This is a genomic window from Solibacillus sp. FSL H8-0538, assembly GCF_038003525.1.
GTDB lineage: Bacteria > Bacillota > Bacilli > Bacillales_A > Planococcaceae > JBBOPI01.
The window spans coordinates 3,240,172-3,342,500 of record NZ_JBBOPI010000001.1; the positions used below are offsets into that span (position 1 = coordinate 3,240,172).

At 38.2% G+C, this 102,329-nt stretch carries 85 protein-coding genes, 2 rRNA genes and 1 riboswitch (2 of these 88 only partly in view); of the genes, 16 read left to right on the forward strand and 71 right to left on the reverse strand.

The features are described 5' to 3' along the window. Both MHH87_RS15615 and MHH87_RS15620 read right to left on the reverse strand, forming a co-directional pair. A protein-coding gene (locus MHH87_RS15615) for a carboxylate--amine ligase (protein ID WP_340750152.1) crosses the window boundary here: on the reverse strand, window positions 1-716 show its 5' portion. Its footprint begins 511 nt before the window's first position; only the first 716 of its 1,227 coding nucleotides appear in the window; the start codon lies at window positions 714-716; its stop codon lies off the left edge, out of view. Window positions 717-859: 143 nt separating this feature from the next. Beyond that, window positions 860-1,219: an AMP-binding protein gene (locus MHH87_RS15620; protein WP_340751023.1), complete on the reverse strand. Its 360-nt coding sequence runs from the start codon at window positions 1,217-1,219 to the stop codon at window positions 860-862. Window positions 1,220-1,504: 285 nt separating this feature from the next. On the opposite strand from MHH87_RS15620, the gene MHH87_RS15625 reads away from it, so the two are divergent. Continuing rightward, a complete protein-coding gene (locus MHH87_RS15625; protein WP_340750153.1) occupies window positions 1,505-2,098 on the forward strand; it encodes a metallophosphoesterase family protein in 594 nt (197 codons plus the stop codon). Window positions 2,099-2,118: 20 nt separating this feature from the next. Here the strand turns inward: MHH87_RS15625 and MHH87_RS15630 are convergent, their stop codons facing one another. The 3 genes from MHH87_RS15630 to MHH87_RS15640 all read right to left on the reverse strand — a co-directional run bounded on the left by MHH87_RS15630 (window position 2,119) and on the right by MHH87_RS15640 (window position 5,584). Then, a complete protein-coding gene (locus MHH87_RS15630; RefSeq protein ID WP_340750154.1) occupies window positions 2,119-3,870 on the reverse strand; it encodes a methyl-accepting chemotaxis protein in 1,752 nt (583 codons plus the stop codon). A 372-nt stretch (window positions 3,871-4,242) separates the two neighbouring features. After that, entirely contained in the window at window positions 4,243-5,139 is an 897-nt protein-coding gene (locus tag MHH87_RS15635; protein WP_340750155.1) for a radical SAM/SPASM domain-containing protein, read from the reverse strand. Window positions 5,140-5,389: 250 nt separating this feature from the next. Beyond that, on the reverse strand, window positions 5,390-5,584 hold the full coding sequence (locus MHH87_RS15640; protein WP_340750156.1) for a gamma-type small acid-soluble spore protein: 195 nt from the start codon (window positions 5,582-5,584) through the stop codon (window positions 5,390-5,392). 504 nt (window positions 5,585-6,088) lie between these two features. On the opposite strand from MHH87_RS15640, the gene MHH87_RS15645 reads away from it, so the two are divergent. Beyond that, a complete protein-coding gene (locus MHH87_RS15645; RefSeq protein WP_340750157.1) occupies window positions 6,089-6,583 on the forward strand; it encodes a L,D-transpeptidase family protein in 495 nt (164 codons plus the stop codon). 105 nt (window positions 6,584-6,688) lie between these two features. On the opposite strand, the gene MHH87_RS15650 is transcribed toward MHH87_RS15645, so the two are convergent. The 5 genes from MHH87_RS15650 to MHH87_RS15670 all read right to left on the reverse strand — a co-directional run bounded on the left by MHH87_RS15650 (window position 6,689) and on the right by MHH87_RS15670 (window position 13,015). Then, window positions 6,689-8,080: a SpoVR family protein gene (locus MHH87_RS15650; protein WP_340750158.1), complete on the reverse strand. Its 1,392-nt coding sequence runs from the start codon at window positions 8,078-8,080 to the stop codon at window positions 6,689-6,691. 61 nt (window positions 8,081-8,141) lie between these two features. Then, entirely contained in the window at window positions 8,142-9,299 is a 1,158-nt protein-coding gene (yhbH, locus tag MHH87_RS15655; protein ID WP_340750159.1) for a sporulation protein YhbH, read from the reverse strand. Window positions 9,300-9,465: 166 nt separating this feature from the next. After that, complete coding sequence (locus MHH87_RS15660) at window positions 9,466-11,361, reverse strand: PrkA family serine protein kinase (protein ID WP_340751025.1); 1,896 nt, start codon at window positions 11,359-11,361, stop codon at window positions 9,466-9,468. Window positions 11,362-11,921: 560 nt separating this feature from the next. Then, window positions 11,922-12,188 carry a YunC family protein gene (locus tag MHH87_RS15665; protein ID WP_445683128.1) on the reverse strand — a complete coding sequence of 89 codons (267 nt, stop codon included), beginning with the start codon at window positions 12,186-12,188 and terminating at the stop codon, window positions 11,922-11,924. A 140-nt stretch (window positions 12,189-12,328) separates the two neighbouring features. Next, window positions 12,329-13,015, reverse strand: coding sequence for a hypothetical protein (locus MHH87_RS15670; protein WP_340750161.1), 687 nt, complete (start codon window positions 13,013-13,015; stop codon window positions 12,329-12,331). Window positions 13,016-13,342: 327 nt separating this feature from the next. On the opposite strand from MHH87_RS15670, the gene MHH87_RS15675 reads away from it, so the two are divergent. Continuing rightward, window positions 13,343-13,510 (forward strand): DUF1540 domain-containing protein, encoded by a 168-nt coding sequence (locus MHH87_RS15675; protein ID WP_340750162.1) that lies wholly within the window; start codon window positions 13,343-13,345, stop codon window positions 13,508-13,510. A gap of 358 nt (window positions 13,511-13,868) precedes the next feature. After that, window positions 13,869-15,533, forward strand: coding sequence for a ribonuclease J (locus MHH87_RS15680; protein WP_340750163.1), 1,665 nt, complete (start codon window positions 13,869-13,871; stop codon window positions 15,531-15,533). A 127-nt stretch (window positions 15,534-15,660) separates the two neighbouring features. On the opposite strand, the gene MHH87_RS15685 is transcribed toward MHH87_RS15680, so the two are convergent. Then, the gene (locus MHH87_RS15685) at window positions 15,661-17,001 is read right to left on the reverse strand and encodes a DUF2252 domain-containing protein (RefSeq protein WP_340750164.1); all 1,341 of its coding nucleotides are present in this window, start codon (window positions 16,999-17,001) and stop codon (window positions 15,661-15,663) included. Between the two features lie 172 nt (window positions 17,002-17,173). After that, complete coding sequence (locus tag MHH87_RS15690; RefSeq protein ID WP_340750165.1) at window positions 17,174-17,794, reverse strand: SET domain-containing protein; 621 nt, start codon at window positions 17,792-17,794, stop codon at window positions 17,174-17,176. Between the two features lie 814 nt (window positions 17,795-18,608). Here MHH87_RS15690 and MHH87_RS15695 point away from each other — a divergent pair. Then, window positions 18,609-19,940, forward strand: coding sequence for an arsenic transporter (locus tag MHH87_RS15695; protein WP_445683129.1), 1,332 nt, complete (start codon window positions 18,609-18,611; stop codon window positions 19,938-19,940). A gap of 693 nt (window positions 19,941-20,633) precedes the next feature. Here the strand turns inward: MHH87_RS15695 and MHH87_RS15700 are convergent. The 5 genes from MHH87_RS15700 to MHH87_RS15720 all read right to left on the reverse strand — a co-directional run bounded on the left by MHH87_RS15700 (window position 20,634) and on the right by MHH87_RS15720 (window position 24,557). Further along, window positions 20,634-20,786 carry a YpzG family protein gene (locus MHH87_RS15700; RefSeq protein WP_340750167.1) on the reverse strand — a complete coding sequence of 51 codons (153 nt, stop codon included), beginning with the start codon at window positions 20,784-20,786 and terminating at the stop codon, window positions 20,634-20,636. A 186-nt stretch (window positions 20,787-20,972) separates the two neighbouring features. After that, complete coding sequence (locus MHH87_RS15705) at window positions 20,973-21,494, reverse strand: YehS family protein (RefSeq protein ID WP_340750168.1); 522 nt, start codon at window positions 21,492-21,494, stop codon at window positions 20,973-20,975. A gap of 343 nt (window positions 21,495-21,837) precedes the next feature. Then, window positions 21,838-22,899: an LLM class flavin-dependent oxidoreductase gene (locus MHH87_RS15710; RefSeq protein WP_340750169.1), complete on the reverse strand. Its 1,062-nt coding sequence runs from the start codon at window positions 22,897-22,899 to the stop codon at window positions 21,838-21,840. A 766-nt stretch (window positions 22,900-23,665) separates the two neighbouring features. After that, window positions 23,666-23,908: a spore protein Tlp gene (locus tag MHH87_RS15715; RefSeq protein ID WP_340750170.1), complete on the reverse strand. Its 243-nt coding sequence runs from the start codon at window positions 23,906-23,908 to the stop codon at window positions 23,666-23,668. 253 nt (window positions 23,909-24,161) lie between these two features. Further along, window positions 24,162-24,557, reverse strand: coding sequence for a VOC family protein (locus MHH87_RS15720; protein WP_340750171.1), 396 nt, complete (start codon window positions 24,555-24,557; stop codon window positions 24,162-24,164). A gap of 664 nt (window positions 24,558-25,221) precedes the next feature. On the opposite strand from MHH87_RS15720, the gene MHH87_RS15725 reads away from it, so the two are divergent. Beyond that, on the forward strand, window positions 25,222-25,365 hold the full coding sequence (locus MHH87_RS15725) for a hypothetical protein (RefSeq protein WP_340750172.1): 144 nt from the start codon (window positions 25,222-25,224) through the stop codon (window positions 25,363-25,365). A 49-nt stretch (window positions 25,366-25,414) separates the two neighbouring features. Continuing rightward, the gene (locus MHH87_RS15730) at window positions 25,415-25,594 is read left to right on the forward strand and encodes a transposase domain-containing protein (protein WP_340750173.1); all 180 of its coding nucleotides are present in this window, start codon (window positions 25,415-25,417) and stop codon (window positions 25,592-25,594) included. A 219-nt stretch (window positions 25,595-25,813) separates the two neighbouring features. Here the strand turns inward: MHH87_RS15730 and MHH87_RS15735 are convergent, their stop codons facing one another. Genes MHH87_RS15735 through MHH87_RS15750 form a run of 4 tightly spaced genes read right to left on the reverse strand, consistent with a single transcriptional unit; the run spans window position 25,814 to window position 29,432 of the window. After that, window positions 25,814-26,536, reverse strand: a complete 723-nt coding sequence (locus MHH87_RS15735; RefSeq protein WP_340750174.1) for an IucA/IucC family C-terminal-domain containing protein — start codon at window positions 26,534-26,536, stop codon at window positions 25,814-25,816. Continuing rightward, window positions 26,537-27,349: an ABC transporter ATP-binding protein gene (locus MHH87_RS15740; protein ID WP_340750175.1), complete on the reverse strand. Its 813-nt coding sequence runs from the start codon at window positions 27,347-27,349 to the stop codon at window positions 26,537-26,539. A gap of 26 nt (window positions 27,350-27,375) precedes the next feature. After that, window positions 27,376-28,431 carry a FecCD family ABC transporter permease gene (locus MHH87_RS15745; protein WP_340750176.1) on the reverse strand — a complete coding sequence of 352 codons (1,056 nt, stop codon included), beginning with the start codon at window positions 28,429-28,431 and terminating at the stop codon, window positions 27,376-27,378. Continuing rightward, complete coding sequence (locus MHH87_RS15750; RefSeq protein WP_340750177.1) at window positions 28,428-29,432, reverse strand: FecCD family ABC transporter permease; 1,005 nt, start codon at window positions 29,430-29,432, stop codon at window positions 28,428-28,430. Before MHH87_RS15750 ends, MHH87_RS15745 begins: the two co-directional genes overlap by 4 nt. 190 nt (window positions 29,433-29,622) lie before the next feature. On the opposite strand from MHH87_RS15750, the gene MHH87_RS15755 reads away from it, so the two are divergent. Beyond that, window positions 29,623-30,606: an ABC transporter substrate-binding protein gene (locus tag MHH87_RS15755; protein WP_340750178.1), complete on the forward strand. Its 984-nt coding sequence runs from the start codon at window positions 29,623-29,625 to the stop codon at window positions 30,604-30,606. Between the two features lie 570 nt (window positions 30,607-31,176). On the opposite strand, the gene MHH87_RS15760 is transcribed toward MHH87_RS15755, so the two are convergent. The 5 genes from MHH87_RS15760 to rlmD form a co-directional block, all read right to left on the reverse strand. Beyond that, window positions 31,177-32,454 (reverse strand): MFS transporter, encoded by a 1,278-nt coding sequence (locus MHH87_RS15760; RefSeq protein ID WP_340750179.1) that lies wholly within the window; start codon window positions 32,452-32,454, stop codon window positions 31,177-31,179. Window positions 32,455-33,175: 721 nt separating this feature from the next. Continuing rightward, window positions 33,176-34,156, reverse strand: coding sequence for a tRNA dihydrouridine synthase (locus tag MHH87_RS15765; RefSeq protein WP_340750180.1), 981 nt, complete (start codon window positions 34,154-34,156; stop codon window positions 33,176-33,178). 394 nt (window positions 34,157-34,550) lie between these two features. Continuing rightward, window positions 34,551-36,347 (reverse strand): DUF262 domain-containing protein, encoded by a 1,797-nt coding sequence (locus MHH87_RS15770; protein WP_340750181.1) that lies wholly within the window; start codon window positions 36,345-36,347, stop codon window positions 34,551-34,553. Between the two features lie 3 nt (window positions 36,348-36,350). Next, window positions 36,351-37,655: a DUF262 domain-containing protein gene (locus MHH87_RS15775; RefSeq protein ID WP_340750182.1), complete on the reverse strand. Its 1,305-nt coding sequence runs from the start codon at window positions 37,653-37,655 to the stop codon at window positions 36,351-36,353. 248 nt (window positions 37,656-37,903) lie between these two features. Continuing rightward, complete coding sequence (gene rlmD, locus MHH87_RS15780) at window positions 37,904-39,268, reverse strand: 23S rRNA (uracil(1939)-C(5))-methyltransferase RlmD (RefSeq protein WP_340750183.1); 1,365 nt, start codon at window positions 39,266-39,268, stop codon at window positions 37,904-37,906. Between the two features lie 205 nt (window positions 39,269-39,473). On the opposite strand from rlmD, the gene MHH87_RS15785 reads away from it, so the two are divergent. Next, window positions 39,474-39,848, forward strand: coding sequence for a hypothetical protein (locus tag MHH87_RS15785; protein ID WP_340750184.1), 375 nt, complete (start codon window positions 39,474-39,476; stop codon window positions 39,846-39,848). A gap of 76 nt (window positions 39,849-39,924) precedes the next feature. Here the strand turns inward: MHH87_RS15785 and cydS are convergent, their stop codons facing one another. The 6 genes from cydS to pruA all read right to left on the reverse strand — a co-directional run bounded on the left by cydS (window position 39,925) and on the right by pruA (window position 45,943). Next, complete coding sequence (cydS, locus tag MHH87_RS18960) at window positions 39,925-40,029, reverse strand: cytochrome bd oxidase small subunit CydS (protein WP_445683106.1); 105 nt, start codon at window positions 40,027-40,029, stop codon at window positions 39,925-39,927. Between the two features lie 12 nt (window positions 40,030-40,041). Beyond that, a complete protein-coding gene (locus MHH87_RS15790) occupies window positions 40,042-41,067 on the reverse strand; it encodes a cytochrome d ubiquinol oxidase subunit II (protein ID WP_340750185.1) in 1,026 nt (341 codons plus the stop codon). Next, entirely contained in the window at window positions 41,064-42,410 is a 1,347-nt protein-coding gene (locus MHH87_RS15795; RefSeq protein ID WP_340750186.1) for a cytochrome ubiquinol oxidase subunit I, read from the reverse strand. Before MHH87_RS15795 ends, MHH87_RS15790 begins: the two co-directional genes overlap by 4 nt. Before the next feature lie 223 nt (window positions 42,411-42,633). Then, window positions 42,634-43,548 (reverse strand): diacylglycerol kinase, encoded by a 915-nt coding sequence (locus MHH87_RS15800; RefSeq protein ID WP_340750187.1) that lies wholly within the window; start codon window positions 43,546-43,548, stop codon window positions 42,634-42,636. An 84-nt stretch (window positions 43,549-43,632) separates the two neighbouring features. Next, window positions 43,633-44,196: a thioredoxin family protein gene (locus tag MHH87_RS15805; protein ID WP_340750188.1), complete on the reverse strand. Its 564-nt coding sequence runs from the start codon at window positions 44,194-44,196 to the stop codon at window positions 43,633-43,635. Between the two features lie 202 nt (window positions 44,197-44,398). After that, the gene (gene pruA, locus MHH87_RS15810; RefSeq protein ID WP_340750189.1) at window positions 44,399-45,943 is read right to left on the reverse strand and encodes an L-glutamate gamma-semialdehyde dehydrogenase; all 1,545 of its coding nucleotides are present in this window, start codon (window positions 45,941-45,943) and stop codon (window positions 44,399-44,401) included. Window positions 45,944-46,120: 177 nt separating this feature from the next. On the opposite strand from pruA, the gene MHH87_RS15815 reads away from it, so the two are divergent. From MHH87_RS15815 to putP, 3 genes are all read left to right on the forward strand, one after another. Then, on the forward strand, window positions 46,121-47,419 hold the full coding sequence (locus MHH87_RS15815; RefSeq protein ID WP_340750190.1) for a sigma 54-interacting transcriptional regulator: 1,299 nt from the start codon (window positions 46,121-46,123) through the stop codon (window positions 47,417-47,419). Between the two features lie 330 nt (window positions 47,420-47,749). Then, entirely contained in the window at window positions 47,750-48,724 is a 975-nt protein-coding gene (locus tag MHH87_RS15820; RefSeq protein ID WP_340750191.1) for a proline dehydrogenase family protein, read from the forward strand. 49 nt (window positions 48,725-48,773) lie between these two features. Further along, window positions 48,774-50,261 (forward strand): sodium/proline symporter PutP, encoded by a 1,488-nt coding sequence (gene putP / locus MHH87_RS15825; protein WP_340750192.1) that lies wholly within the window; start codon window positions 48,774-48,776, stop codon window positions 50,259-50,261. A gap of 141 nt (window positions 50,262-50,402) precedes the next feature. Here putP and gatB read toward each other — a convergent pair whose 3' ends face one another. The 10 genes from gatB to MHH87_RS15875 all read right to left on the reverse strand — a co-directional run bounded on the left by gatB (window position 50,403) and on the right by MHH87_RS15875 (window position 63,600). Beyond that, a complete protein-coding gene (gene gatB, locus MHH87_RS15830) occupies window positions 50,403-51,830 on the reverse strand; it encodes an Asp-tRNA(Asn)/Glu-tRNA(Gln) amidotransferase subunit GatB (protein WP_340750193.1) in 1,428 nt (475 codons plus the stop codon). Window position 51,831: 1 nt separating this feature from the next. After that, window positions 51,832-53,295: an Asp-tRNA(Asn)/Glu-tRNA(Gln) amidotransferase subunit GatA gene (gatA, locus tag MHH87_RS15835; protein ID WP_340750194.1), complete on the reverse strand. Its 1,464-nt coding sequence runs from the start codon at window positions 53,293-53,295 to the stop codon at window positions 51,832-51,834. Window positions 53,296-53,358: 63 nt separating this feature from the next. Continuing rightward, window positions 53,359-53,649, reverse strand: a complete 291-nt coding sequence (gene gatC, locus MHH87_RS15840; protein ID WP_340750195.1) for an Asp-tRNA(Asn)/Glu-tRNA(Gln) amidotransferase subunit GatC — start codon at window positions 53,647-53,649, stop codon at window positions 53,359-53,361. Between the two features lie 314 nt (window positions 53,650-53,963). Next, the gene (locus MHH87_RS15845) at window positions 53,964-55,139 is read right to left on the reverse strand and encodes a CamS family sex pheromone protein (RefSeq protein ID WP_340750196.1); all 1,176 of its coding nucleotides are present in this window, start codon (window positions 55,137-55,139) and stop codon (window positions 53,964-53,966) included. Window positions 55,140-55,154: 15 nt separating this feature from the next. Further along, complete coding sequence (gene ligA, locus MHH87_RS15850) at window positions 55,155-57,155, reverse strand: NAD-dependent DNA ligase LigA (protein ID WP_340750197.1); 2,001 nt, start codon at window positions 57,153-57,155, stop codon at window positions 55,155-55,157. An 11-nt stretch (window positions 57,156-57,166) separates the two neighbouring features. Next, on the reverse strand, window positions 57,167-59,428 hold the full coding sequence (pcrA, locus tag MHH87_RS15855; RefSeq protein WP_340750198.1) for a DNA helicase PcrA: 2,262 nt from the start codon (window positions 59,426-59,428) through the stop codon (window positions 57,167-57,169). Window positions 59,429-59,468: 40 nt separating this feature from the next. Next, entirely contained in the window at window positions 59,469-60,161 is a 693-nt protein-coding gene (locus MHH87_RS15860) for a heptaprenylglyceryl phosphate synthase (protein WP_340750199.1), read from the reverse strand. Window positions 60,162-60,467: 306 nt separating this feature from the next. After that, a complete protein-coding gene (locus MHH87_RS15865) occupies window positions 60,468-60,785 on the reverse strand; it encodes a YerC/YecD family TrpR-related protein (RefSeq protein ID WP_340750200.1) in 318 nt (105 codons plus the stop codon). Between the two features lie 19 nt (window positions 60,786-60,804). After that, window positions 60,805-61,854, reverse strand: a complete 1,050-nt coding sequence (locus MHH87_RS15870) for a DUF3048 domain-containing protein (RefSeq protein WP_340750201.1) — start codon at window positions 61,852-61,854, stop codon at window positions 60,805-60,807. Between the two features lie 15 nt (window positions 61,855-61,869). Further along, window positions 61,870-63,600 (reverse strand): adenine deaminase C-terminal domain-containing protein, encoded by a 1,731-nt coding sequence (locus MHH87_RS15875; protein ID WP_340750202.1) that lies wholly within the window; start codon window positions 63,598-63,600, stop codon window positions 61,870-61,872. A 191-nt stretch (window positions 63,601-63,791) separates the two neighbouring features. Here MHH87_RS15875 and MHH87_RS15880 point away from each other — a divergent pair, with 191 nt between their 5' ends. Beyond that, complete coding sequence (locus MHH87_RS15880) at window positions 63,792-64,061, forward strand: YgaP family membrane protein (RefSeq protein ID WP_340750203.1); 270 nt, start codon at window positions 63,792-63,794, stop codon at window positions 64,059-64,061. 208 nt (window positions 64,062-64,269) lie between these two features. Here MHH87_RS15880 and tnpC read toward each other — a convergent pair whose 3' ends face one another. From tnpC to MHH87_RS15930, 10 genes are all read right to left on the reverse strand, one after another. Then, on the reverse strand, window positions 64,270-65,820 hold the full coding sequence (gene tnpC / locus MHH87_RS15885; protein ID WP_340748686.1) for an IS66 family transposase: 1,551 nt from the start codon (window positions 65,818-65,820) through the stop codon (window positions 64,270-64,272). Window positions 65,821-65,883: 63 nt separating this feature from the next. Then, window positions 65,884-66,237 (reverse strand): IS66 family insertion sequence element accessory protein TnpB, encoded by a 354-nt coding sequence (gene tnpB, locus MHH87_RS15890; RefSeq protein WP_340748613.1) that lies wholly within the window; start codon window positions 66,235-66,237, stop codon window positions 65,884-65,886. Then, on the reverse strand, window positions 66,234-66,428 hold the full coding sequence (locus tag MHH87_RS15895; protein WP_340748614.1) for a hypothetical protein: 195 nt from the start codon (window positions 66,426-66,428) through the stop codon (window positions 66,234-66,236). Before MHH87_RS15895 ends, tnpB begins: the two co-directional genes overlap by 4 nt. Window positions 66,429-66,638: 210 nt before the next feature. Then, window positions 66,639-70,796 carry a DUF4062 domain-containing protein gene (locus MHH87_RS15900; RefSeq protein WP_340750204.1) on the reverse strand — a complete coding sequence of 1,386 codons (4,158 nt, stop codon included), beginning with the start codon at window positions 70,794-70,796 and terminating at the stop codon, window positions 66,639-66,641. 15 nt (window positions 70,797-70,811) lie between these two features. After that, window positions 70,812-71,753, reverse strand: a complete 942-nt coding sequence (locus tag MHH87_RS15905; protein WP_340750205.1) for a hypothetical protein — start codon at window positions 71,751-71,753, stop codon at window positions 70,812-70,814. A gap of 16 nt (window positions 71,754-71,769) precedes the next feature. Next, window positions 71,770-72,801: a hypothetical protein gene (locus MHH87_RS15910; protein ID WP_340750206.1), complete on the reverse strand. Its 1,032-nt coding sequence runs from the start codon at window positions 72,799-72,801 to the stop codon at window positions 71,770-71,772. After that, complete coding sequence (locus tag MHH87_RS15915; protein WP_340750207.1) at window positions 72,801-73,814, reverse strand: hypothetical protein; 1,014 nt, start codon at window positions 73,812-73,814, stop codon at window positions 72,801-72,803. The genes MHH87_RS15910 and MHH87_RS15915 overlap by 1 nt, the downstream gene beginning before the upstream one ends. Before the next feature lie 6 nt (window positions 73,815-73,820). Continuing rightward, a complete protein-coding gene (locus MHH87_RS15920) occupies window positions 73,821-74,426 on the reverse strand; it encodes a Pycsar system effector family protein (protein ID WP_340750208.1) in 606 nt (201 codons plus the stop codon). After that, complete coding sequence (locus MHH87_RS15925; protein WP_340750209.1) at window positions 74,423-76,021, reverse strand: tetratricopeptide repeat-containing protein; 1,599 nt, start codon at window positions 76,019-76,021, stop codon at window positions 74,423-74,425. Before MHH87_RS15925 ends, MHH87_RS15920 begins: the two co-directional genes overlap by 4 nt. 24 nt (window positions 76,022-76,045) lie before the next feature. Then, window positions 76,046-76,459, reverse strand: coding sequence for a hypothetical protein (locus tag MHH87_RS15930; RefSeq protein ID WP_340750210.1), 414 nt, complete (start codon window positions 76,457-76,459; stop codon window positions 76,046-76,048). Window positions 76,460-76,767: 308 nt separating this feature from the next. Between MHH87_RS15930 and MHH87_RS15935 the strand changes: the two genes are divergently transcribed. After that, window positions 76,768-77,520 (forward strand): MBL fold metallo-hydrolase, encoded by a 753-nt coding sequence (locus MHH87_RS15935; protein ID WP_340750211.1) that lies wholly within the window; start codon window positions 76,768-76,770, stop codon window positions 77,518-77,520. 57 nt (window positions 77,521-77,577) lie between these two features. On the opposite strand, the gene purD is transcribed toward MHH87_RS15935, so the two are convergent. The 17 genes from purD to MHH87_RS16020 form a co-directional block, all read right to left on the reverse strand. Next, window positions 77,578-78,828 (reverse strand): phosphoribosylamine--glycine ligase, encoded by a 1,251-nt coding sequence (gene purD, locus MHH87_RS15940; protein WP_340750212.1) that lies wholly within the window; start codon window positions 78,826-78,828, stop codon window positions 77,578-77,580. 449 nt (window positions 78,829-79,277) lie between these two features. Then, on the reverse strand, window positions 79,278-80,813 hold the full coding sequence (purH, locus tag MHH87_RS15945; protein WP_340750213.1) for a bifunctional phosphoribosylaminoimidazolecarboxamide formyltransferase/IMP cyclohydrolase: 1,536 nt from the start codon (window positions 80,811-80,813) through the stop codon (window positions 79,278-79,280). Between the two features lie 86 nt (window positions 80,814-80,899). Continuing rightward, the gene (purN, locus tag MHH87_RS15950; RefSeq protein WP_340750214.1) at window positions 80,900-81,466 is read right to left on the reverse strand and encodes a phosphoribosylglycinamide formyltransferase; all 567 of its coding nucleotides are present in this window, start codon (window positions 81,464-81,466) and stop codon (window positions 80,900-80,902) included. Next, window positions 81,466-82,521, reverse strand: coding sequence for a phosphoribosylformylglycinamidine cyclo-ligase (purM, locus tag MHH87_RS15955; protein ID WP_340750215.1), 1,056 nt, complete (start codon window positions 82,519-82,521; stop codon window positions 81,466-81,468). The genes purN and purM overlap by 1 nt, the downstream gene beginning before the upstream one ends. A 51-nt stretch (window positions 82,522-82,572) precedes the next feature. Further along, window positions 82,573-83,997 carry an amidophosphoribosyltransferase gene (purF, locus tag MHH87_RS15960; RefSeq protein WP_340750216.1) on the reverse strand — a complete coding sequence of 475 codons (1,425 nt, stop codon included), beginning with the start codon at window positions 83,995-83,997 and terminating at the stop codon, window positions 82,573-82,575. Further along, window positions 83,973-86,204 (reverse strand): phosphoribosylformylglycinamidine synthase subunit PurL, encoded by a 2,232-nt coding sequence (gene purL, locus MHH87_RS15965; RefSeq protein WP_340750217.1) that lies wholly within the window; start codon window positions 86,202-86,204, stop codon window positions 83,973-83,975. The genes purF and purL overlap by 25 nt, the downstream gene beginning before the upstream one ends. Then, window positions 86,191-86,874: a phosphoribosylformylglycinamidine synthase subunit PurQ gene (purQ, locus tag MHH87_RS15970; RefSeq protein WP_340750218.1), complete on the reverse strand. Its 684-nt coding sequence runs from the start codon at window positions 86,872-86,874 to the stop codon at window positions 86,191-86,193. The genes purL and purQ overlap by 14 nt, the downstream gene beginning before the upstream one ends. Before the next feature lie 2 nt (window positions 86,875-86,876). Further along, on the reverse strand, window positions 86,877-87,125 hold the full coding sequence (gene purS, locus MHH87_RS15975) for a phosphoribosylformylglycinamidine synthase subunit PurS (RefSeq protein WP_340750219.1): 249 nt from the start codon (window positions 87,123-87,125) through the stop codon (window positions 86,877-86,879). Between the two features lie 4 nt (window positions 87,126-87,129). Continuing rightward, window positions 87,130-87,840: a phosphoribosylaminoimidazolesuccinocarboxamide synthase gene (gene purC / locus MHH87_RS15980; RefSeq protein ID WP_340750220.1), complete on the reverse strand. Its 711-nt coding sequence runs from the start codon at window positions 87,838-87,840 to the stop codon at window positions 87,130-87,132. Window positions 87,841-87,868: 28 nt separating this feature from the next. Continuing rightward, on the reverse strand, window positions 87,869-89,164 hold the full coding sequence (purB, locus tag MHH87_RS15985; protein ID WP_340750221.1) for an adenylosuccinate lyase: 1,296 nt from the start codon (window positions 89,162-89,164) through the stop codon (window positions 87,869-87,871). 13 nt (window positions 89,165-89,177) lie between these two features. Continuing rightward, a complete protein-coding gene (gene purK, locus MHH87_RS15990; protein WP_340750222.1) occupies window positions 89,178-90,302 on the reverse strand; it encodes a 5-(carboxyamino)imidazole ribonucleotide synthase in 1,125 nt (374 codons plus the stop codon). After that, the gene (gene purE / locus MHH87_RS15995) at window positions 90,299-90,787 is read right to left on the reverse strand and encodes a 5-(carboxyamino)imidazole ribonucleotide mutase (RefSeq protein WP_340750223.1); all 489 of its coding nucleotides are present in this window, start codon (window positions 90,785-90,787) and stop codon (window positions 90,299-90,301) included. The genes purK and purE overlap by 4 nt, the downstream gene beginning before the upstream one ends. Window positions 90,788-90,980: 193 nt before the next feature. After that, window positions 90,981-91,080: riboswitch (purine riboswitch) on the reverse strand. Between the two features lie 97 nt (window positions 91,081-91,177). Further along, entirely contained in the window at window positions 91,178-91,366 is a 189-nt protein-coding gene (locus MHH87_RS16000; protein ID WP_340750224.1) for an NETI motif-containing protein, read from the reverse strand. Window positions 91,367-91,651: 285 nt separating this feature from the next. Continuing rightward, window positions 91,652-92,362 carry a LutC/YkgG family protein gene (locus MHH87_RS16005; protein ID WP_340750225.1) on the reverse strand — a complete coding sequence of 237 codons (711 nt, stop codon included), beginning with the start codon at window positions 92,360-92,362 and terminating at the stop codon, window positions 91,652-91,654. Next, entirely contained in the window at window positions 92,362-93,786 is a 1,425-nt protein-coding gene (locus tag MHH87_RS16010) for a LutB/LldF family L-lactate oxidation iron-sulfur protein (RefSeq protein WP_340750226.1), read from the reverse strand. Before MHH87_RS16010 ends, MHH87_RS16005 begins: the two co-directional genes overlap by 1 nt. A 14-nt stretch (window positions 93,787-93,800) precedes the next feature. Beyond that, window positions 93,801-94,517, reverse strand: a complete 717-nt coding sequence (locus MHH87_RS16015) for a (Fe-S)-binding protein (protein ID WP_340750227.1) — start codon at window positions 94,515-94,517, stop codon at window positions 93,801-93,803. Window positions 94,518-94,725: 208 nt separating this feature from the next. Continuing rightward, window positions 94,726-95,448, reverse strand: coding sequence for a FadR/GntR family transcriptional regulator (locus MHH87_RS16020; RefSeq protein ID WP_340750228.1), 723 nt, complete (start codon window positions 95,446-95,448; stop codon window positions 94,726-94,728). Window positions 95,449-95,734: 286 nt separating this feature from the next. On the opposite strand from MHH87_RS16020, the gene MHH87_RS16025 reads away from it, so the two are divergent. Both MHH87_RS16025 and pyc read left to right on the forward strand, forming a co-directional pair. Further along, on the forward strand, window positions 95,735-97,405 hold the full coding sequence (locus MHH87_RS16025) for an L-lactate permease (RefSeq protein ID WP_340750229.1): 1,671 nt from the start codon (window positions 95,735-95,737) through the stop codon (window positions 97,403-97,405). A gap of 71 nt (window positions 97,406-97,476) precedes the next feature. Next, window positions 97,477-100,905, forward strand: coding sequence for a pyruvate carboxylase (gene pyc, locus MHH87_RS16030; RefSeq protein ID WP_340750230.1), 3,429 nt, complete (start codon window positions 97,477-97,479; stop codon window positions 100,903-100,905). Between the two features lie 301 nt (window positions 100,906-101,206). Here pyc and rrf read toward each other — a convergent pair. Both rrf and MHH87_RS16040 read right to left on the reverse strand, forming a co-directional pair. Next, window positions 101,207-101,322, reverse strand: a 5S ribosomal RNA gene (gene rrf / locus MHH87_RS16035). Window positions 101,323-101,395: 73 nt separating this feature from the next. Further along, window positions 101,396-102,329 (reverse strand): 23S ribosomal RNA (locus tag MHH87_RS16040) (it continues 1,996 nt past the right edge of the window).

Genomic DNA, 102,329 nt, shown 5'->3' on the forward strand with positions numbered 1-102,329 from the left:
TCTAAAATAGGATTACCTAAGCACATTAATTTCACTTTACCATCTTTACCAACGTACGCATTTAGTACACGCATATAAGAATCATCACCAGGGACGAATTCTTGGATAATCATTGTATCCTGATAGCTTGAGCTATAAATGGCTTTTAAGATTGCTGTTTTTTCCGGTTCATCATGTGCAACGAAAACTTTTTTCTTCCCTGGGAAAGAACAAGCCCAGTACTCAACAGAGTTTGATGCTTTTATAATGATAGGGTATTCAAATGGAGGTGTGAAATCTGAGTAGTTTTCTGCCGTTACTGTTGTTGTACCTGGATATAGGAACTCATACTTTTCACACATTTTATAGAAGTTTTCTTTTAGTAAAATTTGATCCATTAACGACTCGTCAATATAAGGTATTGTGAAATATTCTTGCAGCGCTGGCTTATTTTTAATAATCAGCTTTGCATAATCATCCCCACATGCTAATAATAAAAGCTTTTTATTAGTATATTGCTGCGCGACTTTTTTTAGGGCGGGCACAAATACTTCTTGTTCGTTCAAACGATCAATCTGTTGGAAATTAAGGATACGGCTATCTTGTGTCGCCGTTAAATGAGAACGACCAAGTACTAAAGGTTTTAGTCCATACGCTTCGTAAAATGCACGGGCCATTCCATATGCATTCATATCTGATCCTAATAATATCGGTAAAAATGGTTGTTCCATTGCCATTGTTATTTTCAACTCACTTTAGTTTGTTAGAATTTGAACGACTCTACTCGACCAAAATAGCCGAGTTGATGTCCTTACGTATGTGGATGAGGATTTCACATCCACTGAATTTTAGTTTATCATATTTTTTCAGATGGTCACGCTTAAAGTATATGATTTGTGATGTTTTTGTGACGTGATGTTTTATCCGCGAAAATTTGTGATTTATCCGCCAAAATTGGGTGGATATCCGCGTAATTTGAGTGGATATCCGCCAAACCGCAAAAGAGTTGCTCAAAATTACAATGGGCTACTTCCGGCGGTGCTAGCTTTGTGTTAATCGGCATGACCGTTAGCCCAGCTAGCTGCACCCCATAGTAAATTGCCATAAATACGTCCGAGTTCAAAGTATACTGCGCAACAATCTCGCCTTTTTGGTATCCTTGACGCGTAAAATAATTAGCTACTTTTTTCGCATAATTATAAAGCTTACGGTACGTCCACTGACTGTTCTCAAAAACGATTGAAGTTCATTCGGTCTACTAAGTGCATGTTGCGTTAATACATTTGTTATAAACATATTGAGACCACGTTTATTTTAAAAAGTTTTAAAATAATTTCTTTAAAGTGCAGTTGAATACCGTTTTTAACTAGTGTTCCTTCTGTTTTATTCTATTTTTGTACACAGTTCATTGTACCGAGAATGGCCATTCGTACGATTACATAAAGTGTAAAAATCATTTTTTTAAGTATAATAAGATTAGCAATAGAAGTTTTTTGAAAATCTAAAAAGAGTCGGTGATGAATTCATGCAGTACGCACTTTTAGGAGATTTCCATTCTCATTTTAAAAATACAAAAAAAGTTTTAAAACACATTAAAAAGACGGCTCCTAACGCTACGATTATTGGCTTAGGGGATTTATATGAATGTAGGATTAGTAAGAAGAAAGCTCAAACAGTAAGAAATGTTGCTCTTGAGGATGCCGCAATTATTTCAGATAAATTCGAAAGCCTAATAACGTTTCCTTCTATTATTGGCAATCAAGAAGAACGCATTGCACTTGTAACTGGTCTTCAGCGCTTCCTCAATTACGACGAAAAAATATTTATTGAACAGGCTACTCTCGTGCACGGGCATCAATTCGAATGGGACGAGCAGTTCGAACCTACCTTCCCAGAAGTGGGAACACCGCTATTATTTTTCGGGCATAGTCACCGAGCTGCCATTTATATAAATGATGTACGCCGTTCAGTCACGTATGATACGCCACTTGATGTAAAGGATCAGCCGTATAAGATTAATGTAGGCTCCATCGTAGAAACCGCCGAATGGTGTTTATATGATAGTGACGCCATGACCGTAACTTTTAAGCGTTCAAAAGATGTTACAGCTAAAAAATAAGAGGTATCCAAGGACGCCTCTTATTTCATATATTGCGTTTTATTTTGTACAAGTATTTGTTGTAGTTGCTGAAGCTTATCAATAACAATTTTAGATGAAATTGTTAAATCCTCTAAATACGTTTCTGCTAATTCTTTTTTGCCACTTGTGTAGGCATTAACCGCTTTTTTCGCGATATCATAAACATCTAAATACGGTGCCTCTAGCTCTCGGTAAGCTCGCTCCTTTGATAAAATTTCCTTCCCCATGCCGTAATACCACTGCCCCAAATTGGATTCACGCGGCGATTCAATATTAAGCTGTTCCATTTGCTCAAATCCTAGCAGCAAGTTATAAATTTTCCAGCGCCATAGTAAATGGTCAGTAATAGCTACCTCAATAATATCTTCCTGACTAATAATAATGTTTTTTGAAATCGTAGTTGAACGATATTCATCAATCATTTTACTTAAACGATAAATAGCAGTCCCGGTTTCAAAGGCAATTTCTTTACTACGAATCGTACTTTCTGCAATGTTTTTATTGCGCTGTGCCACTTCAGACGCAGACGCCGCTTGTTCCTTTGTCGTTAAGGTAAGTTCCTCAAAGCGTGCCCCTTGTGTTTGCAATGTTGTGTTTAAATCGGCTAACGTTTTCGTAATTTGAAGAACATCAGACACACCGATATGTAAGTCAGCTGCTGATTTCTTCGTTAAACGGTCAATATTTTGCGTAATCACTAACAACTCTTGGATATCGGCATTAATGGACTGGACAGAACGCTTAGTACCATCTGCTAATTTTCGTACTTCTTCGGCTACAACAGCAAAGCCTTTTCCAGACTCCCCAGCACGTGCAGCCTCAATGGACGCATTTAATGCTAGCAGATTCGTTTGGTCTGCAATTCCTTGAATGAGTTCCATCACCTTTGATACACTTTTTACACGCTCTACTAATCTTGCTACGTCGGTCTGTACAGCTTGCTGACCTTCGTCCGTATTTTGTAAAATCGTTGTTACCTGCTGAAGAGACATTAAGTCATTATTTAACTCCACAAGAGATACTTTCGTATGTGTTGAAATATCTCCAACAAAGGCCGCTATTTCTTCAATACTTGCGTCTAGATCGCGCATCGAATCATTAGCAGATAATACATCCTTCTGCTGTACTTCTTGGAACTGGATTAATTCTTTAATTTGGTCTAGCTGCGTATTATACTTAATAATTTCTCCAAGGCCATTTACAACAGAGCCTCCTTGAATTTCAATATACGTTTCAACAATTATTTGAATATCAATTGTTACAAGACTATCATACGCCAGTAGCGTATCGAGCATTTTCCGATGATCATGTCCACACTCTTTCACAATTAGTGGCAGGATTAGCTGGTTGATAAGCGTATACGCTGAAATCATCCAATTTGGAAGCACGCCAATACGCGCGTGGGTATACGCTATTTTACGACGTTTAAAGACATACTCAATGCTCAACTCATCTTCAAAAAGACTCGTAAAATGGCGGTCAAATGTAATTTTCAACCGTTCTACACTGGAGTTATCATTAATAATCTTTTTAAATTCCGAAATTTCCAGCAGCCGATCATAAAAGCTATCTAAAATATAGTTTCGATTTTCCTTATAAATTCCATGTAGAAAATTTACGGAATTGCGGCGAATATGCGACAGCGCAAGGAAATCTAACTTTTCTTTAAAGCGTTCGTTTGCTTGAATATCCGAATCTGTCTCCTGCGAAAAATATTTATAGTTATCAATACTTTTGTTTTTTCCAAACATTGTACTCTCCCCTTCTTCTTTTCAATTACACTCCTTGACCGCGTTTCAAAATTCAGAAAAATTCATTAATCTTATTTTACATTTCCAGTAGTATTAAAGATATACTTTTTTATTCTTATTATGTATTTTTTGAAACATTTACAAAATATATAGTTCTCTGTGCACTGATTAGCCCCAGATTTTTTACTAATTCTATTAATTCAATAGCTTTTACTGCTCCTAAACCGAAAAAAATATACCTAACATACCCAAATCAGGTATTGCTTTCTCCACTTCATATTAAACTGCTCAACCCCTTTTAATTTTCCATAAGAAAGACAAAAAATAGCTATGACATAGGCGTTGTCATAGCTACTTTTCTTATCTAAATACTTAATCCTCAGGCAGTTCATCTTCCATACCAAATTTCTGACGGAAGCCGCATTTTTTACATAGTTCTTCTACTGCTTCACGTCTTGAGAAGCCATCTACTAAATTATTCGCACGATCGCTTTCAATAATATCCCCGAATGATCGCTCATGTACATTCCCTAAATTAATAACTCCTTCACCGTCTAAACAGCAAGGGACTACAGAACCGTCCACTAAAATAGCGGCATGTGTACGAAGCGCATGGCAGAACCCTTTACCTTCATCCGCTTTTTCAAGTAAGCTTGGCCAGCGGAATTCATGGTCTTGATTTAAGTAAATATTTTTCGCGATTTTTACACCCTTACCTGGTTCTACTCTTTCTTCAATACGATAATCCAGTTCATACTCTTTTTCTAAAATATCGAGCGTTTCACGGTTTCGACGCGCTGCAAGATCTGTCACATGCTCGCGTTGCAGGTTCCATAAACGATACGAAATGATGACATTATGCTGGCGTACATCGCGTACAAACTCTAAAATATCACCTAAATATTTCTCGCGGTTTTCAGAGCCCTCATGCCCATCAAAGCTATGCAGCGAGAAATTAATTTGCCGTAGTGCCGGCTTACCAAGTAGTTTGTCACGGTTTTTCTTGATAAGCGTGCCATTTGTTGTAATATTAACTTTAAAGCCCTTCTCATGCGCAATATCAAGTAGTTGGCCAATCCGTGGATGTAACAGTGGCTCACCTTTTACATGTAAATAAATATATTTTGTATACGAACTAATTTCGTCTAAAATATTCGCAAACTGTTCTACTTTAATGAGACCCTTCGCGCGCTCAGTCGGTGGACAAAAGCTACAAGCTAAATTACATACACTTGTAATCTCAATATAAACTTTCTTAAATGTTTTCAAAGCACTTGCTCCCCGTTCTATAAAAGGTTTCAATTACGCCCTAGCGTACTTTCCATTGTAACAAATTTCAAACATTGACGTTAAAAAAGTGACTTCCGGCGAAATTGGGAAATCACCATTCTAGTTGTTATGTATATTTACTTATGTTGTACGTTTCACTACGACAAAAAAGAATAAAGGGAAAAGAGCTAGGGATTGTCCTATTTCTCCAGTACCTTTATCCTTTGGGTTTACAAGATACTTCTTTAAACTACATACGTGGTTGATTTTCTTTTTTTACTTCCTCAATATTCGTATCACTATAAACTGCCGTTCCATATCCACCTTTTTTTGCAAGCATTTCTTTTACTTCATTATAAGACAAGCCTGACTCTGCATTTTTTCTTTTTACTTCATCAATATCGGTTCCAGAAGACGTAAATTCCCCTTGGTTGTTATTGGTCATAAAGACACCTCCAATTCCATATGCCTTTATGTTCCCTCAAAAAAAATATATTATGAATCGGCTATTTTGATGAAATTAGTTCACTTCTTATTTTTTTTACTTTTATCGATTCTGTGGTATTCGGAAATTTGAATTACCCGGACATTTCTTGTATTCAGGTCGTGATAAATTCCTCTACTATCCGTAAAAACTATATATTGATCCCGTTCACTTTGAATTAACCGTTCTGCATTTTCTTGCGATTCCACATGAATAAACCTTCTGATATAATGCGCTTCGTCAAAGAAGTACGTTATTTTAAATTCCTTCATCATAATTTTTCTCCTTAAATGTATTCCCTATAAACAGGTGCATCCACTTTTCTTTTATGCTACCCAAAATGAAACACTTAAAGTCAATACCAGCATCTGACTTAAGGAAGTTTGAAAAAATGCGTCATTTGGACACTCTCTTCATAATGAACATAATATGTAGTGACAGCTATTTTGAACGGAGGTGGTTACATTGATTCACAAAGTTAAACCTGCGGAAACACTGACTCAAATTTCAAGAGATTATTGTACGCCACTATCCACAATCCTTAGTGCAAACTCAACTATTAATCCGAATGTAATTTATATTGGTCAATCCATTATTATACCTGGATTCCCTAATCCGAATACAATTCCATATCAACTCGAAATTTCAATCACTAATCGTTGGTTACGATTAGTAAAAGAAGGTGCAATACAAAAACAGTACCCAATTGCTGTTGGAAAAATGCTTTCCAATACACCTGTAGGAAATTACATTATCATAAAAAAGGAGCCTAACCCCGGCGGCTCATTTGGAACAATGTGGATAAAATTATCAAAAGAACATTATGGTATTCACGGAACAAATAACCCAAGTTCAATTGGTAAAGCAGCATCACATGGGTGTATTCATATGCATAATGAGGACATAGATGAGTTAGCACGTATGATTGCTATCGGAACCATAGTTTTAATACATGCCTAATTGCAAAAAGAGGTTACTAGCAAAAGTCAGTAAAATCGACTTTTTGTGAGTAGCCCCTTTTTATGGCTAAATTTTTTTCAAACAACACATTTTCGTGTTTAATGTTTATCGAGAATTCTTTTTCCCGTCATATGAATAAATTATCAGTTTACCTTCTTTATATGTCTCTACATGAACAGGACGCCCCCATAGCTGATAAATATACGGGAGGACATGTTCTAAATAATGCGGATCTAGCTCCATTCCTTCGTAGCCGTGTTTTAAATACAATTCACCATTTCGTAAATAATCGCCATTTTCTACGACGATATATGGAAAACCACCATTCACCCGCATCAATACAAGTTGATCACGTACTTGTTCATAATCTTTATCTGTAATTCGATATTCATTTCCCTTTTTTTCAAATAAATACAGATCTTCTTGCTTCACCAAGTCCTTTGTTAAATAGTTTCGGATAAAGGAGATGTCTGATTCAATTTCCCGTACTTCAAACATTTTTTCACGACCAGAATTCGGGGTGACTCCCGCTTTTCGCATTTCTTCAGTTGGGTGATTGTATCTGTTCTCGATATCTTCAAAAATTTTCAGTCCCAAATAATATGGATTTATTGTTGTTTTTGACGGTTGAACAACCCCGGCATTTAACTTCGCATATTCAATTGTTTCTGTCGTTGTCAAATTTAGTTCCCTCATGATACGTTGATGCCAGTAGGAAGCCCAACCTTCATTCATTATTTTTGTTTCTAACTGTGGCCAAAAATAAAGCATTTCCTCACGCATCATCGTCAATATATCTCGTTGCCATTCTTCTAGCTCCGTGCTGTACTGTTCAATAAATAGTAATAGATCCTTTTCAGGTTTTGGTGGGAACCGTTTCTTTTTTGGAAGGATGGGCTTCTCTTCTCTGTCTTTTTGATCTAGGCCCCAAAGATCATCGTATCGTGTTTTTGGCACAATGACCTCCTCTTCAACTTCTTCATAATCGCTCTTTAACAGCTTTGGTCGTAGTATAGATGGATCAATATGCTCTTGGATAGCTAATACGGCATCTAAAAACCGTTCGACTTCATCTTTCCCATAAAGCATTTCATAGCCTGCTATTCGTTCAGCTGTTGCCGTCATACTCTCGACCATATCTTTTCTTGTATTGGAGAAACGAATATTATTTTTAAAAAAGTCGCAGTGCGCCAAGACATGCGCAATGATTAACTTATTTTGTGTTAACGAATTTGAGTCGAGTAAAAATGCATAACAAGGATCTGAATTAATAACAAGCTCGTAAATTTGACTTAATCCTAAATCATATTGTAGCTTCATTTTATGGAATTGTTTTCCAAAGCTCCAATGGGTAAAGCGCGTAGGCATACCATATGCTCCAATTGTATAAATGATATCTGCAGGACAAATTTCATAACGCATTGGATAAAAGTCAAGACCAAACCCGGCGGCAATTTCCGTAATTTCATTAATTGCCCGGTGAAGCTCTTTTTCCATTAATCTAATCCCTTCGCGTGAATTTTTAAAGAATGAATAATTGACACTAACCAGTTCTAGATTATGTCTCCACTTTATGGAATAAACTTTTCAATGCTTCATAAACATCACTTTTTTGTTTCAAAATATAATGACGAAACTTCGGATTCTCAATTTTTTTATAAGTTGCCATTAAAGTCGAATAACGGCTATGTGTATTTACTTCTCCATACCCGAACATACTCGATACTTCCATTAACTCCTGGACTAATTTAAAGCATCCCTCATTGTCCCCTGACATGTTTTCTCCGTCTGAAAAATGAACAGGATAAATATTATATTGGACTGGATTATATTTCTGCCTAATAAGCTCTAATGCCACTATATAGGCGGACGAACAAATCGTTCCACCGCTTTCTCCTTTCGTAAAGAATTCTTCCTCTGTCACAACTTTTGCTATCGTATGATGAGCGATAAATTCAATTTCAACGGTTTCATACTTGGAACGTAAAAATCTTGTCATCCAAAAGAAAAAAGTTCGCGCGCAATATTTCTCAAATTTCCCCATGGAACCACTTGTGTCCATCATCGCAAGGACTACTGCCTTCGATTCAGGCTTCACAACCTCATCCCATGTTTTGAATCGTATATCGTCATTATGAATAGGGGCAATCGCTGCTTCCCCTTTCATGGCATTACGTCTAATAGCTGATAAAATTGTTCGCTTCTTATCGATATTGCCCATAAGTCCTTTTTTTCGTATATCGTTAAATTCAATTTTTTCGGTTGTAGTATCCGACTTTTCTTTCTGTTGTAGGTTGGGTAACTCTAATTCACTAAATAACATGTTTTGTACTTCTTCCATGCTGACTTCTGCCTCATAGTAATCTTCCCCAGCGGTATCTCCTGCTTCTTTTCCTTTCCCAGGTCCTTTATTACCTGGCTGAGCTTCGCGGGCTACTAAATCGCCTACTTTACTATCTCCTTGTCCTTGACCAACATGTTTTGATGTATCGTTGTTATAACGAATTTTATATTCGTCTAAAGACCGGATAGGAATTTTAATAACCTCACGTCCATTAGACATAACAATACTTTCTTCAGTTATTAAATCCGGCAAATTATTTTTAATCGCTTCTTTTACTTTTTCTGTATGACGCTGTTGATCCTGATACCCTTTACGATGGAGAGCCCAATCTTCCTGAGAGATGATAAAATGCTTATTCTGATGTTCACTCATTTTTAATCCCACCCCATCAAATCGATTTCGCTTCACCAAATTTCTACTGCCCTTCGATGAAAACGACCTTTCTTATAATATGAGAATTTTCAGACTTCTTTAACTAGATTTAGAAAATAAAAAAAAGAGCGGTCCCCAAACTTTATTGGACACCCCCCTTTAAACATTAACGATTGAGTAAACTACCGACATATTGCAATAATTCATTTGCCGATGTTGAATTGTATCCATGTTCATTAACAAGCGTTGCAATCACTTCATTCATTTTTTTAAGCTGCGATTCATCCGGTGTTTTTGATGAAGTCGTAATTTTTACAACGTCTTTTAAATCCGTAAACAGTTTCTTTTGAATCGCTTCTCGTAATCTTTCATGAGAGTTGTATTCAAAACGTTTTCCTTTTCGTGCAAATGCTGAAAGGCGAATTAAAATTTCCTCGCGAAAAGCCTTTTTCGCATTTTCTGAAACACCGATTTGCTCTTCTATTGAACGCATTAATTTTTCATCTGGATTCATTTCTTCCCCTGTTAAAGGATCTCGAATTTTATTTTTATTACAATATGCCTCTACATTATCGAGGTAATTATTCATTAATGTTTTCGCAGATTCCTCATACGAATACACGAACGCTTTTTGCACTTCATTTTTCGCAATTTCATCGTATTCTTTTCGAGCAACTGCAATATAATTCATGTATTTCGCCCGATCTTCCTGAGAAATCGACGCATGTTGATCGAGTCCATCTTTCAGTGAACGTAACACGTCTAATGCATTAATCGATGGTACTTCTTTACGAATAATGGCAGAAGAAATCCGATTAATAATATAACGCGGGTCAATCCCATTCATACCTTCGTTCGGATACTCTTTTTTCAATTCCTCTACATCAACTGAGTTAAATCCTTCTACACTTTCACCGTCGTACAGACGCATTTTCTTCACAAGATCAATACCTTGTTTTTTCGGTACGTCAAGCCTTGTTAAGACGGAGAAAATTGCAGCGGCCTTTAATGCATGCGGCGCGATGTGAACATGAGACAAATCGCTTTCCTTAATCATTTTTTGATAAATCAGTTCTTCCTGGCTCACTTTTAAATTATAAGGAATTGGCATCACGATAATTCTAGAGTGGAGTGCCTCGTTCTTTTTATTTGAAATAAACGAACGATACTCCGTTTCATTCGTATGTGCAACAATTACCTCATCTGCACTAATTAATGCAAATCTACCCGCTTTAAAATTGCCCTCTTGCGTTAATGATAATAAGTTCCATAAAAACTTTTCATCTAGTTTAAGTATTTCTTGGAATTCCATCATGCCTCTGTTTGCCTTGTTTAATTCTCCATCAAAACGATACGCACGCGGATCTGATTCAGAACCGAATTCTGCAATTGTTGAAAAATCAATGCTTCCTGTTAAATCTGCAATATCTTGAGATTTTGGATCAGAAGGAGTGAATGTACCGATTCCAACTCGTTTGTCTTCCGAAAAAATAATACGCTCAATCATGACATTTTCTATACGTCCATCGTATTCCTGTTCAAGTAACAGCGTATTTAAAGGAGATAAATTCCCCTCTATACGAATTCCATATTCTTGAAAAAAATCCTCACGCAAATGATGCGGAATAAGGTGGAGTGGATCCTCATGCATCGGACATCCTTTTATGGCATAAACTGCCCCTTCGTCCGTACGCGAGTATTGCTCAAGCCCTCGTTTTAACAAAGTGACAATTGTGGATTTCCCCCCACTTACGGGTCCCATTAATAATAAAATTCGTTTTCGAACATCCAATCTTCTAGCTGCTGGGTGGAAATATTCCTCCACTAGTCGTTCAAGTGCTGTTTCAAGCCCAAAAATTTCCTGACCAAAAAAGCGGAATAATTTTTGTCCGTTTCGTTCCTCTAATCCGGCGACTTTGATCATATTGTACACACGTGAATGAGCTGTTTGAGCAACTTCTGGTCTTTCTCTCAAAATCCTTAAGTAATCCGCAAATGTCCCTTCCCACTTCAGTCTGTTCTCTTCTTCCCGGTAGTTCTTGACCTTATCTAGAATGTTGATTGTCATCCCTCCATTCAGGGTGATTTTTATAACATAGTATGAAATAGGAGAAATTATGATGCCTAATACTGTTTCATTATTGACTTTTCTTTCGATAACAAAAACTTCCATATAACAATTATTAATTTAAAGGACGAACAGAATAGGCATTTTACGCATTCCCACCGCTTTTGCAATGGCAATAACAAGCAAAAAGAATAACAGCTAATTTTTTGGGTGTTTATCAAAAAATGCGCTTTAATTTAAAAGAAAGTGTACAACTTTATAAGCACATGGAACGGAAGGCGGGGACTCCTGCGGGAAAAGCGTGAGCCTTGAGACCCCGCACGAAGCGAAGCGGAGGAGGAGGCTCAAGCCACGCCCGCGGAAAGCGTCCGCCTGGAGTGTAATGTGCTGTCAAGTACAAATTTTGTTGTAGAGCCATTTTTATAAGCCAATATTTTTTTTAGTTTAAAATAAAACGACGAGCATCTACGTGTTGTAGTATGTCGTCGTTAAGAATGATTTGCAGTAAACTTTTCAGCGTTTACTATTTCAATATTTGTTGGTCTTAAAAGAGTTCAAATCATTTTTAACAATGCTTCTTCTCCAATCATTCCTTTAACAATTCCATGTTGCTCTGCCTCATAGGTGATGGACTCAAGTGGTGCCTGTAACAACTGATCAATCGTTTTTACACCAACCGCACGACCCGCAATTATTTTCCGATCTGCTAACTGACTATTCAAAAGTCCAACATCCAATGCACCACACATAATATAGCCAATGTCATTTGAAACCGTTAACAACGTCGTTTTCGGTAAATAAACAGTAACAGCAGTAAACATATGACCTTGAATATTTAGTGTTTCCGTTGAAACCACCTAATTCACCCCTTCCTTCTATATACATATGGGATTGGGCAAAAGGTGTGCTTATTTTTATGATGATTTACCTTATAGACGTGAAAATGCGTTTTGAAAATACCTTAATGCCATTGTCTAATTGGCACTCTTGTATATTCGTAGCGCTTAATAATCACACTGATCTTTTGATGCCAGTCATTACAGAGCTTAAATACTTCCTTATATTCATCCGAATCTTTAGTCAGTGATTCTTCATTTTCCATAAATACATATTCTACGGTAGGGTTTGATAGATCATTGACTACCATTTTCAAACTAAGTTTTGAAACGGTTTCATCCTCCGATTCTTTATTTGCCTCATCATTTGAATTTACAACATAAATTTCAGGACCTCGCTCTCTTTCCCCCCCAAGTAACCCATCCTTAGGAAATAGAGATAGAATACGTCCATCTTCTACAATTGCTGCTTCTAGTATTTTAGTAAAAGGGTATTTTTTCCTTTCAAAACGAGAATCTACATCTTCTCTGTTTGCTATATAGAGCGTAGTTGTCACTTCATCCATTATTAATGCATTTAAAAAATCGGAGGATAATATATATTCGGTATATGAAACTTCTTCCACCAATTCTTCAGCACGCCTTCTAATTTCAGCATTTCTTCTATCAGTCTGGATTTTTGTCTCTATTCTGGCCCATAGCAACATCCCTAATGAAATGATTAAGAAAAACACGAATGCTCCAGTAGTATTCATTGATAATGCTAAGAGAAAACTAACCGTGCATAATACATATAAGAGTACTATTTTCATTCACATTCCACCTCATCACTCATATTCGTTTTTAACAGACACAACTTGTCCAAAATAGGGAAAGTTCATGTCCTTACTTCGGTGCATGAGAAAGCTATACTTCCTTATCCACTAATAACGTTCAACTATTATAGAGAATACTATTCATAAAATTCTATTTATATTCTCATCTTAAAAAAAACATATGATTTGTATTAATTATTTGTAAGTTGTAAATACTTATTAGAAAGACACATCTCGTCCAATATAGGGCGAGATGATGTCCTTACTTATGTAGATAAGAAAGTTATACTTTCTTATCTATCATAATAGGAGGTGTGATATTTTATGGCTACAGATGTGCTATGTGAAGTTAACAACTGTACGTATTGGGGCTCTGGAAACAAGTGTAATGCAGCTGCTATTTATGTTGTAACGAATCGTCTTGATAATGAAGCAGCTAATAGCGAGGAAACGGATTGCAAAACATTTGAAATGAAAGAGCACCATTCCTGAGGGAACCACTAAGTGATTTCCTTATACTTCCTACTAAATGTTTTCATTCCCCGAGGCTCATGAATTTATAATTCCTGAGCTTTCCCTTTAGATTTGCTGTGGATTCATAGGTCCTTTATATACTTTAGTTTGTACTAGTAGTCAGCTAGTTTTGAAATTCTATAAAATGCCTCGTGTATTTGTGCAATGAGTAGGCGCAATTTATTTTTAGTGGCTAAGAAAGGACATCAACTCGCCCTATTTTGGGTGAGTTGTGTCTTTTTAATATTTAATAAGCGTTTTGTATAAGGCGAAAAGCGAAAAGCTATACTAACAATTATAGTAGCATGAGGAAACGAGTAGCTAGGAGGAACTAATTTTGAGCATGAATGAAAATGCATTGTCCATTTTTGCCCTAGGTGGCATAAGTGAAATCGGTAAAAACATGTATGTTGTACAATACGCAGATGATCTCGTCATCATCGATTGTGGCGCTAAATTTGCGGATAAAAACTTGTTAGGAATTGATTTAATTATTCCCGATATTTCTTATTTACAAGAGAATAAGGATAAAATTAAGGCTTTAGTCGTTACGCATGGACATGAGGACCATATTGGAGGCATTCCTTTCTTTTTAAAAAAATTAAACGTCCCCATTTATGCCACTCGTTTTACACTCGGATTAATTGAGATAAAGTTAAAAGAGCATAAACTACTTAGGGAAACAGAGTTGATTGAGATTAATTCAGATTCCCATTTAGACTTTGGGGAGATTGTTGTGAGCTTTTTTAAAACGAGCCACAGTATACCTGATTGTCTAGGAATCGTCCTTCATACACCGGAAGGAAAAGTTGTTCATACTGGCGACTTTAAATTTGATTTAACCCCAGTAAATAATCAATATTCAGATATTCATAAAATGGCTAAAATCGGTTCACAAGGAGTGCTAGCCTTAATATCCGAAAGTACCAATGCCGAGCGCCCTGGTTCTACCCCATCCGAACAACTAGTTGGGGAGCATATTGAAGAAGCGTTTATGAAAGCAAAGCGCAGAATCTTTATTTCTACCTTCGCTTCGAATGTAAGTCGTATACAACAAATCGTTGATGCAGCAATTAAAGCGAATCGTAGGCTTGCATTGCTCGGTCGTAGTATGGTGAATGTCGTTTCTGTTGCAATGGAACGTGGGTATTTAAACGTTCCAAATTGGATGTTGGTCGATGTACGTGATGTCAGTAAACTCCCGCCTGAAAAAGTCGTGATTTTATGTACCGGAAGTCAAGGGGAACCATTAGCCGCACTTTCTCGCTTATCAAGTGGAAACAATCGTGATATAAAGATTATTCCTGAAGATACCGTTATTTTCGCAGCGTCACCGATACCTGGAAATGAAAAAGGTGTCTCAAGTATTGTAGACAACCTGTTTCAATTAGGAGCCAATGTCATTTATGGGTCGTCAACTATAACAGGAATGCATGTGTCTGGTCATGGTTATCAGGAAGATTTAAAACTTATGCTTACCTTAATGAAACCAAAATATTTTATTCCAGTTCACGGAGAGTATAGAATGCTTCACCTCCACCGGTTGTTAGCTGAATCAGTAGGAGTAGAAAAGGGAAATACATTCATTTTAAAAAATGGTGAGGTTGTTGATATTAAAAATGCGCTGGCTCGTCAAACTCGAAAAGTACCTGCTGGAGATACTTATGTAGACAATATGGAAATCGGCGAGGTTGGGGAGATTGTGCTACGCGACCGTAGACAGCTTTCTGAAGACGGAATGGTCGTAATTGTTATTACAATCAATAAGATTGACGGAACATTGGTTTCTGAACCTGATACGACTTCCCGCGGATTCGTATATGCTAAGCGTTCTAGAGAGCTCATCGATAACATGAATGAAGTTACGAAAGCTACTGTAAATAATTTCAATGAAGTGAATATCATTGGCATGAAAAGGGCTATTAAAAAGTCAGTCGGACAATTTATATTTGAACAGACGAAGAGAAAACCTATGATTTTACCGATAATTATTGAAATCTAATAAAAAAGTAAGTGAAAAGTCTATTTAGAATTTTTCACTTACTTTTTTGTGCATGGCTAAGAGGCTGAATCAAACATCGGTTTCCACAAACTTTTGGGACAGCCCTTCTCACATTCAAATAAAATTTTTATTTCCTATTAAATCCTTCTTGCACCCACTGACAAAACAACTCATAATCGCTTTTTACTTGTTCTTTATATGTGATTGAAGCGAAAATAATTTGAGCGCAAAATGTTTCAAAATCATCACCAATTGCATTCAAAATTTCTTCCTCGCTATGATGGGAAAACAATTCCGATTCAAAATCAACATCTGCTCGAGCATGAATCTTCGCTGTAATTTTCCCCATAATTTCTAGCGTCGCATCAAAATCTTTTAGCGTTACTAGTTGATCTGCTTTTACTTTCTTTTTATAAGGTGATCTTTCACGAACGTAGAAATGGCGGTCATCTATTGTCAAATAACCTAAGTGCGGGTCTTCTAAATGGTGCATGGCCTTTTGTGTTGCCACTACTCGTTCCCCTTGATGTTCATATTTCGTCCAAAACTGTTCTCTATACGGTAGAAAATAGGCCGGAACAGGCGAACGTACTTCTTTTACTTCTAGTACTAAATCATCTACTCCATTCGCTTCCTTACCACCTTCAATTAGAATATAGTAACGATTTAAACCGATTGAAGCAGTTCCAGTGCCATACTTTCGTGCGATATCTTTAATGACATAATAGGATTGATCTTGTTTATTATTGGCATCTACAGATTGTAAATAAGCTTCAGTTAAGGATTCAAAAGTTTTAAATTCAGCCTCACTGACTTTCTGTATTTCGTCTGACCAAGCAAACACTCGCTTGTTTTCCTCATTTATTTGTGTAATATCATTTAAAAGGTGATTTCTTTGTCTTTTCGCTAGTTTTTTTAATACCTTTCGAACAGGTCCCTTTGTATTATCGGCAGTAAAGGCTAAAGTGAAGGGGTTGTCCTTCCCATTCTTAAATCGTTTCAACTGCTTATAATACGCTTCGAGATAATGAGCAATTCTCTCTCTCTGTTCCTGTCCACTAAGTGACTGTTCCTCACAATACAAGGCAATACTAACAGACATACGCAACACGTCAAATAGATAGGATCCAATATAGCCTTCATCAAAATCATTTACATCATAAACAATTTCACCGTTTTCATTTTGAAATGCACCGAAATTCTCCATATGCAGATCACCTTGAATCCAAGTTGGTTTATCCTCTGCTGTATGAAATGAAAATGGAACTTTCATCATATCAAAATAAAACAAATAGGCGCTCCCGCGGAAAAACCGAAATGGACTTTCCATCATTTGAGTATACTTTACTGTTCTTTGATCACGAGCTAGGTTCATACACTCTTCATCAAACTCATTCAATATGGTTTCAATAATGTGTTCACGCAATACTTTTCTTGTATTTTTAACACGATCAAGCAGGACTTCCATTCGGACTTGCTCCTCTCATTTAGGTTTATACTACCTAATAACTCTATTATACTACTCGTATAACCAAATATTTATAAGTCGGTAATTAAATTACATTTTTCTTCTTCGTGTATTTTTATAATTTCCTTAACACTAAAAAAAGCCTGTGAAGAGAGCGTCTCTTTTACAGGCTTTATCGCTGGATGCGGATGGTCTCTTTATTGGCCGGTCTGTTAAAGTAAAGTTTCTTAATAGAATCCAACAAAATTTGTTTTTTAGCTGCCGTCTCAATTTTCCCCATAAATTCCGGTCGGATGAGATGCAGAAGCGGTTGTTCTACGTCATAAAAATAGCGCATCGCTTTAATTACCTTTTTATCCCATTCTTTGTAAAACTTCAGTAAATCATCTGGGTACACCATTTTCCGCTCTGTTCCTTCTTCTGGAATACAAAGAAACGGCTCGTCGATATTTAATGTACCGTAATCGTCCGTCAATTGCTCCCCCGGATAAATGTCCCGAATCGCAATTTCAAACTCGTATGCAGTTCCCATACAGTTTGCATGAAAACTATGATTAACGAATCTCCCCAAATCCCAACAAAGAATATATTTCCCTTCTTCGTTGCGATACGAATATTTCTGAATGTCCGCCCTACTATATGAGTCTGCCGCTTCCACAACTTGTGGCTCAAGAATTTGATCGAACTGATCTAACACCCATGTAATTGTTCCCTTAGGAATAAATTCCTTGGCAAATACACCGAATCCAATTTGTTCATTTATATATCGGAGTTCTGTATGTGGATGAATCATACCCCTTATCCCTACCTTACCCATAAGTTTTATTTGTTATCTTATGCAGCAATAAAAGTAAAAACAGGGCTATATTTTTGTGGGCACTGAAAAACCTCGAAATCGTATTTTTATGCTTCTGCTTTATTTTATTCAAAAAGCATGGGTGCGGCGGCACGAAACTCCTGCAAAGAAAAGCGGTACAGGTGAGACCCCGCAACGAGGAGGCTTGCCACCACCCGCTAAAAAGCGAGTGCCAGAGCAACAGTGACCTATCACTATTTAGTGTATTATTATCAGAATTTTCAGTATAAATTATCTTTTTCATTGCCCCCATATTTTCCTAACGAGTTCACTTTAGATGTGCAAACAAGAAAATAACATTGCTAATCACAAAAAGATTCGCAACCAAAGCAGTAGGGCAATTCGCAACTGAATTTCGCTCCTGCTGTTTGTTATTCAACTAACGCCACTTTATTTTAAATAAGAAAAAGATGTTGGAAGTTAGTCGAAGTCATGATTATGTAAAGTGTAATTTAGGCATTTTCTATCAATTTACACAATTGAATCTACAATAAATTTCATCTCGATGCATTTGGGTGAGTTTCTCTACTACTTTCTTTATATTGGACAGTTGTTGATTTTTTTTATTAAAATTATTGAAAACTAGGGAAAAATATAAAGCACTGTATTTTTTAGTACATACAATATTATAGATAAATAACAATTAAATGGATTGGCGGAGGAGAAACGTGAATTATTATTCTAACTCGGTTGTATTTCTATTTGTTTTTAAAAAATACGCAAGGATGAGAGGTAGAATTATATGCAATCAATGGTTTTGATAACCATTCTTTCATTTTTGTTCACCCTAATTTTTATTCTTTGGAGACCTAGGGATATCAATGAGGCAATCCCAGCTACAATAGGCGCGATTATTGTAGTCATGAGTGGAAGCGTTACACTTACAGATTTAGGAATTATTACGGAAACTATAATGGATGCCGCTATTACTATTATGGCAACGATAGTCATGGCAATTGTCTTAGAAAGCTTTGGTTTCTTTAACTGGGTCGCCGAGAAATTAGCAGAAAAAGCAAAGGGATCAGGCATTAGATTGTTTTGGTATGTAAATCTATTAAGTTTTCTCATGACACTCTTTTTTAATAATGATGGCAGTATATTAATCACAACTCCAATTCTCATCATGCTACTAAACAATATGGGCCTAAAAAACCATCAAAAAATTCCTTATTTACTCTCTGGTGGATTAATCGCTACCGCTTCAAGTGCTCCTATAGGAGTTAGTAATATTGTTAATTTAATCGCCCTAAAAATCGTGGATATGAGCTTGTATTCACATACAGCAATGATGTTTGTTCCCGCAACGCTTGGTTTATTACTTTTAGTTGTACTTTTGTTTCTACGGTTTAAAAAAGATTTGCCAAAAACAGTACCAGCTAAAGTAACTGGCCTTTCACTCACTTCATACCATCCTCTTAAGCAAAATTTATTACAATCTTCTGAGAAAGATCGTTCAAAGTTTATGCGAAATATTCTACTATTCGTATTCGCAGTCCGAATTAGCCTCTTTGCTGCTTCATTTGTTTCCATTCCAATCTCTACAATGGCAGTTTTTGGGTCACTTGTACTTTTAGGATGGAGATGGGTTTACCTAAAAATACCTCCAAGCGATATGTTGAAAAAAACACCGTGGTATATCATCATTTTTGCTTTTAGTATGTATGTCATAATTTATGGTCTCAATAACATTGGATTAACTGACTGGTTAATTGGAATAATGAGTCCTATGGTTTCTGGTAGCCTACTTCATACGAGTGTGTGGATGGGGATTTTACTAACTATTCTATCCAATATATTCAATAACCACCCAGCCCTAATGGTAGGAACACTCACTTTAACGAATATGCCTTTAGATACAATTTCCTTGAAGGTCGCCTATCTAGCTAACGTAATTGGAAGTGACATAGGATCTTTAATTCTTCCGATGGGGACGCTAGCTACTCTAATGTGGATGCACATTATAAAAAGCGGAAATATAAAGATTACTTGGTTCGAATATATAAAAGTTACAATAATTGTTATTCCTCCTACATTGTTATTTACATTAGTCGTTTTATACTTCTGGGTTACTTGGCTTTTTTAATATAAAACCACTCCTCAATTTTGTAATAATCGTCTAAGTATAATAACCACTATCCTTTAACCCTTTTCCTAACAGTTTAGGGGGAATATCATAATGTGGTTAACTGCATACTAAAACCTATTTACTGAGGTTGTTAATATTCATGTACTTACGTTCCTATTGAAGGAAGTTAGAAGCACCTAAAATCAACAAGGGGCACTTGATGAAAGAATCCTTTCAAATCGATGAGCCCGCATTACAGAATCACTTTTAACTTAATTTTCTAATAAAGTCTCCTAAGTGCTCAAGTAACTGAATCTAAAATATACAACTAACGGGCGGGTTTGTTGTATTTTCGGTTCTCGAAATAATTATGCAACGTAAGTCTTGGTTCTAAATAAGAACCGGGTCTTTTATTTTTATCTTATTAGAAAGACACAACTCGCCCAAAATAGGGCGAGTTGATGTCCTTACTTATGTGGATGAGAAAGTTATCCTTGCTTATCCACATAAGAGGCCTCTACTTGCGCAGAGCCTCTTCTTGGCATAATCGAGAATAATTTTTCACTATAGGTCAAGGAGTATGTAGAAATAAAATATAAGAAGGTGACTCCTGTCAACCAGGAATCACCTTCTTTAATTTGCCTAGATTTTTTTTAAAATGATCTACATTTTAAATTATCAAGGCGCGATTTCACTTTTTTTCCATGATGGTTAAAACTGTCGGGCTTTGGCTTCAGATCTCAAAAGCCGGTTATGGAGAGTTATTTCCGTTTCACCATTTTGTTGAGATTTTTGATGCTTAACACTTGTCCAGTTCTGGTGGATTTTTTGAGATTTTGGATCTAATTTATCGGGTTTACTCATCTTTTCCGCCTCCTAATCATCGTCTTAGATCAAAAGTGAAATCTTTAAAAGTATGGCTCATTTATTATTTATTATGCGCCGTTGAAGAAATCAAGGTGCAATGGATATTTTTACAACTGAAAATCCTTTTCGTCCACAACATTCTTATTCCTATATACGTTTTAGCTCAACTGCTTAGTTGTTTTCTTATCCCCGATATTTTAAAGCTAAACCTTTTAAGAAATTCCTTGCAAATCGATCGCCGCACTCTTTGTAATTACGATGGCCTTCTTTTCTTAAAAGAGCACCTAATTCACCTTTTGTTACAACGACACCGCCCTCGTACAATATTTCAAGCATTTCCTCCGTCGTTAATGCTAATGCTATTTTTACTTTTTTTAACAGCATATTATTCGGACTTTCCTTACCTGTTACAGGCATTACCGGACTTTCAGGTTGCCCCGGTCTCGGCTTCTGAGGTCCTCTTTTGAAAATAATGAAGCCGTTTAAAAATGATTCTAACATTTTATTATTACATTTTATGTGATCTTCATTTTCCTCTACCTCAACATCCACTTCATCTTCGTACTCATCTTTTGATTTTGTAAGAATCTTTAGCACTTCTTCTTTTGTGAATTTCATACTACCAAGTTTAAAAATCTCTACCATATCATTATTTTTTATATCAAGTGCATATCTAAGTCGAATTAATATATCGTTATTAGTCATCTAAAAAACCTCCTGTAATATTGACTATTTACATAGTTGTTTCACCATTTGTATTTTTACTTTTCAGCAACGTTATTTACTCTACATGTTTGGCGTGAAATTGGCAACATACTTGGTATTGGTCGGTTTATCTACGCTCAAATGTTGACCTAAACTTAAGATTACCTTAGTATTTGGAGACTGTTTACTTTTTTAAACTCATGACGCTAAAAACCAGCCATACCGTTGTTGTAAATGAAATTAATTAGCTCACAATTTAAAAAGGAATGGGCGTGAACAATTCACACTCCATTCCTTTGATTTAGGCTTTGTGAAAAACATCTTCTCTTCTAAAGGGTAACACTTACGCTTCCCCCTCACCACCAGCTTCCCACTTAGCTATTTCTGCCCTCACGATAGGAGCTACTTCTGTACCTAATAATTCAATTGCTTTCATAACGTCCTCATGCGGCATTGATCCTACTGGTACATGCAGCATAAAGCGTGTAATGCCTACATTTTTACGCAGATAAATAATTTTTTCTGCTACTGTATTGGCATCTCCTACGTATAAAGCTCCTTCTAAACTACGTGCAGAATCAAAAGTTGAACGAGTATATTCGCCCCATCCACGCTCTCTTCCCAAAACATTCATGGCCGCTTGAGTTGGTGGGAAAAACTTTTCTACTGCTATATCGGTACTCTCAGCGACGAATCCGTGTGAATGAGAAGCTACCTTCAGTTTCGACATATCATGACCCGCCTGCTTTGCTGCTTTCTTATAAAGTTTAACAAGTGATGCAAAGCGAATTGGACTACCACCAATAATTGCTAACACGAGTGGTAGTCCAAGGATACCTGCACGAACAGCCGATTGCGGAGTACCACCACTAGCAATCCAAACAGGTAAAGGATCTTGAACCGGACGTGGATAAACACCGCGGTTTTGAATGGCTGGACGATGCTTGCCATTCCAATTCACAATTTCGGAATCACGTATTTGTAATAACAAATCTAATTTTTCATCGAACAGCTCATCATAATCCTCTAAATCATAGCCAAACAGAGGAAAAGATTCGATAAATGAACCTCGCCCCGCCATGATTTCTGCGCGCCCATTCGAGATAGCATCAAGCGTAGAAAATTCTTGGAAAACACGCACTGGATCGTAAGAAGATAACACTGAAACGGCGCTTGTGAGTCGTATCTGTTTTGTCTGTGACGCCGCAGCAGCTAGTAATACGGCTGGTGCCGAACAGGCGTAATCTTGTCGATGATGTTCTCCTACACCAAATACATCGAGCCCAACTTGATCCGCTAATACAATCTCTTCTACTACCTCACGTAAACGCTCAGCATGACTAATTACTTTACCAGTTTCTACATCTGGTGTAGTTTCAACAAATGTTGTAATACCAATTTCCATTATGCTCCACCTTTTTTTGTATCTCTCATAACTTACAGAAAATTTTCTTATATCAACATCAATCATACAATATTGCCTAAACTACTTTCAAAGTTAGGCACTTTTCTTCACTGAAGGTTTTTTTCATCTGGAAAAAATGTAAATTAATAATTTGAATCCATCCTCTAAAAAAGCGCTTTTCTATTCCATTGAGCATTCGCTTATTATGGCGGTAAAGAAAAATGCATCCTCTCTTTTTGGTGCAATGTTTTAAAACAAGATTTTCTTCTTTAGGCGAAATTGACCTACGACTTATTCGAAAATAAGCGTAGTTTCACTTATTTTCGAATAAGTTGTATGTTCAAATCGGTTATTTTCATTTTTCGAGGATTAATATAATCCTTTATATAATGCACTTTGAATTTTTATTGTTACTATTTCGAGGAATGGTAAGAGTGTAGTGACATGAATACAAATTACTAAAGAAAAGAGCATTCGCGCCCGGTTGCATGAGATAGCCCGAAGCGACCTCGATCGTGCGGCCCGAATGCCTAGACAATATTAAAAAGTGATCCTTTCTTATCCACTAAAAAAAATAGAGTTATACCTAGTAGATAGGTCAACTCTAATTTTTTATGTTGATAAATGGTTTGCTTATCTCGTTTGCTCCTTAGTGTAAACATTTTGGTAAAATTAATTTTATAAACACCCGTGAAGCTTAACATCACCATTATTAAAAACGGGTGTGACAAGTAAGAAAAGACTTTCGTCACACCCTCTAGGATACCTATTTAAAACTGTTTTTTCGAGCTACTGCTGCCGCTTCGTCTCTCTTTTGCTTTTTCATTATGTCTATCGAGTGTTCACGTCGCTCATTTTTTTCCTCTAGGTTTTCGAGTTCTTCAGGACCAGCAAATTCCATACTGATTTCTGCTTCTTGAATATTCTTTTTCGTATTTTCAATCATACGTTCCAAACTTAATGCATTAGTAGATTTGCGATCAATTTCTTGATTCTTTTGATTCGACATTCATGGACCTCCTTATTCATTTTTTTCAAATTACGGTATTAGTTTGTTTTTCTCTGTACAATTTATACCGTAATGAAATATGAAAAAAAAGGATTCAAATTTCTGCTCTGCACCAAACTCTGTACTTGACAGCACATTCCACTCCAGGCGGACGCTTTCCGTTCCATGTGCCTATAAAGTAGTACACTTTCTTTTAAAGTACAGAACATTTTTTTGGTAAAGACCCCAAATTTACGAATAATTTCTCGGCACTCTATTTTGCATTCACATCTGGTTGGTGAATTCCTATTACATTTCCTTCAGTATCATTATAATATCCTTGCCAAGCCATGCCGGGTAAGGCGTATTTCGGCAATGCTACTTTGCCTCCGTTGTCCAAAATTTTCTGTTCGGTCAAATCGTAATCTCCTACGCCCATTGTACAAACGAAGCCATTCATCCTCTGATTTACTTCTGGTGGAGGACCTTGTCGTTGCATTAAGGCACCATCGATTCCAGGTTCATTTTTATCCCCTGTTACTGCTCCATAGTAAGGCAATCCTGCATAATCACTCCAATCTTCGAATGACCATCCGAATACCTCTCCGTAAAACTTCTTGGCACGTTCCATGTCATCTACATGAATTTCAAAATGAACTAATCTTCCCATTGTTACCTCCTAATTATTAAAAGTTTTCAAAAAATACCTATAAATTATCTAGTATGTGTTCAAAAATGATTTACACCAATCGTCAGTTCGAATAGATGGCAAGGAAGCCAGATCCAATGGCAGTGTTTCAATTCGGATACTCTTCGTAATTGCCATGGTTTATTCTCGTTTCGATTCGCTTTTGGAATATCGCTGCATGCCAATACCAAGGAGGATACTTTTACTGTCAGGTTGTCAGCCATTTACTTCCCTAAACCTAAGTTTGCTCCGGTTATTAGGATGAACTTGTCTTTCATTTTAGCCACTATTAACTACTTCTATGTCCCTCCAAAATATACCTGCTTATTCCATTAAGGCCACCACTTAATTTAATAAGTAAAAAATCTGTTTTTACTCTTTATACTAACTGCAACCATGCAACCGCTTTACAGAAAGCAGCGTGTGTATGGCAACACATGGTCGATCGCTCGGTTTAACACCTTCTTTTGAAAAAATGCCACAGTAAATTTTAGTTCTATATACAAACGTCTATTCTTTTCTGTTCATTAGTTTATTTTGTTTCGAAAATCGAATCTTTTACAAACACTCTCTTTAGAATAGAAGTAATCATTCAGAATAAAACCTACTTTACTGAGCACATTAGACTTTAGGAGGTGAAGATGTCATGGCAAAGAAAGGTAAAACAAGCTTCAAGAAGAAAAAGAAAGAAAGTAATAACAACAAAAACAACAATCGCGAAGAGTATTCAGCCGAATTTAATCAAGTTATTCACAATAACGTTCAACAACAAAACCAACAAAATCAGTAAAACAGCGTGAAAAAAATGGCTTTATTCTGTAAGTGAGGCCGATGCAAAAGTGAACTCCATTTGTTTGAGTATCGTAGAAACAGCCAAAAGTAATGGCGTTGATTTCTACAAATATATAAAGAACCTTTTTACAGACCTACCAAATCTGAGCACCCACCAAAACCCTGAAATATTATATGAATACATGCCCTGGTCAAAATCGATTCATGCAGCATGTAGCACAAAATAAAATAAGCCGTATATTCGATTGATAACATCGTTATATACGGCTATTTGTAATACGTACTGGAAAGGTGCACTTATTTTTTTATAATTTTGGCTTACATGAAAAGCAAAGTTTAATGACAAAAAACAACTTACAAAATTATCGACAGAGGGTGCGTTTATAAAATAAAAAGATAAAAAATAGACCGTTTTTAGTTGTCTAGCTTTTATCTTTTTACTGTAATTACTTAGAAATACGTGGACATGTCTTACAATACTTTTGACTTTTGGTTAAATGAGAATAACAGCAAGTAATTCTATTCCTACATATAGTTCTTACCTCTCCTTTATAATATCTTGCTAAAGGATTTTCACTATAATCCCCAAAAAGCTTACTCGATGGGGATGAAATAATATATTGAAAGTCTTCCTGTGCACGTTTTACAATATTTCGAGAAATTTCTTCCTCTAGTATGACCGTTTCATACAACCAAAAAATATAAACTGCAATATTTTCCCATAAAACTAACTTCGACACTTTCGTAACATTAGATAGAATATCAAGTATTGGCGATATGTGTTCTTTAAAAAGAAGCTCTATACAACTTGCTCGCCATTCCTGTCGATTCCCTTCGAGAGCTTGCACTTCTAAATGGTGAAAGTAGAAGAAAGGAAGCCAAATTTCATTACTATCTTTAGTTTCTAAAGAGACATTATCAAAAGAGATATTTAATCTTTTATTATTAGTCATTGTATACAAATAAATAACAGACAAAAATGCATATCTTTTTATAAAAATAGACGCCGCTACTTTTATATTAGTTGCCCCAATGTTTCGCTGAAGGGCAACTATATATTCCTTTAAGTATGATTCATCCAAGAGTTTTGTCGTTTCAATTGAAAGAGAAGCGTTCATTTTTTCTGTAGTCAAACGTAATTTACGGAGCTTATCGAGATTTAAATCCAATTAAACTCCTACTTCCTTTAGAATGCATCTTCCCTTACCAAATGGAATACATAATGGCGTACCAAACAGAGGATCTTTTGTAATCTGACAATCCATACCAAACACATGCTTTACTAAAGAACAGCTAATAATACTCTCAGGTTTACCCTGCGCATAGATTTCCCGATCCTTAATCGCAACAATATTTTCCGCATATCTGCATGCTAAATTTAAATCGTGTAGCACCATTACTATCGTTCGTTTCTCTTTTTCGTTTAGTTCATAAAGTAAATCAAGAATCTCAATTTGATGTGTCATATCAAGATAAGTAGTTGGCTCATCCAATAGGATAATGTCTGTATCTTGAGCTAATGTCATGGCAATCCATGCTCTTTGACGTTGCCCTCCGGATAAAGAATCCACCGGTCGATCTTTTAGGCCTTCAATACCTGTTGCTCTTAAGGCATTCAACACTTTTTCTTCATCTTCCTCTGTCCATTGCTTTAACCATGTTTGGTAAGGATATCTTCCTTGCTTCACTAATTGAAGCACAGTTAATCCTTCAGGGGCAATTGGAGATTGTGGAAGAATAGACATTTGTTTCGCAACATCCTTAGTGGACATTTTAGATATCGCGCTTCCTTCTAGCAATACTGCTCCATTTTTTGGCTTTAACAATCGAGCAATTGAACGAAGAAGTGTTGATTTTCCACACCCATTACCACCAATGAAAACAGTAATTTCCCCTTTTGGTATTTGAAGATTTAAATCATCTATAATAATACTCTCCCCATACGAGAGGGTTAAATTTTGTGTCTCAATCACTTGTTTCATTTCAATACACTCCTTCCATTGACGCATTATGCATTCCTTGTTTTAAATAATAAATAAATAAAATAAGGTGCTCCTATTCCTGCCGTAAATACACCCGCAGGGATTTCCAAAGGAGAAAACATCGTTCTTCCGATTAAATCAGCCAACATAACCAATATTCCACCGATTAATGCTGACACAGGTAAAAGTGCTCCAAATGACGAGCCTACTAACCTTCTTGCCATATGAGGAGCCATTAAACCGACGAATCCGATACCACCCGCAAATGCTACAGCCCCTCCTACAAGAGCAGTACTTATTAATAATAAGAAGAATCGTTGTCGTTGAATACGTCCTCCCACTCCTGTAGCTATATCATCTCCAAGCTCTAAAATATTTATATTCTTCACCGTAAAGAAAGCAATCGTAACAAAAATAATCGTCCATGGCACTAATATAGCTACATTATTCCAACTAGAACCATAAACAGTACCAGTAATCCATATATTCGCCTGACTCGCCCTATAAATAGGTCCCATAATCATCATCAGTGTAGTTAATGCTTGCATGAGAGCTGAAACTCCTATTCCAATAAGCACTATTCTTATAGGAGATACGCCGTTTTTCCAAGCTAGAATGTATACCAGTAGTGCAATTACCCCGGCTCCAACAAATGCAGCTAGAGGTAACCATTTAATACTTACTGTCAGAGAATTATTTGTATCACTAAAAATGGACAAAAAACTAACAACAGCCACGGATGCTCCACCCGTTATTCCTAAAATGTCTGGCGAAGCCAAAGGGTTTCGAATCATTCCTTGTAGGATTCCACCTGCCACTGCTAAACCTATCCCCACCATTAATGCAACAATAATTCTAGGCAAACGAAAGGATTGGACTACAAGCTGTTCCATATCGCTTCCGCCACCAAAAAGAACGTTCAAGACGGTTAAAGGGCTTAATTTCATATCACCGAGACCTGTGCTGACGATAAAAACAACACCTGTTATTACTAGAAAACTTATTAATACGAATATAGCTTTTTTATCTAATAAAAAGGATACTTTTCCTTTCAACTTCCTAAAACTTTTATATTGATTCATCGTGCATTAAACCCCTTTCTTGCAATGTAGATGAAGAATGGAGTCCCTATAATAGCAGTCATTACTCCTACAGGAACCTCTTGTGGCATAATGACATATCTAGCCAATATATCTGCTACAAGTAACAAAATTCCTCCTAGAACACCTGAAAAAGGTATAAGCCAACGATGATCGATACCAACAAGAAATCTAGTAAGATGTGGAATCACAATACCAACAAAGCCAATTGGTCCCGCAATAGCTACCGATCCTCCGGCTAATAGTATGACGATAATAGCAACTATGATTTTTAACGAACCAGTATTCACCCCTAGCCCTTTGGCAACATCTTCTCCCATAGATAGAATATTCATTTTAGAAGCTATAAAAATTGATCCTAACCAACCTAACAGTAAATATGGTAAAACATTTAAAAGTACTTCCATCTTTCTACCTTCAACAGATCCAGCTAGCCAAAATAGCACCTGCTCAAAAGCAGCTTCATTAATGACAAGAAATCCTTGTGTAAAAGAAGCAAACATAGCTGACATGGCGGCTCCAGCTAAAGTTAATTTCATTGGTGTAAGTCCATCTCTTCCTACTGAACCAATAGTATAAACGGAAATTGCTGCTACAGCCGCTCCTAAAAATGATATCCAAGTGAATGCTTGAAGATTACCTACCGAGAATAGAGTAACTGCTAATACTACTGCAAATCCGGCTCCAGCATTCACACCAAAAATCCCAGGCGATGCAAGTGGATTTTTCGTAAGAGTTTGCATCAAGACTCCACAAATGGCTAAGCTACTTCCAACAGCAACTGCTATTAGAGCCCGTGGCAATCTAACTGTTTCAATTACGATATGTTCATTGGACCCATTATTAAATTGAAAAGCATCTAGTACCATCTTCCATGATGTTTGTGTATATCCGTACACAATACTTGCGCACATTAATAAGACTAAAATAGAAACGACAATGATTAGACCAAGTAGTCTTTGCGTATTTGTTTTTAATAACATAACAGTAACCTTCCTAGGATCCGTAAAATAAACACTATTTACCCCATAGTCTATTGCATGTTAAAAAGAGTGTCAATGAGTTTGATAATCATTTTCAAATAAGTTGTTGACATAAATTAATTAGAGAACTATTATAAATTTTGTACTGAAAATGATTATCATTAACATTTAAATTTAGGAGGCAAGCTTCATGAAGAATATTAAAAGGTTTTGCGCTATTATTTCAATATTTTCTTTATTGCTATTAGCAGCGTGCGGACAAACGAAAGAAGACACTACTACAACAGGTAAAGAAAACCAAGAAGACACAAGCTATACAGTAGAACATGCAATGGGTACTACAACGCTTAAAAAAACACCTGAAAAGGTTGTAATTCTTACTAACGAAGGTACGGAAGCCCTACTAGCTTTAGGAGTAACACCTGTTGGTGCTGTTCAATCTTGGCTAGGCGATCCTTGGTATGACCACATCAGTGATAAGATGAATGACGTAGAAGTTGTAGGCGTAGAGCAAGAGGTAAATTTAGAAAAGATAGCTGCATTGAAACCCGATTTAATTATAGGAAATAAATTACGTCAAGAAGCTGTTTACGAACAGTTAAGTGCAATTGCCCCAACTGTATTTTCTGAAACATTACGAGGCGATTGGAAAGAAAACTTTACATTATACGCTAAGGCATTAAACCTTGAAGAAAAAGGTGTTGAAGTATTAGGTCAATTTGATGCACATCTTGAAGAAGTAAAACAAAGTCTAGGTGATAAAGTTGACCAAGAAATTTCTGTTGTACGCTTCATGGCAGGAACATCTAGAATTTATTATACAGACTCGTTCTCTGGAGTTATTTTTGATCAATTAGGATTTAAACGTACTGCACAGCAAACTGAACTTTTTGCTGCGGATAGCAAGCTTGGTAATTTAGCTATTGAGGTAGGGAAAGAAGTTATTCCAAAAATGGATGGGGACGTACTTTTCTATTTCACATATGCACCACAAGGTGATCAAGCTGCCCTAGATACTGCCACAGAATGGACGAATGACCCTCTTTGGAAAAATTTAAATGCTGTAAAAAGCGGTAATGTTTTTGAGGTAAGTGATGCTATTTGGAATACAGCAGGTGGTGTTTTAGCAGCAAATATTATGTTAGATGAAATTGAAGATATCTTTAGTAAATAATAATATATTTAAAGATAAAAGAAGAATTAATAGATAACAAAATTAGCGCTCATCAGGTTAAGAAAACTAAAGTTGATGAGAAGACTCAGTAATGTGTAAATGAAAATTATGCGGTCCTTCTACGAAAAAAACTAAAGGATGTTCTAACCCTAGAAGAGTTAACGCAGAAAATTCTTCATTATAACCAATAAGACCCTATAAGATAGACCTTTTTAAAGTGTCTATCTTATAGGGCCTTTTTTATATTATCTATACTTGCCTTTAAATTATTGCGCCATCTAATTTACCTATACATTTTTTAATTTTTTTTAAGGAAGTTCGGTCACTCTTCATGCGTTACGCCTAAATTACCAAAACGAATTCTTCCCTTGAGAATCCGTTCTGGAATAAGTTTGCTAACTCCAACTACGCGACTGCTTCAACAGTGTATGGAGTGTTTGTGGCAACACAGATGAGCTGGTGAGTTGATGCAAAACGATTGGTCAACTTAGAATCATGCACTTTAATTTCCTGAAAATTCATTTCAACAATAGCTCCCATTCAAGAAACATCACTCTTTAATTATACTATTTAAGAAATGTGGCTATTCGTTTTATGCTCTGCTCCCTGACGCTTTTCTCTATATAAAATCACTCCGATCAAGCCAATGATGGAGAAGAGAACTGGCGTGAAGAAACCATAGTAGTATCCCTCAACTAGACTACCTGAAGTAGATTGAAAATGATCCAATATATAGCCAAAAATGATCGGCAGCAATACAGCACTTAGAAAGCCACCCGTATTTGCAAACCCCGATACAATGCCCGATTCCGTTAAAGGAAAAGATTGACGTACAGCTGCAAAAGTTAATGCACTGGCCCCATATCCAAAGCCAATGATAAAGAAAAGTATTATTAGCAAAAAGAGTGACGGATACCCTTTAAATAATACGAAAGTAAACCACCCCACTAAAACAGTGATTTGAACGACAATATATGGCCTTTTAATTGTTTCTAACCGACTTGAAATCCAACTAGCTAGAGGTGCTCCAATAAGTGCCCCGATAAGACCGATCATAATCAGCTGGCTTGCATCTGAACGGGTCGTTTCATACATCTTCATCCCATATGGTACTGCCCACGAACTGATAAACCCTACATATCCGCCGACAACCCCAAAATGGCAAAAGAATAACGCCCATGCTTGCCGATTTGAAAATATTCTTCGTAATAATACGGATGTTTTTTCACGTCGTACTTCTTCTATTATAATTATCGGTTCTTCCACAAAGATTCGTTTTGTTTTTTTTACAAGGACAAAATACAAGAGAACGCCACATATACATAATAGTAGTCCCGCTGAGAAAAATGTTGCCCTCCAACCAAATAACTGGATCCAAGTAGAGAAAGGGACCGTCGCCAATAAGAAACCAAGACTTCCTGTCATACCCGCCAGACCAATTAATCGAACAAATTCCCTTGTATGAAACCATTGAGCCAAAATTAGCACCATATTAACCCATATGGTGGCATCCCCTATACCCGTTAGTATTCTGGCAAAAAACAGGACGAATTCATGTGTACCAAGACTATAAATGATTGTACCTAAACCTGTAAGTGTGGCACCAATAATTAGAAAAAAGTTGGGGCCAAAACGATCCGCCAAAATCCCCATCGGAATTTGCAAAATGGTGTATACAAAAAATTGTATACTCGTCAATAATCCAATCGTTGATGCTGTTACTTGAAAATCCCTCATCAATTGGTCTGTAATCAATCCTGGAGCAGTTCGTTGACTCGCCATTAACAAATAAGTAAATAATACAGAAACAAATACAACCCATCTGTATTTGCTATTTTGTTTGTCCAAAGATTTCTACTCCCATTAGCTTTTATTCTATATATATGAATTTCATGTAACAATAAAAACCTGTTTGCCAAAGTAGTTTTATGATTTGAGTTGGGTCGGAAAAACTTTTGTCCGGTGAAATCCATCATTTTAACTACCGATGAAGTAATATTAGTGAGTCAATACGTTAGTTTCGAAATTCTTCAACTTATTTTCTGGCTCTACACCAAAATCTGAACTTGACAGCACATTCCACTCCAGACGGTCGCTTTCCGCGGGCGTGGCTTGAGCCTCCTCGGGCCAACACGATGTTGGTCACGAAGGCGTTGCCACAGGACGTGGCGTTCTTAGCCTTCGTTCCTAAACGCGTCGTGCGGGGTCTCAAGGCTCACGCTTTTGCCGCAGGAAGCTTTGCTCTGTAGCGAAAGGCGAATGCCGTCAGCTACACTCGCCGCCTTCCATTCCATGTGCTTATAAAGTTGTACACTTTCTTTTAAAGTAAAGCACATGTTTTGGTAAATACCTTATTTTCTTCATGTTTCAATACCCTCAACAACAAAAAAACGAATTCTTTTTTTAGAATTCTTTCTTTAAATTTATTAGACTAACTCCAACCAAGCAACAGCTTCACAATGTGTAGAGTGTATGTGGTAACATATGTGGTGCTGGTGGGTTCAATACCGCATTCATTCCTGCCAATTTATTGCTTAATAAGCTCTAACTTTTTTGCGGTTACATCATTCTACCGTCCGTCATCAATCAACATTGTTGCTTCAAAATTATCAAGCAATGTACGTACTTCATCCGTTGATTTCGTGTTCATCAATTGATTTCTTAATTCACTTGCCCCACGGAATCCTTTGACATATATTTTGAAGAAGCGATGAAGTGCTGTAACTGAACGTGGCAATTCTTCAGAGTATTTGTCTTGAAGATCAAGTTGCAGTCTCAAAAGATCAAGGTATTCCGCACTGCTATGCTCTTTCGGCTCTTTTTCAAAGGCAAACGGATTTTTAAAAATACCGCGCCCTATCATCACGCCATCAATACCATATTGTTCAGCAAGCTGCAGCCCAGTTTGACGATCAGGAATGTCACCATTGATTGTTAATAGCGTATTTGGTGCAATTTCATCACGCAATTTCTTAATTTCCGGAATAAGCTCCCAGTGCGCATCTACTTGACTCATTTCTTTTCTTGTACGTAAATGAATAGAAAGGTTCGCTATATCTTGTTTCAAAATATGCGTTAGCCACTCTTTCCACTCGTCGACGTCCTTATAGCCAAGTCGAGTTTTTACACTGACAGGTAGTCCTCCCGCTTTTGCTGCTTGAATAAGTTCTGCCGCAACTTCAGGATGTAGAATAAGGCCGCTACCTTTCCCTCTCGTTGCTACATTCGGTACAGGACATCCCATATTAATATCCACGCCTTTAAAGCCTAGCTCTGCCATCCCGATACTCATTTCACGGAAATATTCTGGATTGTCCCCCCAAATATGTGCAACCATTGGCTGTTCATCTTCTGTAAAAAGCAAACGTCCTCGCACACTTTTCCGCCCCTCTGGATGACAATAGCTATCCGAGTTTGTAAACTCCGTGAAAAATACATCTGGTCTACCTGCTTTACTTACGACATGACGAAACACAACGTCCGTCACATCTTCCATTGGTGCAAGTACAAAAAATGGTTTCGGTAAATCGTTCCAAAAATTTTCTTTCATTTTTAAATTCAAATCCTCTCACTATGGATACAACTTCAAACTCTCGATCAAAAAAATATAAATCCAAATGTTCCACTTCTTTTACACTTATATCATGCTTAATAACTTATTATCAAACACAAGTACCTTTATAAGTTGTAAAAACTATTGTGAAAATCAGCAATGTTTATTTTAACGAAAATCGATCCTGAATGGTATTTTTATAAACAAAAAAGCAGATGGTATAGATTTTTTCTATACCCACTGCTTTTCTATTATACTAACTCCAACCAAGCCACCGCTTCACAATGTGGTGAGTGCTGATGGTGGTGCAAAATTTAAAAATGGATGTAGTAGAGTCACCTAATAAAAAAATATATTGCTTGGACAATAAAACGAAATTTATATACCATAATTACTTTGAAAGTTCATTACTTAAGATATTAAACATTTCATCCTTATGTTTTTCTGAAACTTCCTGATCCCATTTGCCACCATTTAAAATCATCATTTGATCCATGATTTTTAACTTAAGACTTTGCTGTATAACACTAGAATACGAATTTACTTTTGAATTTGGTAGTAAGTTTGAGAACTTCGAATTTCCAGAAACCGTAATCAAAGCCAAATTCCCAAAAGCATTCAAATCATTTTGTCCCCATTTTAAAGTTCGTTCTCCTTCTACCGGATTCTGTGGGTGAAAATGTTCGATAGAATTTCTAAATTGAAATTGCCAGTCATCTTTGAATGGTGAAATTATTAGCTTTTTTTTATACGAATAGCCATCTCTATATAGAACATAATCTAAATAAGTAAACACAATTCGCTCAAAATTAAATCCACTTGCACTTTCATACTTAGATGATTTTATTTTATCTTTACAGTACTTCTCTAATATTTCAATTAGATTACTACCCTTATCATCCATTACATCTTTTAATGCCAATGAAATCCAATGCATCGTTTTTGGTGAAGTGTACGTAATACGTAAGCAAGATTGTAAGGTTCTTAGGTGCTTATTTTTATTATCTTCTCCATTAAAAGTCCCAACATAGGTAGGTCTCCAACTCCGATTTCCATCTTTATAGGATTTAAGCCGTTGCAACGACCATTTCCCCTGTTCTTTATAGTCTTTTACAAATTCCCTCTTAATAATAAATCGGTCAAATAAGACCCTACATTTTAATAAACTAAATAAAAAGTGTTTGGAATTCTCTTCACTATCCCAGTTATTTCTTAGGTTCACTAGAAAATTCTTATCATCCAGCATAGACTCGTCTTCCGCATCTTTTGAAATTACCTTATTTACTTGTAAAATAAAATTAGGAAATGAGATAATCGATTCAAATCGCTCATTTTCTTCAAATGTCTGTGAATCTTCGTTTTTGGTAAGTTTACCATCAGTTAGAATTTCCAACAATGTCTTGGTACCTTCAGTTGTTAAATCCGCTTGTTTAGTAAGCATTTTATCCCGAGCTTTGTCAAAGGTATCAATTTGTAAATCCAACATAGTCCAATCTCTTAAAAAAAGTTCAGCTCTCGTTTTTAAATCAAAATTCATTTGTATATAGCTGTCCATGTTAGCGCAAGCATCCCAAATAAGTGAGCCAGCTTTCTTATCCTCTTTTGTTTTCAACTTACTTAATAACTTGGCTTTGGCTATTTCATGAAACTCTAGCTGTTCTCCACGAGTATTCATAATTTCAAAATAATGATTTAAATCTATATCTTGCGGAACTTGTATTCGAATTAATTGTACGTTAGACAGTTTTTGCTTGAAGCTACTCGGATCAATCTTACTACTATTAAAGTAATCTTTAATAATATCAAAACCGCGCATCAGCTCTTCCGATTGCAATTCTTCTAGTACATTATTCATTTCTTCTGTTCCGATAATTGAAAGTGTTCGATTTGATTTTTCTCTAGCCTCAAAATATAATGAATCTTTTAATATATTTATCTCTAAATATTTTTCTAATAAATACAAGGTAGTAAGGCGCTGCTGTCCATCAATTACTTCATAAATATCCGTATCTTTTTGATTAACAATTAAAGTTCCTAAAAAATAACTGTCATTTGATGTATATATATCATCAATTAATTGTTGAATATGCGTTTCTTCCCAGGCATAATTTCTCTGATATATAGGAATTGTATACTTTACATCACTAAATATCTTTTCTATTTGTAAAATCTTTAATTTATCCTCCATGTTCTACCACCCATTTATCCTTTGTAATCGATTCCATACTTTTGCATATTTTTCTTTATCAATTACCCTCGTCACGTCTACTCGTTCAAATATAATGAAATTTAATTCATCTGGTTCTTGCATCTCACTTATTTTAGTGAAGAGATCCATGTCATAGTTAATTCTTTCGTGATATCCAATAGCATATTTATTTGTAGATTCTGGATATACAGATTTCATTATTACTCTAAGTGAATAACACCAAGTATATATTTGATTTAACACTGTATCCGTTAATTCAGCTTCACCAAATCTATCTGCAAAAAACAACAGTGTATTTTCATAAAGTTGCTTTATGTACATGTCCCCAGACCGCTTATCAGGAATTTCATCTGAGTCTTTATGAAAATCAAAAATTCTTTTTTGAATCTTCTCAAGTAAACTAGCGTAATGAAGTGTATATGCAAAAAACCTTCTCCCTGCAATGACCGGTTGGATTAATTGAAATTGGTTCAACGTTTTCGTCGCAAATATTTCCATACTTCCATTACTATTCATTTGTTCTACGTAAAGATTCGTTGCTTTATGATAAACTGCATAATTGTAAATATAGTTGTTTTTTACACCTTTGAATGCTGCGATTTTCTTACTTGAGTAATCTAAACCGTCTTTCCATTTATACCATTGTGTTAATGGATAGAGGTACAACTTAAATAACTCTTCCAACTTTTGTTGGTTTTTATTTTCCCACTCGTTAATAGCCTTTATTTTTAAACCTTCATCAGCAGTATTCATCTCTCTTAAATGATAGGACTTTAGTAAATCGTGTGGCGCTAATTCTTTACCTCGTGAATTTTGTGAATCAAAAAATTGAAAGGCTTCTTGTTCCTCATCTGTTACGATTTTTACGATTGAACATTTTTGAAGCAGATACGACATGTAATCTGTGCGTTCATTTTCTTGCAAATCGGCAACTTTTCTAAAAAGGATGTCTAAGTTATGCAAAATTGCATTTGTTGAAAGCGAACTATACCGTTCATTGAGCAAGCCTTTTTCCTTCTCGTCAAGACAATAAAGTAAAATCGATAATGTTGTGAGACGTTGTTGCCCATCCACAATATAATAAGTTTCACCCTCCTTATGGAGGATAACTGATCCTAGTCTATATTCTTCAAGTCCCTGACAATACGCATTATAAGTATCCATAAACAACGTATTGGTTGAAGCTATACTCCAACTATAAGGCCTTTGATACTCTGGAATAGCTAACTTTAAACTAAATAATTCTTTTGCAGTAACAATTGATAATTCATTTTGAATCAACCCCATATTTTCACCCTTTTACTCATTTAAAGTATTTGGCATAGCACGACATTACTATCTATATTTACATTTCAAATTGCAATAGATTAACAAAACTCAATTAAAATTTGTTGAATAAGATTCAACAAGGAATATTTTAGTATATCCACTTATAAATGTAACTATAATTCTCCTTTTTATGTACCCCATAATACAAATCGACCCATCTCATCAATTCCAGATAAGATGGGTCTCATTTTATATTGAAATAAATATTATCCTAATTCCAACCACGCGACAGCTTCACAATGTGTCGTGTGCGGGAACATGTCTACCGGCTGCACTTCCTGCGTTTTATAACCGCCGTCCTCTAAAATACGTAGATCGCGGGCGAGTGTGCCTGGGTTACATGAGACGTAAACAACGCGTTTTGGTTTTTGTTCGATAATTGTATTTAGTAGTGCTTCATCACAGCCTTTACGCGGTGGGTCAACTACTAAAACGTCTGCTTCTTTCCCTTCTGCGTACCAACGCGGGATGACTTCTTCTGCCGGTCCTGCCTCGAAATATGTGTTCGTAAAGCCGTTTAGTTCGGCGTTACGTTTTGCATCTTCAATTGCTTGAGGTACAATTTCAACCCCCATGACTAGCTTTGCTTGTTGCGCTAGGAATAATGAAATCGAGCCAATGCCGCAATACGCATCGATGACTGTTTCTGTACCTGTTAGCTGTGCATAATCAAGCGCTTGTTTATAAAGCACTTCTGTTTGCTCAGGGTTGACCTGATAAAACGAGCGCGCTGAAATTTCAAAGCGTACATTGCCAATTGTGTCTTCAATAGCATCCTTACCCCAAAGTGTCACTGTCTCGTTGCCAAAAATAACGTTTGTTTTGTCACCGTTGACGTTTTGCACGATTGACGTCACATTCGGTACAAGCTCGCGTATTTTCTCAACAGCCGCTTGTGCTTGTGGGAACTTACGTGATTTTGTGACGAGCACGACCATCACTTCATTTGTTGCACGGCCTTTACGCACTACAACGTGACGTAGCATCCCTTGATGAGATTTTTCATTATACGTACGAATCCCTAGTGTAGCTAATTCATCCTTTAATTGACCCATAATCGCATCTGCTTCGCCTGTTTGAATTAAACAGCGCTCCATATCAACAATATTATGTGACTTTGTTTTGTAGAAACCGGCAATTGCTTCCCCTGCTTCATTTTGTGCGAACGGGATTTGCGCTTTATTGCGGTAGTTCCACGGATTGTCCATACCTTTTACAGGAAGTACAGGTGCGTCGATTTTACCTAGACGTTTCATGACATTTGCCACCATGTTTTGCTTCCATTTTAACTGGCCCTCGTATGAAAGATGTTGTACTTGGCAGCCACCACACTGAGAAAAATACACACATGGTGCTTCAACACGGTCTGACGATGGCTCAAGGATTTCCACTACTTTAGCGAAACCATAATTTTTCAATGTTTTTAAAACGTGGATTTCTACTGTTTCCCCTGGCAATGCGCCTTGGATAAATAACGGATAGCCATCTATTTTTGCGACTCCGTTTCCGTCATGTGTTAAATCCTCTATATAAACTGTTGTACGATCATTTTTAGTAATTGGTGCAGTCATTTTCCGTCCTCCATTTCAATTCTTCTATTGTAGCATGTGACCGGAAAAATGCATTAACTAAACGTTTACCATTTACAATTTTGCTAAATTCCTTAAATTAAATTATTTCATCTTCCTACTATTTAAAATCATTCTTTCATATGATAATACGAGCAAACCTGCGGATTAACATTTTCCCAAATCATATGAAGGGTGTTGACTGGTAGTGGGTGCAAAATGGGTGAAAATTGCAGCTGTCTATTTCATCCTCGGAATTAGTTATGGTTTGTTTATGCACTACACGATTCAACTTCAATGGGGGGCTACACACGCCCATATTAATGTAGTTGGATGGTTATCAACAGGACTTATTGGGGTCATTTATTCAGTGTACCGTGATGCGGGTAATAGTAAGCTAGGGAAATGGCATTTTTGGTTACACAATATTGGATTACCGTTTTTATTTTTAGGGATGATGTTTATTCATATTGATGTGCCACGTTACATGATGGAAATTTGCGTATCTGGTGGCGGTATCGCATTCGCATTATCTGTGGTTTTCTTTATATTAAACGTATTCCAAAATGTAAAATCAACTTAGATTAGGGTAATATAGGTTTGCTCTTTATGAGATGATCATTTGCATGAAAAAGGTGCCCCTCGTTTGGGGCACCTTTTCATTTCTTCTTTACTAACTTATCTAGTGGTGCAGTATAAAAAGCCACAATAATCGATAAAACAACTAAAATAAACGGGGCGATGAAGATGAGAAATGTCTTCAATGGCAATCCCTCCTAAACATGATCTTCACTTGAACCTGATACGTATTCTTTATTAAACAGGAACAACTTAAACAATAAATAAAGCGATGGGATTAGAAGACACGCCCCTAGTACAAAAGCAATGACAAGCGCAATCGCCATCGCTTTATTCGTAAAGCTGTCATGAATGGTTAAATACGGGTAAAGTAAATACGGATAATGTGAAATGCCGTAAGCGAAAAACGCAAAAGCAAATTGGCTAAAGAGTAAAATAACTGCTAACCCGTATTTTTTTCTCTTCCAAATGAGACCTATTGTAAAAAGGAATATTACCGCAGATATTCCAAACATCCACCACAAGTCGACCATATTTTGAAAGCGCACGGGGTTATGCCCTTTGAATTCCACAATAATACCCGCTGCCGCTATTACAAGCGGAGCTGCCCATATCAGCGCGTATCTTCTCATCAAATCAGAAGCCCGTAAATCATTTGCTTTCCATGCATACCATGTTAAAAAAATAGACGAAATATACAACACGGCAACAATACTCAGCACAACGATACTCCATGTTAACGGGCTTTGAAATAGCGCTGTATAATCTAGCTGTGGCTGCCCATTTACCATGTTGACAAAGCCACCTTCAGAAATTGTAAAGACCACTGACAAGGAAGCTGGAATGAGGAGTCCTGCAATACCGTAAGCCGTTACATAACCCTTGTGTCCAGTTGTGCCGTATGCTTCAAACGCGTAATAAGCACCACGAATTGATAGTAGGAGTAGTGATATACTTACCGGCACGAGTAAAGTGGTCCCATAATAAAAGGCGGTTTGTGGGAAGAATCCCACCATTCCAACAAAGAAGAATACAAGAAATACATTCGTTACTTCCCATACTGGAGATAAATAGCGTTTTATTATTTTGCTTAAAATATCCGAACGATTGGTCAGTACACTATATGCATTAAAGAAGCCTGAACCAAAATCAATCGAAGCCACAATGACATACCCAAACAGAAATGCCCATAATACTACAATGCCGAGAATTTCTAAACTCATACCAAATCACCGCCCTTCGCTGCTGTACGATCTGCAATTTCCCGCTCAATTGAATTTTCCTTGAACATGCGGTGAAGCGCTAAAATACTACCAATTGCGAGCAAAATATAAAGTAAGCAAAATAAGATAAGCATCATATCAACACCATCACTTGTTGTCGCTCCTTCTTCTGTTCGCATAATGCCGCGCAGTATCCATGGCTGCCTTCCTACTTCTGCAAGCCACCAACCCGTCTCTATTGCAATAATGGATAACGGTCCCCCGGCAACAATCAGCCAGTTATACCATTTAGACTGAACAAATACCCAACCACGCCATTTCGCAACTAAGTAAACCAAAGTCAATGCGGTCATAAAAATACCAATAAACACCATGATATTAAATAAATAATGGATATATAGCGGTGGAATTTCATCCTCTGGGAACTGATCTAGCCCAATTACCTCAGCATTAGGATTATTATGCGCTAAAATACTTAGCCCCCAAGGAATTTTAATCGAATATTTTACTTTTCCGTCCTCTAATATTCCAAATAAAACAAGTGATGCACCTGCCTCTGTTTCAAAATGCCACTCCGCTGCGGCAAGTTTCTCTGGCTGATACTCTGCTAAGTATTTTCCCGAAAAATCACCAACTCCAATTGTTGCCACAGAGAAGATGAACCCGAGCTTCATTAATAAATATAATGCCTTCTTATGATAAATATGGTCCGATCCACGTAGTATGCGATAGCCTGCAATAGAAGCTAATACAAAAGCGGATGTCATATACGCTGTTGTTAATACATGTGCAACCTTTGTTGGCATTGCAGGATTAAACATCGCTAATAGTGGTTGGATATTCACAAGCTGTCCATTCACTACGTCAAACCCTTGCGGCGAATTCATAAAGGCGTTCACAATGGTAATAAATACTGCGGACATCGATGCACCAATTGCTACTGGAATGAGTAAGAGCATATGCTTTTTCTGGCTATCAAAGCGATCCCATGTGTATAAATAAATGCCTAAAAAAATAGCTTCAAAAAAGAAGGCGAACGTTTCCAAAAATAGTGGTAGCGCAATGATTTGCCCGGCTAGTTGCATAAAATTCGGCCACAAAAGGGAAAGTTGAAGGCCAATTGCTGTACCGGTGACAACACCAACTGCTACGGTAATGACAAAGCCGCGCGCCCAACGTCTTGCCAATAAAATATAATGCTCATCGCCACTTTTATAGCCTACCCACTGTGCAATCATAATCATGAGCGGTATACCGACCCCAATTGTTGCATAAATAATATGAAAAGATAACGTAATCTCTGTTAGTACGCGACTCCAAAATACTGCGGATTCATTTATCAATTTCCATCTCCCCTAACTACCAAAAATTCGGCCTACAATGGATAGCAACATAATTGCTGCAACAAAAAAACTTAAAATGATTAAATATTTCTCCTGTTTTTTATACATACACCCAACTCCCTTACTTGCACTATATCCATTTATAAGACGTTTAAATACTTCACTACATAAAAAAGAACCTGTAAAAAGAGCGATACACCGCATCTCTTTACAGGCTAAAATTTTATATTCGGTCCTCTTCACGAATATCGTCAATTGGTACGAATACTTCTATATGTCGTTTTAAGTTTTGGAAAATAGCTGGTGCATCGCCGCCGTATTCGCCGTCTAGATTTAAATGAACTTCTTCATCTGACGTCACAAAGACTCGGCTTGCTTTGCGGTAAATCACTCGCTCATCATTTAAATGCTCGCCTCGTAATGTAAGGGAGGCAATGCGAACAAAATCTGCAATGGAGCATTCTTTTAATACCATTACGGTGAACAGCCCATCATTAATCGATGCATCTGGTGCAATTTTTTCAAAGCCGCCCACAGAGTTTGTCAGGCCACATAAAAACATCATTGCATTACCATCAAAGATCTCATCGTCTATTTCAATTCTCATATGCGTTGCTTTAATTGATGGAATCATTTCAATCCCTTTTAAATAATAGGCAAGCTGACCAAGTACCGTTTTCATCTTACTGGGTACCTCATACGTTAACTCCGTAATACGACCACCCGCCGCAATATTAATAAAGTAACGGTTGTCATTTAATAGGCCGACATCAACAGGAATCGTGTCGCCTTTCGTAATAATGTCCACCGCTTCCTCAATTTTACGTGGAATATGCACTGCACGTGCAAAATCATTCGTTGTCCCCATTGGAATTAAGCCTAGCTTTGGTCGCTTTTCGTACTGGCTAATACCGGCAACGACTTCATTTAATGTTCCATCGCCTCCAACAGCAATAACAATATCAAATTCGCGTTCTACTGCAATTTTCGCTGCATTTTCCGCGTCACCCGCGCAAGTTGTGGCGTGACAAGACGTTTCATAGCCTGCAATCTCTAGCTTTTCGAGTACTTCTGGTAAATGCTTTTTAAACACCTCTCGTCCAGACGTAGGGTTGTAAATAATTCGCGCTCTTTTCATGTTCATCATCCTGATTTTCGTATTTAAAAATATTACGTATTAGGCTAATAAAAAGTTCCTACACAAGAGTAGGAACTTCTCCATTTATCTTTTTAATGCAGTATTTACTTTTGCTTTAAAATCTTCATAAACGTAAGACCATAGTTGTGGATTCTCTACGTATTGTTTACGCATATTATCATACATCGCTTTTTGCGCTTCTTCAAATGATGCGTCTTCTTTATCAGGTAAGTTTGCACGCATGTCCATTACAAATTCTTGTAGTTGCGGTGCACGAGGACCCCACTGACCAACGACTTCCCCTGCTTCATTTAAAAGAAGATAAATCGGAATAGCACGTCCACCATTTGTTAAATAGCGGTCGATTAAGTCTGTATCTGCATCACGAAGCACTGTTCGCACTTCTAAATCAGCTGCTTCTGCAGTTTTACGGATAATTGGATTGTTAATCATTGCATCGCCGCACCAGTCTTCCGTAATCGCTAAAATGTGGATGTTTTTTGCCGTTAGCTCTTCAATAAACGCGTCCCCTGCTGGCACTTCGAAGCCTTTATAAATAGCAAAGCTTTGTTCTTTTAATTGAGACATGCCGTCCATATAGTCAGCCATTAACTGGCCTTGCTCAAAATATTGTTGTTCTGTTTTCATCATTTATCCCTCCACTACTAGTATTAACCATATTGTGCATGGAATTTCTCCAAAATACAATTAGAAATACACAACTCGCCCAAAATAGGGCGAGTTGATGTCCTTATTTATGTGGATGGAAAATTTCACTTACTTACCCACAAATAAAGCCGTACCAAAATATCATGGTACGGCTTCTCTCGTTTATGAGTGATTCGTGAGATTAAAACATTTCAGAAGTTGTTTTTGCTTGTAAATGCAGTTGTAAGTAATCAGGACCACCAGCTTTTGAATCGGTGCCTGACATATTGAATCCACCAAATGGTTGGTAACCTACGATTGCACCTGTACATCCACGGTTGAAGTAAAGGTTTCCTACGTGGAATTCTTCGCGCGCATATTCTAAATTCAGACGATTTTTTGTAATAACAGCCCCTGTTAACCCGTACTCTGTGTCATTTGCAATCGAGATTGCCTCTTCAAATGAATCTGCTTTTGCAATGGCTACGACTGGTCCGAAAATTTCTTCTTTCATAATGCGCGCTGATGGTTCTACATCGACGAAAACTGTTGGTTGTACGAAATAACCAACTGAATCATCCGCTGTTCCCCCTGCTACAAGACGCCCTTCTCCTTTACCGATTTCAATGTACTCAGAAATTTTCTTGAATGCATTTTGATCGATTACTGAGTTTAAGAAGTGTGATGGATTTGTTGGGTCTCCAACTGTTAACTCCTTTGTAAGCTCTGTTACGCGAGCTACCACTTCATCGTACACATCTTTTACGATGACTACGCGTGAACAGGCAGAACATTTTTGACCTGCAAAGCCGAATGAAGATTTCACAATTGATTGTGCAGCTAATTCTAAATCCGCTTCTTTATCAACAACAATCGTGTCTTTTCCACCCATTTCAGCAATGACACGCTTAATCCAAATTTGGCCATCGTTTAACACAGACGCACGCTTGTTAATACGTAGTCCGACATCACGTGAACCAGTGAAACTAATGAAGCGTGTTAGTGGATGATCAACTAAATAGTCCCCTACCTCCGCACCATTTCCAGGTACAAAATTGACTACCCCTGCTGGAAGACCGGCTTCTTCTAGCACTTCGATAAATTTATATGCAATAACAGGTGTTGTAGATGCTGGCTTTAATAATACGGTATTGCCCGTAACAACTGCCGCTACCGTTGTTCCTGCCATAATGGCAAACGGGAAATTCCATGGTGAGATCACAATACCGATACCTAATGGGATGTAGTCATAACGGTTGTATTCATCAGGGCGACTTTCAACAGGTTGGCCATCTTTTAAACGCAACATTTGGCGACCATAATATTCTAAGAAATCGATTGCTTCCGCTGTTTCAACATCTGCTTCGTTCCAAGACTTACCAGCTTCTTTTGTTAATAGAGCTGAGAATTCATGCTTGCGACGGCGAATAATTGTTGCCGCTTTAAATAATACATCTGCACGTACTTCCGGTTTTACTTTTTTCCATGTTTTAAATGTTTCATTCGCAGCTTGCATTGCTTTTTCAGCTAGTTCTTGATCCGCTTTTGATACGCGACCGATTAATTGCGCTTTGTTTGCTGGGTTATAAGAATTTATTTTGTCTGCTGTAGTGATGCGTTCACCACCAATAATTAGTGGATAATCAGCACCTAATTGTTGCTCCACCTTTGCTAATGCCTCTGTATACGCTTGTTTATTCTCTTCCACACTAAAATCTGTAAATGGCTCATGTTTATAGTTAATCATTTAAAATTCCTCCTAATGTTTAGCGCAATATAATATTGCACTCTATTATTCTTAATTAACTCAATTGTGCAATAATTCGTTGCTTAAATCAACATTTTTTTCTGTTTTATTTAAAATAATCCGAATTTTATATCAGGCATGCTAAAATAATAAAATAGAGAAGGAGCTGAAAAGTGTATGAAACCTAGCGATCTTAGCAAGGTATATGAGTTCATGACAGAACAAATCCAAACTGGCTTATGTGCAATCGATGAAAGCGGTCGAGTCATAATATATAATAAAAAAATGCGTGAACTAACGGGTGAGTCGATTCAAGAGGTTGCACAACGATTTGTTTCAGAATCATTAGACTTCAATCATGAGCACAATATTTTACATAACGTACTCCAATCTGGACAGTCCTTATGCCATGTTAAACATACATTTTGGAATAAAAAAGGTGAAGAAGTAACAATTATTAGTGACTACTTTCCACTTGTCCAAGAGGATGGTTCAAAAATTGCTATTCAGTTTGCTCGTGATGTTTCACAACTAGAGTTTTTAATGGATCGACCACTGAGTCGCTATGGTGCGCCGTTAACATTCGATATTATTACGGCAGTTTCAACAGCAATGCGTCAAGTTATTCAGCAAGCAAAAATTGCTGCCATGGGTCGGATTCCAGTTTTGTTAATTGGTGACTCCGGAACCGGAAAAGATATGATTGCAGAAGGGATTCACCATGAGCTAGCAGAAAAAAATGAAATGTTCATTACGCTTATTTGTCACCGCAATGAAGATATGTTATTAAAACAACTAGAAACCTATATTGCCGAAGCTGAAAATTACACCTTCTTTGCAGTACGTATAGAGTATCTTTCAATGTCAGCACAAGATCGTATTACAAAACTGCTCGAAGCACATAAAGAGCGTAAACATGTGTTTATTGCAAGTATTGGTGAAGACCCAATTGACTTAATTCAGCAAGGACGATTATCCAAAAATTTATACTATTTATTTTCAAATTTAACTATTAAAGTACCGTCATTACATGAAAGACGTGAAGATATTATGCCCTTCATCGAAGACTATTTTTCTCGTAGACGCATCAACTATGGGATTCATGTAAAAGGCTTATCAAAAGAAGTCGAACAAGTTTTTCTAAATTATGATTGGCCAGGTAATTTAAAAGAACTTGAGGTTTTGCTTGATGATATTAGTCTACTCCTAACAAATGAAGAATATGTGGAAATGTCGATGTTACCCGCCTATTTCAAGTGGAAACTAAAGCAAACACAGTCACCAAAAGAAAGTAATCCACTCTTATTGAACTTTAATAATGAGCAGGGGTTACGTCCATTAGATGAGTATTTGCGTGAAGTAGAAGACTACTATATTGCATATGCGCTGCAACTCAATGACGGCAATATTTCACAAACAGCAAAAGCGCTAGGCATTCATCGCCAAGGCTTACAATACCGTCTAAAACGAAAATAAGGACAACCGGCTCCCCCTTCATTAAGGAAGGAGTCTTTTTTTATGCAAAAAATTAATGCGTTTATATATTAAGAAATTAAAGAATAGATAAATTATACAAAAAAGGAGAATAAATATTCATAAACTAGTATTTTCCTATAACTTTTGTGCAGATTTACTATTTCTAAAATTATAAAAAATAAAATTATTCAGGCTAAAAACCTTGATAAATCAACATTATAAAGTGCAATAATCTGAAAATAAAAAAAACAATATTCCCTTTTTAAAATTTTTACTATATACTCACTTCAACGTTAACTTATTTTTTATACACTAGGAGGATACATTCACATGAAGTTAAAGGACCTTTTTATTTCTCTTTCGGAGAATAGAACATTAAATTCTGCTGCACAAAAGTACGGTCTTAAATTCGGGGCGCAAAATGTCGTTGCAGGTACAAATATCGACGAAGCAATCGAAAGCATCAAGGAATTAAATAAACATGGCATTTCATGCACAATTGATAATTTAGGCGAATTTGTTTTCGAAAAATCTGAAGCACTTGCAGCAAAACAGCAGATTTTAGCTGTGATTGAACGAATTAATGCCGACCAAGTGGATGCACATATTTCACTTAAACCTTCTCAGCTTGGTTTAGATATTGATTATGATTTTTGTTATGAAAACTTAAAAGAAATCGTGTCAATTGCTCATCAGTATGGTATATTTGTTAATTTCGATATGGAAAATTATACTCGTCTTCATACGTCATTCCAATTGCTAGAGTCATTAAATGAGCACTATGACAATGTGGGTACAGTTATTCAAGCGTATTTCTTCGAATCAGATCAAAATATTGAGCGTTATAAAAACTTCCGTCTACGTCTGGTTAAAGGGGCATACAAAGAAGACCCAAGTGTAGCATTCCAAACGAAAAAAGAAATTGATCAAAAATTTATCGAGCAAATTGAGTATCATCTACTCCACGGTAAGTTCACGTCGATTGCTACACATGACCACAATGTGATTAACCATGTAAAGCAGTTTGTTAAACAGCATCAGATTTCGAATGAGAAATTTGAGTTCCAAATGCTGTATGGCTTCCGTAAAGATATGCAACTCAGCCTTGCCAAAGAAGGTTACAACTTCTGTACTTATTTACCGTTCGGAAGTGATTGGTACGGTTATTTCATGCGTCGCCTAGCTGAACGCCCACAAAATTTAACGCTAGTAACAAAGCAAGTATTTAATAAAAAGACCAATATGCTACTTGGTATTGGTACAGCCGCATTTGTCCTAGGACGTGTTACAAAACGTAAGTCGTAATAAGGAAAAAGAGGAATGGTTCAACATTTAAAACAAGGGGGGCATTTATATGTCAGATATGAGTTTCCAGCTACTCGCGATCGTCATTTATATGATTGCGATGTTAGCAATTGGTTGGTATGCATTTAAGAAGACTAGTAATTTAACAGATTATATGTTAGGTGGACGCGGACTTGGTGCGACTGTAACAGCTCTTAGCGCAGGGGCCGCAGACATGTCTGGTTGGCTACTAATGGGGTTACCAGGTGCTATTTATTTATCTGGTTTAGTAGAAGTTTGGATTGCGATTGGTTTAACTATTGGTGCTTATCTAAACTGGTTATTGGTAGCGCCGCGCTTACGTGTTTATACACAAGTAACGAAAGATTCGATTACAATTCCGAGTTTCTTAGATAACCGTCTGCGTGACAATACAAAATTACTACGTATTGCATCAGGGCTTATTATTTTAGTATTCTTTACGTTCTATGTATCATCAGGTATGGTATCCGGCGGGAAGTTCTTTGAAAGTTCATTCGGCTATGATTATCATACAGGATTACTAGTTGTATCCGCTGTTGTTGTAGCTTACACATTATTTGGTGGATTCTTAGCGGTTAGTTATACAGACGTTATTCAAGGCTTAATCATGGTAATCACGTTAATCGCTGTTCCTGTATTTGGGATATTCCTAACTGGTGGTATTGGTGAAACAATCAACTCAATTAAGCAAGTAGATCCTGAGCTATTAACATTACTTCCGGCATCGGCTTCTGCTGCTGCAATTATTTCTTCCGTTGCATGGGGCTTAGGTTACTTCGGTCAACCACATATTATCGTACGTTTTATGGCGATTAGCTCTGTAAAAGAAACGAAAAGTGCACGCCGCATCGGGATTGGCTGGATGATTTTCAGCTTACTTGGTGCCATTGCGACAGCATTTGTTGGCATTGCTTACTTCCAACAGCAAGGTATCGAACTAAAAGATAGCGAAACTGTATTTATCGTACTTGGTCAAATTTTATTCCACCCGTTCATTGCAGGGATTATACTTGCAGCTATTTTAGCAGCTGTAATGAGTACGATTTCTTCACAATTAATCGTAACATCTTCAGCTTTAATTGAAGATATTTATAAAGCTTTATTCAATAAAACAGCTACAGATACGCACTATGTATTCATGGGGCGAATGTCTGTACTTGTTGTATCAATCATTGGAGCAGTTATTGCTTGGAATCCAGAAAGCTCAATTTTAGGCTTAGTTGCATTTGCATGGGCAGGATTTGGTGCTTCATTCGGTCCAATTATATTACTTTCATTATTCTGGTCTAAACTAACAAACTATGGTGCATTAGCTGGAATGGTATCCGGAGCTGTAGTTGCCTTCGTTTGGGGGAAAATGGAAAACTTAACAAGTATGCTTTATGAAATTGTACCTGGCTTCTTAGTATGTTTAGTTGTAGCAGTGATCGTCAGCCTGATCACTTATAAACCAAACAAAGAAATTGAAGAAGAATTCGCTGAAACAAAACGCATTATGAAAGAAGAACAAAACTAAATATTACAAAGGCACAACTCGACTAAAATAAGGCGAGTTGATGTCCTTACATATGTGGATAGGAAAGGTAACCTTTCTTATCTACAAACGAAAAACTCGGAGTAAGCACAGTGCTTACTCCGAGTTTTTCATTTGGAAAAATTAACGTTTATTAATTTCTTCCATAAGGATTTGGTTTGTCAGTTGAGGATTTGCTTGTCCTTTTGAAGCCTTCATAATTTGGCCAAGTAGCGCTTTAAGTGCACGCTCTTTACCATCTTTAAAGTCAGCTACTGATTTTTCGTCTGCATCAAGTACAGTCGTAACAAAACCACGAATCACTTCAGGATCAGAAATTTGAACTAAGCCTTTTTCTTTTACGATTTTCGTAGCTTCACCGCCGTTAGCCACTAACTCAGTGAAGACTTTTTTCGCGATTTTTGATGAAATCGTACCATCAGAGATTATTTTAATCATACCAGCTAAGTTTTCAGGTGTAAGTGCTGTCTCGTTTAGGTCCTTGCCTTCCGCTTTTAAGTACGCAGAAACATCTCCCATTAACCAGTTGGCAGCTAACTTCGCATCCGCACCAGCAGTTACCGTTGCATCAAAGAAATCAGATATGTCTTTACTTACAACAAGTACAGCTGCGTCATAAGGCGTTAAACCAAGTTCTGATTCATAACGCGCTCTACGTGCATCTGGAAGCTCAGGAATTTCAGCTTTTACACGCTCTAACCACGCATCATCAATTGAAAGATGTACTAAGTCTGGTTCAGGGAAGTAACGGTAATCATCCGTACCTTCTTTTACACGCATAAGAATTGTTTTACCAGTTTTCTCATCAAAACGACGAGTTTCTTGGCCAATTTCTCCACCGCTAGAAAGAACTTGTGCTTGTCGAATTTCTTCATGCTCAAGACCTTTACGAACGAATGAGAATGAGTTTAAGTTTTTCAGCTCTGCTTTTGTACCGAATTGTTCTTGACCATATGGACGTAGTGAAATGTTGGCATCACAACGTAATGAGCCTTCTTCCATACGTACATCTGAAACGCCTGAATACTGAATGATTGATTTCACTTTTTCAAGATAAGCATATGCTTCAGCAGGAGTACGGATGTCTGGCTCAGAAACGATTTCAACTAACGGTGTACCTTGACGGTTGAAGTCAACAAGTGAATAACCATCTGCGTGAGATAGTTTACCAGCATCTTCTTCCATATGAAGACGTGTAATACCGATACGTTTTGTATAGCCGTCTACTTCGATATCAACCCAGCCATTTTTACCAATTGGTTTATCAAATTGTGAAATTTGGTAAGCTTTCGGATTGTCCGGATAGAAGTAGTTTTTACGGTCGAATTTTGTTTCTTGTTCGATTTCCATGTTTAATGCAAGTGCTGCACGTATAGCGTAATCTACTACGTTTTTGTTTAACACAGGTAAAACGCCTGGGTAACCTAGGTCGATTACAGATGTGTTTGTATTTGGCTCAGCACCGAAATGGTTAGGTGATGAAGAGAAGATTTTAGAGTTTGTTTTTAACTCAACGTGTACTTCTAAACCAATAATCGTTTCAAAGTTCATATTATTTTACCTCCCAAATTTGAGGTGTTTTTGTATTGAAATCCGTTGCTTGCTCATAAGCATAAGCAGTACGGTAAATTGTTTCCTCATCGAAGTGTTTACCGATAATTTGTAAGCCTAGTGGTAGACCGTTTTCAAATCCACATGGGATCGAAATTGCAGGAACACCAGCTAAGTTGATAGGAATTGTTAAAATATCGTTTGCGTACATTGTCATTGGATCTTCTACGTTTTCACCAATTTTGAATGCTGGTGTTGGCGCAGTAGGTCCGATGATTACATCGTAGTCTTCAAATACTTTGTCGTAATCTGCTTTAATTAATGTACGTGCTTGTTGCGCTTTTTTGTAGTAAGCATCGTAAGTTCCAGCACTTAGAGAGTAAGTACCAAGCATAATACGACGTTTTACTTCATCACCGAAGCCTTGTGCACGTGATTCTTTGTAAAGTTCCATTAAGTTTTTCACGCCTTCAGCACGGAAACCGTAACGGATACCGTCGAAACGAGAAAGATTTGAAGAAGCTTCTGATGATGAAAGAATGTAGTAAGCTGCTAGTGCGTATTTAGAATGAGGAAGTGATACTTCTTCAACTGTAGCGCCTAATTTCTTTAATACTTCAAGTGCGTCTAAAACAGATTGTTTCGCTGCTTCGCCAACACCTTCACCTAAAAACTCTTTTGGAACAGCAATACGCAGGCCTTTAATATCGCCATTAAGTGTTGCTGCGTAATTTGGTACTTCAACGTTAGCTGAAGTTGAATCCATTGGATCTACACCTGAGATTGCTTCAAGTAATAGAGCGTTGTCGCGTACGTTGCGTGTAATTGGTCCAATTTGGTCAAGAGATGATGCAAATGCAACAAGACCGAAACGTGATACACGTCCGTAAGTTGGTTTCATCCCTACAACGCCGCAATATGCTGCTGGTTGACGAATAGAACCACCTGTATCAGAACCAAGTGAGAATGGTACTTCACCAGCTGCTACTGCTGCTGCAGATGCACCTGAAGAACCGCCTGGTACGTGAGCCAGACTCCATGGATTTTTTGTTGTTTTGTAAGCAGAGTTTTCGTTTGAAGAACCCATTGCGAACTCATCCATGTTTAATTTCCCGATTGTTACCATACCTGCTGCGCGCAGTTTTTGTACAACCGTTGCATCGTAAATTGGCATGAAGCCTGCAAGAATTTTAGAAGCACATGTTGTTTCTAATCCTTCTGTTACGATATTATCTTTAACCCCGATAGGAAGACCGAAAAGTGGTCCGCGTTCCTCGAAAGGTACTTTATCCATTTCAGCAGCTTGAGCAGTTGCTTGTTCTTCATTTAATGCTAAGAATGCTTGTACTTCACTGTCTAATGCATTAACGCGTGCGTATGCTTCTTTTGTTAATTCAGCAATCGTTAATTCGCCGTTATGTAGGCTTTCTTGTAATTCAGTTGCTGAGCGTTCAAATAACGTCATGAAAGATCCTCCTTTTTTATAATCAAATTCGCCGGAAACTTAGATAGTATGAAGCATACTATTTTAGTCTAAGATTGATGGTACTTTAACTTGACCAGCTTCTTGTTCTTTAACGTTTAGCATCATTTTTTCACGATCTAAACCTTTGCCTGCAACGTCTTCGCGCATTACGTTTACTAATGGTAATACGTGTGTAGTTGGTTCTACATTCGTTGTATCTAATTCGTTCAGCTGCTCAGCGAAATCTGTAATTTTACCAAGTTGTTCAGCAAATTTTTCCGCTTCTTCTTCTGTAATAGCAAGACGCGCTAAATGAGCTACGTGCTTCACTTCTTCTTTTGATAGTTTTGCCATTGTTTACACCTCCAGATTCGATAAACCATGCCCATTATCATACCATTTTTCATTTTAAAAATCACAACTTTACATAAAATAACGCAAAGTGACGCTCAGAATTTGACGAATTACCGCCATTCGATGAACTAAAGTACTACCGCAATTGAAATGCTCATTCGCGCTAGTTTACACCCGAACGAAAAAACCGTCGCATCCACGGGACATTGCCGGAATAACTTACATGGTTACGCCCCAACTTTTAAGGAGTAGCGCGAATGCTTAGACAGATAAAAACAGTGCCACGCAAGTAGCATGACACTGCAATTTCCAATTTATTCATAAATATGAACGAATGGCTCATCATTATTTCGTTCTTTTTTAATAAGCGCCTCTGGACCATTCACTGATGTAATACTTACATTAATATTTAAATCTTTTGGCAGTTGCTTTAGCATGACCCCTGTTAAATATTGTGTAAAGCCAATGAGCTCAGCTGTGCCGTAAAATTGTATCGGAATTTCAATTTCAAGCGTTTGGATTTTTTTGTTTTGATAAAAGCCAGTACCGATTACACTCGTAAAGTTTGAGAAGTACTGATCCACGTCTTGCTTAAAGTTTTGAAAGCTCGTGTTCATATCACGGTAAATATCATCCGGCGAGGACATCGGAAAGGTAACGTATTTTTCGTCAATCGTTTCCCAGTCACCGAGGCCATTTTTCCCTGCATCGACTACATTATAAGCAAAGTACGTCCCCGGAACAATTGAGTTACGTGCTTCCTGCTTAAATAATCCAATGACAATTGGGATATCTGCAAGTTCCGTGCGTGCACGTAAGCGCGTAATAACTTCTGCTGCAATTTTCTTACCAGCCTTTTCAAGCTCGGCCTCTGGAATCTTTTGCTCATAAAACTCTCCGTACTGTTCTTTTTGATAATAATAAATCGAATTGAGCGCAAGGCCAATAGACATCCCAGCAAGCTTTACTTTATTATCATCTGTTTTCATTAAATAGTTTTGCTCGATTAAATGGGCGACATAAATAGGGGCTTCAACTGCCTTTATCGACGGATCCATTTCTGCACCTGTTTTTGCATCAAGACTAGAAGGGTTTAAGCCTTGTAAATCAGGACCTTTATCTTTTGTTTGATTGCTACGAGCTAGCCAGTTACTGACCGTATTTTCCGATAAATACTGGCCTTCCTGGAAGTAATAATTTTCGGTATCAAATTCGGCTTGAGAAAGACGCATTAAGCCATTTTCGACTTCCTTCATATCATATTTCGTATTAATATTTGATACGACGAGGCCACGACTGGCGCTCTCTTTATAAGGAATCAGTGTTTTATAATAGTTTTCACTTAGTTGAAGATTCGGGATGATAGTTGTTTCCACTTCTTCTGCTTCATCTGACTGTTGCAATACCTCTGTATCCTCTTTAAAGGATGGTGTACAACCAGCTAGCATCGCAAGGGCGATCATCGCCGGTATCCAGCGAAATCGGGTCATGAGAACAGGTCTCCTTTACTGTTGTAATTGTTCAATTAGACGATTTTCGTCCCAAATTTCAATGCTTAAGCTTTGTGCCTTTGTCAGCTTTGAGCCAGCATCTTCACCTGCAATAACAAGGTCTGTTTTTTTACTAACACTCCCTGCAACCGTACCACCTAACTCTTCTATTTTCGCCTTAGCTTCGTTGCGTGTCAATTGCGCCAATTTTCCTGTTAACACAATTGTTTTCCCAGCAAACGGATTAGTGCCGACTTCTACCTGTACCTTTTTGCCTTTGAATGTCATATTAATGCCGACATCTTTTAGGCGTGTAATAAGGAGTTGGATTTTTTCGTTGGCAAAATAATTCACGACAGACTCGGCCATTTTATCACCGATTTCGTGAATTTCTTTTAAATGCTCAAATTCAGCTTCCATTAATGCATCCATCGTTTCATAATGCTCTGCTAAAATTTTCGCTGCCTTCTCACCAACGTGACGAATACCTAAACCGAATAATAGGCGCTCAAGTGAATTATCCTTAGACTTTTCAAGCGCTTCGACTAAGTTCGTAGCAGATTTTTGCCCCATTCGGTCAAGTTCGATTAGCTGCTCTACTTGAAGTAAGTAAAGATCTGCTACATCGTGAATATAGCCTTCACGCAGTAATTGCTCCACTACCTTTTCACCAAGACCATCAATATTCATCGCATTGCGTGATACAAAGTGCTTCACACCTTCTGCAATTTGCGCTTGGCATAGCGGATTTACACAGCGTAGTGCAACATCACCTTCAATACGAACAAGTTCACTTTCACAAGCAGGACAATGTGTTGGCATTTTGTACGGGACGGAATCTTCCTGACGTTGTTCTACTAGGACACCAACCACTTGTGGTATAATATCGCCGGCTTTACGGATAATAACCGTATCAGTTATACGAATATCTTTTTCACGAATTAAGTCTTCATTATGCAAAGAGGCACGGCCAACTGTTGAACCTGCGACGAGTACTGGTTCTAAAATGGCTGTTGGCGTAATCACACCTGTACGACCCACTGTTAGCTCAATATCAAGAAGCTTCGTCACAACTTCCTCCGCCGGGAATTTATACGCGATTGCCCAGCGTGGACTTTTTGCTGTAAAGCCAAGCTCATCTTGATGCGCATAACGATTTACTTTAATTACAATTCCGTCAATTTCATATGGTAAATTTGGGCGTTCTTCTGTCCATTTAGTAATAAACGTTAAAACGTCGTCAATTGTTGCACAAGCCTGACGTTCTTTATTTGACGGGAAGCCAAGCTCCGCTAAATAATCAAGCATCTCACCGTGACCATCAATGCCGTACGCCTCGCCGTCCCCACCAATTGCATAAATAAATGTTGATAGCTGGCGGCTCGCTGCGATTTTAGGATCCAGCTGACGCAGTGACCCTGCTGCTGCATTTCGCGGATTCGCAAAAAGCTCCTCACCCTTTTCCGTACGTGCTGCATTTAATTTTTCAAATGACTTTTTCGGCATATATGCCTCGCCACGTACTTCAATTGTGACAGGTTTAGTTAGACGTAGTGGGATTGCGCGAATCGTTTTTAAATTCGCCGTAATGTCCTCACCAAGATAGCCATCGCCGCGTGTCGCTCCTTGAATAAATACACCGTCCTCATACCGCAGTGAAATCGCTAGTCCGTCGATTTTCAGTTCGCATACATATGAGTAATCCTCGCCGATTGCTTGACGAATTTTACGGTCAAAATCACGTAGGTCCTCTTCATTGAAAGCATTTGACAGACTTAGCATCGGTGTTGCATGGGTCACCTTTTGAAAGCCTTCAAGCACCGTACCGCCAACACGTTGCGTCGGCGAATCCGGAAATATAAACTCTGGATTCGCTTCTTCTAATGCAATTAATTCATGTAGTAGCTGGTCGTACACACTGTCTAAAACGACCGGCTGATCTAGCACATAATAGGCATGTCCATATTCATGAAGGAGTTTGTTTAATTCTGCAATGCGTTGTTCAATTTCGTTCATATAAGCCCTCCCTAAACCTTTGTAATCGGCGCATATTTCGCTAGTAATCGTTTAATGCCGACTGGTTGCGGAAAGGCAATGTCCAATTCCATGCCGTCCCCTTCACCTCTTACACTAACAACCATACCAGTGCCCCACTTGCTATGAGCTGCCTTATCGCCAACCTTCCAACCAAATGCATCGCCACCTGTTGAAGCAAGACGAGATGTTTGAGATGTCGGATTTTGTACAGCCCCAAGTGAGCGTTTTTGTGTCGCTCGGTCATAGCGTCTTGCGCTAAACGGTAGCGATTCATTATTAATTGATTTACTGTTAGCCTTTGATACTTGCTCAACTACATCCTCTGCAATTTCCTTTAAGAAACGTGAAGGTGCGTTGTAACCTGTACGACCGAAAATCGTACGCGAGCCCGCACAGGATAAGTAAAGACGTTGTTCTGCACGCGTTATACCTACATAAGCGAGACGTCTTTCCTCAGCCATTTCGTCTTCACTTTCTAAAGAACGTGAATGTGGGAAAATATTTTCCTCCATCCCGATAATGAAGACAACTGGGAACTCTAAGCCTTTTGCGGCATGCATCGTCATTAAAATAATTGTACCTTTTGCTTTTTCTTCTTCATCTAGTGCATCGATATCTGCTACAAGGGCTAAGTCTGTTAAGAAGGCGACAAGTGATTGGTCCTCGCTACGCTCCTCAAATGCTTTCGTTACCGATAAAAATTCCTCGATATTTTCTAAACGGCTTTCTGCTTCAATTGACTTTTCAGCTTGTAGCATTTTACGATAGCCTGATTTTTCGATAACTTCTTCCACAAGCTCTGTTACAGAAATTTGCTCCTGCTTGTCACTAAGCGCACGAATCATTAAATAAAATTGGTCTGCTGCAGCTGCTGCCTTGCCTGTTAAGCCCATAAATACAAGCTCTTGCATTGCATCGAAAATTGAACGGTCCTGCTCAATGGCATAGCGCGCCATTTTCTCAAATGAAGTCGCCCCAATTGCCCGTTTCGGTTCATTTATTATACGCGCAAGTGACAGATCATCATCATTATTAGCTATTAAACGCAAGTACGCGAGTAAATCTTTAATTTCTTTTCGGTCATAGAACTTCGTGCCACCGACGATTTGGTAATTCATATTCGATTTAACGAGCACGTCCTCCATGACACGGGACTGCGCGTTTGTACGGTATAGAATGGCGAAATCATCAAGCTTATAGCCGTCTTCATTGCTCAGCTTTTGAATCGTTTGTACGACATACTGTGCCTCTTCCTGTTCGTTATAAGCTTTGTATAATTGGATTTTTTCACCTTCGCTATTATCCGTGCGAAGTTTTTTTGGATAACGGTTTTTATTGTTTTCAATAACACTGTTGGCCGCCTCAAGAATGCGCTGCGTAGAACGGTAGTTTTGTTCAAGCATTATCACTTTCGCTTCCTTGTAATCCTTTTCAAACGATAAAATATTGCCAATATCCGCACCGCGCCAACGATAAATCGATTGGTCTGAATCCCCTACAACACAAATATTTCGGAATTTCTTCGCCAGCATTTGAACTAATTTATACTGTGAATGGTTCGTATCTTGATACTCATCGACATGGATATACTGGAATTTATTTTGATAATACTCTAATACATCCGGCACGCGTTCGAAAAGCTGAATTGTCGTCATGATTAAATCATCGAAATCGAGTGACTGGTTTTTACGAAGACGTTTTTCATAACCTTCATACACTTGCGCGGCAATTTTTTCGAACGGATTATTAATATTCATATTCGCCTTAAACTGATCTGACGTAATACATTCATTTTTAGCGGAGCTAATTGCATTTAAAATCGCACGTGGATCATATTGTTTTGGATCAATATTTAATTCTTTTAAGACATTTTTAACAACGGATAATTGGTCTGAGCTATCTAAAATTGAAAAGCTTTTCGAAAATCCAATACGATCAATATTGCGGCGCAAAATACGTACACACATTGAGTGGAATGTTGATACCCACATGCTTTCCGTCGTACCGTTTCCTAAAACACCGTCAATTCGCTCACGCATTTCGCGCGCCGCTTTATTCGTAAACGTTATCGCTAAGATTTTTGAAGGATAGACTTCTTTTTCTACTATTAAATACGCGATGCGGTGCGTTAGTACTCGTGTTTTTCCAGAACCGGCCCCCGCCATAATGAGTAGCGGTCCTTCTGTTGTTTTTACTGCTTCAGCCTGCTGTGGATTCATGCCCGCTAGCAGATTTTTTGCAATGTGCTCCATCTTGCACCGTCCTCCCACAAACATTTGTTCTTATTATATATTAAATAACTATATTTTTCACTGCGTTTACCGTTTTTAGAGCAGCTTGTAGGTCTTCATATAAAATATTGCCTACTACAATCGTATCGGCATACGTTGCCATTTCTGCGGCCTGCTCGACAGATGCAATTCCCCCACCATAAAATAGTTTTGTTTCTTCTAGCACTTCGCTCACTTCCTTGACAATTTCAACATCGCCGTAAGCCCCGCTATATTCTACATAAAAAATCGGTAGCTTGAAATACTTTTCCGCCATACGTGCGTAGGCAATCACATCATCTGTAGTTAAATCTGTTTTCGCATTTGTTACCTCGGCGACTTTGCAATCCGGATTTAATACACAATAGCCTTCTGCAACCAGCTCTTCCCACACCATAATATCACCATATTCTTTAATGGCCTCATGGTGCAAATCCTTCACCCATTTGGTATCCGTACTATTTAATACTGATGGAATAAAATAATAATCATAGCCTGGCGTTACAGATTCAATATTTGAAATTTCTAATGCAACCGGTACCGAGTAGCGACGTACGCGAACTAAAATATCCAGCACATTATCAAGCGTAACATTATCCGTACCCCCAACTAAAATAACATCTGTTCCTGATTCACAAATGAGCTCTAACGCTTCATCTGAAATTTCCTTTGCAGGATCAATTTTAAATACATGCCGCCATTTTAAGTAGTCCATTTCTATTTCCACCTATCCATTTATTTTTCATCTATCGTCGTTATAAGTATAGCGAATTTATAAGAAAAGTTCATTCGCGCTCGTTTACACGCGACAGCTGCTTGCGAACCCGAAGCAACCTCGAGCGTGCGGCGCGAATGCCTAGACATTATCAAAAAGTTATAGTTTCTTATCTCTTTAGAAAGACACAACTCGCCCAAAATAGGGCGAGTTGATGTCCTTACTTATGTGGATGGGAAAGTTATACTTTCTTATCCACAAATGAAAAGACTGAGCTAAAACTCTGCTCAGTCTACTATTTAGAAATTATTTAGGTGCTGTGAACGGCTTTTCCTCTGGATAAAGTCGTCCTAGCATTTCATCGTACGTATCATTTCCATAATCGAAGCAACGGCGTACACGTGAAATCGTCGCAGTAGATGCACCGGTTTCTTTTTTTATCGCTTCATACGTTTTCTTTAAACGTAGTAAATGGGCAACTTCAAAACGTTGTGCTAGCGACTGAATTTCGCTAATTGTACATAAGTCATCAAAAAACTTATAGCACTCTTCGATATCATTCAATTCTAATACTGCTTTAAATAACTGGTCCGTTTGATGACCACGAATTTTTTCGATTTGCATTCATTTCACCCTTTCCTCTCTATTCTGAATATGTGACAGATGCTGCAAGTCCAGGTGATGCTGGTACAAAGTGAATCCACGTTTTACCAGGAACTAACTTTACTTCGCTACCATCTTCTTCAATTGCTACAAGTAAGCCATCTGTATTTTTCCATTGTATTTCACGCATAACCCCTGCTTGGAACACATATGCGCCGCCACCTTTCGTTATATCAATATCACGTCGTCCGACATTATCAATAATCCGATGAGGCATTTCAAAAAATAGCACATTCGATAGCGAAACATATTCATCTGTTGAATAGTCCACTGTCGCTACATTGGCTGAATGTCTAGTATAGCTATTTGTTTGTGCATCATAAATATACTCGCTATTAAAAGTACCTTGATTGCTATATTTAATGGCTACTTGATTTGCCTTCACACCTATTTTAACACTATCTAGCGCTTCATAAAATGAATATGAGACTTTTTTCTGATAAAGTAATGAAGCGCCGACTTTTTCTGCCCCCGCAATGACGTTATCTCCAGAAATATATGAATTATGTGGCGCCTTGCGATCTGATGAACGCTTGAAATACGTGCCATCATAATGCATCCCATTAATATTGTCCGCTACCCTTTGTTCGAGCATTGATTTTGCTTCTGGGCTATAACCATGCGCGATATAAAATGCATCGAGCCCCTTTGCTATATCAATAAAGTACGAGCGCGCACTACGAATCGGGCCAATCGAACTTGGAATTTCTGATTGGAATAAGGCTAATAAACGTGTAACCTCTCCTTCAGCAAGCATTTCATAAACAACATCTGCATCGGCAATACCAGACTGTGGACGTGCCTGTGGATGATTATTAATCGTCACAAGTACCGGTCTTGTTGTCACTTCTTCTGCCACACGTTCACCTGTAAATGGTGTAACATAAGGCAACTCTGCTTCAGTTGCAATTTCTTCGTCCTCAACTTCTTTGGCAGTTATTACTTCTTCCTGCTCTTCTTTTTTAGAGCAGCCTGTAATTAATATAATCGAACATACGGCTGCGGCAAACATTGTTTTTGTGTTGAACATTCTCTTCTCCCCTTTTTAGCGCATGACAGATGGTAGCATAACCGTATTTTTCATGACGTCAAAAATTCCCCTAGGTGTAATTCGAATATATGGTAAATGCGTTGATTGCAAGAATAATAAAGTATAAACCGGCTCTGACTGTGTATAACCTCTTGCCACTAATGCTTCTTTTAAGGCCAGCTCTTTTTCTGTTAGAGCTTCGACATCTCCGTCATACAGCGTACCACCGATCGTTAGTGGAATGGCCGTTACAACTTGTCCATCCTCTACTAGCACAATACCGCCTTTCATTTTCTTTAATTCATTAAAGGCCTGCTTCATGTCTTTGCTATTTTTCCCGATTAAAATAATATCTCCAGTATTGGAGTACGACGAAGCAAAACCTTTAACGCTTTTCGCAAAACCTTTAATCATCGTATTAATACGCCATTTTCCGTTGCGATCAACGAGCATTAAGTAGCTTTCATTGTGATCCGTTGACAAATCTTTTTTACGGGAGTGCATCGCAATGCTATATGGCTTCGTAATAACATCATTGACCATCTCAATTCCAATTGGCATTGAAAATTGAAAATCATCGTCCGTTAAATCAAAGTCTAAACTTAAATTCGCAATGCTCGACCAATCGACTTTTGGTAAAGCTTGAACTTTTTTGCCGTCACGCTTTAGCCAAACACCTTTAGAAAGCACGGCTTCGGGTGTAGGTGAAAATTCGTCTACTAAAATATTTATATTGGCAAAGCGCCCCGTGGCAACTAGTCCATGCAGGTTTGACATATTGTAATAACGCGCCACATTATACGTGGCCATATTATACGCATCAATTGGCGCCACACCTTGATTTAATGCCACTTGAATACACTTGTCCATTACTCCGTCTATATGGAAGCTTGGTGTTGAGCCATCCGTTGTCATCATTAAATGATCAAAAATATTTAGTTCGCGCTCCACAATGCCTTTTAACAAATGCGGTAAATCTGGACGTATCGATGAATGACGTAACGTAACTCCGTAGCCGTGCAAAATACGACTCTCTACTTCATCCACTGTCATCGCTTCATGATCACCATCTGCCCCGAATAATCGCATTCGTACAAGTGTACGCTCGGAAGCCCCGGGGAAATGACCTTCAATCTTTTTACCCTTGTTTTTCGCCGCCTGCATCCAGTACAGCATTTGATCGTCACCGCGCACCAATCTTGGCCAGCCCGTAAGCTCCCCTCCAAGCAGCACATCCTGACGCTCCAACCATTCACATACAGATGCATTCGAATAAAGTTCTTCTTCATTATCTCGTTCTGTTTGCGAGTCAAAGCGTGCCCACCAGTAAAAAGAAAACGGCGCCTTACTGAGCTCATCTAAAATTGGAAACGCTTTCTTATTTTGTAATAATAAAACGAAGGTCATATTGTCAGAAATGAACGTTGTTGTCCCTGTTTGTGCACTAAAATCGGCAAAGCTTTGCGGATTGTAGAGTTGGAAAGGATGTACATGCGGTTCAATATAGCCAGGCACAATTGTTTTGCCTGCAACATCAACAACCTCCGTATTCGTTAAATTTGTTGGCATTTCAGAGCCAACATAAACGATGCGGTCGTGTAAAATCCAAATGTTCCCTGTCATCCATTGCTTAAACATACTATGTAAATATCGTGCATTTTGAAGTACGATTGTCGGTGCTTTTTTTCCATCAATAACACTTACTTGCTCACGGATATTATTAATTTTCCATTTAATTTCTGGCATAACAAAATACTCCTCTCTCTTTTTTTCGTGTATTTTTTGTAAAAGAACATATACTAAGTTCGTTCTAATTTGCTTTATATATGCGTTTATGATGTATTTTTGCTTTAACATTTTAATCGTATCATAGCACTTTAATAAAGCAAAGTGTTTCAAAGGGATATTTTTACTTTTCTAGAAAAGGAGTGGTGGTTTTGCTTCAAGAAAACATTTCTGAACAAAATGCATTTATCCGCCTTATTTGTGGTATTGCGCTGACCGCGTTCGGGACTGGACGAATCTCACGTGATCCACACTGCACGGCTGGTCGACTGATGATTTTGGCTGGCGCAATGAAAGTAGCGGAAGGTATTTATCAGTACTGCCCGATTACAGCAATGGCAATGTCTACTTCTGAGAACGAAGACTATTCTGTCCCAGGATGCGGCTGCGATCATGATCACAATCATAGTGATAAAAAGTAATTAGCAGACAAATCCAATGAAGGCTGCCTCAAAAATCATTTTTTGAGGCAGTTTTTTATTGGAGTGAATTCGTGTGGCTATGATTGTTTTTTTAATATCGGATTTTCGGTAAACACGCTTTATATTGTAAGCCCGAAATATAAAAAAGCGCACCTTTTCGGTACGCACGACGAATGGCCATCTATCTGAAATTTTTTCGGATAGATGGCTATTTAGCACATGTGGCTTGGATATTTTTTGACCAAGGCATGTAGTTAATTAAAATTTGGGGTTGCTGATGGATCGGTAAATTCGGCAGCTCTGTCATTAACGTTACTAGGTATTGATAGAAGTCGATACCATTTGCTTTTGCTGTTTCAGCCAAACTTAAGCAGATCGCATTCGCTTTAGCACCAGCTTCACTAACAGAGAAAAGCCAGTTCTTTCGGCCGATCACATTAGGGCGAATCGCATTTTCAGCTGGATTATTATCGATTTCAATGCGACCATCGAGCAGAAAAGCTTTTAACCCATGTACACGATTTAATGTATATTCGGCAGCTTTTGCCAAGGCATTTTTTCCGAAGAAAGGGGATTCATCTACCCATTTTAGAAACTTTTCTACAATCGGTTTCGAATGTTTTTGCCGTGCTTTTCGTCGTTTACCTGGTGAAAGATGCTTAAATTGACGTTCTAAGTGATACAGTTGGTCACAGTAATCCACACCAATTTGACCGTTTCTGCTATCAGCTTTCAGCCAATAACGTCGTACATGCGCCCAACAGTTGGCGAACGTGACATCAGGTAGATTGCCGTATGCAGAATATCCATCACAAATCACGGTTCCTTTAAAGCCAGCTGTAAAGTTTTCTAATACAGAACGACTTCTCGATAAAGCACTTTGGAAAAGAACGATGATTGGTCCTTGGCTTGGCACGCTTCGGAACACCCAATTGTAGGCATTCGATTGACCTGATTTACCATCTGATCGTTTAATAATTTGCGCATACGTTTCGTCCACATGCAGAACAGATTTTGCTGTTAATGTCTGCTTCATCTGCTCATAAACCGGTAGAAGCCAATCTTCTGCTGCACGAATGACCCAATTCGATAAGTTTTTGTCATTGGTAAGCAGACCAAATCGGTCCCACTCCTTCACCTGGCGGTAAAGAGGTAAGTACTGGATGAACTTATCGTAGATGAGTTTTGCTAAAACAGTAGGTCCTGCAATGCTACGTTGAATGGCAGCTTGCGGTGCTTTTCCACGTTTCATCTGCGCTTTTTGAGTAGTATCTTTTTTACAATGCCTACACTCATAAGCGTGTTCAATATGTTGAACACGCTTCATTGTAGCCGGAATGAATTTTGCTTCCTCACGCGCAATGGTCGTACCAGCTTCGGTCATTTGACCAAGGCAACAGTCACATTGCGTGTTTTCAGGATGATGGTGAATTTCTTCTATTTCAATCCCGTCACGAAAAGAATCATTCCGTTTTTTCTTATGTAATTTACGGACAACGGTATACGTAATCATTGCCGTGCTTTGTTCTTCTGTCTGCTCAGAATCGCTAAAAGACGGATCGTCTTCGAATAAAGAACCTTGTCCGTCTGGTGCTTTATACTTTGATTTTTCCGATTTTGAACCGTATAAAGCCTTGGTTAATTGGCGAACTTGTTCAGTCAACGCTTCGATTTGTCGATTTGACTGAGCTAATTGTTGCTCAAGCATTCGAATTAATCGTTCATTTTGATTTTCTTGCTTAGGAGAAACGTTCGTCAAATCATTCACCACATTTCCGTTCAGTATAAGTTATGGATGATTATACCACCTTAATAGGTGGGTTTAAAAGACACCTTTTGCAGATTTCGCAATCGCTTTTGGCTGCTGAAGCGATAAACCTTCTAACAGCCAGCGAAGTTCCTTTTGTGAAAGGTTACGTACTTCCTTTTCATCTTTTGGCCATTGCAGTTTGCCATTATCTAATCGTTTATAAAGCATGGCGAAGCCATCTCCATCAAAATACAAACATTTATAACGGTCTTTACTCGTTCCAGAAAATAAGAAGATGGAATCACTATATGGATCAAGTTTAAAAGAATCCTGAATGAGTGTTGCGAGACCGTCAATACCTTTACGCATATCGGTCTTACCGCAAATAATGTAGATGTTCTGCACGCTCGTAAAATCATGCTTCATTGATTATTCAGCTCCTTCACGATCGTTTGGATGATGTGCTCATCTACGCCATTGAAGAAAGAGATTACTGCGGTAGCTGTTTTAATTACGCAGCTTGGATCAGAAGGAGATTGCGGTGAATTTGTAAATGAAGATTCGTCAATGATAGGGTCTAGCGACACGGGGACAATTGTTAGTTTAGTTGTTGGCATAGAAAACACCTCCCTTATTTGATATATCTATCGTACCGGGAGGTGCCTGTCATATATATGCGTTATTTGATTACGGGCTTACTTTATATTTAGTGATTATTCAGAAAAATAATCTTCATACCACCCATTCAGTCAAAAAAATTAACAACGAAAAAAGCGATGCACACTACTTGCATCGCTTGAATATTTAATATATTTATTCCTATTTTATTAATAGACTAGTTCTTGCCATTCATCTTCAATTTGTTCTACACCTTGATAGTTACTTGCAAAATTTATAAACACCTTCACAGAACCTCGTGCATTTTGAATTTTTCCAAAACGACCTTTTAACCACTTATAAAATTCAACATTTGCTGTTGAATATAAATATGCCTTTATATTTACTATATAATAGATTTCATCACCATTCTCAAGTTGTTCATCTAAGAACTGTGGGAACATATCCAAAGTTTCATTACAAACAAAATAGATTTCTCTTTCTTCCCCATTTACTTCCATAACAAAAATACTATCACCAACTTGATATGGTGACGATTCATCAAGAGTAATTAAATAATCCCTCAGTTTTTCACTATAATAATTAAAATCTCTATCTACGTGTCCTTTTTTTAGCGGCTCCACTATGTCATATTTGACACCTGTTATTTGCAATAATCGGTATGCACCTAAATCCGTAATATAATATCCCTTTTTATTTCTAGCATCATGAACAATAAGCGTTTTATTTTGAAGGACCTTTATTACTTCTGTCTTTTCAATATCCAGACTCGAATATTCTATTCCTTTGTCATTTAGCTGTTGAATTAACTCTGGCTTTTGAATTTTAGGTTGCTTTGCGACGATTTCTAATATTGAAAATTCAATATCACTTATTGTATAGTAATCTACATATTTTGTGTCATGCTCAACTTCTAGGCCATTAATTCTTTTATTACAGATCATTAATAGACGCTCATAATTTTCTAACAGCATTCCCTGCTTCGGTTGACTTTTTCGTTGTGCAAAATATTCTATTGCTTGCTCAAATTGATTTTCCAACATACTTATTCTAGCTAATTCATATAGTGCCTGATCGTACTTATACCAACTACGGAATTGTTTAGCCAATTCATTCATTTCTAATAAAAATTGAATTGCTTCTCCGTTTTTTCCTAAATGGCGTAGTTGATCTGCTTTCACTTTATAAGCATAAATGAGACCTCGATCATTACTCATTTCTTTACATATGGCAATCTGCCTATCAATACAGGATACTGCTTCAAAAAACTTCCCTTTTCGCATTAATATATCAGCACGGTTATTTAAGGCATACTGTAATCCCATAAGATAATTGTACTTCTCGCAAATTTCAATCTGCTCTTGCAATACTTCTAACGCTTCATCACTCTCTGAAAGCTTACCTAAAATTGTTGCCTTTATTCCTAATCCTTGTTGCAGAAAATCCATTAGTTTTAAACGGCGACAAATTTCAATTTGCTCTTTTAAATACAATTTTGCCGGTTGGTATTGTTTCCATTTAAAATTAAACTTTGCTTTCTGAAGATACACTTGCTGCATATAATCCGCATTACTTATTTTTCGTGAGATTATCTCAGCCCTTAATAACATTGAATTTACATCCCGTTTTGAGTATTGATTCGATGTTTGCTCTAGAATTCGAAGTTGATTTAATAAACTATTAACTCTTCCTATCTGATAGCCTAGTTGTGTACAAATTCTCTCCTGTTCTTTATAGCATTCCAATGCCTCCGATTCATAATTTTGTATTCGGTAAATGGTTCCCTTTATACTAAGTATCTCTTGCAAACCATATTGCGAACCAATTTCATAACAGATTTTTTCCGCACGACGTTGCAAGTCCATAGCTTTCTCATAATTAAGTAAGATAATCTGCACTCGCGCTTGTTCTGCTATACATTTTTGCAGGCCTTCGAGTTCATTGTGCTCTGTACAAACTAGTTCCTGTTGTTGTAACAAATCCATTGCTTTTTCAGTTTGTCCCCATTTCAGATAAATACTTGCTTGACCACCTAAACTGGATTGTTTGTAATATGGCAACTCATATTGAATCGATAAGTCATATAAATTTCTGAATAACTCTAGTGCATCTTTATTGTCAGAACGTTCTTTAAATAAGTTGGCCAATGCATCCAGAGAATCCAATTGCCCTTCTGGATCTAATTCATCTTTAAAGTAATTATGTAAATATTGTATAAGTGAAAGCCTTTGTTCCATATAAGATGTTTCTAGTAGCTTTACAACACGTCGGATATCTTCTACATCAAACTGTTCTGGATGTTCAATAAGTTGTGCATACGCCTTTAACATCGTTAAATGTTCCTCGAATGCTTTGCGTTGTGGGTTCGTATGTATTTCTATTGCAGTCCAGCACATTTGCAACAAGTCCCGCTCTTTTTCCCATAGCACTTCAACAAATGATAAATCGGCACATAAATCATATAGTTTTTTCCAATTAGCTGTTTTAATATATTGCCACGGTAACTCATAAAGTGCTCGATTAGATTCATAAATATTCTCTTCTGCAAAATGATTTGCAATTTCGCCGTGGTAACGCTTTAGATTAGCTTTCTTTTGCAAATACCGAATTTGAACAGCGTCTCGTAAATAATTGTGGAATAGACAAATTAAACCACCATTATTAACTAAATTTGATTCCATTGCTAAATAGAATGGCGACCAAATCGCACTTGATAATGGGACTTTCTCACCTGTTAAAGGGTCTATATCGCCTAATAAACTTTTAAGCTCTGATTCAAGTAATCCATTCCTCGCTGACCATAAAAGTGATAAGGTATCTTGTACTAAATTAGGTCGCTCTTTATTATAATCATTTTCAAGACGTTCAAGCTTTTTCATGAACAATTGCTCAATCGTTTCTGATTCCATATAATGTCGGATTGTTTCGATAATATTTTCACGACCATCTAATCGTATTTCCTCTAAGAGCGTCATTAAAAATAATGGATTAACTGCCAATGGATGACGCAAAATATGCCCTAATGCTTTGCGATCAAGTCCTTTACTATACATACCTAAATACATTAAAATCATTTCTTCTTGTTCTGCAACAGATAATGGATCGAGGCCCAATTTTAACCAGTCGTACTCTTTAAACATTTCGAATGCTTTACTTTGGTCAGTTGTAGAGACAATAAAGCAAATATTACTTGGCACTAATTCTGGTAACCATAACGGTTTATCGCCTTGTAACTTATCTGTTAATACAAGCTGGTCAATTGAATCAAGCATAATAAGTAATTTTCCTTTGTTCGCTGCTTGTTCTAAAGCAAAATCAAATTTCACACTCAATTCCGCATATGTTGACGGGATTTCTATATTTAACGAAAAGGCTTCATTTAGTTCTGTAATAATACGTTTCATAATAAAGAGTGAATCTGTACTTTGCGGGCTAACACCGATAAAATGGGCAATTGTATAAACTCCTTGTTGCTTTAACAGAAGGTGATTTTCGTCATACCAGGCAGCAAGTAAGGATGTTTTTCCGACACCTGAAGGACCGTGGATTACAAGAGGTTTCCTTCTCTGCATTAAACAATATTGCGTCATTTTTTCTAAGTATGTTTTTCGTCCAATAAAGAATTTTGCACGCATTTTAGCAAAATGTTCATGTTCATTAATTTCTTTATGGAGTGGATTGGGTTCCTCGTTTAATGGAAACCACTTATCAATAACGGCTCGCATATCTTCATATACTAATTGTCCAAGTTCTTTAGCATCACCGAAGTTTTCACGTAATTGATAGTCATTGTTACGAATGGTCTCTTTTAATGCAACTAGCTTTTGTTGACGGCTCACCAATTCCTCATGAGATGTTATAGTCTGATCTAATTTTTCACTATAATTTGCACGTTCAGACTCCTCTATCGTATCAATATAGCTAGGATCACGGAAATAGAACATCGCATAACTGTTATTATGCAGAAGTGCCCCATGCAAAATCTCAATTTCTGTAACCGATTTATTGCGATGCTCTGAAAGCCACGGATATTCCCTAATCAACTCTTCTTCAATTTCAGGAATCCACCCATAACGTTCTCCTAAAATCCCTATAAAAAAGGGCAAACAGTTATCGATTTCGGCTAAACAGATTGGCAATACTTGTCCCTCTGATTTTTGTTCATGGGTTACGCCCCAACGTAGGTCCACTTCACTCCAAATAATTCCCCGTTTTTCACATTCTCTTCGAAGCTTAACAAATATGTGTTTGATTAACTCGTCTCGCTCTGCCTGCATATCACGAAACGTAGAAGAGATAAACACTTTTATGGTACGCGCTTTTTTTATTTCCTCTATATTCATTTGATTTTTTGTCGTTGATAACATGCTTTTTTTCTCCCTTTAAAGTTTTTCGACTGTATATGCATAAATATCACGCGTTAAGTACTCATCAATTTTTTCCTTGCGTTTTGTAGTACCACCTGCCGTCACACCTTTGTCTTTATAATTTTTTTTGATAGCCCTCGTACTTAAATGACCTGTAACCCTAATAAAGTCTCCTATTTTAAGGTGGCCTGTCTTTTTCTTTCCGTCTTTTTCTAGAACTTTCACATACAAATCCCAGTAACGCGTTTGTTGGAATACATCACAAGCAACCTTTACACGCAGAGATACACTATAACGATTCAAGTAGTTAGGGATTTTAAATTCATTTATTTTTGTAATTCTCCCCTGTAAAACGGCTGAATTTTTATCAACTTCATTTTCCTTAAGCGATTCGATTTTCCTATAATTGTTTTCTACAAGTAATTCATAGGCTGTACCTTCTCTGACCTTTTGAACATTCCCTGAATTATCCACTTTATACGTCCATAACATAGTATCCTTCAAACGTCCGCCATCGAAATCATAACGAGAGTCTTTCGGCATTACACCTAATAATCCACTATTGATTAATAATGAAAAGTCTATTATTGTCCAGTTATTCCCGGTAGGTATATTTCTAGCCGGAAACTCTTCAAATAATTCAATATAGTTTTTTACGGCGCCTAAAACCTCCTTACTCGCTTCATTTGATTTTTTATTAAAGTTTCGACTTTGTAACTCACCTGTTACTTCTATGCGATCACCCATTTTCAAATCTTCTTTTACATTCGGATTATGGCAAATATGAATTCGCACATTATCATATACAAACGTTTGGCTATACTGATCATAGCGTTTAACTTCAATATTGAGTCCATGAGCAATAATTTCAAATTCTTTATATGAATTATCAATATTTGTAATTGTTCCGGTGATATTTATTTTATTAACTGAAGTGTCATCTAAATTCGCTATCACTTTAACGCCGAACAGGTTAAAGTATGTTCGGCGTCTCCACCTCTACTTTCTTTATGAGATTTTCTTTTGGGAAATCTTTGATTAATTGTAGTAAAATAATGAGCAAAATTTTTAAATCATCAATTGTTGTTTGAATGGGATAGTTCTCAGTAGTAGCTCTATGGATAGAGCTATTGCCGAATGCCTTCACTAAATAAAGGCGCTGTATAAATAACTGAGAGTGTATTTTCTGTTGTATTAGAGTAAAAATATTCGCATCAAATGTCGCATGGGCATCTCCTGTTAATTCGACACATAATGTTTCTGCAAGCTTGCGGGTAAATGCAGCGATTACTTCGACTGTCATCTGAGGGCGCTCCAATGCATCACGAATAGGTATTAGCGTGTCTTGATAAGCTACATGTTGCTTAGAGAAACGCTCAATTTCCGATAACACTACGCGACGAATTTGTTGCAATTCACCATGCTCACTTAAATCAATTATCATTCGGCCAAGTGCTGTATTCAATGCAGCATCCCATACCGGCATGTCGTCTTTTAAGTACACATAATATCGAATTGACTTCGTAAATTGAGACTGCTTTAACCACTTCGCAGCATAACTGATTAATGTATTTGCTGCATCTTCATAAATGGCGCCAATGCCTTTTCGAAAAATGACTGGTAGTGCAATCGTGTTAAATTGCTTGCCCTCGAGCTCAAGTCGCAAAACGGCAGAAAAAATTGACTGGATAAACTCATCATACATAGTTGGAGAAATCGGTATTCCTTCTTGGAGCTTTGAATACACGACAAGGATCGGTTGCTGTGCGTTAATAAAGGTAATAATCCCGCCATTTCGTAAAAAAATGAGCGGCTTTTCATTGTTTTTATGTTGTTCAATGAAGGGCATAAAATCTCCATCTGGCGCCCCATCCTCTTCATATACGTTTAGCACAAGTAGTTGTCCGTCATCCTGTAACAGGTCGCCTAAAATTAGATTAAATGAACGATTCCCATACTTAGATTCAATTAATACTTGGTTAATTAAGAGATTTTCTTGGGCCATCATTTTACTCCTTTATGCTGTTCTAATGGGAGTTGTTCTAGTAACTGGATCATGCGGCAAAGCATCGTTAGTAATAGCATCACTTTTTCATTATGCTGATCCGAATAAAAGTCATTATCATTTTTTAAAGTATGCATAAAGCGGAAATAATTCATATACCAACTAGGAAGAATATTCGTATGCTGTAATTCTTTATTGGGGTAGGCCAACCACTTAGGGAAAGGTTGCTGGGGTAGGTATTGTTGATATAATTTTTCTAAAATTAGTTTATTTAATTGTTCCGTATGCAACATCAGTTGGCGATAATTCGGTAATGACTTAATTAACTCTCTTCTTATTTGCTCCAAAATCGGTGCCACTTCACTACTAACTGAAGACAATAACTTTTTTATTTGGTGGTACATTCGTTCACACTGTGTAGTCTTAAGTTGAGTTGAAATTGAGTTTTCTTGGTTAGTAGTAACAACTTTCGGTATCACTTTTTCCCATTTCTTTATTTCCTGTTCATCAATAATGTAATAAGTGACATTAAAAGACTGTTCTGAATACTTAACACAAGCTGCCGCATAATGGATATACGTTTTTAGTGCATCTGTATAAGATGCCTGTTCCAATGTTTTACGTCCAACCATTGGTAAACCCACTTCATCCATAACGTGACCTTCAAACAAGAGCATCGCAATTGCTGAAAAAATTGACTGGATCATTTGTTCAAACTGTGTAAATGACAGCTTATCACCTTCATCACAAGGTAATACTACGAGTAAAACTGACTGTTGATCACCTTGAATAAAGCCAATATGTCCTCCATCCTGCATCGGAATTAATTTGCGCTCCGCAGATAATTCAAAAGTATGAAGTTGGCGAACTGCTTTGAACAACTCGCCCGTATAATTTTTATAAACGGTTGTCACAAGTAATGATGCCGAGGACTTTAACAAATCACCATGTTGGATTGTTAAACAATGCTGTCCCCCCATTGTATCTAGTTGCAGCTTCGTTATCCATTGCATAAAACCTTATCCTCCAATTGGTAATGTATCTATGACGGCCATCACACCGCAAATTGCTAGGATAATATATGAAACAATACTAATCATAAATGCCCAATATAACCATCTGAATTTTCTCGTTAAAATTCCTGCTTGAATATAATTGTTACGAATCGCTTCTTCCAATAATTCACTAGTTGGTTCATTTTTAATTTGAATTGTATACTCCTCTAACGTGCTATTTGCAATATAACCCCAATAAATAAAACCTTTACCTTTATTTTTCACGTTTTTCGGTAACACGACAATGACTGATAATACAATCCCAATGACTAGACAGGCCAAGCTTGTAACTAGCAACCAAAAATTAACAGATGTTAAGTCTTGCATTGCATCAAACACAAATTTAGCAATTAAACCATTTACAGCAACTAGCGCCCCAGCTTTTGTGTCAGCAAAACGTAGCGAGTTATTCAAATATGCATTTTGTGAATATGTAAAGTTATAACGAGTGGAATTTTGACTTGGGAACATTTCTACTGAAAGCTTTTCATTACTGACAATAACTTCCTTGATGGGCTCGTGTACGGTTTCAGTTCGTTCATTTTTTAAATCGGTTGTTTCATTTGTCACAATTCTACCTTCTTTCTAACACCGAAAAGTGCTAACAATTCTACCATATACTGTTGATCAGATTCCGTTTGTGGCTTCCCTGCAATTTTATCTAGCATCCTTTCGTACGTCTCTATTTGTATATATGCAGCTTCTTTTTCGAAAAACTTAGGCTTATGTTTTACGATAGCTCTTCGCATACGATTGATTGCAGATTCATAGTCATTCATTAACATTTGACTTTCGGCTAATGTACTATCAATCCACCAGTTTTCACCTGTACGTTCTTTCCAGGTATCAAAAATATAATCGGCTAATTGCCAGCTATCGCCTTCATTAAGTAAACGTTTAATATACGTAGCATTAATGGCAGGATAATAATCCCCTGTGCGACGAAATGCTTCTAAATATAAACGTAAAGATTGCTTCAACATATCACGCGCATGTTCAATATCTCGATCTTTTTCGGCAATCGAAAACGCTTCACGCTTCATTTGAGCCGCAAGTTTACAAAGTGTATCATTATCATCCGGATTCATTTGTAGCACTTCATATAAAAGTTGTTTCGCTTGCTTATACTTATCCGGTTGATTGGATTTAGATAAACAATCCGCCTCTAACTTCAATAGCTTTATATTATGGAGTAGTGGCTGTGTAACAATCCCTTTTTTCTGCCCTACTTTAACTTCTGTATCTGATAATCCAACCTCTCTTTTCCATTTCCGCGCCTGTTGAATATATTGAATGGCGATTTCATACTCACCAATATCTTGGTAAATTTTGGACACAGCATACAATAATGGACCATTATGTTGTTGCGATTGTAACTCATATGATTCAAGGGCTTGTAATGACTCTTCTTTAGAAGTAGCGTCTTCCACTTTTCTCCTTACTTCCTTGGATGCCTTTTCTAGCTCAATATCTACATCAATAATCCCGTGCAATGTATCAAGTGTTGTATTTTGCTTTTCAACAAAGAGACCATTAATATTCCAGGCCTCTTCTTTAATATGATACAACCGATACAAATGGGCTTCTCCGTAATCCTTTGCTAGTTTCCAATCTTTTAGATCTTGAAACGCAACTTGTTCATACTCTGGCAGGAGTTCTTCGTAATATGGATGGCGATGTTCTTTATCTTTATATTCTCTCTCAAATTGCTCTTTGAATTGGGCTGTTACATAAATTTCTCCTGGAAAAGTAATCGGTTCAATGCGCGCTGCGATATTCACATTTTCTCCAAATGCATTTTTTGCCCCATTCAATATCGGGTCATCAAATAACCGCATCTTCCCGTAATGTGCGGCAATTCGCGGTTCTAAATTTAAAGCTTTATTTTTTTGATAAAATTCTCGGTAGGTCAGAATAAAATTAGCCGCATCTACACCGTATCTAAAAACGGCAACTACTGCATCGCCCCAAGTATTCAACATAATAGCTCTTCTATCAATTTTTTCATCGTTTTGTAAAGAAGGACCTTTTTTATATTGTGCAATCGCCTTATCTAGTGTCCGTAATGTATAGGCATAGTCTTCATACATTGACTCTTCCAAGCTCGAAAACCCTTTTAAATCAGCAAATATAACAAAACCTGTGAATTCATGATTTACTTCCATCAAATTAGGCCTCCTTACTACTGACTAAACAATTTCATATGTCGTTTCAAAAATATCTCCAGCAACTGCCCACATATCTGTTGGTGATTCCATCACAATATAATAACCTGGTTGAAAATATAAAGTTGAACCTTGAGTTGTTTCTACTTCCCCTTTAAAATCAACTTTATATACATGAACCATTTTCTTTTTCTTACAATATACATTTTCACCGTCAACTTTATCGTAGTCAGCAAATACTTCCGGTCCAATCGGATATTGTTCGCCTTGAACCCCTGTTACAATATAATCCCCTTTTTTTGCTACTTGCTCATTATTTTCTAGGGAAGCAATAATTTGTTGTTCTTGAATTGGTCCTTCAATTTTTATATGAATAGGCTTTTTATACGCTAAGGAAGCTTGGTTAAATAATTTTGTCCCTATTTCATTAATTTTCATATTAAACCCCTCGCAACTTTTTTATTTTAATTTTGGGTCTTTACCAAAACATGTGCTTTACTTTAAAAGAAAGTGTACTACTTTATAAGCACATGGAACGGAAGGCGGCGACTCCTGCGGGAAAAGCGTGAGACTTGAGACCCCGCACGAAGCGAAGCGGAGGAGGAGGCTCAAGCCACGCCCGCGGAAAGCGTCCGCTTGGAGTGGAATGTGCAGTTAAGTACAGATTTTGGTTTAGAGCCTTAATTTTTTAATTATACTATTTATTTACTCTACATTAAATATACGATTGAAAGGAGTTTTTAACGATGAAGATTTTCCCTTTAGGAGTTGGTGGTGCCTTCACATCTCGTTTTTATCACAATAATTTCATTGTACAAATTGCAGGTAAAAACCTACTTATCGATGCAGGGACTACTTTACGCTATAGTTTAAATGAGGCTAAATTTGAACTCAAAGAAATCAACTTGATTTTCATTACACATTTACATTTCGATCATTTTGGCGGATTAGAAGAACTATTATTAAAAGGTTATTGGAATTTTGTTGATGGTCAACATCAACCACTACACCCTACACTTATAATGCACCCAAACCAATATGACGAGCTCATTTCACACCTAACACCTGGACTGATAAATCAGCAAATGAAGCTTGAAGATTTTTGTCAAATCGTATTTGCCGATGAACAAAACGTTATTCACCAAGATAGCTTTACAGTTAAATTAATTAATACAACAGGCCTTCATATAGAAGACATGGCTAGCTATGCATTGCAAATTACAGAACAACAAACAGGAAAAAATATCCTATATTCTGCGGATATTAAACAGCTTTCCCAAAGTTATTTTACAAACTATATAAATGAAAAGACTGTAGCAATTTTTCAAGATACAAGCTTTTTTGGTAATGGCGTCCACGCTACTCTAGAAGAAGTTTTAGCTTATTACCCAGAACAATCTCATTCACTTCTTTTCGCAATGCATTATGAAGATGCAGTTGATGAAACGGCGGTACACCTTATAAAACTTGCAATCCAAGGTAAATCCATTAATTTTTAATCTTAGAAAAAGGAGCTAATACGTAGATTTATACTACACATTAGCCCCTCCTTTCAATTATTTAAATGTTCGCCAACCGATATCTTGACGGAAGAAGAACTTATCCCATTCCTTCGTTCCGATTGCATCATACACTTTTTGTTGTGCTTCTTTTAATGTGTCCGCTTGTGCAGCAACAAGTAGCACACGACCACCATTACCAACGAACTGTCCGTTTACTAATTTTGTACCCGCGTGATACACATTACCTGCGATATCACTTAACTCAGGAAGTGGATTGCCTTTTTCGACATCACCTGGATAGCCTTCAGATGCAATAACTACACCTAACATTGCTTCGTCACGCCATTGCAAATCAAACGTTTTTTCTTCCATTAGAGCTGTCATGAATGCGCCGAAGTCTGACGCCATACGTGGTAATACAACTTGTGTTTCAGGGTCACCGAAGCGTGCATTGAATTCAATTACTTTTGCACCATTCTCCGTTAAAATCAAACCCGCATATAAAATACCTGTAAATGAAACGCCTTCTTCTTCCATCGCTTTTACTGTTGGTTCCACGATTTCTTCGTAAGCGCGTGCCACTACATCTTGAGAAATTTGAGGAACTGGAGAGTATGCACCCATTCCACCTGTATTCGGCCCTTTATCACCGTCATATGCGCGCTTGTGGTCTTGTGCGATGACCATTGGATAAATTTTCCCTTTGTGTACAAATGACATGAATGAGAATTCTTCACCGTCTAGGAATTCCTCGATTACAACGCGTGATGAAGAATCGCCGAAGCGTTGGTTTCCGATCATGTCGTCAATTGCATCAATGGCTTCTTCTTCCGTCATTGCAACAATAACACCTTTACCCGCAGCTAAACCATCCGCTTTGACAACGATTGGCACGCCATTTGCTTTCACGTAAGCAATTGCAGGTTCCGCTTCTGTGAATGTTTCATAAGCCGCTGTTGGGATATTGTATTTTTGCATAATTTCTTTAGCATATGATTTTGAACCTTCAATTTTAGCAGCTGCTTGCGTTGGTCCAAAAATTGTTAACGCCTGTCCGTTGAAATAGTCCACAATACCTTCTGCAAGCGGTTGCTCTGGACCTACAAATGTAAGCTCAATACCGTTTTCTTTTACAAATGCCGCAAGCGCTGGGAAATCAAGTGCATCAATTGCCACAACCTCTGCGTCCGCACGCATACCATCATTCCCTGGCGCAACGAATACCTTTTCTACTGATGGGGCGATACTAAATTGCTTTACGATCGCATGCTCGCGACCACCACTACCGATAACAAGAACCTTCATGTTAAGTTACCCTCCTATTGGTTAGAAAGGCACATCTCACCTCAAAACAGGGAGAGATGATGCCCGTTACTAGTTATACTAAAAGAATATTTCTCTAAGCTCGCCTTCATTTATGTAATTAAAAAAACGCTCGCCAAAATTAATTAGCGAGCGTTTATTATTATTCAACATGTTGATATGCTATCCGACCAGAATAGTATATCTGTATGTTTAAACAATAAATTTGTAGTCAACATCCCCCGACCAAAGTGGATGATGACTACTACTATGTTGAAAGCAGGTCCGGCCAAGGTCCTACTTTCATTATTGTAGCGAATTTCCCGGCAGGAATAATCACTACAACGCATTTGTAAACGCTTCTGCTATCATCCGGCCAGAACAATAGCGAAACATTATTCTATTATACCTGTACATAATGAAGGAAACTAGAGATTTTTAATAATAATTTATTAATGCTTAAAGTGACGTACGCCCGTGAACACCATCGTTATTCCGAATTCATTCGCCATATCAATCGAATCTTGGTCTTTAATCGATCCACCTGGTTGAATGATTGCTGTAATACCAGCAGCAGCTGCAGCTTCAACAGAGTCGCTCATTGGGAAGAATGCGTCAGATGCAAGTGCTGCACCCTTTGCTTTTTCGCCAGCTTGCTCGAAGGCGATTTTCGCTGCGCCTACGCGGTTCATTTGACCAGCACCAACACCTAATGTCATTTGTGCATCAGTAACAACGATTGCATTTGATTTTACGTGTTTCACTACTGCCCAGCCAAGTTTCAGAGCATTCCACTCTTCTTCAGTTGGCTTTCGGTCTGTTACTACTTTTACGTCTGCTTCAGCAAAGCCGTAACGGTCTGGCTCTTGAACAAGTAAGCCACCTTCTACAGACACTACATTGAATTTGTCTTGTTTGTCCTGAGAGAAATCGATTGTCATTAAACGAATGTTTTTCTTCTTCGTTAAAATTTCAAGCGCTTCTGCTGTAAAGCTTGGTGCGATAATGATTTCAAGGAAGATTTCGCTTAATTTCGTCGCTGTTGCAACATCTACTTCCATGTTTAGTGCAATAATGCCACCAAAAATAGACGTTGCATCCGCCTCATATGCTTTGTTGAATGCTTCTTCTATGTTCGTACCCGTACCAACGCCGCAAGGATTCATATGCTTTACAGCTACTGCTGCTGGCATTTCGAATTCCTTTACGATTTGAAGAGCAGCATTTGCATCTTGAATGTTGTTGTAAGAAAGTTCTTTACCGTGTAATTGTGTTGCGTATGCGATTGAGAAGTCAGAACCTAAACGTTTTTGGTAAAATGCCGCTTTTTGGTGCGGGTTTTCGCCATAGCGTAAGTTTTGTTTTAATTCATATGTCATCGTTAAGCTTTCTGGGAATTCTTCACCGATTGCTTCTGTTAGGTGGTTCGAGATATATGAATCGTACGCTGCTGTGTGACGGAACACTTTCGCTGCTAGAGTGCGACGTGTTTCGATTGTAGTAGCACCGCCTGCTTTTAATTCTTCAAGAACCTTTGCATAATCGTTGCTGTCCACAATAACTGTTACGTAATCATGGTTTTTTGCAGCTGAACGTAGCATTGTTGGGCCACCGATATCGATGTTTTCGATCGCATCATCCCAAGTTACATCTGGTTTTGAAATTGTTTCAACGAATGGGTAAAGGTTTACACAAACGATTTCGATTGGCTCAATACCGTGCTCTTTCATTTGCGCTTGGTGAGATGGCTCATCAAATTTACCTAAAAGACCACCGTGGATTAATGGGTTCAATGTTTTCACACGACCGTCTAAAATCTCTGGGAATTTTGTTACTTCGTCAACAGCTGTTACTGCCACATTGTTATCTTGAAGTAATTTTTTTGTTCCACCAGTAGATAATACTTCATAGCCAAGAGCTACTAATTCTTTTGCAAATTCTAAAATACCATTTTTATCTGAGACACTAATAAGTGCGCGTTTAGTCACGGTAAAGTCCTCCAATTGTTTTACTATAATATGTACATATCAAATCGGTGAACGATGCCCTCTCATGGAGCTGTTCAAGCGAGATATTATACTTCAAAAAGTTGCTTTAACGTTTGTGTATAAAGCTTATGCTCAAGCTCGTGGATTTGTTGTTCGGTAGACTCTCGGTCGCCTTCTACAACACCAATCGCTCCTTGCGCAATAATTTTTCCTGTATCCATTCCAGCATCAACGTAGTGAACTGTAACTCCAGTAACTTTTACACCATGCTCCATCGCTTGCCCGATTGCATCTTTGCCTGGGAATGATGGAAGTAGTGATGGGTGAATATTTACGATGCGATTGTGATACGCCGCAAGCAAAGTATCACTTACTAAACGCATATAACCCGCTAAAACAACCCACTTAACATCCTTTTCACGTAACGCTTCCACGACAGCGGCTTCATAATCTGCCTTTGTAGCAAACATCTTTGGTGCTATTTCCAGCACAGGAATATTAAACTTTTGCGCACGCGTAACAACAAATGCACCGGGCTTGTCAGTAACGACAAGCTCGATTTGTGCATCTAATTCACCGCGTGTGATTGCTTCAGCGATTGCCTCGAAATTACTACCGCTGCCTGAAGCGAATACTGCGATTTTTGTTACCATTACACTAAGCTCCCGTCATGGTCACCGTTAAATATTACGCCTTCGCCTTTAACAACACGGCCAATTGTAAATGCTTGTTCACCGTTTGCTTCAACTGCAGCGATGACCTTCTCTACTTCACTAGCTGGCACTGCCATAACAAAGCCAATTCCCATGTTGAATACATTGTATAAATCTTTATCAGCTAACGCACCTTTTTCTTTTAAGAAGTCAAAAATACGTAGTACAGGCCAAGCACCTAAGTCAATTTCTGTCGCAAGTCCTGCTGGCATCATACGCGGTAGGTTTTCATAGAAACCACCACCTGTTACGTGGGCACAACCATGAACGTCAGCCGCTTTTAATGCAGCAAGAACTGGTTTTGCATAAAGCTTTGTTGGTACTAGAAGTGCTTCACCTATTGGGCCAAGTTCTTCGTAGCCTTCAACAACAGCATCTACCGCAATTCCATTATCAGCAAACACTATTTTACGAACTAATGAATAACCGTTTGAGTGAACTCCGCTTGAAGCAATCCCTACAAGCACGTCACCTTCCACAATTTTTTCACCCGTTACGATATCCGCTTTTTCACAAGCACCTACTGCAAATCCAGCTAGGTCGTACTCATCTTCCTCGTAAAGACCTGGCATTTCCGCTGTTTCGCCACCGATTAACGCTGCACCAGACTGCACACAACCGTCCGCTACACCTTTTACGATTTGCTCGATTTTTTCAGGGAAAGCTTTACCTACTGCAACATAATCCAGGAAGTATAGTGGCTCTGCGCCTTGTGCCACGATATCGTTCACACACATCGCTACACAGTCAACGCCGATTGTATCGTGCTTATCAACTATGAATGCTAGCTTTAATTTCGTTCCAACACCATCTGTACCTGAAATAAGAACAGGTTCCTTTAAGTTTAATGAAGACAGGTCAAACATCCCACCGAAGCCACCAAATGTACCCATAACGCCTAGACGATTCGTACGTTCAACATGTGACTTCATGCGTTTTACCGCTTCATAACCTGCTTCAATATTAACGCCAGCTTGCTCATATGCTTTTGACATGCAATATGTCCTCCTTAAATTTCACTAAACAACCTTTAGTTTTGGAGATTGTTAGCGTAACAGTTCTTTTTCATGTGGTAAGATCGTATCTGGGAAAATTTCTGTTGGGTATTTCCCTGAGAAACAAGCTATACAAAGACCACGGTTTTCATCTTCAAACGGACGTGCGATTGCTTCCACTAGGCCTTCAGCTGATAGGAATGTTAATGAATCCGCACCGATTGTATCGCGAATTTCTTCCACGCTTTGGCTTGATGCAATTAATTCTTCATGTGTTGACGTATCGATGCCGTAGAAACAAGGATCCGTCATTGGTGGAGAAGAAATCACAACATGTACTTCCGTAGCACCTGCGTCTTTTAGCATTTTTACAATACGACGTGAAGTTGTACCACGTACGATAGAATCATCTACCATAATAACGCGTTTATCTTTCACAACTTGAACGACTGGTGAGAGTTTCATTTTCACGCCGCGCTCACGAAGTTCTTGAGTTGGTTGAATAAATGTACGACCTACATAGCGGTTTTTAATTAAACCTAATTCATAAGGAATACCTGTTGCTTCTGCAAAACCAATAGCAGCCGACATACTTGAATCCGGTACACCCGTAACAACGTCCGCTTCAATATGAGCACATTCTTTTGCAAGCTGTTTTCCCATACGTTTGCGCGCCATGTGTAAGTTAATACCATCTATATCTGAATCCGGACGAGCAAGGTACACGTATTCCATTGCACACATTGCACGGTTTTCCATTGGCATAAAGCGATCAGAAGTCAATCCTTGATCATTAATAATTAATAATTCACCTGGTTCAATCTCGCGAACATACTCAGCACCGATTAAATCGAATGCACAAGTTTCAGAAGCAACTACCCAACCATCACCTAATTTACCTAGTGAAAGTGGACGTAAGCCATGTGGATCACGTGCTACAAGCATTTCTTCTTTTGTCATAACAAGTAATGAATACGCACCTTTTAAAAGGTTTAACGCTTCTTTTACTTTCGCACGGAACGGAGAAAGTTTACTTTTCTTAATTAAATGCGCTACTACTTCTGTATCTGATGTCGAGTGGAAAATGCTTCCTTGACGCTCTAAATACTGTTTTAAGTGATTCGCATTTACTAAGTTTCCGTTATGTGCGATTGAAAGACTGCCTGTTGAAGAGTGGAATAATAGTGGTTGTACATTTTCAATACCACTGCCGCCCGCTGTTGCATAACGTACGTGTGCAATCGCAGCTTTACCGTTTACCGCTTTTAATTTATCTTCATTAAATACCTCATTCACAAGCCCTTCGCCTTTTACCGCACGAAGCACTGAACCGTCTGTTACGACGATTCCAGCACCTTCTTGACCGCGATGTTGAAGAGCATGTAGCCCGTAATAACTAAGGTGTGCTGGATTTGAGTTGCCCCAAATACCAAACACCCCACATTCTTCGTTTAAGCCTCTGATTTCAGCAAGCATGGGATTGCTCCTTTCCAAGCAGAACGGAATTCCTCCACTGTACCTTCTACAAGAACGCCAGCTTCACCGTTAATTGTTACGTTTGCGTCGTTTGTTACGACACCGATTTTTTTCGCGTCCGCTACTACTTCTTCAAATGCTGCAGTGTCTGCCTCTTTTACCGTTACGATGAAACGAGATTGCGATTCAGAGAATAATGCTGTTACTGCTGAACCTTCAAGTGTTACATTCACACCTAAGCCTTGTGCCGCGAATGTTTTCTCAGCAAGTGCAACCGCTACACCGCCTTCAGAAACGTCATGCGCAGATTGAACAAGTCCAGCACGGATTGCTTGTAAAAGTGCTGCTTGGCGCGCTGCTTCAACATCTAAGTTAATTGCTGGTGCTTTCCCTGAAATGTCGCCGTTTAGAAGTTTTTGAAGCTCAGAACCCCCGAATTCAGTTGCCGTTTCACCGATTACATAAACGATGTCCCCAGCGGCTTTTACTTCTTGTGTTGTCACGTGTGCTAAATCTTGTACTAAACCAACCATACCGATTGTTGGTGTTGGGTAAACTGCTACACCTGAACGCTCATTATAAAGCGATACGTTTCCGCCGATTACTGGTGCGTTTAGTGCAGTACAAGCTGCCGCAATTCCGTCAGCAGATTTTTCGATTTGCCAGAAGATTTCTGGTTTCTCTGGGTTACCGAAGTTTAAGCAGTCCGTAATCGCAAGTGGTTGTCCACCTGAACAAACGATGTTACGCGCTGCTTCAGCAACCGCAATTTGGCCGCCTACTTCTGGATCAAGGTAAATATAGCGAGAGTTACAGTCAGTCGTCATCGCTAATCCTTTATTTGTACCGCGCACACGTACTACCGCGGCATCCGAACCTGGTGCAACTACTGTTGATGTACGAACTTGATAGTCATATTGACCATAAACCCATTCTTTGGAAGCAATAGTTGGCGCTTGTAATAGAGCAGATAATGTTTCTTTATAGTCAGCTACAGCTGGTTCCGCGTTTTCCATAGCTTGGAATTCTGCATAGTAAGCTGGTTCAGCAGATGGTTTGTAGTATACAGGTGCATCTTCTGCAAGTGCATCAGCAGGCACGTCTGCTACTACTTCACCGTTGTGGATTAAACGTAATTGTTTGTCGTCAGTTACAACACCTACTGCTACTGCATCTAAATCATATTTATCGAAAATGGCTTTAATTTCATCTTCGCGACCTTTTTTAACAACTAATAACATACGCTCTTGAGATTCAGATAACATCATTTCGTATGCTGTCATGCCTGTTTCACGTTGTGGAATTAAGTCTAAGTTCATTTCTACACCAGAACCTGCTTTAGAAGCCATTTCTGCTGAAGAAGATGTAAGACCAGCCGCCCCCATGTCTTGAATACCAACTAGTGCATCAGACTTCACAACTTCAAGACATGCTTCAAGAAGAAGTTTTTCCATGAATGGATCTCCTACTTGAACTGCTGGACGTTTGTCATCTGAATCTGCTGTTAATTCTTCAGAAGCGAATGTTGCACCGTGAATACCATCGCGGCCTGTTTTCGCTCCAACGTACATTACAGTATTCCCTACACCCGCAGCGATACCTTTTTGGATATCTTGGTGATCGATTAAACCAACACACATGGCATTTACTAATGGGTTTCCTTCATAGCAAGGGTCGAACTGAATTTCGCCCCCTACAGTTGGAATTCCGATACAGTTCCCGTAACCAGCAATCCCTGCTACAACTTCTTCGAATAAGTATTTACCGCGCGCTGATTTAAGTTCACCAAAACGAAGTGAGTTTAACATCGCGATTGGACGTGCTCCCATTGAGAAAACATCACGGATAATACCGCCAACACCAGTTGCCGCACCTTGGTAAGGCTCGATTGCTGATGGATGGTTATGTGATTCCATTTTAAATACAACGGCTTGATTATCACCGATATCCACGATCCCCGCACCTTCACCAGGACCTTGTAAAACTTGAGGACCTGATGTAGGGAATTTGCGTAGAACTGGTTTTGAGTTTTTGTATGAGCAGTGCTCAGACCACATTACTGAGAATAAACCTGTTTCTGTCCAGTTTGGAAGACGACCTAAAATACCTTCTACCATTGCGAATTCTTCGTCTGACATACCCATTCCAGCGTAAAGCTTTTCGTCTTTAATTTGCTCTGCTGTTGGCTCAAACTTAGTTGTTGACATGATTTTCCCTCCACTGCTTCACAATTGATTTAAATAATGTTAATCCATCTGCCCCACCAACAAGCGAGTCTACTGCACGCTCTGGGTGTGGCATCATTCCAAGTACGTTACCGCGCTCGTTAATAATTCCAGCGATATCCTCTAATGATCCGTTCGGGTTTTCACCTGAATATGTGAACACAATTTGGTTGTTTGCTTTTAATTTCGCTAATGTTTCCTCGTCACAGTAGTAGTTTCCTTCACCGTGTGCGATTGGAATATCGATTACTTGGCCTTGTTCATAGCCGTTAGTAAATAATGTGTTGTTATTTTCTACTTTTAACTGAACTGTGCGGCACATGAATTTTAGGTTTTTGTTACGTAATAGCGCACCTGGAAGTAACCCTGCTTCCGTTAAAATTTGGAATCCGTTACAAATACCTAGTACCGGTTTTCCTGAATCTGCTGCTTTTTTCACTTCTGTCATAATGTTTGATTGGTTCGCCATAGCGCCACAACGTAAGTAATCCCCATAAGAGAATCCACCCGGAACTAAAATGCCATCAAAAGCACTTAAATCCGTTTCAGCATGCCAGACATATTCTACTTCTTCACCTAGTTCGTCTTTAATCGCATGATACATATCGATGTCACAGTTTGACCCAGGGAATACGAGTACTGCGAATTTCATGATTAGTTAGCCTCCTCGACTTCATAACGGTAGTCTTCGATGACAACATTCGTTAACACTTTTTCACACATTTCTTTTACTAATGCATCGATGTCACGTGCGCTATCGCCGATTGTTACTTCTAAATATTTACCGATACGTAAGTCTTGTACTTCTTCGTATCCGATTTTAGTTAATGAGCCTTTTACAGCTGAACCTTGTGGATCTAAAATGCTTTCGCGTAATGTTACGTAAATTTTAACTTTTTTCATGAGTTTATTTGCCTCCAAGTTTTTTTAGAATAATTTCATATACTTCTGTTAAACTACCAAGATTGCGGCGGAATACATCTTTATCCAGCTTTCGTTTCGTTTCGGCATCCCATAGACGACAAGTGTCCGGAGAGATTTCATCAGCTAGTAAAACATTACCTTCCGCATCACGTCCAAACTCTAATTTGAAGTCCACTAAAATAATACCTACTTCTTCGAAAATTAGACGCAACACTTCATTTACAGCTAAGCCACCGTCGTATAATGCTTGTACCTCTTCAGGCGTTGCAATATCTAAAATGTCGATATGCTCTGTCGTAATAAGCGGATCGCCAAGATCATCATTTTTGTAATAGTATTCAACGATTGGGCGTTTTAGCGGCGTACCTTCTTCTAATCCAAGGTTTTTCGCTAACGATCCTGCTGCGATGTTACGTACAACAAGTTCGATTGGAATAATATCTACATTACGAACAAGCTGTTCATTATCAGATAAACGTTTAACGAAATGTGACGCAATTCCGGCTGCTTGTAATTTTTCGAAAATTAAAGTCGTAATGCGGTTATTTAAGTTCCCTTTCCCGACGATATCTTCTTTTTTTTCACCGTTAAACGCTGTTGCACTATCTTTATACTCAACGAAGAGGATATTAGCATCCTCTGTTGCGTATAAACGTTTTGCCTTCCCTTCATACAAAAGCTGACCTTTATTCATGACAGAATTCCCCCACAATTTGATTAAATTAGTTTAGTCCAAGACGTTCAAAAATCATGTCTACTTGTTGAATATGGTAGTTGTAGTCGAAGCAATTATCTAATTCTTCCGGTGATAAGTAAGCAGTGATTTTCTCGCTCGCTTCTACTAAAGGACGGAATTGTGTTTGCTCATCCCATGCGCGCGCAGTTAATGGTTGTACTGTGTCATACGCTTCCTCACGAGCTAATCCTTTGTCGATTAAAGCAAGTAAAATGCGTTGAGAGTAAATTAACCCGAATGTACGCCCCATATTACGTTTCATGTTTTCCGGGAATACTGTTAAATTTTTAAGAATGTTACCAAAGCGATTTAGCATGTAGTTCAGTGTAATCGTTGCATCTGGTATGATGACGCGTTCTGCAGATGAATGCGAAATATCACGTTCATGCCATAATGACACGTTTTCAAATGCTGTAACCATATACCCGCGCATTAAGCGAGCCATACCAGTCATATTCTCAGAGCCGATTGGATTACGTTTATGTGGCATTGCAGAAGAACCTTTTTGGCCTTTACCGAATGCTTCCTCAACTTCACGTGTCTCCGATTTTTGTAAGCCTCGTACTTCTGTTGCAAACTTCTCAATTGATGTTGCGATTAATGCAAGTGTTGAGAAGTACTGCGCGTGACGGTCACGTTGTAATGTTTGAGTAGAAATTGGTGCAGCGGCAAGTCCTAACTTCTCACAAACGTATGCTTCAACTTTTGGGTCGATATTTGCGTATGTTCCAACAGCACCACTCATTTTACCTGTTTCGATAATTTTCGCAGCTGCCTCGAAGCGCTCCAAGTTACGGCGCATTTCTTCAAGCCATAGAGCAAGCTTTAACCCGAATGTTGTCGGTTCAGCATGTACACCGTGCGTGCGGCCCATCATTACTGTGTATTTATGCTCTTTCGCTTTTTCAGTAATAATATCAATGAACATGTGTAAATCTTTACGCAAAATTTCGTTTGCCTGTTTGATTAAGTAAGAAAGCGCTGTGTCTACTACGTCCGTTGAAGTTAAGCCATAATGTACCCATTTGCGTTCTTCACCTAGTGTTTCAGAAACGGCACGTGTAAATGCAACAACATCATGACGTGTTTCTTGTTCAATTTCTAAAATACGGTTTACATCGAATGATGCGTTAGCACGAATTTTAACAACGTCCTCTTTCGGAATATCGCCGATTTCAGCCCATGCCTCACATGCTAAAATTTCAACCTCTAACCAAGCTTGATAACGATTTTCTTCTGTCCAAATTGCACCCATTTCAGGGCGTGTATAACGTTCGATCATATAATTTCTCCTTCTACTCTGACCAGATGCCAGAATCCTCGACTTGTTGAAGTGCTTCAGTTAAATCATCAGTCATAATAGTTATATGACCCATTTTACGATTAACTTTGGCTTCAGCTTTCCCATAAAGGTGTATAGACCAATCAGGATATTTTGAAATTGAATTGGTTAATGGAACTACATGTTGTCCGAGCACATTCACCATAATTGATGGTGCCCAAAGTCTAGGCTTGCGTAATGGCCAGCCACACACAGCACGGATATGTTGTGTGAATTGTGAAATGTTGCAAGCTTCGATTGAATAATGACCAGAATTATGTGGTCTAGGTGCGCACTCGTTGATGATTATTCCGCCATCTTCTAGGACGAACATTTCTACAGCTAATGTACCAATAAGCTCAAGGTGGTCGGCAATTTTTGCTGCTGCTTCTTCTGCCTTCTTTTCCGTATCTTCAGTAATACGTGCCGGCACAATTGTTTCATGTAAAATGTGATTCACATGAATATTTTCGCCGACTGGTAAGCAGCATGTTTCTCCTTGTCCATTACGTTGAACAATAACTGAAATTTCTTTAGTAAAAGATACGAAACCTTCTGCAATGCATTGCGAATGTTCGAATAATTCTTCCGCTAAAGGTAGGTCTTCGTTGGATTTTAATAACTGTTGCCCTTTACCGTCATAACCACCACGTACCGTTTTTACAATACATGGGAATCCAATTTGATGGATACTAGCAACCAGTTCTCCATATGTATCTGCAACAACATATGGCGCTACTGGACAACCTGCTTCAACAATTGCAGCCTTTTCCGTCACACGATTTTGTGTAATACGTACTAACTCAGCTCCTTGAGGAACGTAAGCAATTTCCGTTAGTCGTTTTAACCCTGCATAATCAATGTTCTCAAATTCATATGTGATCACATCACTTACTTCAGCTAATTCCTCTAATGCCCCTTCATCATCATAAGGTGCAACTATTCGAATATCTGCAACTTGTCCACAAGGTGAATCCATTGTTGGCTCTAACACCGCAACTTTATAACCCGCTTCCTTTGCTGCAACGGCCATCATACGACCAAGCTGTCCCCCACCAATAATACCAATTGTTTGCCCTGGATAAATCATCTTCGTCACACTAGGTCACCTGAGCTTTCTAGTACTTGTTGCTTCGTAGCCTCTCGACGAGCATCAAGCTTATTTGCTAGATCCACGTCTGTTGTCGATAAAATTTGTGCGGCAAGTAAACCTGCGTTTGTCGCACCTGCTTTACCAATCGCTACTGTTGCAACTGGAACACCACCAGGCATTTGAACGATTGATAATAATGAATCCAATCCGTTTAACGCTCTTGATTGCACGGGAACACCAATGACAGGTAAAGTTGTTTTTGCCGCAACCATTCCTGGCAAGTGAGCTGCTCCTCCAGCACCTGCAATAATTACTTGAATGCCACGACGGCGTGCTGCTTCCGCATATTCAAACATTAAGTCCGGTGTGCGGTGTGCAGATACCACTTGCTTCTCATACGGTACATTTAATTCGTCTAAAATATCACATGCATGTTTCATTGTTTCCCAGTCACTAGAACTGCCCATAATAACGCCGATTTTTGGATTCATGAGTTTCGCTCCCTTGTATAAAAAGATAAACGGGTATTTATCTCGCTTCTTCTTAAAATAGTAGATGTCTGCTGAACAATGTAAAAAAAGTCCCCAAATAATCTACTCTCTACGCGTTAGAAAGCAGACTACTTGAGGACCAAATTAAAAGAATATGCAGACAAATCATCTGAAGACACACCCTTTACAAATTCCCAAAGTTGCTTTCCCGCATAGTCCGGTGTTTACGGTACCGGGTAGAGACACTAGAGCCATATTATCTAGCATATATGAGGGGTTTAATGTTTTTCCTTTTCACATTTTAACAAGTGTTGAACAGAAAAGCAATGCAAAAATGCGAACGATAAATTTTCATAAAAAGATAATGTTCGGTTTTTCGTCTTATTTATTTTATTCTCCTATTAAAATACCTTTAAATTTTATTTTTTGACGTAAATAGGTCGGTTCACCATCAACAATGTGGAACACAGGCTCTTCCTTGCGCCCAAACGGCATATACCCATCTTTGTTCATTCTATCCAAACATTGCTCAATTGTTTCGTTTTCTTCTACTTCATACCAAACTTGCTTTTTTGACAACTGGATACATCCTTCCGATTTAGATAAGTTGTTACTACTATAACACGCAGGTACCGAACTTTCTCTTACCATACAAAAACGACAAAAATTTTTCAAAACAAACAACAGTTACGTGAATTAATCATAAAATCCGGATATTTCTATTTAATGGAAGAAACTTTTTCGTTGGAGTGACGATTCGATACTCGGCACTCGTCAGCGAAGGCATCTTTTTATAGCATAAATCAACAATCTAGTTTAACCGAAGCAAAAAAAAAGAACCCGCAAAGCGAGCTCCTATTTAAATTATTGATCTTCAATTAGGATATAAGTTGCTTTTACCGGACCATGTACACCGACGATTAAAACCATTTCGATATCAGCCGAATTACTTGGACCTGTCATAAAGAGAATGCAAGAAGGTATTTGCTCACCCTTTTGAATGTTTTCGTGAATATGGCGAGCCGCTTGCGTCATACGCGGTACGAGTGTGCTTTTTGGGATCAAGACAATCGATTTTTCCGGTAAGAAATTGATTGTGCGCCCACGATTTTTATCACTATATAACATCGCCGTCGCAGATTCTGCCAATGTCATTTCACTAATTGTAATACCAATATTCGCTTTTTCAGCATATCGAATATTTTCTTCGGGATTTTTTTCATCCCATTCATAAAAGGCAATGTCATTTTTTGGCCATTGCTCCGTCATTAATGGTAATAGACCAAATTTTTCGAATCGGTCGTCCTTCCATGTAATGACTGATTTCCCACCACATTCATCAACCACCTGCTGTAATGTAGTTGCTAGTTGTTCAGTTGTTGTTGAAACAAAGCTTGTGTGGATATTTTGACATTGCTTTTTTAACACTTCTACTAATTCATCGGGTGTCGCATCTTTTAGTACTTCATGCTGAGGTTGAAATTTCCATACAGGACGTTCAACCTGTTTACGTACTGGACGCCCGAGATTATCTGCAATATTATTTAGAAAGTTTTCACGATTATAAATAGTCATTATTGATCTCCTTTCTGACGCTTTTTCAGCCAGTTACGGAAACTCTCTTTGTTCGGTGCGGGGAAATCACGTTCCTCCGTCCACGCCTTTAATGGACCTGGACCATTTGTAATTTTATCGTCCTTTACAAACGGTGACATGAGAGGTGATGCTACTTTTGTCGCCACATTAAATAGGGGTGAAGTTGATGCACCATAACCAAATGCCTTCATCATCAATCTTTCAGAAATAGGTGCTTTGCCTTCGATTTCTACAATTTTTTGACGGTGCTTATGCAGCAATTCATGCAGTGGAATCTTAACTGGGCAGGCATCTGTACATGCACCACAAAGCGTTGATGCATATGGTAGTTCTTTGAAGTCATCATACCCACCTAATAATGGCGTTAACACTGCACCGATTGGGCCGGAATAAATCGAACCGTACGAATGACCACCAACATGGCGATAAACAGGACAAGCATTGACACAAGCTGCACAACGGATACATTGCAGGACAGATTGGAATTCTGTACCTAAAATTTTCGAACGCCCATTATCGACAATAACTAAATGGAACTCTTCTGGACCATCTGTATCGCCTTCGTCTTTAACACCTGTTAATGTTGTAATATAACTAGTCAGCTTTTGTCCGACTGCGCTACGAGTTAATAAGCCTACCAGTACTTCCATCTCTTCGAATGTAGGTACAATACGCTCCATACCCATTACGGTAATTTGCGTTTTTGGTAGTGCAGTTACTAAATCTGCGTTACCTTCATTAGTTACGAGGGTAATGGAACCACTTTCTGCAATGGCAAAGTTACACCCTGTGATACCGATATCGGCCGTTAAATATTCTTGGCGTAGCTTCTCACGTACAAAGAGTGCCATTTCTTCCGGTTGTTCGGTTTTATCGTAGCCGATTTTATCCTTGAAAATATCGCGGATTTGGTGACGATTTTTATGAAGTGGGGGCACGATAATATGAGATGGTGGCTCGTGATCATTTAATTGCAAAATATATTCACCTAAATCAGTTTCAATAACTTCACAGCCAGCTTCTTCTAATACAGCATTTAAATTGATTTCTTCTGTTACCATAGATTTCGCTTTCACAATTTTTTTTGCTGCTTTTTCAATGGCTACATTTTTTATATATTCCGATGCATCTTCCGCTGTTTGTGCAAAAAAAACATGCCCACCACGTTTCACGATGTTTTCGCTTAGTTCAAAAAGATACGCATCTAAATTTTCAAGTACGTGCTGGCGAATTTCCTCCCCGTGCGAGCGCCATTCTTCCCAATTACCCATTTCGTCAACTTGTGCTTGACGTCGCGTTTGAAAACGTTCTTGTGCACTTGAGACTGCACCGCGCATAAAGCTGTCATTTAAGTTTTCCGAGACACGGTTTTTAAATTGATCATCACTTGTTTTCATTGCCATAAAAAATCCCCCCTCTACCTGCTATTTAGTACTTCTGCAATATGCATGACTTTTATTGACTTATCTTTACGACCAATTCGACCACCAATATTAATTAGGCAACCTGCATCTGCCCCGATTAGAATATCTGCTTCTGTTTCTTCCACATTACATACTTTTTCGTCAACCATTTGACCTGAAATATTGCCCATTTTTACAGAGAATGTTCCGCCAAATCCACAACAACGTTCCTTCCCTGGAAGTTCGACATACTCCAGACCTTTTACATTTTTCAGTAATATCATCGGCGCTTCTTTAACGCCGAGTAAACGTGTCATATGGCATGACGTATGGTAAGTTGCTTTGCCGTCAAGACGAGCACCAACATCTTCTACCTTTAATACGTCAACAATAAATTCTGTTAGCTCATATGTTTTATCTGCTAAGCTTTGTGCTCTTGTTTCCCAAACATTATCGCCTTTAAAAATATGTGGGTATTCTTTAAACATATAGGCACATGATCCCGACGGTGTTACAACATATTCCGCTTTTTCAAATGCAGTAATCATATTTTTCATCGTACTTTTTGATTCTTCTACATATCCACTATTGTAAGATGGTTGCCCACAGCAAACTTGGCTTGTTGGGAAGTCGATTTCACAACCAAGTCTTTCTAGTAGTTCTACAGTCGCTTTCCCGACATTTCCTTGGAACATGTCAACAAGACAAGTAGCAAATAATGTGACTTTCATAGTTCTCCCCCTCAGTAGTTAGCATACATAAATTCAACTGGTCATCTGATGACTTGATGTTAACATAATGTGTAAAATCATACTATACTTTTTTTCTGATTTTAATGGTTTTCCGTGAATATTTAAATAATTTCGACCTGGTGCTTTATAGATAAAAAAAGCGTATATCACAGTCAATTAAGACCGTATGTATACGCGGGAATACTAATCAAGTTATTGTTTTACCTAAATATTGCATAAGGATCTTTTCGACATTGCTTAAATGGGACGACATCGCCATTTCTGCGAGTTCTGGATTTTTTTGTTTAATGGCCAAGAAAATCTGCATATGTTCATCGTATAGTTGTTCACTTGTTGTTTTTTTTGAAAATAGCCAGATTCTACGGGTTTCACGCATCGTTTCAATCATCAGTACAGACACTTGGTCGAGTAAATTAGCTAACAGTGGATTTTGAGAAGCAGTCGCAATGGCCGTATGAAAATCAAAATCGACTTTTTCACCAAGCTCACCATTGCCTTGTACGCGCTTCATCTCTTCTAGAATACGCTCTAACTGTTCGATATCTTCTTGCGTTCGCTTTTTTGCAGCACTTGCAGCAATACCCACTTCGATAATTTTTCGTAGTTCGAGTAAATTGGGCACGGTTTGTCTGTTTGATAGGATAGAGGTAGAGAGCGGGAAATCAAGCTGGTGCTCTGAAAATTCTTTTACGAATGTGCCAGAACCTTGTTTGATTTCAATTAAGCCCATTGCCTTTAATGCCGACATTGCTTCCCTAACAGCAGAGCGACTGACTTGTAATTGCTCTGCTAAATGTTCGACTGAATCGATTCTATCACCTGGTTTTAATTCGTTACTACGTATTTTATTATGCAGTATTTCGCATACTTCTTCGTACTTTTTCTTTGTTTGGACTTGTTGGAATTTCAAAACGTACAACTCCTTTATTTATCGATAAGAAAGGACATCATCTCTCCTTATATTGGGCGAGATGTGTCTTTCTAATAAAAATACTCATGATTTTAAACTAATTATACATCAAGATTTTAAAAAAGCCTGTACATACATTTATTTTTACCATATTCCCTTTGAATAGAAAAAATATATTGAATTATAAGAATTCATTACCTATAATCAAATTCATAAAGTCATCTGATGACCTAACCTTCAGATGACTTTTAAGCTAGGTAGGAAATAAAACATGGGGGGTAAGAAAATGTCGTTCACTCAAAATTTTACAGCGGTTGCTGACAGTCTTGGTTGGTCGGCACTAGTTGCAACAATTCCGATTATTTACTTTTTTTGGGCATTAGCTATTAAGAAAATGAAAGGATACATAGCGGGTCTTACAACATTAATTCTCGCATTAATTGTAGCAACTATTGCATTTCAAGTACCAGTAGCAACAGCATTAGCATCTGCTTCACAAGGGGCTGTATACGGATTAGTTCCAATTGGTTGGATTATCATTACATCTGTTTTCCTTTATAATCTGACAGTCAAAACAGGCCATTTCAATATTATTCGTTCTTCTGTATTGTCCATTACAGAAGATAGACGTATTCAAGCATTATTGATAGCGTTTTCATTCGGTGCATTTTTAGAAGGTGCCGCTGGATTTGGAGCGCCGGTTGCAATTTCTGCAGCGTTATTAGTAGGTTTAGGTTTTAAACCACTACAAGCAGCTGGTCTTTGTTTAATCGCCAATACAGCACCTGTAGCATTCGGTGCGATTGGTGTACCGATAACTGTAATGGAAGGAATTACAGGCATTCCAGCGTTAGAAATTTCTAAAATGGTTGGTCGTCAGTTACCGATTTTAGCAGTATTTATTCCATTCATGCTTGTATTCATCATGGTTGGTTATAAAAAAACAGCGGAAGTATTACCAGCGATATTAATTTCAGGTATTTCTTTTGCGATTACACAGTTTTTAAGTTCTAACTTCTTAGGACCTGAATTACCAGACGTATTATCATCATTAGTATCATTATTCGCCTTAGCAATTTTCATGCGTTTCTGGAAACCAAAACAAATTTACCGTTTTGAAAATGAAAAAAATGATTTAGCCTCACAAAAAGAACATTATTCAGCAACGGAAATTATTACGGCTTGGTCACCATTTATCGTCTTAACGGTATTCATCTCTGCATGGGGCATTCCAACGATTAAAAAAGCCCTTGTTGGTACGTATGAAGGAGACAATGCCCTACTAAATAGCTTAAATACTATCGGTCATGCGTTAACTTTTAAACCGGAAGTACCATTTTTACATAATGTCGTGATCGACGGTGCGACAGGACTAGAAATTGCGGCAGTATATAAACTAGAGCTACTTGGTGCAGCCGGTACAGCAATATTATTTGCAACAATTGTTTCAAAATTCGTTTTAGGTATTTCGTGGAGTGATTGGTGCAAAACATTCTTTGAAACAGTCAATGAGATTAAGTACCCCCTTCTAACAATTTGTTGTGTAGTTGGTTACGCGTATGTAGCCAACACAGCAGGTATGATGGCTACACTTGGTTTAATACTTGCTAAAACAGGAGCATTATTCCCATTCTTCTCACCAATCCTTGGTTGGTTAGGGGTTGTTGTAACCGGATCAGATACATCGTCAAATGTATTGTTCGCGAAATTACAACAAGTCACGGCAGAATCTGTTGGTATGGACCCAGTATTAGCCTTAGCAGCAAATACTGGTGGTGGTGTAACAGGTAAAATGATTTCACCTCAAACACTTGCCGTAGCTGCTGCTGCTGTAGGACTAGCTGGTAAAGAATCCGAGTTATTAAAATTCGCATTCAAATATAGTATCGTTTTATTATTCGCGATTTGTATTTTAACGTACTTACAAAGTACCGTTTTAACATGGATGATTCCATAAAATATAAAAAAATGAAGCAGTATGATCTAGGTATCATACTGCTCATTATTTTAAAAGTGAGGGACAACAATATGAAACAAACTCAAAAGATTTTAGTAGCCAATCGTGGCGAAATTGCGATTCGTATTTTCCGTGCTTGTACAGAATTAAAATTACAAACAGTAGCAATATATTCCCATGAAGATAATGGGGCCTTTCACCGTTTTAAAGCTGATGAAGCCTATTTAGTCGGTGCAGGCAAAAAACCGATTGATGCATACTTAGATATTGAAGGGATTTTAGCGATTGCCAAAGAAGCTAATGTAGATGCGATTCACCCTGGATACGGTTTCTTGTCCGAAAATGTAGAGTTTGCACGACGTTGTGAAGAAGAAGGGATTACTTTCATTGGGCCAACATCGAAGCATCTCGATATGTTCGGGGATAAAGTCAAGGCACGTGCACAAGCGATTTCAGCAGGTATTCCAGTAATTCCTGGTACTGATGGTCCGGTTGCCAATTTAGCAGAGGTAGAGAACTTTGCTGATACATATGGATATCCAGTGATGATCAAAGCGGCACTTGGTGGCGGTGGTCGAGGGATGCGTTTAGTAGAACGCGTAGAAGACTTAGCCTCTGCTTATGAACGTGCTAAATCTGAAGCAAAAGCAGCGTTCGGTTCTGATGAGGTTTATGTAGAAAAAGCGATTATTAAGCCAAAGCATATTGAAGTGCAAATATTAGGTGACGTACATGGTAATATTGTGCATCTATATGAACGTGATTGTTCTATTCAACGCCGTCATCAAAAAGTAGTTGAAATTGCGCCGTCAAATTCGATTTCAGCAGATTTACGTAACCGGATTTGTGATGCAGCTGTAAAACTAACAAAAAATGTAAACTACGTAAATGCGGGAACAGTGGAATTTTTAGTCACTGGCAATGAATTTTTCTTTATCGAAGTTAATCCCCGTATTCAAGTGGAACATACGATTACAGAAATGGTCACTGGAATTGATATTGTGCATACACAAATTAAAATTGCACAAGGGCACGCGTTGCATGATACAGAAATAGCCATGCCACAGCAAGTAGATATCCCGCTATTTGGTTATGCGATTCAGTCACGTATTACAACTGAAGATCCAAAAAATAATTTCATGCCAGATACCGGTAAGTTAATGGTATACCGTTCAAGTGGCGGCTTCGGTGTCCGTCTCGATGCAGGTAATGGTTTTCAAGGTGCAGTCGTAACACCCCACTATGACTCATTGCTCGTTAAATTATCGACATGGGGTATGACATTTGAGGAAGCCGCTCAAAAAATGGACCGTAACTTACGTGAATTCCGTATTCGTGGTGTCAAAACGAATATTCCATTTTTAGAAAACGTCGTACTGCACGAAAATTTTATTAGTGGTCAATTTGATACAAGCTTTATCGATACAACACCTGAACTCTTTATGTTCCCAGAACGTAAAGACCGTGGAACAAAGCTACTTAGCTATATCGGCAATGTCACACTAAATGGCTTCCCAGGTGTAGAGAAGCGTACAAAGCCAATTTTTGTGCAACCGAATATACCAATCTTTGAGGCAGCCCCATTATCGGGCACAAAACAAATTTTAGATACACTAGGTGCAGACGGATTAGTGAAGTGGGTGAAGGCGCAGCAGGATGTCCTGCTAACGGATACAACATTCCGAGATGCTCACCAATCGCTTCTTGCAACACGTATCCGTTCGAAAAATATGGTTGAAATTGCCGATGCTACAAGTCAGATGATGAATGATTACTTCTCACTTGAAATGTGGGGTGGTGCTACATTTGATGTCGCCTATCGTTTCTTAAAAGAAGATCCATGGAAACGACTAGAGCAACTACGTAAGCAAGTACCGAATGTATTGTTCCAAATGCTACTACGCGGTGCCAATGCGGTCGGTTATACAAACTATCCGGATAATTTAATCCGTGAATTCATCAAAGAATCGGCATCGTCAGGTATTGATGTATTCCGTATTTTTGACTCTCTAAACTGGATTAAAGGCATGGAAGTGGCAATTGATGAAGTACGCAACAGCGGTAAAATCGCAGAAGCGGCCATTTGCTATACTGGCGATATTTTAGACCATCGTCGCGCGAAATATACAGTACAGTACTATAAAGAAATGGCGAAAGAGCTTGAAAAAACAGGCGCACATATTTTAGCCATTAAAGATATGGCCGGTCTGTTAAAACCAGAAGCAGCCTATCGTTTAATTTCGGAATTAAAAGAAGTATCGGATTTACCAATTCACTTGCACACACATGACACGAGCGGTAATGGCATTTATGTGTATGCAAAGGCAATTGAAGCGGGTGTAGATATTATCGATACAGCACTTGGCTCTTTAGCTGGGTTAACATCGCAGCCAAGTGCCAATTCCCTTTATTATGCAGTGAAGGGCAATGAGCGCAATGTCCGTGCAGATATCGAATCACTTGAAAAACTATCTTATTACTGGGGCGATGTGCGTAAATATTATGTGGACTTTGAAAGCGGCATGAATGCACCACATTCTGAAGTGTATGTACATGAGATGCCAGGTGGTCAGTATAGTAACTTACAGCAGCAAGCAAAAGCAGTAGGTCTAGGTGATCGCTGGGATGAAGTAAAGACAATGTATTCACGTGTGAATTTATTATTTGGCGATATTGTCAAAGTAACACCCTCCTCAAAAGTAGTAGGCGATATGGCATTATTCATGGTGCAAAATGATTTAGATGAAGGAAACATTGGTGAACGAGGATTAGCACTCGATTTCCCCGATTCAGTCATTGAATTCTTCCAAGGGTATTTAGGACAACCACATGGTGGCTTCCCTGAAAAACTGCAAAAGGTCATTTTAAAGAATCGTGAAGCAATTACAGTTCATCCAGGTGAACTACTAGCACCGGTTGATTTTGAAAAATTGACAACAGAGCTTGCAGAAAAAATCGGTCGCACTCCTTCACACCAAGACGTATTAGCCTATGCATTGTATCCAAAAGTATTTGAAGAATATTCAAAAATGAATGCGCAGTTTGGTGATATTTCGGTATTAGATACACCAACATTCCTATATGGTCTAAGACTTGGTGAAGAAATCGAAGTAGAAATCGAAAAAGGGAAGACATTGATTATTAAGTTAGTATCAATCGGTGAGCCACAGCACGATGGTACGCGTGTCATGTACTTCGAAATCAACGGTCAGTCTCGTGAGTTAGTGATACAAGATTTGACCGTAGAGGTGGATGGCAACCAAGCACCAAAAGCCAATCCAGCAAATCCAAATCAAATCGGTGCGACAATGCCGGGCACGGTGCTGCAAGTTGTAATATCAAAAGGCAGTAAGGTGAAACGCGGCTATCATTTAATGATTACTGAAGCGATGAAAATGGAAACAACGGTCCAAGCACCAAAAGATGGTATTGTAAAAGAGGTCTATGTATTGACAGGAAATGCAATTTCTACTGGTGATTTGTTAGTTGAATTAGAATAGAAGAAAACCCTATCCGCTAGTATTTTCGGATAGGGTTATTTTTTTAGTATATAATCTCTTCCTATTTGAAACGAGATACGTCTTTTTAGTCAAACTTATTAATTTATCTTTCGGAAGTGAAAACTACACCTATGCCCTTCGACAGAAATAACTTTTCGTTGAAACGCACATTCATTTAGCCATACTTCCTAGCCTTGTATACAATTGATGTTTTATCACAACAGTGTCATTAAAGTTTAATCAAATGAAATAACCATAATTAAAAAACCCCAAGGAACTAAATCCTTGGGGTTTCTGTTCCGCGAAGCGACGTCCTACTCTCACAGGGGGAAGCCCCCAACTACCATCGGCGCTAAAGAGCTTAACTTCCGTGTTCGGTATGGGAACGGGTGTGACCTCTTTGCCATCATCACTTCACTTATTTAGTTGAAAGCTTATTCTTTCAAAACTGGATAAACGGTTCATTGAATGCAATTCATAATGTAATAATGTGGTTAAGTCCTCGATCGATTAGTATTCGTCAGCTCCATGTGTCGCCACACTTCCACCTCGAACCTATCTACCTCATCGTCTTTGAGGGATCTTACTTACTTGCGTAATGGGAAATCTCATCTTGAGGGGGGCTTCATGCTTAGATGCTTTCAGCACTTATCCCGTCCATACATAGCTACCCAGCGATGCCTTTGGCAAGACAACTGGTACACCAGCGGTATGTCCATCCCGGTCCTCTCGTACTAAGGACAGCTCCTCTCAAATTTCCTACGCCCACGACGGATAGGGACCGAACTGTCTCACGACGTTCTGAACCCAGCTCGCGTACCGCTTTAATGGGCGAACAGCCCAACCCTTGGGACCGACTACAGCCCCAGGATGCGATGAGCCGACATCGAGGTGCCAAACCTCCCCGTCGATGTGGACTCTTGGGGGAGATAAGCCTGTTATCCCCGGGGTAGCTTTTATCCGTTGAGCGATGGCCCTTCCATGCGGAACCACCGGATCACTAAGCCCGTCTTTCGACCCTGCTCGACTTGTAGGTCTCGCAGTCAAGCTCCCTTATGCCTTTACACTCTACGAATGATTTCCAACCATTCTGAGGGAACCTTTGGGCGCCTCCGTTACTCTTTAGGAGGCGACCGCCCCAGTCAAACTGTCCGCCTGACACTGTCTCCTACCCCGCTAAGGGGCATGGGTTAGAAGTTCAATACAACCAGGGTAGTATCCCACCGACGCCTCCTCCGAAGCTGGCGCTCCGGGATCTCTGGCTCCTACCTATCCTGTACAAGTTGTACCAAAATTCAATATCAGGCTACAGTAAAGCTCCACGGGGTCTTTCCGTCCTGTCGCGGGTAACCTGCATCTTCACAGGTACTATAATTTCACCGAGTCTCTCGTTGAGACAGTGCCCAGATCGTTACGCCTTTCGT

Excerpts from the sequence above, each read along its gene's own strand:
- MHH87_RS15625 (WP_340750153.1), top strand. The coding sequence starts at position 1,505 with ATGCAGTACGCACTTTTAGGAGATTTCCATTCTCATTTTAAAAATACA.
- MHH87_RS15630 (WP_340750154.1), bottom strand. The coding sequence starts at position 3,870 with ATGTTTGGAAAAAACAAAAGTATTGATAACTATAAATATTTTTCGCAG.
- MHH87_RS15640 (WP_340750156.1), bottom strand. The coding sequence starts at position 5,584 with ATGACCAATAACAACCAAGGGGAATTTACGTCTTCTGGAACCGATATT.
- MHH87_RS15650 (WP_340750158.1), bottom strand. The coding sequence starts at position 8,080 with ATGGAAAAAGAGCTTCACCGGGCAATTAATGAAATTACGGAAATTGCC.
- yhbH (WP_340750159.1), bottom strand. The coding sequence starts at position 9,299 with ATGAGTGAACATCAGAATAAGCATTTTATCATCTCTCAGGAAGATTGG.
- MHH87_RS15665 (WP_445683128.1), bottom strand. The coding sequence starts at position 12,188 with ATGTTTACTGCTGTTACTGTTTATTTACCGAAAACGACGTTGTTAACG.
- MHH87_RS15670 (WP_340750161.1), bottom strand. The coding sequence starts at position 13,015 with ATGAAAATAGTACTCTTATATGTATTATGCACGGTTAGTTTTCTCTTA.
- MHH87_RS15675 (WP_340750162.1), top strand. The coding sequence starts at position 13,343 with ATGGCTACAGATGTGCTATGTGAAGTTAACAACTGTACGTATTGGGGC.
- MHH87_RS15685 (WP_340750164.1), bottom strand. The coding sequence starts at position 17,001 with ATGGAAGTCCTGCTTGATCGTGTTAAAAATACAAGAAAAGTATTGCGT.
- MHH87_RS15690 (WP_340750165.1), bottom strand. The coding sequence starts at position 17,794 with ATGATTCATCCACATACAGAACTCCGATATATAAATGAACAAATTGGA.
- MHH87_RS15695 (WP_445683129.1), top strand. The coding sequence starts at position 18,609 with ATGGTTTTGATAACCATTCTTTCATTTTTGTTCACCCTAATTTTTATT.
- MHH87_RS15700 (WP_340750167.1), bottom strand. The coding sequence starts at position 20,786 with ATGAGTAAACCCGATAAATTAGATCCAAAATCTCAAAAAATCCACCAG.
- MHH87_RS15705 (WP_340750168.1), bottom strand. The coding sequence starts at position 21,494 with ATGACTAATAACGATATATTAATTCGACTTAGATATGCACTTGATATA.
- MHH87_RS15710 (WP_340750169.1), bottom strand. The coding sequence starts at position 22,899 with ATGGAAATTGGTATTACAACATTTGTTGAAACTACACCAGATGTAGAA.
- MHH87_RS15715 (WP_340750170.1), bottom strand. The coding sequence starts at position 23,908 with ATGTCGAATCAAAAGAATCAAGAAATTGATCGCAAATCTACTAATGCA.
- MHH87_RS15720 (WP_340750171.1), bottom strand. The coding sequence starts at position 24,557 with ATGGGAAGATTAGTTCATTTTGAAATTCATGTAGATGACATGGAACGT.
- MHH87_RS15725 (WP_340750172.1), top strand. The coding sequence starts at position 25,222 with ATGGCAAAGAAAGGTAAAACAAGCTTCAAGAAGAAAAAGAAAGAAAGT.
- MHH87_RS15740 (WP_340750175.1), bottom strand. The coding sequence starts at position 27,349 with ATGAAACAAGTGATTGAGACACAAAATTTAACCCTCTCGTATGGGGAG.
- MHH87_RS15745 (WP_340750176.1), bottom strand. The coding sequence starts at position 28,431 with ATGAATCAATATAAAAGTTTTAGGAAGTTGAAAGGAAAAGTATCCTTT.
- MHH87_RS15750 (WP_340750177.1), bottom strand. The coding sequence starts at position 29,432 with ATGTTATTAAAAACAAATACGCAAAGACTACTTGGTCTAATCATTGTC.
- MHH87_RS15755 (WP_340750178.1), top strand. The coding sequence starts at position 29,623 with ATGAAGAATATTAAAAGGTTTTGCGCTATTATTTCAATATTTTCTTTA.
- MHH87_RS15765 (WP_340750180.1), bottom strand. The coding sequence starts at position 34,156 with ATGAAAGAAAATTTTTGGAACGATTTACCGAAACCATTTTTTGTACTT.
- MHH87_RS15770 (WP_340750181.1), bottom strand. The coding sequence starts at position 36,347 with ATGGAGGATAAATTAAAGATTTTACAAATAGAAAAGATATTTAGTGAT.
- MHH87_RS15775 (WP_340750182.1), bottom strand. The coding sequence starts at position 37,655 with ATGGGGTTGATTCAAAATGAATTATCAATTGTTACTGCAAAAGAATTA.
- rlmD (WP_340750183.1), bottom strand. The coding sequence starts at position 39,268 with ATGACTGCACCAATTACTAAAAATGATCGTACAACAGTTTATATAGAG.
- MHH87_RS15790 (WP_340750185.1), bottom strand. The coding sequence starts at position 41,067 with ATGAGTTTAGAAATTCTCGGCATTGTAGTATTATGGGCATTTCTGTTT.
- MHH87_RS15800 (WP_340750187.1), bottom strand. The coding sequence starts at position 43,548 with ATGAAAAGAGCGCGAATTATTTACAACCCTACGTCTGGACGAGAGGTG.
- MHH87_RS15805 (WP_340750188.1), bottom strand. The coding sequence starts at position 44,196 with ATGAAAACAGAACAACAATATTTTGAGCAAGGCCAGTTAATGGCTGAC.
- pruA (WP_340750189.1), bottom strand. The coding sequence starts at position 45,943 with ATGATTAACTATAAACATGAGCCATTTACAGATTTTAGTGTGGAAGAG.
- MHH87_RS15815 (WP_340750190.1), top strand. The coding sequence starts at position 46,121 with ATGAAACCTAGCGATCTTAGCAAGGTATATGAGTTCATGACAGAACAA.
- MHH87_RS15820 (WP_340750191.1), top strand. The coding sequence starts at position 47,750 with ATGAAGTTAAAGGACCTTTTTATTTCTCTTTCGGAGAATAGAACATTA.
- putP (WP_340750192.1), top strand. The coding sequence starts at position 48,774 with ATGTCAGATATGAGTTTCCAGCTACTCGCGATCGTCATTTATATGATT.
- gatB (WP_340750193.1), bottom strand. The coding sequence starts at position 51,830 with ATGAACTTTGAAACGATTATTGGTTTAGAAGTACACGTTGAGTTAAAA.
- gatA (WP_340750194.1), bottom strand. The coding sequence starts at position 53,295 with ATGACGTTATTTGAACGCTCAGCAACTGAATTACAAGAAAGCCTACAT.
- gatC (WP_340750195.1), bottom strand. The coding sequence starts at position 53,649 with ATGGCAAAACTATCAAAAGAAGAAGTGAAGCACGTAGCTCATTTAGCG.
- MHH87_RS15845 (WP_340750196.1), bottom strand. The coding sequence starts at position 55,139 with ATGACCCGATTTCGCTGGATACCGGCGATGATCGCCCTTGCGATGCTA.
- ligA (WP_340750197.1), bottom strand. The coding sequence starts at position 57,155 with ATGAACGAAATTGAACAACGCATTGCAGAATTAAACAAACTCCTTCAT.
- pcrA (WP_340750198.1), bottom strand. The coding sequence starts at position 59,428 with ATGGAGCACATTGCAAAAAATCTGCTAGCGGGCATGAATCCACAGCAG.
- MHH87_RS15860 (WP_340750199.1), bottom strand. The coding sequence starts at position 60,161 with ATGGACTACTTAAAATGGCGGCATGTATTTAAAATTGATCCTGCAAAG.
- MHH87_RS15865 (WP_340750200.1), bottom strand. The coding sequence starts at position 60,785 with ATGCAAATCGAAAAAATTCGTGGTCATCAAACGGACCAGTTATTTAAA.
- MHH87_RS15870 (WP_340750201.1), bottom strand. The coding sequence starts at position 61,854 with ATGTTCAACACAAAAACAATGTTTGCCGCAGCCGTATGTTCGATTATA.
- MHH87_RS15875 (WP_340750202.1), bottom strand. The coding sequence starts at position 63,600 with ATGCCAGAAATTAAATGGAAAATTAATAATATCCGTGAGCAAGTAAGT.
- tnpB (WP_340748613.1), bottom strand. The coding sequence starts at position 66,237 with ATGAAGCATGATTTTACGAGCGTGCAGAACATCTACATTATTTGCGGT.
- MHH87_RS15895 (WP_340748614.1), bottom strand. The coding sequence starts at position 66,428 with ATGCCAACAACTAAACTAACAATTGTCCCCGTGTCGCTAGACCCTATC.
- MHH87_RS15900 (WP_340750204.1), bottom strand. The coding sequence starts at position 70,796 with ATGTTATCAACGACAAAAAATCAAATGAATATAGAGGAAATAAAAAAA.
- MHH87_RS15910 (WP_340750206.1), bottom strand. The coding sequence starts at position 72,801 with ATGGCCCAAGAAAATCTCTTAATTAACCAAGTATTAATTGAATCTAAG.
- MHH87_RS15915 (WP_340750207.1), bottom strand. The coding sequence starts at position 73,814 with ATGCAATGGATAACGAAGCTGCAACTAGATACAATGGGGGGACAGCAT.
- MHH87_RS15925 (WP_340750209.1), bottom strand. The coding sequence starts at position 76,021 with ATGGAAGTAAATCATGAATTCACAGGTTTTGTTATATTTGCTGATTTA.
- MHH87_RS15930 (WP_340750210.1), bottom strand. The coding sequence starts at position 76,459 with ATGAAAATTAATGAAATAGGGACAAAATTATTTAACCAAGCTTCCTTA.
- MHH87_RS15935 (WP_340750211.1), top strand. The coding sequence starts at position 76,768 with ATGAAGATTTTCCCTTTAGGAGTTGGTGGTGCCTTCACATCTCGTTTT.
- purD (WP_340750212.1), bottom strand. The coding sequence starts at position 78,828 with ATGAAGGTTCTTGTTATCGGTAGTGGTGGTCGCGAGCATGCGATCGTA.
- purN (WP_340750214.1), bottom strand. The coding sequence starts at position 81,466 with ATGGTAACAAAAATCGCAGTATTCGCTTCAGGCAGCGGTAGTAATTTC.
- purM (WP_340750215.1), bottom strand. The coding sequence starts at position 82,521 with ATGTCAAAAGCATATGAGCAAGCTGGCGTTAATATTGAAGCAGGTTAT.
- purF (WP_340750216.1), bottom strand. The coding sequence starts at position 83,997 with ATGCTTGCTGAAATCAGAGGCTTAAACGAAGAATGTGGGGTGTTTGGT.
- purL (WP_340750217.1), bottom strand. The coding sequence starts at position 86,204 with ATGTCAACAACTAAGTTTGAGCCAACAGCAGAGCAAATTAAAGACGAA.
- purQ (WP_340750218.1), bottom strand. The coding sequence starts at position 86,874 with ATGAAATTCGCAGTACTCGTATTCCCTGGGTCAAACTGTGACATCGAT.
- purS (WP_340750219.1), bottom strand. The coding sequence starts at position 87,125 with ATGAAAAAAGTTAAAATTTACGTAACATTACGCGAAAGCATTTTAGAT.
- purC (WP_340750220.1), bottom strand. The coding sequence starts at position 87,840 with ATGAATAAAGGTCAGCTTTTGTATGAAGGGAAGGCAAAACGTTTATAC.
- purB (WP_340750221.1), bottom strand. The coding sequence starts at position 89,164 with ATGATCGAACGTTATACACGCCCTGAAATGGGTGCAATTTGGACAGAA.
- purE (WP_340750223.1), bottom strand. The coding sequence starts at position 90,787 with ATGAATCCAAAAATCGGCGTTATTATGGGCAGTTCTAGTGACTGGGAA.
- MHH87_RS16005 (WP_340750225.1), bottom strand. The coding sequence starts at position 92,362 with ATGACTATTTATAATCGTGAAAACTTTCTAAATAATATTGCAGATAAT.
- MHH87_RS16010 (WP_340750226.1), bottom strand. The coding sequence starts at position 93,786 with ATGGCAATGAAAACAAGTGATGATCAATTTAAAAACCGTGTCTCGGAA.
- MHH87_RS16015 (WP_340750227.1), bottom strand. The coding sequence starts at position 94,517 with ATGAAAGTCACATTATTTGCTACTTGTCTTGTTGACATGTTCCAAGGA.
- MHH87_RS16025 (WP_340750229.1), top strand. The coding sequence starts at position 95,735 with ATGTCGTTCACTCAAAATTTTACAGCGGTTGCTGACAGTCTTGGTTGG.
- pyc (WP_340750230.1), top strand. The coding sequence starts at position 97,477 with ATGAAACAAACTCAAAAGATTTTAGTAGCCAATCGTGGCGAAATTGCG.